The 95,586-nt window shown below is 64.9% G+C and carries 83 protein-coding genes and 2 pseudogenes; 31 read left to right on the top strand and 54 right to left on the bottom strand.

Annotated elements, in window-relative coordinates:
* From ACX80A_RS12135 to ACX80A_RS12045, 19 genes and pseudogenes are all read right to left on the bottom strand, one after another.
* Positions 1 to 325: pseudogene (locus tag ACX80A_RS12135) on the bottom strand (hypothetical protein); the annotation flags it as partial.
* Between the two features lie 196 nt (positions 326 to 521).
* Positions 522 to 1,958: an NAD(P)/FAD-dependent oxidoreductase gene (locus ACX80A_RS12130; RefSeq protein ID WP_459259974.1), complete on the bottom strand. Its 1,437-nt coding sequence runs from the start codon at positions 1,956 to 1,958 to the stop codon at positions 522 to 524.
* Positions 1,959 to 2,036: 78 nt separating this feature from the next.
* On the bottom strand, positions 2,037 to 3,494 hold the full coding sequence (locus ACX80A_RS12125) for a S8 family serine peptidase (protein ID WP_459259973.1): 1,458 nt from the start codon (positions 3,492 to 3,494) through the stop codon (positions 2,037 to 2,039).
* Positions 3,491 to 4,459, bottom strand: coding sequence for a Ppx/GppA phosphatase family protein (locus ACX80A_RS12120; RefSeq protein WP_459259984.1), 969 nt, complete (start codon positions 4,457 to 4,459; stop codon positions 3,491 to 3,493). The genes ACX80A_RS12125 and ACX80A_RS12120 overlap by 4 nt, the downstream gene beginning before the upstream one ends.
* Positions 4,456 to 5,154 carry a DUF501 domain-containing protein gene (locus ACX80A_RS12115; RefSeq protein WP_459259972.1) on the bottom strand — a complete coding sequence of 233 codons (699 nt, stop codon included), beginning with the start codon at positions 5,152 to 5,154 and terminating at the stop codon, positions 4,456 to 4,458. The genes ACX80A_RS12120 and ACX80A_RS12115 overlap by 4 nt, the downstream gene beginning before the upstream one ends.
* 75 nt (positions 5,155 to 5,229) lie before the next feature.
* Complete coding sequence (locus tag ACX80A_RS12110; RefSeq protein WP_459259971.1) at positions 5,230 to 5,943, bottom strand: FtsB family cell division protein; 714 nt, start codon at positions 5,941 to 5,943, stop codon at positions 5,230 to 5,232.
* 82 nt (positions 5,944 to 6,025) lie between these two features.
* Entirely contained in the window at positions 6,026 to 7,306 is a 1,281-nt protein-coding gene (gene eno, locus ACX80A_RS12105; protein WP_459259970.1) for a phosphopyruvate hydratase, read from the bottom strand.
* A 46-nt stretch (positions 7,307 to 7,352) separates the two neighbouring features.
* A complete protein-coding gene (locus ACX80A_RS12100) occupies positions 7,353 to 8,141 on the bottom strand; it encodes a MazG nucleotide pyrophosphohydrolase domain-containing protein (RefSeq protein WP_459259969.1) in 789 nt (262 codons plus the stop codon).
* Positions 8,134 to 9,270 (bottom strand): adenosine deaminase, encoded by a 1,137-nt coding sequence (locus tag ACX80A_RS12095; RefSeq protein ID WP_459259968.1) that lies wholly within the window; start codon positions 9,268 to 9,270, stop codon positions 8,134 to 8,136. The genes ACX80A_RS12100 and ACX80A_RS12095 overlap by 8 nt, the downstream gene beginning before the upstream one ends.
* Positions 9,271 to 9,322: 52 nt before the next feature.
* The gene (locus ACX80A_RS12090; protein ID WP_459259982.1) at positions 9,323 to 9,961 is read right to left on the bottom strand and encodes a DedA family protein; all 639 of its coding nucleotides are present in this window, start codon (positions 9,959 to 9,961) and stop codon (positions 9,323 to 9,325) included.
* Positions 9,962 to 10,110: 149 nt separating this feature from the next.
* A complete protein-coding gene (locus ACX80A_RS12085; RefSeq protein WP_459259967.1) occupies positions 10,111 to 11,403 on the bottom strand; it encodes a thymidine phosphorylase in 1,293 nt (430 codons plus the stop codon).
* Positions 11,404 to 11,471: 68 nt separating this feature from the next.
* The gene (locus ACX80A_RS12080) at positions 11,472 to 11,891 is read right to left on the bottom strand and encodes a cytidine deaminase (protein WP_459259966.1); all 420 of its coding nucleotides are present in this window, start codon (positions 11,889 to 11,891) and stop codon (positions 11,472 to 11,474) included.
* 2 nt (positions 11,892 to 11,893) lie between these two features.
* On the bottom strand, positions 11,894 to 13,180 hold the full coding sequence (locus ACX80A_RS12075) for an ABC transporter permease (protein ID WP_459259965.1): 1,287 nt from the start codon (positions 13,178 to 13,180) through the stop codon (positions 11,894 to 11,896).
* A complete protein-coding gene (locus tag ACX80A_RS12070; RefSeq protein WP_459259964.1) occupies positions 13,177 to 14,418 on the bottom strand; it encodes an ABC transporter permease in 1,242 nt (413 codons plus the stop codon). The genes ACX80A_RS12075 and ACX80A_RS12070 overlap by 4 nt, the downstream gene beginning before the upstream one ends.
* Positions 14,418 to 15,950: an ABC transporter ATP-binding protein gene (locus ACX80A_RS12065; protein WP_459259963.1), complete on the bottom strand. Its 1,533-nt coding sequence runs from the start codon at positions 15,948 to 15,950 to the stop codon at positions 14,418 to 14,420. Before ACX80A_RS12065 ends, ACX80A_RS12070 begins: the two co-directional genes overlap by 1 nt.
* Before the next feature lie 163 nt (positions 15,951 to 16,113).
* Positions 16,114 to 17,247 (bottom strand): BMP family lipoprotein, encoded by a 1,134-nt coding sequence (locus ACX80A_RS12060; protein ID WP_459259962.1) that lies wholly within the window; start codon positions 17,245 to 17,247, stop codon positions 16,114 to 16,116.
* A gap of 187 nt (positions 17,248 to 17,434) precedes the next feature.
* Positions 17,435 to 18,499: an LLM class flavin-dependent oxidoreductase gene (locus tag ACX80A_RS12055; protein ID WP_459259961.1), complete on the bottom strand. Its 1,065-nt coding sequence runs from the start codon at positions 18,497 to 18,499 to the stop codon at positions 17,435 to 17,437.
* 60 nt (positions 18,500 to 18,559) lie between these two features.
* Positions 18,560 to 19,774 carry an amidohydrolase gene (locus tag ACX80A_RS12050; RefSeq protein ID WP_459259960.1) on the bottom strand — a complete coding sequence of 405 codons (1,215 nt, stop codon included), beginning with the start codon at positions 19,772 to 19,774 and terminating at the stop codon, positions 18,560 to 18,562.
* A 111-nt stretch (positions 19,775 to 19,885) separates the two neighbouring features.
* The gene (locus ACX80A_RS12045; RefSeq protein WP_459259958.1) at positions 19,886 to 21,025 is read right to left on the bottom strand and encodes a mannose-1-phosphate guanylyltransferase; all 1,140 of its coding nucleotides are present in this window, start codon (positions 21,023 to 21,025) and stop codon (positions 19,886 to 19,888) included.
* A 264-nt stretch (positions 21,026 to 21,289) separates the two neighbouring features.
* On the opposite strand from ACX80A_RS12045, the gene sdhC reads away from it, so the two are divergent.
* The 4 genes from sdhC to ACX80A_RS12025 all read left to right on the top strand — a co-directional run bounded on the left by sdhC (position 21,290) and on the right by ACX80A_RS12025 (position 24,766).
* The gene (gene sdhC / locus ACX80A_RS12040; protein ID WP_459259957.1) at positions 21,290 to 21,667 is read left to right on the top strand and encodes a succinate dehydrogenase, cytochrome b556 subunit; all 378 of its coding nucleotides are present in this window, start codon (positions 21,290 to 21,292) and stop codon (positions 21,665 to 21,667) included.
* Positions 21,668 to 21,670: 3 nt separating this feature from the next.
* Entirely contained in the window at positions 21,671 to 22,138 is a 468-nt protein-coding gene (locus ACX80A_RS12035) for a succinate dehydrogenase hydrophobic membrane anchor subunit (protein ID WP_459259956.1), read from the top strand.
* 61 nt (positions 22,139 to 22,199) lie between these two features.
* Positions 22,200 to 23,978, top strand: coding sequence for a succinate dehydrogenase flavoprotein subunit (gene sdhA, locus ACX80A_RS12030; RefSeq protein WP_459259955.1), 1,779 nt, complete (start codon positions 22,200 to 22,202; stop codon positions 23,976 to 23,978).
* Positions 23,978 to 24,766, top strand: coding sequence for a succinate dehydrogenase iron-sulfur subunit (locus ACX80A_RS12025; protein ID WP_459259954.1), 789 nt, complete (start codon positions 23,978 to 23,980; stop codon positions 24,764 to 24,766). Before sdhA ends, ACX80A_RS12025 begins: the two co-directional genes overlap by 1 nt.
* Before the next feature lie 131 nt (positions 24,767 to 24,897).
* Here ACX80A_RS12025 and ACX80A_RS12020 read toward each other — a convergent pair whose 3' ends face one another.
* The 5 genes from ACX80A_RS12020 to ACX80A_RS12000 form a co-directional block, all read right to left on the bottom strand.
* Positions 24,898 to 25,998, bottom strand: a complete 1,101-nt coding sequence (locus ACX80A_RS12020) for a YihY/virulence factor BrkB family protein (protein WP_459259953.1) — start codon at positions 25,996 to 25,998, stop codon at positions 24,898 to 24,900.
* Positions 25,946 to 26,575, bottom strand: a complete 630-nt coding sequence (locus ACX80A_RS12015; RefSeq protein WP_459259952.1) for a 2'-5' RNA ligase family protein — start codon at positions 26,573 to 26,575, stop codon at positions 25,946 to 25,948. Before ACX80A_RS12015 ends, ACX80A_RS12020 begins: the two co-directional genes overlap by 53 nt.
* Before the next feature lie 4 nt (positions 26,576 to 26,579).
* Positions 26,580 to 27,614, bottom strand: coding sequence for a tryptophan--tRNA ligase (trpS, locus tag ACX80A_RS12010; protein ID WP_459259951.1), 1,035 nt, complete (start codon positions 27,612 to 27,614; stop codon positions 26,580 to 26,582).
* 17 nt (positions 27,615 to 27,631) lie between these two features.
* Positions 27,632 to 28,447 (bottom strand): exodeoxyribonuclease III, encoded by an 816-nt coding sequence (locus ACX80A_RS12005; RefSeq protein ID WP_459259981.1) that lies wholly within the window; start codon positions 28,445 to 28,447, stop codon positions 27,632 to 27,634.
* 105 nt (positions 28,448 to 28,552) lie between these two features.
* Positions 28,553 to 29,089 carry a hypothetical protein gene (locus ACX80A_RS12000; protein WP_459259950.1) on the bottom strand — a complete coding sequence of 179 codons (537 nt, stop codon included), beginning with the start codon at positions 29,087 to 29,089 and terminating at the stop codon, positions 28,553 to 28,555.
* 174 nt (positions 29,090 to 29,263) lie between these two features.
* On the opposite strand from ACX80A_RS12000, the gene ACX80A_RS11995 reads away from it, so the two are divergent.
* Together ACX80A_RS11995 and ACX80A_RS11990 are read left to right on the top strand one after the other, a co-directional pair.
* Positions 29,264 to 30,043: a CHRD domain-containing protein gene (locus tag ACX80A_RS11995; RefSeq protein WP_459259949.1), complete on the top strand. Its 780-nt coding sequence runs from the start codon at positions 29,264 to 29,266 to the stop codon at positions 30,041 to 30,043.
* A 16-nt stretch (positions 30,044 to 30,059) separates the two neighbouring features.
* On the top strand, positions 30,060 to 30,743 hold the full coding sequence (locus ACX80A_RS11990; protein ID WP_459259948.1) for a class F sortase: 684 nt from the start codon (positions 30,060 to 30,062) through the stop codon (positions 30,741 to 30,743).
* Between the two features lie 47 nt (positions 30,744 to 30,790).
* Here ACX80A_RS11990 and ACX80A_RS11985 read toward each other — a convergent pair whose 3' ends face one another.
* The 4 genes from ACX80A_RS11985 to glyA all read right to left on the bottom strand — a co-directional run bounded on the left by ACX80A_RS11985 (position 30,791) and on the right by glyA (position 33,774).
* Positions 30,791 to 31,150, bottom strand: a complete 360-nt coding sequence (locus tag ACX80A_RS11985; RefSeq protein WP_459259947.1) for a VOC family protein — start codon at positions 31,148 to 31,150, stop codon at positions 30,791 to 30,793.
* Between the two features lie 244 nt (positions 31,151 to 31,394).
* Positions 31,395 to 32,297 carry a bifunctional methylenetetrahydrofolate dehydrogenase/methenyltetrahydrofolate cyclohydrolase gene (locus ACX80A_RS11980; RefSeq protein WP_459259946.1) on the bottom strand — a complete coding sequence of 301 codons (903 nt, stop codon included), beginning with the start codon at positions 32,295 to 32,297 and terminating at the stop codon, positions 31,395 to 31,397.
* 38 nt (positions 32,298 to 32,335) lie between these two features.
* Positions 32,336 to 32,488, bottom strand: coding sequence for a hypothetical protein (locus ACX80A_RS11975; protein ID WP_459259945.1), 153 nt, complete (start codon positions 32,486 to 32,488; stop codon positions 32,336 to 32,338).
* Positions 32,482 to 33,774, bottom strand: coding sequence for a serine hydroxymethyltransferase (gene glyA / locus ACX80A_RS11970; protein WP_459259980.1), 1,293 nt, complete (start codon positions 33,772 to 33,774; stop codon positions 32,482 to 32,484). The genes ACX80A_RS11975 and glyA overlap by 7 nt, the downstream gene beginning before the upstream one ends.
* A gap of 307 nt (positions 33,775 to 34,081) precedes the next feature.
* On the opposite strand from glyA, the gene purU reads away from it, so the two are divergent.
* Entirely contained in the window at positions 34,082 to 34,936 is an 855-nt protein-coding gene (gene purU, locus ACX80A_RS11965; protein ID WP_459259944.1) for a formyltetrahydrofolate deformylase, read from the top strand.
* 128 nt (positions 34,937 to 35,064) lie between these two features.
* On the opposite strand, the gene ACX80A_RS11960 is transcribed toward purU, so the two are convergent.
* Positions 35,065 to 36,033: a hypothetical protein gene (locus tag ACX80A_RS11960; protein WP_459259943.1), complete on the bottom strand. Its 969-nt coding sequence runs from the start codon at positions 36,031 to 36,033 to the stop codon at positions 35,065 to 35,067.
* A gap of 210 nt (positions 36,034 to 36,243) precedes the next feature.
* On the opposite strand from ACX80A_RS11960, the gene ACX80A_RS11955 reads away from it, so the two are divergent.
* From ACX80A_RS11955 to ACX80A_RS11930, 6 genes are all read left to right on the top strand, one after another.
* Positions 36,244 to 36,765: a gamma carbonic anhydrase family protein gene (locus tag ACX80A_RS11955; RefSeq protein WP_459259942.1), complete on the top strand. Its 522-nt coding sequence runs from the start codon at positions 36,244 to 36,246 to the stop codon at positions 36,763 to 36,765.
* A gap of 32 nt (positions 36,766 to 36,797) precedes the next feature.
* Complete coding sequence (locus tag ACX80A_RS11950) at positions 36,798 to 38,000, top strand: ROK family transcriptional regulator (RefSeq protein WP_459259940.1); 1,203 nt, start codon at positions 36,798 to 36,800, stop codon at positions 37,998 to 38,000.
* Between the two features lie 119 nt (positions 38,001 to 38,119).
* A complete protein-coding gene (mmsA, locus tag ACX80A_RS11945; protein ID WP_459259939.1) occupies positions 38,120 to 39,658 on the top strand; it encodes a multiple monosaccharide ABC transporter ATP-binding protein in 1,539 nt (512 codons plus the stop codon).
* Between the two features lie 17 nt (positions 39,659 to 39,675).
* Positions 39,676 to 40,947, top strand: coding sequence for a multiple monosaccharide ABC transporter permease (gene mmsB / locus ACX80A_RS11940; protein ID WP_459259938.1), 1,272 nt, complete (start codon positions 39,676 to 39,678; stop codon positions 40,945 to 40,947).
* Positions 40,948 to 40,998: 51 nt separating this feature from the next.
* The gene (locus tag ACX80A_RS11935) at positions 40,999 to 42,081 is read left to right on the top strand and encodes a substrate-binding domain-containing protein (protein ID WP_459259937.1); all 1,083 of its coding nucleotides are present in this window, start codon (positions 40,999 to 41,001) and stop codon (positions 42,079 to 42,081) included.
* Positions 42,082 to 42,156: 75 nt separating this feature from the next.
* Complete coding sequence (locus tag ACX80A_RS11930) at positions 42,157 to 43,245, top strand: Gfo/Idh/MocA family protein (RefSeq protein WP_459259936.1); 1,089 nt, start codon at positions 42,157 to 42,159, stop codon at positions 43,243 to 43,245.
* 91 nt (positions 43,246 to 43,336) lie between these two features.
* Here ACX80A_RS11930 and ACX80A_RS11925 read toward each other — a convergent pair whose 3' ends face one another.
* The 3 genes from ACX80A_RS11925 to purH all read right to left on the bottom strand — a co-directional run bounded on the left by ACX80A_RS11925 (position 43,337) and on the right by purH (position 46,881).
* Positions 43,337 to 44,602, bottom strand: a complete 1,266-nt coding sequence (locus ACX80A_RS11925) for an NADP-dependent isocitrate dehydrogenase (protein ID WP_459259935.1) — start codon at positions 44,600 to 44,602, stop codon at positions 43,337 to 43,339.
* A 90-nt stretch (positions 44,603 to 44,692) separates the two neighbouring features.
* Positions 44,693 to 45,238, bottom strand: coding sequence for a hypothetical protein (locus ACX80A_RS11920; RefSeq protein WP_459259934.1), 546 nt, complete (start codon positions 45,236 to 45,238; stop codon positions 44,693 to 44,695).
* A 29-nt stretch (positions 45,239 to 45,267) separates the two neighbouring features.
* Positions 45,268 to 46,881 (bottom strand): bifunctional phosphoribosylaminoimidazolecarboxamide formyltransferase/IMP cyclohydrolase, encoded by a 1,614-nt coding sequence (purH, locus tag ACX80A_RS11915; RefSeq protein ID WP_459259933.1) that lies wholly within the window; start codon positions 46,879 to 46,881, stop codon positions 45,268 to 45,270.
* 110 nt (positions 46,882 to 46,991) lie between these two features.
* Here purH and ACX80A_RS11910 point away from each other — a divergent pair, with 110 nt between their 5' ends.
* Together ACX80A_RS11910 and ACX80A_RS11905 are read left to right on the top strand one after the other, a co-directional pair.
* Positions 46,992 to 48,350 (top strand): MFS transporter, encoded by a 1,359-nt coding sequence (locus ACX80A_RS11910; RefSeq protein ID WP_459259932.1) that lies wholly within the window; start codon positions 46,992 to 46,994, stop codon positions 48,348 to 48,350.
* A 66-nt stretch (positions 48,351 to 48,416) separates the two neighbouring features.
* Positions 48,417 to 51,128 carry an alpha-amylase family glycosyl hydrolase gene (locus ACX80A_RS11905; RefSeq protein WP_459259931.1) on the top strand — a complete coding sequence of 904 codons (2,712 nt, stop codon included), beginning with the start codon at positions 48,417 to 48,419 and terminating at the stop codon, positions 51,126 to 51,128.
* A 2-nt stretch (positions 51,129 to 51,130) separates the two neighbouring features.
* Here ACX80A_RS11905 and ACX80A_RS11900 read toward each other — a convergent pair whose 3' ends face one another.
* Positions 51,131 to 52,147, bottom strand: a complete 1,017-nt coding sequence (locus tag ACX80A_RS11900; RefSeq protein WP_459259930.1) for a magnesium and cobalt transport protein CorA — start codon at positions 52,145 to 52,147, stop codon at positions 51,131 to 51,133.
* Between the two features lies 1 nt (position 52,148).
* Positions 52,149 to 52,718 (bottom strand): phosphoribosylglycinamide formyltransferase, encoded by a 570-nt coding sequence (gene purN, locus ACX80A_RS11895; protein ID WP_459259929.1) that lies wholly within the window; start codon positions 52,716 to 52,718, stop codon positions 52,149 to 52,151.
* Between the two features lie 39 nt (positions 52,719 to 52,757).
* Between purN and ACX80A_RS11890 the strand changes: the two genes are divergently transcribed.
* Positions 52,758 to 53,192 (top strand): hypothetical protein, encoded by a 435-nt coding sequence (locus ACX80A_RS11890; protein WP_459259928.1) that lies wholly within the window; start codon positions 52,758 to 52,760, stop codon positions 53,190 to 53,192.
* A gap of 94 nt (positions 53,193 to 53,286) precedes the next feature.
* Here the strand turns inward: ACX80A_RS11890 and ACX80A_RS11885 are convergent, their stop codons facing one another.
* Entirely contained in the window at positions 53,287 to 54,582 is a 1,296-nt protein-coding gene (locus tag ACX80A_RS11885; RefSeq protein WP_459259927.1) for a cell division protein PerM, read from the bottom strand.
* Positions 54,583 to 54,666: 84 nt separating this feature from the next.
* The gene (locus tag ACX80A_RS11880) at positions 54,667 to 55,419 is read right to left on the bottom strand and encodes a sulfite exporter TauE/SafE family protein (protein ID WP_459259926.1); all 753 of its coding nucleotides are present in this window, start codon (positions 55,417 to 55,419) and stop codon (positions 54,667 to 54,669) included.
* 78 nt (positions 55,420 to 55,497) lie between these two features.
* On the opposite strand from ACX80A_RS11880, the gene ACX80A_RS11875 reads away from it, so the two are divergent.
* Together ACX80A_RS11875 and ACX80A_RS11870 are read left to right on the top strand one after the other, a co-directional pair.
* The gene (locus ACX80A_RS11875) at positions 55,498 to 56,127 is read left to right on the top strand and encodes a DUF1684 domain-containing protein (RefSeq protein ID WP_459259925.1); all 630 of its coding nucleotides are present in this window, start codon (positions 55,498 to 55,500) and stop codon (positions 56,125 to 56,127) included.
* 280 nt (positions 56,128 to 56,407) lie between these two features.
* Positions 56,408 to 57,823: a stealth family protein gene (locus ACX80A_RS11870; protein ID WP_459259978.1), complete on the top strand. Its 1,416-nt coding sequence runs from the start codon at positions 56,408 to 56,410 to the stop codon at positions 57,821 to 57,823.
* Positions 57,824 to 57,887: 64 nt separating this feature from the next.
* Here the strand turns inward: ACX80A_RS11870 and ACX80A_RS11865 are convergent, their stop codons facing one another.
* The 7 genes from ACX80A_RS11865 to ACX80A_RS11835 all read right to left on the bottom strand — a co-directional run bounded on the left by ACX80A_RS11865 (position 57,888) and on the right by ACX80A_RS11835 (position 66,458).
* Complete coding sequence (locus tag ACX80A_RS11865) at positions 57,888 to 58,799, bottom strand: phosphodiesterase (RefSeq protein WP_459259924.1); 912 nt, start codon at positions 58,797 to 58,799, stop codon at positions 57,888 to 57,890.
* 162 nt (positions 58,800 to 58,961) lie between these two features.
* The gene (locus tag ACX80A_RS11860) at positions 58,962 to 61,061 is read right to left on the bottom strand and encodes a hypothetical protein (protein WP_459259923.1); all 2,100 of its coding nucleotides are present in this window, start codon (positions 61,059 to 61,061) and stop codon (positions 58,962 to 58,964) included.
* Positions 61,058 to 62,080: a glycoside hydrolase family 130 protein gene (locus tag ACX80A_RS11855; RefSeq protein WP_459259976.1), complete on the bottom strand. Its 1,023-nt coding sequence runs from the start codon at positions 62,078 to 62,080 to the stop codon at positions 61,058 to 61,060. The genes ACX80A_RS11860 and ACX80A_RS11855 overlap by 4 nt, the downstream gene beginning before the upstream one ends.
* Positions 62,081 to 62,191: 111 nt before the next feature.
* Positions 62,192 to 62,983: a carbohydrate ABC transporter permease gene (locus tag ACX80A_RS11850; protein WP_459259975.1), complete on the bottom strand. Its 792-nt coding sequence runs from the start codon at positions 62,981 to 62,983 to the stop codon at positions 62,192 to 62,194.
* Positions 62,984 to 63,125: 142 nt separating this feature from the next.
* Positions 63,126 to 64,076: a carbohydrate ABC transporter permease gene (locus ACX80A_RS11845; protein ID WP_459259922.1), complete on the bottom strand. Its 951-nt coding sequence runs from the start codon at positions 64,074 to 64,076 to the stop codon at positions 63,126 to 63,128.
* A gap of 11 nt (positions 64,077 to 64,087) precedes the next feature.
* Positions 64,088 to 65,380 carry an extracellular solute-binding protein gene (locus ACX80A_RS11840; protein WP_459259920.1) on the bottom strand — a complete coding sequence of 431 codons (1,293 nt, stop codon included), beginning with the start codon at positions 65,378 to 65,380 and terminating at the stop codon, positions 64,088 to 64,090.
* Positions 65,381 to 65,423: 43 nt separating this feature from the next.
* Positions 65,424 to 66,458, bottom strand: coding sequence for a LacI family DNA-binding transcriptional regulator (locus ACX80A_RS11835; protein ID WP_459259919.1), 1,035 nt, complete (start codon positions 66,456 to 66,458; stop codon positions 65,424 to 65,426).
* A gap of 274 nt (positions 66,459 to 66,732) precedes the next feature.
* On the opposite strand from ACX80A_RS11835, the gene ACX80A_RS11830 reads away from it, so the two are divergent.
* Together ACX80A_RS11830 and ACX80A_RS11825 are read left to right on the top strand one after the other, a co-directional pair.
* Positions 66,733 to 66,909: a DUF1059 domain-containing protein gene (locus ACX80A_RS11830; RefSeq protein ID WP_459259918.1), complete on the top strand. Its 177-nt coding sequence runs from the start codon at positions 66,733 to 66,735 to the stop codon at positions 66,907 to 66,909.
* Positions 66,906 to 68,057, top strand: a complete 1,152-nt coding sequence (locus ACX80A_RS11825) for an EAL domain-containing protein (protein WP_459259917.1) — start codon at positions 66,906 to 66,908, stop codon at positions 68,055 to 68,057. Before ACX80A_RS11830 ends, ACX80A_RS11825 begins: the two co-directional genes overlap by 4 nt.
* Here ACX80A_RS11825 and ACX80A_RS11820 read toward each other — a convergent pair.
* From ACX80A_RS11820 to ACX80A_RS11805, 4 genes are read right to left on the bottom strand one after another with little or no spacing between them, the layout of a single operon-like run.
* Entirely contained in the window at positions 68,054 to 69,052 is a 999-nt protein-coding gene (locus tag ACX80A_RS11820; protein WP_459259916.1) for a glycine betaine ABC transporter substrate-binding protein, read from the bottom strand. The two genes, ACX80A_RS11825 and ACX80A_RS11820, sit on opposite strands and share 4 nt — an antisense overlap.
* Positions 69,053 to 69,111: 59 nt before the next feature.
* Positions 69,112 to 69,894 (bottom strand): ABC transporter permease, encoded by a 783-nt coding sequence (locus tag ACX80A_RS11815; RefSeq protein WP_459259915.1) that lies wholly within the window; start codon positions 69,892 to 69,894, stop codon positions 69,112 to 69,114.
* Positions 69,891 to 71,213 (bottom strand): ATP-binding cassette domain-containing protein, encoded by a 1,323-nt coding sequence (locus ACX80A_RS11810; RefSeq protein WP_459259914.1) that lies wholly within the window; start codon positions 71,211 to 71,213, stop codon positions 69,891 to 69,893. Before ACX80A_RS11810 ends, ACX80A_RS11815 begins: the two co-directional genes overlap by 4 nt.
* A complete protein-coding gene (locus ACX80A_RS11805) occupies positions 71,206 to 71,847 on the bottom strand; it encodes an ABC transporter permease (protein WP_459259913.1) in 642 nt (213 codons plus the stop codon). Before ACX80A_RS11805 ends, ACX80A_RS11810 begins: the two co-directional genes overlap by 8 nt.
* Before the next feature lie 390 nt (positions 71,848 to 72,237).
* On the opposite strand from ACX80A_RS11805, the gene glsA reads away from it, so the two are divergent.
* Both glsA and ACX80A_RS11795 read left to right on the top strand, forming a co-directional pair.
* Positions 72,238 to 74,052 (top strand): glutaminase A, encoded by a 1,815-nt coding sequence (glsA, locus tag ACX80A_RS11800; protein WP_459259912.1) that lies wholly within the window; start codon positions 72,238 to 72,240, stop codon positions 74,050 to 74,052.
* 81 nt (positions 74,053 to 74,133) lie between these two features.
* A complete protein-coding gene (locus ACX80A_RS11795) occupies positions 74,134 to 74,853 on the top strand; it encodes a polyamine aminopropyltransferase (protein ID WP_459259911.1) in 720 nt (239 codons plus the stop codon).
* 13 nt (positions 74,854 to 74,866) lie between these two features.
* Here ACX80A_RS11795 and ACX80A_RS11790 read toward each other — a convergent pair whose 3' ends face one another.
* A complete protein-coding gene (locus tag ACX80A_RS11790; protein ID WP_459259910.1) occupies positions 74,867 to 76,156 on the bottom strand; it encodes an ATP-binding protein in 1,290 nt (429 codons plus the stop codon).
* A gap of 144 nt (positions 76,157 to 76,300) precedes the next feature.
* On the opposite strand from ACX80A_RS11790, the gene ACX80A_RS11785 reads away from it, so the two are divergent.
* Entirely contained in the window at positions 76,301 to 77,557 is a 1,257-nt protein-coding gene (locus ACX80A_RS11785) for a phospholipase D-like domain-containing protein (protein ID WP_459259909.1), read from the top strand.
* Positions 77,558 to 77,759: 202 nt separating this feature from the next.
* On the opposite strand, the gene ACX80A_RS11780 is transcribed toward ACX80A_RS11785, so the two are convergent.
* Genes ACX80A_RS11780 through ACX80A_RS11755 form a run of 6 tightly spaced genes read right to left on the bottom strand, consistent with a single transcriptional unit; the run spans position 77,760 to position 85,513 of the window.
* Positions 77,760 to 78,431: a GntR family transcriptional regulator gene (locus ACX80A_RS11780; RefSeq protein ID WP_459259907.1), complete on the bottom strand. Its 672-nt coding sequence runs from the start codon at positions 78,429 to 78,431 to the stop codon at positions 77,760 to 77,762.
* Positions 78,432 to 78,441: 10 nt separating this feature from the next.
* The gene (locus tag ACX80A_RS11775; protein ID WP_459259906.1) at positions 78,442 to 80,112 is read right to left on the bottom strand and encodes a dipeptide ABC transporter ATP-binding protein; all 1,671 of its coding nucleotides are present in this window, start codon (positions 80,110 to 80,112) and stop codon (positions 78,442 to 78,444) included.
* On the bottom strand, positions 80,096 to 81,904 hold the full coding sequence (locus ACX80A_RS11770; protein ID WP_459259905.1) for a gamma-glutamyltransferase family protein: 1,809 nt from the start codon (positions 81,902 to 81,904) through the stop codon (positions 80,096 to 80,098). Before ACX80A_RS11770 ends, ACX80A_RS11775 begins: the two co-directional genes overlap by 17 nt.
* Positions 81,905 to 81,909: 5 nt before the next feature.
* Positions 81,910 to 82,851, bottom strand: a complete 942-nt coding sequence (locus ACX80A_RS11765; RefSeq protein WP_459259904.1) for an ABC transporter permease — start codon at positions 82,849 to 82,851, stop codon at positions 81,910 to 81,912.
* Positions 82,851 to 83,804 carry an ABC transporter permease gene (locus ACX80A_RS11760; RefSeq protein ID WP_459259903.1) on the bottom strand — a complete coding sequence of 318 codons (954 nt, stop codon included), beginning with the start codon at positions 83,802 to 83,804 and terminating at the stop codon, positions 82,851 to 82,853. Before ACX80A_RS11760 ends, ACX80A_RS11765 begins: the two co-directional genes overlap by 1 nt.
* Positions 83,801 to 85,513, bottom strand: a complete 1,713-nt coding sequence (locus tag ACX80A_RS11755) for an ABC transporter substrate-binding protein (protein WP_459259902.1) — start codon at positions 85,511 to 85,513, stop codon at positions 83,801 to 83,803. The genes ACX80A_RS11760 and ACX80A_RS11755 overlap by 4 nt, the downstream gene beginning before the upstream one ends.
* A 169-nt stretch (positions 85,514 to 85,682) precedes the next feature.
* Here ACX80A_RS11755 and ACX80A_RS11750 point away from each other — a divergent pair, with 169 nt between their 5' ends.
* The 8 genes and pseudogenes from ACX80A_RS11750 to ACX80A_RS11715 form a co-directional block, all read left to right on the top strand.
* Positions 85,683 to 86,417, top strand: a complete 735-nt coding sequence (locus ACX80A_RS11750) for a YoaK family protein (protein ID WP_459259901.1) — start codon at positions 85,683 to 85,685, stop codon at positions 86,415 to 86,417.
* 78 nt (positions 86,418 to 86,495) lie between these two features.
* The gene (locus ACX80A_RS11745) at positions 86,496 to 86,756 is read left to right on the top strand and encodes a hypothetical protein (protein WP_459259900.1); all 261 of its coding nucleotides are present in this window, start codon (positions 86,496 to 86,498) and stop codon (positions 86,754 to 86,756) included.
* Positions 86,757 to 87,180: 424 nt separating this feature from the next.
* Positions 87,181 to 90,366, top strand: coding sequence for a PAS domain S-box protein (locus ACX80A_RS11740; RefSeq protein ID WP_459259899.1), 3,186 nt, complete (start codon positions 87,181 to 87,183; stop codon positions 90,364 to 90,366).
* The gene (locus ACX80A_RS11735; RefSeq protein ID WP_459259898.1) at positions 90,359 to 90,742 is read left to right on the top strand and encodes a response regulator; all 384 of its coding nucleotides are present in this window, start codon (positions 90,359 to 90,361) and stop codon (positions 90,740 to 90,742) included. Before ACX80A_RS11740 ends, ACX80A_RS11735 begins: the two co-directional genes overlap by 8 nt.
* Entirely contained in the window at positions 90,739 to 92,799 is a 2,061-nt protein-coding gene (locus tag ACX80A_RS11730; protein ID WP_459259896.1) for a response regulator, read from the top strand. The genes ACX80A_RS11735 and ACX80A_RS11730 overlap by 4 nt, the downstream gene beginning before the upstream one ends.
* Before the next feature lies 1 nt (position 92,800).
* On the top strand, positions 92,801 to 93,835 hold the full coding sequence (locus ACX80A_RS11725) for a HEAT repeat domain-containing protein (protein WP_459259895.1): 1,035 nt from the start codon (positions 92,801 to 92,803) through the stop codon (positions 93,833 to 93,835).
* Positions 93,832 to 95,271, top strand: a complete 1,440-nt coding sequence (locus ACX80A_RS11720; protein WP_459259894.1) for a glycosyltransferase family 2 protein — start codon at positions 93,832 to 93,834, stop codon at positions 95,269 to 95,271. The genes ACX80A_RS11725 and ACX80A_RS11720 overlap by 4 nt, the downstream gene beginning before the upstream one ends.
* Positions 95,272 to 95,312: 41 nt before the next feature.
* Positions 95,313 to 95,447: pseudogene (locus ACX80A_RS11715) on the top strand (IS5/IS1182 family transposase); the annotation flags it as partial.
* Positions 95,448 to 95,586 lie beyond the last annotated feature (139 nt).

The raw sequence follows: 95,586 nt of genomic DNA, 5'->3' as shown, positions 1-95,586 counted from the left end.
CCGCCGTCAAAACCACCCGACCCGACAACCCCGCCAACCCACCACCAGAGCCCACCCGGGCACCAAAACCAGTTGGGCTCTCAGACGGAGCATCCGACGGGGCACCTACCGGGGCCGTCCACACCGCGTCAACACCCAACGGACCACCCGGACCATACCCGCCGGAACCGTCCGTAGCAGCCCCCGCAGCGGTGTCCGCGGACGCCCCGGACCCGTCCGTAGCAGTCCCCGTGGCAGTGTCCGCGGGCCCGTTCGTGGAGGCGGGATCCGCGCCAGAATCGGGAAGAAATCCCGACCCGGTAGAAGAAGCCCTACTGCTTTTCATACCCCCATCCCATCACCCGCCACCGACATTATTAGGCCCGGAAAGAGACCCCCACCAAAACAATTTCAACAATTTTTTCGGACCCGATCAAGACCGAAAGAGGTGGCACTCAAAGCCACCCGCCCAACCGTCAGATCCGCCGCCAACGGGCGCTCGACCCGCCGGTGAAAGGGAAGGGAAGAGGGTGAGGACGAAGTCAGCTCTTGGCGGATTCGCTGTAGGAGTCGCTCCTCGCTGCACCCGCGCTGGCTGGCGCCTCGGTCTTCCTCGGCGGCGGAGTTGCTGCCTCGCGGAACTGACGCTTGGGGGTCTGCAGGTCCATCAGCTGGGTGGTGTCGCGGCCGAAGACGAAGCTCAAAATCCAGTTGAGGACCACCCTGAACTTACGCTCGAACATGGGCATCGCCATCCCGTGGTAACCGCGGTGTGCCAGCCAGGCGGGAAGGCCGCGCATACCGAATCCCATGATGTTGGCGACGCCCTTGTACTGACCGAAGCCAGCCACCGCACCGAGGTTCTTGTGCTTGTATTCCTTGACCCGGCCCACTCCGTTGTTCTGCGCGTAGATGTTCTTTGCCAGTAGCTTGGCCTGGCGCACAGCGTGCTGGGCATTGGGAACACAGAACCCGCCGACGCCGCCGCCGGTCAGGTCCGGCACGGCCGCGACATCGCCTGCGGTCCAGGCATTCTCAAGGGGGCCAGCGTCGCCAGTGATGCGCAGTTCGGCGTTGGCCCGAATGCGTCCACGTTCGTCGATGGGGAAGTCGGAGGACCTGACCATCGGGTTCGCCTGCACACCAGCGGTCCAGATCAGGGTGTCAGTCTCAAACTCGTCGGCAGGAGTCTTGTCCGGCATGTTAATGAGCTTTAGCCGTCCGTCCACTGCACTGGCCAGCGAGGTGTTCAGCAACACCTGGATGCCTCGGGACCTCAGGTGGGCAACTACCCAGACTGCCTGGGACTCGGTGACCTCGGGCATGATCCTGCCCATTGCCTCCACCATGACGAACCTCAGGTCTGAGTGCTCGAGGCGGGCGTTTTTCTTCACTGCGGCGCGGGCGAGGTCTTCGATTTCAGTGATGGTCTCTATTCCCGCGAAACCGCCGCCGACGACGACGAAGGTCAGGGCCCGGTCCCGCTCAGGGCCAGCAGGCATCAGCGAGGCGGTCTCAATACGCTCAAGGAGCTGGTTGCGCAGGGCGACCGCTTCCTCAATGGTCTTGAGGCCAATCCCCTGGTCCTTGAGACCGTCGATCGGGAAGGTTCTGGTGATGGAGCCGGCTGCCACGACGACGTCGCGGTAGGTCAGCTCAAACGGTTCGCTGCCGTCGGCAGGAGCGACCATCGCGGTGCGGCGGGCATGGTCGATGCCCGTGACCTTGCCGGTAATCAGCTCGGTCTGCTTGAGATGGGTGCGGTGCGACACCACAGCGTGGCGGGCCTCAATGTTGCCACCGGCCACCTCTGGAAGGAAGGGCTGGTAGGTCATGTAGGGCAGCGGGTCCACCAGAGTGACGATGCCACCGTGGGACCTGATCTTTTTCTGCAGCTTGTGAGCTACATAAAGACCAACGTAGCCGCCACCGACTACAAGAATGCGCGGACGATCTGAGAAATGTTGATTCAGTGCCATGCCTCGATGGTACCGGACTTTGTGAAAATCTTCACTAACTCTGCGTCGCCTGATGAAACCAGGTTTTTGCATCAATGATCAGGACCGGGGAACGGCCGTATCGAGAGAGTCCGTATCGGCGCTATCGTCGCCCGGATTGGCCAGGGCCATCCGCCGGGCCCGCAGGACCGCTACGGTTCCTGCAGCAAGGACCACAACGATCAACCCAGCGAACCCCAGCACGATTGCTGCCGGTAATCCGCTGGCCGAGGCTGACGGGTCTTCAGCGACCGGCACCTCGGGTTCGGGGATGTCGACGGCAGGGGCTTCACTGGTGGGTGCCTCGGGTTCTGGGGGCGGAGCCGGTGCTCCCCTGCGGTAGATCTCGATGAATTCTGCCATGCTGCCAAGGAGGTTCTCCTCGGGGACGGCCAGGTCAGCGTTGACGGCAGCCGCGACGTCGAGGATGCCGTACCCGTAGATGGTGTCCCGTTCAGCACCCTCGGCTCCGGCGTCCTGCGCCGTCAGCAGGATCCGGTTGACCACCTGGGCTGCCGAGAGATCGGGATATTTGGATCGGATCAGCGCCGCAGTTCCGGCGACCAGGGGTGCCGCTCCCGAGCTGCCTGACCAGTCGGCGTACACTCCGCCGGGCAAGGCACCCACCAGATTTTCGGCAGGGGCGGCTACCCCGATGCTGATTCCCTCGGAGGACGATTCGCGGCTGGCTTCGCCCTCCCGGTCCAGGCCGGCGACGGCGAGAACTCCAGGCATCGTGGCGGGCGCCCCCACCTGCAGGGAACCGCCCGCACGGTTGCCGGCAGCGGCGACGATGACCACATCGTTCTGCTCGGCGTACAGGAACGCGTCATCCCAACTTTCAGGCCAGGTCGGTGAGGTGCTCCCCAGCGACATGTTGATGACCTGGGCACCGTTGTCCACCGCCCAGCGCACAGCGTTAGGGATCTGGGTGTCGATGCTGATCCCCGCCGGGTTAGGCCCCTTGGTCTCGCCCTCAATCCAGACGGAAACGGCAAGAAGTTCCGACTCCGGAGCGACACCCACGATTCCATCCGGGCCGCGCCCATACGCGTCCGGCCCGGTGGTCGCGACAGGTTCAGGCGAGGGGGATTCCTTGTCGGAGTCCTCGTCCTTGTCATCGTCTACTGACGGTGATGGGCTGGGCGGGGGGTCAGGAAGGTGGCCCCGCCCGGCCAGCAGGCTGGCGACCAGAGTGCCGTGCTCGGCTACCTCGCCGATGCCGAGCTGACCATTTGGCTGCCCCGACCCTGAAACGTCGGTGCCGCCCACCACCACACCGTCCAGGTCGGGGTGCGAACCGTCGACGCCGCTATCAATGACTGCGACGCGAACGCCCTCACCCTTGGTGGTCTCCCAGGCTTCGGCGATCCCGTAATCCTCCAGCCAGTATTCGCGTTCCCGCAGGTCGTCGGCCTGGGCGGGCGCCGCGGGCAGGAGGGCAGTGGCCAGAACCACCCCCAATAGCCAGCCCGTCGCACGCCGGCGGGTGTTAAGTGAGCCACGGAAGCGGGTCACTGGGTTGCCTTCCGGTTCTGGCTGAGGGCAATGCCGTCAAGAATATCGTGCTCACTCGCGATGAACGTTGCCACCCTGCCGCCCGTGGCGGCAACCAGGTGCACGGTGATGGTGCGCCAGATCAATGCCCCAGCCCCGATGACATCAACCCGTCCAGGGTGCATGTAGGGCAGGGCAGCACGCTGGTCCCGGCGCATCTCCATCAGCTCGGTGGCGGCGTTCCAGACCCGCTCCTGGGCCAGTTCGGCGCCGTGGATGTCCACTGACCTGTACTCCGGCAGACCCAGCGCACGGGCGGTGATGGTGGTGATACTGCCTGCCACGCCAATGACCTCGGTGACCTTGCCGAACGGGACGTCGAGCGCTGCCTCGGCGATCAGCCGCCGCACTTCGGCCTCCATGGTCGAGATTTCGTCGGCGGTGGGCGGGTCCGAGGCAAGGTACCGTTCAGTGAAGCGCACGCACCCCATGTTCATGCTCCGGGAGGCCAAGACGCCGTCGGCGTTACCGACAACGAACTCGGTGCTTCCGCCACCCAGGTCGACGACGAGCACCAGCGATTCCTCGGTCCCTGACGCGGTCCGCGGCAACACGCTGAGCGCTCCGTCGAAGGATAGGGCCGCTTCCTCGTCCCCAGTGACCACCTCAGGACTCACGCCCAGCAAGTCCTGGATGCCGGCAGCGAACTCCTCACGGTTCTCGGCGTCACGGGTCGCCGACGTTGCAACGAACCGGACCCGGTCCGCGCCGTGCTGCTGGATCAGCCCCGCGTACTCGCGCGCGGCGGCGAAAGTGCGTTCAAGCGCTGCATCGGACAGTCGTCCGGTGGTGTCAACGCCTTCGCCCAGCCTGACCACCCGCATGAGTCGGACGACGTCGGTAAGTGTCCGGCCGTTGTCGTCGACGTCCGCGATGAGGAGCCGGATCGAGTTGGTTCCGCAGTCGATGGCAGCAGTACGCATCAGGAGTGCTCCGGTGGGGTGGGTTCGAAGGCTGGCCTGGTGGGTTCCGTGGCGGGGTCGGCGGCCAGGCGACGGTTGGCCCGTTTGGTTTCCAGTTCCGCCGGGGTGAGGCCCTGGGTGCGGGTGTGCCGGCTCAGTTCGCGGTCGGGCGCGGAGCCGCCGGTACCCCAGGCTCCCGCGCAGTAACAGCTTTCACGGGTCCACCATGGGGCGATGCCCTCAAGGGCTTCGTCGCCGAGCGGATTGACGCCGGGACCCGCAGCCAGCGAATGTCCCACCAGCACGTGCAGGCACTTGACCCGGGTAGGCATTCCCCCCGCAGACACACCATCAATCTCCGGCACGGGACCGGTCCCGGACCGGTCCCCAATGGCCTTCCGGACCCGCAGGTACTGTTGGTGGGCCGCCGCGTAGGCTTCGGCGAGTCCCGGTTCCCGTTCCAACCGCTCGGTCATCTCGGCCATCAGGCCCGACGCTTCGAGCCGGGACACCGCTGCGGTGATGACCGGGTGGGTGAGGTAGTAGGTGGTGGGAAAGGGGATGCCGTTGGAGAGCCGGGGTGCGGTGGTTGCTACCAGCGGATTGCCGCAGATACAGCGGGCGCCGATCTCGACCACATCGCGCACGGGTCGGCCCAGCTGACGGCTGAGGGTGTCAAGGTCAGACGTGGTCAGCTCTGTGCTGGGCGCAGAATCCATGCGGGGTCCTACCTTTCGAGATTCGGGGGGTTTCGTGATTGGCGAAGCTGGGCGTACCTGCGTTACCGACGGGTCCTAAGAGTCGGTCGCAGCGCGTTCGACCGAGTTCCAGAGCGCGTCAACCCATGGCAGGTCTTGCGGGGCCTCGCCCGAGGATCCCACCGGGTCGTCGCCGGCTTCGGTGTCGCCCACCACGACGTACCGGGTTTCGCCGGGCATGACCAGGAAGATCCGCTCGCGGGCCTGGGCCTTGATGTAAGCGGGGTCCTCCCACCGTGCGAGCTGCTGCTGGGACTCGGCCTGGGTTTCCTGGAGCGCCGCAATCTCGTCACGCAGGGTATTGAGCTCGCCCTGCTGGAGAAGGTAGGTGCGCACCGACGGTGCCAGGAGCACGGTAATGGTCACCAGCACCACGGCCAGCGCCAGCAGTCTGCCGGAGAAGGACTTGGCGGGGATCGGCTTGGCGTCCTCGGCCGGGACGATGGCTGGCGGCTCCCGCCGGAACGGCTGGCGTGCCCGCCGGATGGTCCCGGCAAGTTGCACCCGTTGCTGAACCCGCGCTTCGGAGGGAGTCAGCGGTGCCACCACTGGGGGCGCTGCGGATCGTGCCGGCTTCTTGACCGGACCCGCGGGGCGTGGCACAGGTTTTGCAGCACCCGGGGGCCCGTCTTTCGGCGTCGGCCGGACCGGGGTCCTGGCCCGAGGCGTACCGTGGTGGTCCTCGGATGCCGGGATTAATGGCATCCGAGGACCAGCGCTGCGCGGCAGCTTGGGGCGGCGGGTCGACATCAAAACTCCTCTAAAACCTCGGTCAGGGATAAGTGGCCGGTGGACCATCCCTGTTAACGAGGGTAACCGCCGCTACTGGTAACTAGGCTGTGAAACGCGGGAAGGCGCCGCGTCCCGCGTAACGCGCGGCGTCGTCGAGCTCTTCCTCGATCCGTAGCAGCTGATTGTATTTGGCGACCCGCTCGGAACGCGCCGGGGCGCCGGTCTTGATCTGCCCGGCATTGGTTGCCACGCAAATATCGGCGATGGTGGTGTCCTCGGTTTCGCCGGACCGGTGTGAGGTGATGGTGGTGTACCCGGAGCGCTGGGCCAGGGAGATCGCATCCAACGTTTCGGTGAGGGTGCCGATCTGGTTGACTTTCACGAGCAGCGAATTGGCGGTGTCGGCGTCGATACCGCGGGCGAGACGCACCGGGTTGGTAACGAAGAGGTCGTCACCAACGAGCTGGACCTTGGCGCCAAGCTGCTCGGTCAACGCTTTCCAGCCGTCCCAGTCCTCTTCATCCAGGGGATCCTCGATGGAGACCAGTGGGTAGTCACGGACCAGTTCGCCGTAGTACGTATTCATTTCGGCCGTGGTCAGGGCCTTGCCCTCGAAGTGGTAGGCGCCGTCGGTGTAGAACTCCGATGCGGCGACGTCCAGCGCCAGCGCAATATCCTTGCCCGGGGTGTAGCCCGCACGCTCGATGGCGGTGGTGATCAGGTCAAGGGCTGCACGGTTGGACGGCAGGTTCGGGGCGAATCCACCCTCATCGCCGAGCCCGGTGGCCAGGCCCTGTTCCTTGAGCACCGACTTCAGCTCGTGGTAAACCTCGACACCCCAGCGCAGGCCTTCGGAGAAGGATTCGGCACCGAGGGGAACGATCATGAATTCCTGGACGTCGACGTCGGAGTCGGCGTGGGAGCCGCCGTTGAGAATGTTCATCAGTGGGACGGGAAGGACGTGGGCGTTGGGGCCGCCCAGGTAGCGGTAGAGGGGCAGCTTCGAGGACTCGGCGGCGGCGCGGGCGATGGCCAGCGACACGCCCAGCATCGAGTTGGCGCCCAGGCTTGACTTGTTCTCGGTGCCGTCGAGGTCAATCATGGCCTGGTCAATGGCCCGCTGGTCGGTGGCGTCGAAACCCAGCAGTGCGGGCTGGATCTGTTCGATCACTGCTTCGACTGCCTGCAGGACTCCCTTGCCCAGGTAACGGGTTTTCTCGCCGTCCCGGCGCTCGTTGGCTTCGAACGCTCCAGTGGAGGCGCCGGAGGGAACTGCTGCACGGCCGAACGTGTCGTCGTCGAGCAATACCTCCACCTCAACGGTGGGGTTGCCGCGGGAATCAAGGATTTCACGTGCGTGGATGGCGTCGATGATGGCCATGGGAATGCTCCTTCGGTCCTGGAATAGGTAGTCGCACTGCGTCCGGTCAGGGCTGACCTGTCCGGTTTGAGGTATCGGTGGCGGGGTCTCCCCCCAGCCTAGTGGAAACGTCGGGGCCGGCGCCGTTCGTGTCATCGGCCTGCCTGGTCCGCTCCTGCAGCCGGAGCACCGCCGCCCGGAGGGCAAGCTCCGGGTCGAGCCCATCGGCGGTGGCCTGGTGAACCACCGACAGCAGCAGGTCTCCGAGGTCCGCCTCGGTGTGCGGCGCGGGGCCCGGCAGCACCGTGGCGAACTCTGGCACCGGTTCAACCGTCCGTCGGAGGGTCTTCGCAGCCAGGGCCAGCGCCGGCAGGTGCGCGGGGATGCCATGGAACGGGTCGGCCCGCTGCGGCTCCTCAGCGCGTTTGACCTGGTGCCAGGTCTCCACGATGGATTCGATGGAGGCCGGGAAGGATGACTGCAGGGCCCCGTCGGGGGTGAAGACGTGCGGATTACGCCGAATCATCTTCCGGGTCAGCCCGTCAATCACGTCGGTGAGGTTGAAGCCGCCCTGTTCGCGTTGCAGCTGGGAGTGCAGGACCACCTGCAGGAGGACATCACCCAGCTCGCCGCGCAGGTGGCCGGTCGCTCCGGCGTCCCCCGGATCACCGGCGGAGAAGGCGGCAAGGGCATCGACCAGTTCGTAGCATTCCTCCACCAGGTATTCGACCAGGGAGGCGTGGGTGAGGGCGGCCATCCACGGGCAGTGCGCCCGCAATTGGGCCACCACCTCGACCAGCCGGTCCAGCGGATGCTGACCTGCTGGTGAGGTGGGGCCCGGCCCTGACTCAGGCATCAGCGCGAAGAAAACCTTCGGTGATGTAGTCAGCTAGCGCCTCACGGTCCTCCAGCGGCAGGAATGCTGCGTCGACCGCATTGAGGGTCAGCTGCAACAGATCATCCAGGTCGTAGTCGAAGGTTTCGGTGAGGAGGTCAAGCTCGTCGGTCAGGGTGACGCCACTCATCAGACGGTTGTCGGTGTTGACGGTAACCTTGAACCCGAGCTGGAACAGCAGGTCGATGGGGTGGCTCGCAATGTCCCCGCCGAACGCCGCAATCGCGCCGGTCTGCAGGTTCGAGGAGGGGCACACCTCAAGGACGATGCCGCGGTCCCGGACCCAGGAGGCCACCTGGCCCAGGCTGACGACGCCGAGTTCCGGCTCCTCGCTCTCTGCGTCATACTCGATTTCGATGTCTTCAGCAATGCGGACCCCATGGCCGAGGCGGAGCGCGTGCCCATGAACCAGCGCATCAACGATGCTGTCCAGGCCAGCGGCCTCGCCAGCGTGCACCGTGACGGGGAACTGGTGTTCGGCCAGATAGGTGAAGGCGTCCTTGAACCGGGAGGGCAGGAACCCGTCCTCGGCGCCGGCGATGTCGAAGCCGACGGCGCCCTTGTCGCGGTGCCGGACGGCCAGTTCGGCGATCTCCTGGCCACGGTCTGCATGCCGCATCGCGGTGATGAGTTGACCCACCTGGATGGCCCTGCCCCCGGCGACGACGGCGTCGACTCCCTCGTCGAGGCCCTGCTGGACTGCCTCGACTGCCTCGTCGAGGCTCAGACCCTGGGTGAGGTGTTGTTCCGGCGCCCAGCGCACTTCACCGTAGACAACGCCGTCGTCGGCAAGGTCTTCGACAAACTCGCGGGCTACCCGGATCAGACCCTCGCGGGTCTGCATCACGGCGATCGTGTGGTCGAATGTCTCGAGGTACCGGACCAGGGAGCCGGAGTCGGCTGATTCGCGGAACCACTCCCCCAGGGCCACGGCGTCGGTGGACGGCAACTGATGCCCAACTGCCTCGGCAAGCTCGATGATGGTGGACGGGCGCAACCCCCCGTCCAGGTGGTCATGCAGGGAGACCTTGGGAAGGCTCCGCAGGTCGAAGGTGAGGTCGGTCGCTGGAGAAATGATTGGCTCAGTCACTCCACTTACCTTACGCGAGGTGCGGTGAGGGTCCTACTGAAGGTGAGCTCATTTAGCGTCCCTCCGACCGGACTTTCCGTGGTTCGGGGCGCAGTGGTGTCGACCCGCGAACCGCAGCAATGATGCGGTCAACGATGATCCCGAGCACCACGGCGATACCGATGGCGACCATCACGCCCAGCAGGTGGTTGTGTTCAAACCAGGCGCCGGCGACGACGCCGATTCCCACCGAATAGGTCGACCACACCACAGCCGAGAGTGCGGTCAGCGCGACAAAACGCCGGCGTGAGTACCCGGTCGCGCCTGCGGTGAGGTTGACGGCGACGCGCCCGATCGGGATGAATCTGGCGACGAGAATCAGTGATGCAGCACGTTTCTGCAGTTCATACCCTGCCCACGCAAACGAGCGCTGCATGCGGGCCGACCGCATCCAGCGGAACCTGTGAATGCCGATGGCATTGCCGATCCCGTAGGCAATGTTGTCGCCGATAAAGGCTCCGAGGCACGCGGCGATGACGAGCAGCCAAGGGTTGGGTACGCCCTGGGTGAGGACGAGCGAGGCCAGGCCCACCACCACCGATTCGCTGGGGAAGGGGGGAAAAAACCCGTCGACTGTGCAGCAGATGAAGACCAGGAGGTAGACCCAGGGCTGCTCTGCGGTGCCGAGGATGAAGGTGCTGGCCGCGTTCATTGCCGTCGTAAGCATGTCCACGCTCCCCACCCCTCCGTCCACCGCATGCTGGCGCTCCGCCACCTTTCACGATGCCATCACCGAGGGTCTCCGGTCCATAGGTGAACCCCCTGAGGCAACCCTCGGCTTCGCAGTGCGGCGTCTGGGTGCTAGGCCTCGGCGATCCGGTCCAGGATGAGCTGGGAATCCGGTCGTGATCCTTCGGGGGCGATGACGACGGCACCCTCGAGCGCCGCGCGTGCCCGCTCAAATTTCTCCGGCGTATCGGTGAGCAGGGTCATCAGGGGCTCACCTGCGCGCACCAGTGCCCCCGGCTTGGCGTGCATCCGGATTCCGGCCCCGGCCTGCACGGCGTCTTCCTTGCGCGCACGACCCGCGCCGAGGCGCCAGGCGGCAATGCCGACCGACAGGGCATCGAGTGCCACCAGCACGCCATCTGCTGGCGCGTAGACGGTCTCCGATTCCCTGGCGACGGGGAGCTCGGCACGCGGGTCGCCGCCTTGGGCTTCGATCATGGCGTTCCAGACGTCCATGGCCCGTCCGTCCCTGAGTGCTGCTGCCGGGTCGGCGTCCCGGACCCCGGCGCAGGCGAGCATTTCCTCGGCCAGTCTGACGGTCAGTTCCACCACGTCCTGTGGGCCTCCGCCAGCGAGCACCTCAACCGATTCCTGGACCTCGATCGCGTTGCCGGCGGTGAGGCCCAGCGGCGTCGCCATGTTGGTGAGCAGGGCGACAGTGTTGACTCCTGCGTCAAGGCCAAGGGCCACCATGGTGCTGGCCAGCTCGCGGGCCTGATCCAGGTTCTTCATGAACGCACCGCTGCCCACCTTGACGTCGAGGACCAGCGACCCGGTGCCCTCGGCGATCTTCTTGCTCATGATGGACGAGGCGATCAGCGGGATGGCTTCGACGGTGCCGGTGACGTCGCGGAGCGCATACAGCTTCTTGTCGGCCGGGGCCAGGCCGGCACCGGCAGCGCAGATCACTGCGCCGACGTCGGCCAGTTGCCGCATCATCTCGTCGTTACTCAGGTCCGCGCGCCAGCCGGGAATGGACTCCAGCTTGTCCAGCGTGCCACCCGTGTGGCCTAGCCCCCGGCCCGACAGCTGCGGGACTGCGACTCCGAAGACCGCCACCAGGGGTGCCAGGGGCAGGGTGATTTTGTCGCCGACTCCGCCCGTCGAGTGCTTGTCGCTGGTCGCTTTACCCAGGGCCGAGAAGTCCATGCGCTCGCCCGAGGCGATCATCGCCGTCGTCCATCGGCTGATCTCGGCGCGGTCCATCCCGTTGAGCAGGATGGCCATGTTAAGGGCGGCCATCTGCTCATCAGCGATGGCACCGCGGGTGTACGCATCGATGGTCCAGTCGATTTGCTCCGGGCTGAGGGTACCGTTGTCCCTTTTGACGCGGATGATGTCGACGGCGTCGAACTGCTCAGACATGTGGTTTGTGTCCTTTACTTCGGTGGCTACGTAGTGGGCTGCACGTGGTGGGCTGCACGTCGTGCGGCCTAGTGGTTGTCGGAGAGGTGCTCGGGACCGAAGGCATCGGGCAGTACCTCGTCCATGGTTTTGATGCCGCTGACCGTGAGGAGCACCATGCCGGGGGCGCGGAACTCATACAGCAGCTGACGGCACCGCCCGCAGGGCATCAGGGTGTTGCCGTTGCCGTCAACGCAGCTGAACGCGACGAGCTTCCCGCCTCCGGTCATCTGCAGCTGGCTCACCAGGGAACACTCGGCGCACAGCGTCAGCCCGTAGGAGGCATTCTCCACATTGCACCCTGAGACTATCCGGCCGTCGTCGGTTAGTGCGGCGGCACCGACCGGGAACTTCGAGTACGGCACGTAGGCACGGCGCATCGCCTCGGTGGCGGCCGCGGTGAGCTGCTCCCAGGGAATCTGATCACCCTCGGTGGAGACAACGGTCATGGCTACTCCTTGATGTACGGGGTGCCGCCGGCAGCGGGTGGCCGCGAGCGGCCGACCAGTCCGGCGACGGCGAGGATGGTGACAATGTACGGGAGCATGGCCATGAACTGGCTCGGCACAGAGGTACCGACGATGGAAAGCACGTACTGCAGGTTGGTGAAGAAACCGAACAGGAGGGCCGCGAAGAACGCTCCGATCGGGTTCCAGCGCCCGAAGATCAGTGCCGCGAGGGCAATGTAGCCTGCACCGGCGGTCATGTCCCGGGAAAAGGAGCTCACTGAGACGAGGGTGAAGAAGGCACCACCGAAGCCGGCGACAGCGCCGCCCAGCAGGACGTTCCAGAACCGGGTGGCGTTGACCTTGATTCCCATGGTGTCGGCTGCCTGCGGGTGTTCGCCGACGGCCCTGACCCGCAGGCCCCATTTGGTGTGGAAGAGACCAACGTAGATGACAATGACCGCAACGTACATCAGGTAGCCGACGATGCTCTGCCTGAACAGGATTCCGCCGATGATGGGCAGGTCGGACAGGAACGGGATGCTGATGACCGGCAGGCTTGGTGGGGAGTTGAAGGCGGCAGGGTCGCGGTTCAGGAGCGTCGAGGCAAGGAATCCGGTCAGACCGGACACCAGAACGTTGAGCACCACGCCGACGATGATTTGGTTGACGTAGTACTTGATGCTGAACACGGCGAGCACCACCGATACAAGGGTCCCGGCGAAGGCTGCGGCGACCAGACCGACGTAGGCGTTGCCGGAAATGGAGGCTGCCACGGCTGCGGCGAATGCACCGGAAAGCAACTGGCCCTCGATGGCAATGTTAACCACGCCGACCCGCTCGCACAGCACGCCGGAAAGCGAACCGAAGATCAGGGGAATGGCCAGGGTCACCGATCCGGCGATCAACCCGGATAAGGAGATGCTTGGCGTGTTGGCGCTGCCCACCACCCAGGTGAGAAAGGCGACCATGAACAGCACACCGTAGCTGATCGGGATCCACCGGTTCACTGGGCGGCCGTTCCTGACCTGCAGGAACGCGTACACAGCGATCAGGGTAAGGACGACGGCGGTGAACCAGCCGACTCCCACTGCGGGAAGGGCCACGTCGGCCAGCCTGAACCGGTCCGAGTCGTTGGAGACGCGGAAGATCGCGGTTTGCGATGGGCTGCGCAGAGCGAAGACGAGCAGCGCGACAAGCGCACCGATGCCGAAGCCGATGGGCGCCTTCCAATTCTTCACTGTCGCGTTCCGGGACGGGCCCTCTGGCCGCGTGTCTGTCGCAACGCTCACGCCACTCCTCCAGCTGCCGTCGTGGTGGTGATGTCCGCGGAGGACGGGTCTGGTTTGATAGTCCTCTTCTTTTTCTGGTCAATCCTGAAGATGGCCTTAACCAGGGGTGGTGCGGCGATGAAGAGCACGATGAGCGACTGCACCACCAGCACAATGTCGATCGGAGTACCGGTCTGGGTCTGCATCTGGACCCCACCGGCGCGGAAGGCGCCGAACAGCAGCCCAGCGAAGAACACACCCCAGGGGTGCGAGCGGCCCAGCAGGGCAACGGTGATCGCGTCGAAACCGAAGCTGGCGGCAATACCGCCGGTCAGGACCTTCTCCGTTCCGGCGACCTGCGCCACCCCGGCAAGGCCAGCGAGACCGCCGGCGATCATCATGACGACGACGTAACCCTTGGTCACGCTGATACCGGCGGTGCGTGCAGCGTTCGGGTTGGCGCCGACGGCCCGGAGCTCAAAACCGGTAGTCGAACGGTTCAGCAACCACCACACGCCGTAGGTCGCTGCAACAGCCACCAGGAAACCCAGATGCAGGCGGAAGCCGGTGCCCAGGAGCAGCGGGAACAATGCCGAATCGTCGAGTCGAGGACTGATCGGGTTCGACGAGCCGGGGTTCTGGAAGGACGGGGTAAACAGAAGGTAGGCCACCAGATACACGGCAACGTAGTTGAGCATGATCGTGACGATCACCTCGTGGGCCCCCGTCCGGGCCTTGAGAATGCCGGGGACGAACCCCCACAGCGCGCCGCCAACGAAACCGGCGAGCACCGCGACGAGGAGGTGGATGCCCGGCGGCAGGTCGAGGGTGAAGCCGACCCAGGCGGCGAACGTTGCACCGAGGATGATCTGTCCCTGGGCACCGATGTTGAACAGGCCGGTGCGGAACGCGATGGCAACGCCAAGACCCGCCAGGATCAGCGGCGTCGCGACGGTGAGGGTTTCCGTGAGCGGGCGGAACGCCTGCGCGATGGTGTCGGCGCCCGGATTGAAGACGGCACCCTGAAACAGAGCGATGTACGCGCCGCTGGCTGCTTCCCAGGAGGCCGCCAGCAGGTCGGTGGGCCTGCTGAAGAAGTACGACGACGTCTCGGCGACGCGTTCGTCGGTAACGGCGATCAGGAGTCCGCCCAGCACGATGGACAGGACCACCGCCAGCAGAGCCACCAGCGAGCTTCCGCCCATGATCCGGTGGAGAACGCTGCGGGAGCCCGTGCCCCGCTGCAGCCGTGAACTCATTATTTCTCCTCCGCGGACTGGCCCAGGGCCTCGTCCGCCGTCATTCCAGCCATCATCAATCCAAGGACGTCACGCGTGGTGTCCCCTGGGACCACGCCCATCAGCTTCCCGCGGTGCAGGACGGCAATCCGGTCAGCCAGTTCGCTGATCTCGTCCAGCTCGGTCGAAACGATCATGACCGGGGTCCCGCCGTCGCGCTCCTGGACGATGCGTTTGTGCAGGAACTCGATGGAACCGACATCGACGCCGCGGGTGGGCTGCGAGGCGATGAACAGGTTCAGAGGCCTGGACAGTTCGCGGGCCAGCACTACTTTCTGCTGGTTGCCGCCCGATAGCGTCCCGACAGCCGATTCGGGTGACTGGGTGCGCACGTCGTATTCGGCGATTTTCGCCGTGGCGTTGGCCAGGACCACCGAGGGTTTCATGGCCAGGCCCTTGGCGAAGGGCGGCTCGTTATACCAGTTGAGGATCAGGTTTTCGGCCACCGAGAAGGTGCCGACAAGGCCGTCGGTTTTCCGGTCCTCGGGGACGAAGCCGACGCCCTGCCGGATCACCTCTTTGGTCTTCATCCCGATCAGCTCGGTGCCCTTCAGCGTGATTGATCCGCTGGCGTGGGGCTGCAGGCCAAGAATGGCCTCGGTCAGCTCCGTTTGGCCGTTGCCCTGGACGCCGGCGACGGCAAGGATCTCGCCCTCGGCAATGTCAAAGGTGACGTCGTCGACCAGACGCTGGCCGGCGGCGGACAGCACCGTAAGGTTTTTGATCTGAAAGGTGCGCTCCCCCGGCTGGGCGGGCGCCTTGTTCAGGCTCAGGCTCACCTGACGTCCAACCATCATGTTGGCCAGATCGGTGGTGCTGGTGGCAGGGTCGACGCTGCCCACCACTGCGCCGCGGCGGATCACCGTGATCACGTCCGACACGGCGCGGACCTCACGCAGCTTGTGCGAGATGAAAACGATCGCCGTACCTGCGGCTTTGAGCTGGGCGATGATGTCGATGAGTTCGTCGGTTTCCTGGGGGGTCAGGACAGCGGTGGGCTCGTCGAGGATCAGGACGCTCGCATTACGGACCAGCGCCTTGATGATCTCGACCCGCTGCTGCACGCCGACGGGGAGGTCTTCGATCAGGGCATCGGGGTCGACATCGAACCCGTATCGGTCGGAAATGTCCCTGATTTTGGCGCGGGTTTTCTCGAGGTCGAGGAGACCACCGGCGCGGGTGAACTCGTCACCCAGCGCGACGTTCTCGGCGACGGTGAAAACGGGGATGAGCATGAAGTGTTGGTGCACCATACCGATCCCTGCTGCCATGGCGTCGCCGGGGCCTCTGAAGGTGACGGCCTTGCCGTCGAGCAGGATGCTGCCCTCCGTTGGTTCATACAGTCCGTAGAGGACGTTCATGAGAGTGGATTTGCCTGCGCCGTTCTCGCCGAGCAGGCAATGCACTTCGCCGGGTTTGACGATGAGGTCAATGGAGTCGTTCGCCACCAGGGTGCCAAACCTCTTTGTTATTCCCTGCAGTTCGAGCAACAACGGACTCCAACCACCTGTTCTGGATCAGGACCACCAGTGCGGCGATGGCCGGTGGGTGGTCGATAAGATTTTTGCTGGACACCAGCCTAAACGCAAAACGCGCCGCCAGCTCCGTGGACGGTATACCTTCGTGCGGAGCTGGCGGCGCGTGATGCCAGGGCTGTTACTGCTGTGGGCTGGCTTCAGATTCCACAGTGATGTCCCCGGAGATGATGCTGGCCTGGATTTCTTCCAGTTCGGCCTTCAACTCGTCGGACACTGACTCTTCCTGGTCGTGGAATGGTGCCAAGGCTACTCCGCCGTTTTCGAGGGTGCCAACGTACGGCTCGTTGTCGAAGTTGCCGTCGACGTCGGTGCTGATGACCTCTTCAACTGCGTCGCCCATGAGCTTCATGACCGACGTCAGGATGAATTCGTTACCTGCGTTAACGGTCAGGAACCCGTCGGAGTCAACCCAGATCACCTTGGCGTTAGCGCCGTCGGCGTTGGCTTCCTCGACTGCCTCGATGGTGCCTACACCAACGGGGCCAGCCACCGGCATGATGATGTCGGCGCCTTCGTTGATGAAGTTCTCGGTGTTGGTTTTACCGTTGGCGAGTGACTCGAAGTCGCCGGTGAAGGTGCCGGTCTGGGCTTCCTTGTCCCAGCCGAGCAGCTCGACGTCTGCGTCCTTCTGCTCGTTGTAGTAGGCGACGCCGTCGGCGAAGCCGTCCATGAAGATGGTCACGGTGGGGATCTGGATGCCGCCGTAGGTGGCGACTGTGCCGGTCTCGGTGGTGCCCGCTGCGGCGTAGCCGGCCAGGAACGCGGCCTGAGCCGTGTCGTAGATGATCGGCTTGACGTTCGGCAGGTCGATCTGGTTGTCGTCGACGATGGCGAAGTTGGTGTCAGGGTTGGCTTCGGCTGCCTCGAGGGTGGTTGCCGAGAGCAGGAAACCGACGGTGACGATCAGGTCGCAGCCGCTGGTGACCATCGAGTTGACGTTGGGGCCGAAGTCGGTCTCGGCCTGCGACTCGGCCTGCTTGACCTCGATGCCGAGGCTCTCCTGAGCCACGGTGATTCCTTCGTAGCTGGACTGGTTGAATGACTGGTCGTCGAATCCTCCGGAGTCGGAGACGATGCAGCCGGTGTAGTCGACTGTCGCTTCAGTTGCTTCCCCGCTTGCATCTGCTGAGCCTGCTGGCTCCTCTGGCGCCGCGCCGCAACCGGCGAGCAGCAGAGCCGAGACACCGAGCATCGCGGCTGACAGGGTCGTCTTGTTGTTGAGGCGCGTGATGGTGCGCTGTGAGTTCTTCAAATTTCCTCCAGAAACAAATGAGCCCCACGGCTAATGTCTCAGTGAGTGACCGCCACTGACGCACCACGGTGCGCAAGGCTCTGTTTTCACTGATTATTCGTAGGCACTGGGCCGCGCCGGGCCGGCACGATATGAGCATACTCTAGCGGCGCCCCGCCCCAGCTCCTACCAAATCAGGCGACGAAGATCACATTGTGCGGGATTTGTTACCAACCGGTATTCCCTTCGAAGCGTCGTCACCCCACGCCGCACTCAACGCCTCAAGCGAGGCGACCCGGGAGGCGACGTCGTAAGTGGTGCCGGTGATCATCACTTCATTGACGCCGGTCTGCCGGATCAGGGTATCCAGGCGGTCGATCACCTGGGCCGGGGTGCCCACCGCCTTGATCGCGGGCAGGTGCTCCAGCACCATCAGCTCCTGGTCGGTGAGGTGCCGGGACGCGGCGTCTTCCGGGGAGACGATGGGTCCCAGCCGCCCCGAGCGGAGCGCCAACGCCATGATCCGGGCAGGGCCAGCCAGGTAGTCGGCTTCTTCCTCAGTTTCGGCGGTGAGAGCCGAGGTGGCCAGCATGGCGTGTGGTTCGTCAAGGACTGGGGAAGGCTGGAAATTGGACCGGTAAAGGTTCATGATTGCCGCTGGGTCCTCGTTGCCGAAGTGGTGGGCGTAGCTGTACCGGAGGCCGAGCATCCCGGCGAGCTGCGCCGAGTAGCCACTGGAGCCGAGCAGCCAGACCTCGGGGAAACTGGTGGCCGACGGGGTGGCCACCAGGTTCAGCGCCTGGTCCGGGGACCGGTGGTCGCCGAGGAGTGACATGACCTGGAGTACGTGCTGGGGGAACTCCTCGACGCCGATGCCGCCGGCTTGCCGCCGGAGGGCCATGGCGGTGGCCTGATCGGTGCCGGGAGCCCTGCCAATGCCCAGGTCAATCCGGCCCGGGTACAACGCTTCGAGCAGCGCGAACTGTTCGGCCACGACGAAGGGCGCGTGGTTGGGGAGCATCACTCCCCCGGAGCCGAACCGGATCCGCTCGGTCCTGGACGCCAGGTGGGCCATCAGGATGGGCGGCGAGGTGGATGCTACGGCGGGCATGTTGTGATGTTCGGCGACCCAAAAACGCCGGAACCCCAACCGGTCGGCTGCCTGCGCGAGGGTGGTGCTGTCGGTCAGCGCCTGCCCGGAGGACTTTCCCACGCCGACGGTGGCGAGGTCGAGGACTGACAGGGGCGGTCGGGTATTCACTGAGGTGCTCACAGGGAGGGTAACCGACCCGGTGCTGGCTCTATTCCAACCGGCCGGGGTTTTGGCTGGAGGCTAATACCTGACGCCGCGGATGGCCCGCAGCGCAGCGTTGGCCATTACCCTGACGCCACAGCTGATGGCATGCTCGTCGGGGTTGTAGTCGCCCCGGTGCAGGTCATACGTTTCGCCGCCGTGGGTTCGGGTGCCGAGGCGCATCATGGCCCCCGGAACTTCCTGGGTCATCCACGCGAAATCCTCCCCGCCCATGGACTGGGGAGTGAGCACGACGGCGTCTGGGCCCAGTTCGGCGCGGGCGGCCGCTTCGAGCAAGCCAGTCTCCGCCTCGGTGTTGATGACCGGCGGCACCCCTCGGGTGTGCTCAAGGTGTACGTCGACACCGAAGGGTGCGGCGATCTGACGGACCGTGCTGTCCAACAAATCACCTGCTGCTTCCCACGCCTCGCCGTCGAGGCAGCGCATGGTCCCGGACATGAACCCGTGCGCGGGGATCGCGTTGGGGGCGCTGCCCGCGTGGATCTGGCCCCAGACCACAGACACGGCGCTCCGGACATCGATCCGGCGCGCCAACACCGCTGGCACGTTCACTGCTATGTTCGCCAGCGCATACACCAGGTCCTCGGTCAGGTGTGGGCGCGAGGTGTGTCCGCCGCGACCGGTCAACTCCACCCGGACCGTGTCGGAAGCCGAGGTGATCGCGCCAATCCGGGTGCCGACGAGCCCGACGTCGATATGCGGGTCGCAATGCAGAGCGAGGATCCGGGGAACGTCGGCGAGCACCCCCTGCTCAATCACTTCGAGGGCTCCGCCGGGCATCATTTCCTCGGCGGGCTGGAAGATCACCCTGATCCGCCCACCCAGCGGCTCGTCTTCGTTCATCCTGGCGAGCACCAGCGCCACACCGAGCATCACCGTCGCGTGGATGTCGTGCCCGCAGGCGTGGGCGATCCCGGTCGAGGCCGAGGCGTAGGGCAGACCGGTCTCTTCGAGGACCGGCAGGGCGTCGATGTCGGCGCGCAGCCCCAACCGGATGGGCCCATCGCCGATGTCGACGAACAGTCCTGTGTAGTCGAGCCGCTGTGGGGTCAGCCCCGCCGCTGCGAGGCGCTCGACCAGCTGGTCGGTGGTGCGGTATTCCTTATGCGAAAGCTCGGGGTGGGTGTGCAGATCCCTCCTGAACCGGGTCAGTTCCTCAAGCAGCGGGGCGAGGAACACGCCGACAGGCGGTATGACTGAGGGGACGGTAGGCGCACTGCGATTGGTCTGCACCCCTCCAGCCTAGACCGATTATGACCGCCGAACCGTGAGCTCTGGCGAGCCCCAGGGCGCCGAACCCGCCAGAGCTGACTTCTCGGCGCAAGGGGTTCACCCGACCGTGGTCTAAAGGACGTCGATCTCGCCGCTCGCCCGGAGGTGCTCGACTGCCTTCTTGACTTCCTGGGCGTGCTCCTTGGTGGTCACGAGGAGTGCATCGGGGGTGTCGACGATGACGACATCGTCGATCCCGATCAGGGCGATCACCCGTTTGGTGTCGGAGACAACGATCCCTGAGGCGTTGTCGGAGAACACCCGCGCGCCTTCGCCCATCACCGTTAGCTTGCTGTTTTCGATGGCCGGGTTCAACCGGCCGATGGCGGCAAAATCGCCGACGTCGTCCCAGCTGAAGTTGCCGGGGATCATGGCCACATCGCCCGCAGCGGCAGCCGGTTCGGCGACCGCGTAGTCGATGGCTATCTTTGGCAGCGACGGCCAGACCCGGCGGGCTACCTCAACCCGGTCCGGGGTGTCCCACGCCCCGGCAATCTCGGTCAGTCCGGCGTAGAGCTCTGGTTCGTTGGCCTCGAGGTGGCGGAGCATCAGCGCAACCGGAGCAACAAACATGCCGGCGTTCCAACTGTAGTTGCCGGTCTCCAGGTAGCCGCGGGCCACTTCCTCGGACGGCTTCTCAACGAATTCGATCACCGCGTGGGCGCTCGGAGCGCCCACGATGTCAAGGCGTTCGCCGGCACGGATGTAGCCGAACCCGGTCGCGGGAAGGGTGGGCTGGATCCCGATCGTGACGATATACCCCTGCGCCGCGGTATGGATGGCCTCGCGGACTGCATCCTGGAACACCTCGACTGGAGTGATGACCTGATCGGCGGCAAAGGAACCCATAATGATCTCGGGGTCGCGCCGAAAAAGGATAGCTGCGGCAAGCCCAATGGCGGCCGCAGAATCCTTCGGCTCGCTCTCAAGCACCAGGTTGGAGTCCTGAATCTCGGGGATCTGCTTCAGCACGGCCCGCCGGTGCACCTTCCCGGTGACCACCATGATGCGGTCTCCACTGAGGGGTCCCAGACGATCATAGGTAGCGCGGATGAGCGTGCTACCAGATCCGGTCAGGTCATGCAGGAATTTCGGGGCGGCGGCGCGGGACAGCGGCCAGAGGCGCGTTCCTACCCCGCCGGCGGGTATCACACCGTAGAAACGCTTGAGCGCCTCACTTGGGTTCTGGGCACCAGGCCTGTGCGTAGTCATCGCCTCCACGTTAGTGCACAACGCAGAATACTCTCTGGTATGGCTGGTGGGTAGTGCCGCGGGATGGAAAGCCGTCGGCCCTGCGGAAGGGTCCTGGTGGCCGCAGTAGAGAAGGCTGTTAAGAATGTCACAGCGCAGGGAAGCCTAAATTGAACCTGCGAGTGACGGGGCCTACATTAGGATCAAGTGAAGAGTGCTTTCGCATCGGCGTCTACCTGCGTGGCAGACACGCAAACGCCGGGCGTTGCAGGGGAGGTTATTTCAGTGTCGAAGACACCAGCAGGCACCCTTTATCGCGGCCGTGAAGGCATGTGGTCCTGGGTAGCCCATCGTATTACCGGAGTAGTGATCTTCTTCTTTCTCCTGGTCCATGTGCTCGACACCTCGTTGGTGCGCGTGTCCCCCGAGGCCTATGACGCGGTGATCGAATCCTACAAAAACCCCATCATGGGCCTGGGCGAACTAGGCCTGGTGGCAGCCATCGTTTTCCATGCGTTCAACGGGCTGCGCGTCATCCTGATCGACTTCTGGAAAAAGGGACCCAAATATCAGCGTCAGCTGCTGTGGGTCGTCATCGGGTTGTGGGTTGTCACCATGGCCGCGTTCTCCATCCGTCATCTCTCGGTTGTCTTCGGAGGTTAAGCCATGGCTAACCCAGTAATTGAAAGTCCCCGTTCGGGCCGCGTAGCGCCCGAGTACACGCGCAGCGGCGCCAGCAAGGGCAACTTCGAAATGTTTGCCTGGCTGTTTATGCGGGTCTCGGGCATTATCCTGGTAGTCCTGATCTTTGTGCACCTCTGGACCTCCCTGGTCGACGGCGATGGCATCAAGGGCGTCGATTTCGGCTTCGTGGCGGGCAAGTGGGCCGACCCGGTCTGGCAGATCTGGGACCTCGTGATGCTATGGCTGGCCATGCTGCACGGCACCAACGGCATCCGGACCATCATCAACGACTACGCCGAGAAGAACTCAACCCGGTTCTGGCTCAAGAGTGTGCTCTACGCCTCGACCGTAGTCATCATTGTGCTCGGCACCCTGGTGATCTTCACCTTCGATCCGTGCCCCGTGATTGACGGCGTGGCGCACGTAGCGCCATACTGCCCAGCCCTCTAAGGCCAGCGATGCTTCCGGCCGCCGGCGCGGCCGTCCAGTTTCAACAGAAAGAGCAATACGTATGCAGGTCCACAAGTACGACGTCGTCATCGTGGGTGCCGGCGGCGCTGGCATGCGCGCCGCCATCGAGTCCGGTCAGCGCGCGAAGACGGCAGTACTGACCAAGCTGTACCCCACCCGGTCCCACACCGGAGCGGCTCAGGGCGGTATGTGCGCGGCCCTGGCAAATGTCGAGGAAGACAACTGGGAATGGCACACCTTCGACACGGTCAAGGGCGGCGACTACCTGGTGGACCAGGACGCCGCGGAAGTGATGGCGAAAGAAGCCATCGACGCCGTGCTCGACCTCGAAAAGATGGGCCTGCCGTTCAACCGCACGCCCGAGGGCCGCATCGACCAGCGTCGCTTCGGCGGTCACACCCGCGATCACGGCAAAGCACCGGTCCGCCGGTCCTGCTACGCTGCTGACCGCACCGGCCACATGATCCTCCAGACGCTCTACCAAAACTGCGTCAAGCACAACGTCGAGTTCTACAACGAGTACTACGTCCTGGACCTCCTGACCGTTCAGGAGGAGGCGATCGTCGACGGCGTGACCAAGCTCCAGACGCGGGTTGCCGGAGTCGTGTCCTACGACCTGGCCACTGGCGAATTGCACGTGTTCCAAGCCAAATCGATCATCTTCGCCTCCGGCGGCGTCGGCAAGGTCTACAAAACCACCTCCAATGCCCACACCCTGACCGGTGACGGCATGGGCATCGCCTTCCGCCGGGGCATCCCCCTGGAGGACATGGAGTTCTTCCAGTTCCACCCGACCGGTCTTGCCGGTCTGGGCATCCTGCTCTCCGAGGCCGCCCGCGGTGAGGGCGCGATCCTGCGCAACTCGGAGGGTGAGCGGTTCATGGAACGCTACGCCCCGACCATCAAGGACCTCGCACCCCGCGACATCGTTGCCCGGTCGATGGCCAATGAGGTACGGGAGGGTCGCGGGTGTGGGCCCAACAAGGATTACGTCCTGTTGGACCTCACCCACCTCGAGCCAGCCCACATCGACGCGAAGCTGCCTGACATCACCGAGTTTGCGCGAACCTACCTGGGTGTCGAGCCGTACACCGAGCCGGTCCCCGTCTTCCCCACCGCCCACTACGCCATGGGCGGCATCCCCACCAACATCAAGGCCGAGGTGCTGCAGGACAACGACACCGTAGTGCCGGGTCTGTACGCCGCCGGCGAGGTGGCGTGTGTCTCCGTGCACGGGTCAAACCGTCTGGGCACCAACTCGCTGCTGGACATCAATGTGTTCGGTAAGCGGGCTGGGATCTACGCGGCTGAGTACGCGTTGAGCGCGGATTTCGTTGAGATTCCTGAAAACCCGCTGATCGAGACCGTGTCGCTGCTCGACACCATGCGCAGCTCCGAGGGTGGCGAGCGGGTGGCGCAGATCCGCAAGGAACTGCAGGACATCATGGACGCCAACGTTCAGGTGTTCCGCACCGAGCAGACACTCCTGGAGGCACTCAGCGTCATCGATGGTCTCGAAGAGCGGTACAAGCACGTCACCGTCCAGGACAAGGGTAAGCGTTTCAACCTTGACCTGCTGGAGGCCGTCGAGCTGGGTTTCCTGCTCGACATGGCCAAGGTCATGACCGCAGCCGCCCTGCACCGAAAGGAATCCCGCGGAGGCCACTTCCGTGAAGACTTCCCCGAGCGGGACGACGAGAACTACATGACCCACTCGATGGCTTACAAAGATCCAACGGCCACCGAAACATCCGGCGTGCGTCTGAAGACCAAGCCGGTTGTCTTTACCCGTTACCAGCCCATGGAGCGTAAGTACTGATGAGCACTGAAACAGTCGAAAGAGAACCAGCCTCCAAGATCGAACTCGCGCCGGGAATCGGCGGCGGCGGAGAAATCCCGACGTTCGACATCACGCTCAAGGTCCGCCGGTACAACCCCGAAGTTTCAGATGAGGCCCACTGGGACGAGTGGAAACTGACCATGTACGGCACTGACCGCGTGCTCGACGCGCTTCACAAGGTCAAATGGGAACACGACGGCACGGTAACGTTCAGGCGTTCCTGCGCCCACGGTGTCTGCGGTTCGGATGCCATGCGGATCAATGGCCGCAACCGGCTGGCGTGCAAGACCCTGCTGAAGGACCTTGACACGTCGAAGCCCATCCTCGTGGAGCCCATCAAGGGGCTCCCGGTGGAGAAGGACCTGATCGTCGATATGGAACCGTTCTTCCAGTCCTTCCGGGAGGTGATGCCGTTCCTGGTGAACCGTGGCCACGAGCCCACCAAGGAGCGCCTGCAGTCGTCGGAGGAGCGGGAACGCTTCGACGACACGACCAAATGCATCCTTTGTGCCGCCTGCACCTCGTCCTGCCCCGTCTTCTGGACCGACGGCCAGTACTTCGGTCCGGCGGCAATTGTCAACGCGCACCGGTTCATCTTCGACTCCCGCGACGATGCCGGCGACATGCGCCTGGAGATCCTCAACGACAAGGAGGGTGTGTGGCGTTGCCGCACCACCTTCAACTGTTCGGAAGCCTGCCCCCGAGGAATCCAGGTCACCAAGGCCATCGCCGAGGTCAAACAGGCCATCCTGAGCCGCAAGATCTAGTTTTACCTGTCATCGCTCCCTGCGGTGATGGTCGACGTCGGCCCGGTCACGCTCCGCAAGCGAGGCCGGGCCGACGTCGCCGTCTAACGGGTCGCCGTTTAATGGGCGGCCGCCCCCATGCCTTGGTGCTTTTAATCTTTCCTACGGTCGGCGACGCGGCTACGCTGCTTTAGCGACCGTCCGTGGCGTGGTGCGAGCCCTGCTTCGACGTCGGCGGCCCCGATGGCACCCCACGCGGCAGCGAGCAGATAAACCTGGCTGAGCAGGAAGAACCAGACGAACAACCCGACGACGACGGTGAACGGGGCCAGCAGCGGGTTCCCACCGCCGACACTGCCGAGGAGCAGCGTGCTGAAGGTCCGCAACACGGTGCTCCCCACCGCGGTGATCAGCGACGACTGGATGAGCAGCCGGCGTGGCTGTTCAATCCCGGAAGCCCGGCGGAACAGGATCACTGCCACGGCGAAGTCCAGGGCCAGCATCACCACGATCCCGGCGAGCTGCGTAAACGGCCGACCGGTGTCGCCGAACTCCAGCCAGTCGAACACCACGTCCAGCAGAGTGTTGGCGACGAGTCCAATCACGGTGGTCAGGATCATCGCTACCCCCAGGACAAGCAGGGTTCCAAGGTCAGTCACCCGGGTCAGGATGGGATGCTCTGCAATTGGGGGGAGGGCGAAGATTCCCCTCATCGCCTGTCTGACCCCTGCAATCCAGCCCAGGGCGGTCACCACAGTGATGATGGTGGAGACGATCAGGGTGAGGGTCAGGCCATCGCTGGCATTAAACAGCTGTTCCGGTGTGGCGAGGCCGGGCCCATCCGGTTCTCGCTTGAGTATGCCCGGCGCCGCGGCATCCACCGCCTCGACGATCAGGTTCTGCAAGGGAACATTCCCGGCGACCACCAGGCCCAGAATCGAGAACCCGGCGAGCAACAACGACGCCATGGAGAAAAACAGGCGATAGGCGATACCTGCCGCCATCAGCGGACCGCGGCGGACCGCGTACAGGTGGAACACCCGGACCGGTCGCAACACGAAGAGGCACGCCAGGAGGTAGGTAATGGTGGCCTCCAACAGCGGCAGGCCACCCGAGCCGCGGCGCCTGACCTTCCCGAGGCCCTTTCGGGCGTCGATGACCTTCAGCTTCAGGTGGGCTAGGTCGGCGGGACGGGGCTCGTTATAGAAGTCGATCTGGGCTGGGGTGGTCGCCCTGCTTTTGATCCTCGCCAAAGCTCAACTCTTCCCTCAGTCTCCAGATGCCGCACGAATCGTGCTCATACAATCCCATAGTACGGACCGTGAAGGACGCTTCGAATCCCGCCAACTGGCTCTCCGCCCAATCCATGCTCGCAGCACTGACGTCGTGGGCGACCGTCACATGCGGGTGAAAGGGGAATTCCAGCGACCGCTCCAGGGGACCGCGCTGAAGCTTGGCGTGGAGTTCCGCGCAGTCGTCGAACCCTGCCTCAAGGTTGAGGAAGACCACTGGGGACACGGGGCGGAACGTCCCGGTGCTTTTCAGGGTCACCGTAAAGGGCTTCTGCCCTTGAGCCACATCACGCACATGCTCGATGGTCGCGTCCCAGTCGGTGGCTGGGGTGGTGGTCACCAGGGTGATGTGGGCCGGGATCAGATTGGCCATCGGGTCGCCGAAAGAGGCACGCCACCGTTTGAGGTCGGCTGCGAGCGGCTCTGGGACGGTGATGACGACGCCGACGCAACTTTGCCAGGCGCCGTCACATTGGGGCACAGTCGGCCCACCCACGGGCGAAGGCTGGCTGCTGGTGGCACTGACGGGCTGATCCATACCGCTAGCGTGCTCCGCCAAGCGGGGGAAGGAAGCCAACTTTGGTATACACGTCCGCCAGCGTGGCTGACGCGATGCTGCGCGCCTTTGCTGCGCCGCGGGCGAGAAGCCGGTCCAGCTCGGCGGGGTCGTCGAGCAGTTCGCTGGCACGGAGTCGGATCGGGTCGAGGTGGGCCACCACAATGTCGGCCAGCTCGGTCTTCAGGTGCCCGTACATCCTGCCTTGAAAGTCGCCGACCACGTCGTCGATACTCTTGCCGGTGAGCATCGAGTAGATGGTGAGGAGGTTGGAGATGCCGGGTTTGGTTTCCTTGTCGAACCGGATCTCGGTCTCGGTGTCCGTCACCGCCGACTTGATGCGCTTTGCGGTGGTCTTGGGGTCATCCAGCAGGTTGATCAGACCGGCCGGCGAGCCGGCGGACTTCGACATTTTCGCCGTGGGGTTCTGCAGGTCGTAGATCTTCGCCGATTCCTTCTGGATGAACGGCTTGGGTACCACGAAGGCTTCACCGAAGCGGGAGTTGAACCGTTGTGCCAAATCGCGGCTCAGCTCGACGTGCTGGCGCTGGTCCTCCCCTACCGGGACCCCCTCCGGCTGGTACAGCAGAATATCGGCGGCCTGCAGGATGGGGTAGGTGAAGAGCCCCACGCTTGCGGCGTCGGCACCCTGTTTCTGGGACTTGTCCTTGAACTGGGTCATCCGGGATGCCTCGCCGAACCCGGTGATGCAGTTCAGCACCCAGCCAAGTTGGGCGTGTTCGGGCACATGCGATTGGACGAACAGGGTGCTCTTGTCGACGTCGACACCCCCCGCAATGTACTGGGCGGCGGTACGGCGGGTGCGCTCCGCGAGCTCGCCCGGTTCCTGCGGAACGGTGATGGCGTGGAGATCTGGGATGAAGTAGATCGCCTCATACTCGTCCTGCATGCGCACCCAGTGCACCAGCGCACCCAGGTAGTTGCCGAGGTGAAGGGATTCGCCCGAGGGCTGCATGCCGGAGAGAACCCGCTGCCGTGCACCTGTGATGGGAGTGGTCATGGTTGCAATCCTGAAGGTTAGAGCCGGTAGTCCACTACCAGCGGAGCATGGTCTGAGAAACGCGTATCCCAGGAGGGCGCACGGTCGACGACGGCGTCCGCTGCAGCGGCGGCGAGGCCCTCGGTTGCCAGATGGTAGTCGATCCGCCAACCGGTGTCGTTGTCGAACGCCTGGCCGCGCCAGGACCACCAGGTGTAGGGGCCTTCGACCTCCCCCGCGAGGCGGCGATGAACGTCAACGAACCCGAACTCGTCGTCGAAGAAGCGGTCAAAGTAGGCCCGTTCCTGAGGCAGGAAACCGGCCTTCTTCAGATTCCCCCTCCAGTTACGGATGTCCAGTTGGGTGTGGCCCACGTTCAGGTCACCGACCAGGAGGGTGTGGTCGCGGGTGAGACGCAGTTCGGCTAGCCGCTCCGACATGACATCGAGGAACCGGTACTTGTCATCCTGCTTGGGGCTGTCAACTTCACCCGAGTGAACATAGGCGCTGACAACAGTGAGGGAGACTCCCGCCACGTCGAAGTCGGCTTCTACCCACCGGCCCGACGTGGCGAAGTAGTCATCACCGATGTGGGTGCGGGTTGCCGTGGGTGTCATCCGTGACGCGATGGCCACGCCGGCGCGTCCCTTGGCTTCGGCCTCGGCGTGGAGAATATGCCAGGAGTCGCCGAGCAGCCCCCGAAGGACCTCGTCTGGCGCCCGCACCTCCTGCAGGCACAGAATGTCGACGTCGCGCTCGGCGAGCCAGTCGGCCATACCTCGTTTATAGGCCGCACGAATGCCGTTGACGTTGACCGTGGCGACCCGCAACCGGGGCCCGGTAGCCAGGGACAACTCGGCGGCGACGGGAGACAATGCTGCAGTGGAACTCACTTGTTCCACCCTACCGGAGCACTGCGGCTGATGAGGGTGAAGGTGAGGGCGTGATAATAGCCAACGTCAGTCGACAACGGTGCCCTCCACCGGACCGTCGTCGTTCTTCTTCATCATCGAACGTGCGTTGTGGGACGTGATCTCGATGGTCTCAAGCGCCCGCGCCACCGTCTCGTCGTCGCTGCCCCGCCCGGCGTCCAGATGCTCACGGATGACCCGGGTCTGGACCTGAACGATTTTAAAGCTGTGGTCCAGTTTGGTGTCGCGGGCCAGGGTGGCCTCGTCGACCAGACCCGTGGTTCCTTCCTGGATACCGTTGACGCGGTTGAATTGCTGCTGGGCCTCGGTGATCCGGGCGCCCGCCTTGCGCGCGGCGGAACGCAGGCTGAACACCACGAAACTGAAAATCAACAGCCAGCCTAGGGAGATGATCGCGACGAGCCAACCGACGACGTCGTTCTGGTTGGCTGCGAAGACCACCGCCACCAGGAAGACGATGAGCATGATGCTCATTCCGATGGTGCCCATGCGGACACTCAGGCCTCGTCCAGCGCCTGCAGGGGCGCTGGAAGCCGAAGATTTGTGGTTCCCAAGAGGCATCATGGTCCCTATTCTCGCAAACCGGCGCGCACCGTGTGGAGGCTTCCACCGTTGGCGAACGGGTCCGACGGGAAAACTATTTTCAAAGGGCCACCCATCCGTGATGGACGCCACTCCGAAGTAAAAGTATGTGTGCTGACGATGGCGCGCAAATACTCGCACTATGGAGGAAATCCAATGAACAAGAACTTGCGTCTTCTTGCAGTCCCCACCCTCGCCCTTGGTATGGTCGCTATGGCCGGTGCGCCAGCAATGGCTGCCCACGCTGACGGTTCGTACACCGCCGACTTCCAGCAGCTCAGCGGCACTACCGGTACCGCAACGTTCGCGCTGGAGATCGATGACAAGACCGCGACCGTAGACCTTCAGGTCTCCGGCCTCGGCGAGACCTTCATGGATGCACCGTACCCCCACGTACAGCACATCCACGGCGGCGCGCTGGGCGAGTGCCCCACCCCGGATGCTGACGAAAACGGAGACGGCATCCTGTCAACCACCGACGGAGCGGCTTCCTACGGCGGAATCCAGACCACGCTGGGCACCAGCGGTGCAACGGGACCTGAAGAGGGCCTGAACCTTGAAATCGGCGGCCAGGGCGGAAGCTACTCCATCCAGCGCACCTTCGAAATGAATGACGCAACCCTTGACGCCCTCGAGGCCGGCACCGCCGTCGTCGTCATCCACGGCCTGGATCCAGCAACGTCCAGCAGCGAAGAAGCCTTCAACGCACCATCCGACCTGGAGCCTTCATTGCCACTGGGCGCTACCTCGCCTGCACTTTGTGGCGTTGTGACCGCTTCCCAGATGGGCGCCATGCCTGAAGGTGGCGCCGACACCGGTGTTGCACAGACCGGCTCCAACGACATGGGCGCGCTCGTCCTCGGTGGAGGCCTCGTTTTGGCTGCTGCCGCTGGCGGCACCTACGTCGTTCGCCGTAACGCTGCAGCACGCGCATAAGGAATAGTCTGATTTTATGATCAGCGCTAACGGTCGCCGTCGAGGCTTTGCGGTCTCGGCGGCGACCGCCCTTTTGATACTTACCGCTTGCGGCGCCGAAACACCTCCCGAAAGTACCGGGACGACGCCGCCGTCATCAAGTTCCTCTGCCCCAGCGCCTACGTCGGCTCCGGCTCCCAGTCCCACCCCTTCCGAGGAACCGTCCGCCGCCAGCGCCGCGCCGACCCCCGAACTGCCGGCCGTGCTGGAGGCCTCCGCTCCCGTGTCGTTCAACATTCCGACAATTGAGGCGCAGTCGGAGTTGCTGCATTTGGGACTCCGGGAAAATGGCTCGCTTGAGGTGCCACCCGACGGTCCCGGCGCGCCAGCGAGCTGGTACAACCAGTCACCCACCTCCGGTGAACGAGGCCCGTCGGTACTGCTCGGCCACGTCAACGCCACCGATGGTGGTCCGGGTGTGTTCGCTGATCTTCGCGCGCTGCAGGCAGGCGATGAGATCAACGTGGTCCGCGAGGACGGGTCCACCGCCGTATTTGCAGTCGACCGCGGCGAGCAGTACGAGAAGGATAACTTCCCCACCCTTGAGGTTTACGGCAATACCGACGCCGCCGAGCTCCGCCTGATCACCTGTGACGGGTACAACCCGGAGACCGGCGAGTTCGACGACAACTACGTGGTATACGCCACCCTGGTCGCGTAGCCCCGAGGGGAGCTCCGGAGTTCTTCCTGGGCTCCCCTCGGCGCGGGCTACCAGCTCACGAGACAGAACGGGTGACCTGCCGGATCGAGGAAGACTCGATGAGCAGCGGAACCGGAGTTCATACTAACCGCCCCGAGCGCCAGGACCTTCGCCTCGGCGATATCGAGGTCGTCGACCCTGATATCCAGATGCACCTGTTGGGGTAGGTCCTGGCTTGGCCAGCGGGGCGGCGTGTAGTCCTTCACCTGTTGGAAGCCCAATGCCGGACGGTCCGGCGCATCACCGATAGAGATCCAGCCGTCGTCGTCGTGCTGGACCCGAATCATGCCCAGCACGTCCTCGTAGAATGATGCGAGGCGATCAGTGTCGGGACAGTCGAAGACGGTAGCCTGCCATTTTCCAATCATGGTCCAGTATGTTCCAGCATCCCCCGGGGATGGAACCCCCGGGTCCTACTTCAGGAACAGCTTCCGCAGCCGACTGGTGGTCAGCACCATCCCGACCAGCGCCCGGGGCGTGGTGATCAGCCCCATCATCGCGATGAACATGGGAAGAAGGTGCTGGGTCTAAAGGATACGACTCATTGGGAAAAGCCAACCGCGCTATTTTGCGGCCAGGCGCAGTCCGCATCCTGCCGGACCGGGTCGACTTTCAGTGTTCGACGGCGATCCCGGCCTGACGCTCGGCGGCCTCCACCACGTTGGAGAGCAGCATCGCGCGGGTCATTGGTCCCACGCCACCCGGGTTCGGTGACAGCCAGGCCACGGCAGACCCGGCGGCCGGTTCCACGTCACCGGTCAGCGTCGCCTTGCCGGTCGCCGGATCGGTGACGCGGGTGACGCCGACGTCTAGCACAATCGCCTCGGGACGCAGATCAGCGGCCTTGATCATGCCCGGGAAACCCGCGGCAGCGACGACAACGTCGGCCCGGCGGAGCAGGGACGGCAGGTCGCCTGTTCCGGTGTGGGCCAGGGTGACCGTTGCATTGATATCACGACGGGTCAGGAGCAGCCCGAGCGGGCGGCCGACGGTGATCCCGCGGCCCACCACGAGGACGTTCTTCCCGGCCAGGGTGATGCCATGCCTGCGGAGCAACTCGACAATGCCGTGCGGGGTGCAGGGCAGCGGCGAGTCTAGCGGGGCGCCCACGTTCAGCACCAGTTTGCCGAGGTTGACCGGGTGGAGACCGTCGGCATCCTTCTCCGGGGCCATCCGTTCGAGAATGGCGTTCGCGTCGAGGTGCTTCGGGAGGGGCAGCTGGACGATATACCCGGTGGTGGCGTCGTCGTCGTTCAACTCGTCGATGACCTTCTCGAGGTCAGCCTGCGAGATGTCGGCGGGCAGGTCGCGGCGGACCGAGGTGATACCGACCTGCTCGCAATCGCGGTGCTTGCCAGCGACGTAAGAGTGGCTGCCCGGGTCATCCCCCACCAGGACGGTGCCGAGGCCGGGGGTGACGCCGCGCTCCTTGAGCGCGGCGATACGGGTGGTCAGCTCGGAGCGGATGGCGGCGGCGGTTTTCTTGCCGTCGAGGATCTGCGCTGTGGTGCTCATGCTGTGGTGCTCATGCTGTGGTGCTCATGCTGTGGTGCTCATGCTGTGGTGCCAGCTTCCAGTTGCTCGAGGACGAATGCCTTACCGCGGTCGCAGCAGCCAGTGAAGCAGCATTCGTCGGTCGGGATGTCGTAATCGGATGAGGCGGCCGCCGCTGAGGCGAGCGCGCCCGCGGGGAGGTCTTCTACCATTGTTCGTGGTCCGGGTAGAGCGGGAAGTCAGCGGTGAGTGCCAACACGCGGGCGCGCAGGGCTGCAGCGTCGGCTCCGGGCTTCAATGCGGTGGCGATGATGTCGGCTACCTCGGTGAACTCCGTGGCGCCGAAGCCGCGGGTGGCCAGCGCCGGCGTGCCAATGCGCAACCCGGACGTGACCATGGGCGGGCGTGGGTCGAACGGAACGGCGTTGCGGTTCACCGTGATGCCGATCGAATGCAGCAGGTCTTCGGCCTGCTGACCGTCAAGCTGCGAAGCACGTAGATCCACCAGGACCAGGTGTACGTCGGTGCCACCGGTGAGCACCGAGACGCCGTGCTCGATCACATCGGCGGCTGTCAGCCGCTCGGCGATGATGCGGGCACCCTCAAGCACCCGCTCCTGACGTTCTTTGAACTCCGGTGAACCGGCAATCTTGAACGCCGTCGCCTTCGCCGCAATAACGTGCATCAGCGGGCCGCCCTGCTGGCCGGGGAACACCGCCGAGTTGAGCTTCTTGGCCCACTCCTGCTTTGCCAGGATGACACCCGAGCGGGGCCCGGCGAGGGTCTTGTGCACCGTGGACGTGACGACGTCAGAGTACGGGACGGGGCTGGGGTGCAGGCCCGCCGCGACGAGTCCGGCGAAGTGCGCCATGTCGGTCCAGAGCAGGGCGCCCACCTCGTCGGCAATGGCCCTGAATGCGGCGAAGTCGAGTTGCCGCGGGTAGGCGGACCAGCCGGCAATGATCACCTGCGGCTTCTCGGCGATGGCCTGGGCGCGGACCCGCTCCATGTCGAGGCGGTGGGTGTCCTCCTCGACGCCGTACGCAGCAACCTCGTAGAGCTTGCCGGAAAAATTCAGCTTCATGCCGTGGGTCAGGTGACCGCCGTGGGCCAGCGAAAGGCCCATGATCTTGTCGCCGGGCTTGATCATGGCGGCGAGCGCCGCGGCGTTGGCCTGGGCGCCGGAGTGCGGCTGCACATTGGCGAACTCCGCGCCGAACAGGGCCTTGACCCGTTCGATGGCGAGGGTCTCGGCGACGTCGACGTGCTCGCACCCGCCGTAGTAGCGGCGTCCCGGGTAGCCCTCGGCATATTTGTTGGTCAACACCGAGCCCTGGGCCTGAAGCACTGCACGCGGCGCGAAGTTTTCGGAGGCGATCATTTCGAGGGTGTCGCGTTGGCGGGCCAGTTCGTCGGTCAGGACGGCGGCAATCTCCGGGTCGATCTCGGACAGAGGTGCGTTGGTGACCGCTGACGTGGCAGATCCAGTGGCGGGCAGGGACGAAGTTGTCACAGTGAACTCCTGGGTGGGTGTGCGTTTTCTTCTGGTCAGGCTACCCGCTGGCTCCGTCGTTTGGCACCGATATTTCGGCCGCACGAAGGCGTCATCGAGCAAGTTCTTGACCATACGTCCCAGGCGTGCGATCCGTGGTCGGCGCTGCGCGCCGTCGTCGTCGGTGCGCTCCCGAACGGAACTTACCAGCGAGGACGATGCCTGCCGCTTCCTGATGGTGACCCATCTGACGCCAGTCGCGGCACTTCCGAGTGTATCCCGGGGCGCCGTTCATTCGAAGTACGCTTGATTTGTGACTACCTCCCCCGCCTCCTTCATCCTGACCCTCTCCTGCGCGGACCAACCCGGAATTGTCCACGCGGTGGCTGGTGCGCTGGTGAGTTCGGGCTGCAATATCACCGAATCGCAGCAATATGGGAGCCCCGACACCGGGACATTTTTCATGCGGGTGGCCATGAGTACCGCCGCCCCGCGGACCTCGCTTGAGGCTCACCTGGCTCCGGTCGCGGAGGCGTTCAGCATGACCTGGGCGCTGCACGACGACGGCGCCGCCGCCCGCACCCTGATCCTCGCCTCAAAGTCGGCGCACTGTCTCAACGACCTGCTGTTCCAGCAGCGTTCGGGAACCCTGCCAATCGAGATTCCCGCGATTGTGTCTAACCACACCGATCTGGCCGACCTCGCCGCGTTCTACGGCATCCCGTTCCACCACATTCCGGTGACCGCCGACACCCGCCAGTCGGCCGAGGACGCCCTCCGCGACGTCATTGCCGAACACGACGTGGAGCTGGTGGTGCTGGCGCGATACATGCAGATCCTCAGCGACGGGCTCTGTTCGGAACTGGTGGGCCGGGCGATCAATATCCACCACTCCTTCCTGCCGTCGTTCAAGGGTGCCAAGCCCTACCACCAGGCGCACGCCCGCGGCGTGAAACTGATCGGTGCGACAGCCCATTATGTGACTCCCGCCCTGGACGAGGGTCCGATCATCGAGCAGGAGGTCATCCGCGTGGATCACGCCCGTTCGGCCGAACAGTTTGTGGCGATCGGGCGCGACGTCGAGGGGCGCACCCTCGCTCAGGCCGTGCAGTGGCACGCTGAGCACCGGGTGCTGCTCGACGGCGGCCGGACCATCGTCTTCAACTAGGACCCGGCGGCTCCTCACCGGGACCCAGCCTGATTCGGTGAGCAACCCGGACAGCGGCGGCCAGGATCTTCCTCACCGGTGACCAGGTCGACCCGGCCTGTCCAGGTTGCTCACCGATTTGGACATGGCTAGGCGGTGGAGAGCCGACGACGGCGGGCCGTCGGGTTGCACGGTAGTCCCGCCTGTAGCAACAGCGCCTTCAGCTTCCGCGGGGACACCGCCGTCGCCCAATCCCATCTCACGACATACAGCCCGGTGGATCGGATCCTGTCCTCGCGGAGCTTCTCCTCGATGACCGCCTGCGCAGTGGTCCGTCCTTGCAGATACTCGGGCTTGAGGTATTTCCCCATTCCATCAAACTCCCCCACCAGTCGCTGTTCCTTCCAGTAGAAATCCACCCAGGCCGAGCGACCGGTATGGTCGACCACCTCGTGCTGGAGCTCCGGCGCGGGGAACCCCAGCCGTGCCATCTGCACCCGGCTGAGGGACTCCCCCGGATACATAGCCTGACCGTCGGCGAAATCCAGAACACGCATGGACCGGCGGCGTTTGGGCGCAGACGAGAGCAGGGCAATCCGGCTTCTGACCTCATCCTTCGTCACCGGTTGGGAGCCTGATTCGGGTAGGAGTGGCTTCTGGTTGAGCAGCCGGTCCATCACCGACACCGCCCAGCGGAAGTCATAGCGCAAAGCTAACTCGACGGTCGTGGCGACCTTCCCCGTGACATACCGTCCACCGAAGGTGACGACTGTGAATTCATCCGGGTACCGCGCCAACCGACTGACCCCGTTGGCGCTTCGCCGGCCACTCGCGACGGGCACCACCACCTCGACCTTCGCCGGGAGGGCCGGTCGGGGCAGCCCCCAGAGCAGTCCCGCGGTCTCGCCTCCAAAGACCGGCTCGCGTCGGGCGGTGCGCCGGACGGCGTCGACCTTGACTCGGTAGCGCGCCTCTTCATCGAGGTCCCGCCAACCCGACGCATCGACATAACACCCGAGCCGAATCCTTATCAGCTCCCCGCGTTCTGCTCGACGCGCCAACTGCCGGGGCCATGCTTCGTCCAGAGGGTGGTCGGCGATGGAAATGATGCTGGTCATGACTCCAGCCAACCCGGCCAAGGGTGCCACCAGGGCTGGCACCGCCGCTATGTGGACAACGGGCACAGGAAAACCGGCATCTTCCCCGAATCCGATAGCAACCTGGACATCGGTGGTCAGGATCTTCCTCCCCGATGTCCAGGTTGACTCGGCCTGTCCAGGTTGCTCACCGCGGCGGCACCGTTGACCCAGCCAGCTAGGCTGAGGTCCATGGCCCATATCATCGAAATTTTCGGCAAAGCTCCCACCATCAGTGGCTCCTGCTTCATTGCTCCGACGGCGTCGATCATCGGCGACGTTGTGCTTGGCGAGGACTCCAGCGCCTTCTACGGCGCGTCAGTTCGCGGAGACACCGCCCCCATCCGGGTGGGTGACGGCACCAACCTGCAGGACAACGTGGTACTCCATGCGGACCCGGACTTCCCGACCACGGTTGGCAACCGGGTCAGCGTCGGCCACACCGCTGTGGTTCACGGGTGCACCATCGGTGACGACTGCCTGATCGGTATGAGCGCCACCATCATGAACGGGGCGGTAATCGGCGCCGGGTCGCTGGTCGCCGCTGGCGCCCTCGTCCTGGAAGGCATGCAGGTCCCACCCCGCTCGCTCGTCGCCGGGGTACCGGCGAAGGTCAGACGGGAACTGACCGACAGCGAGTTCGACAAGGTTAAGCAAAACGCGGCGTCCTATCAAGAGTTGGCCAGGTCCCACCGCCAATCGTTAACTTCTTGACTACAAGGGGACCGTGTAGCACCCTTTAGTACATGCCCGCAGGACGCCCGAGGTTTAAGCGTGATTTCGACGGGAATCCTCCTAGCCCGGGTTCCCAGTCGGCTCTTCGGCAGCGCAACCAGCAGCGGGTCATCAGTGTGCTCACGGGCGGTCCGCAAACTCAGGCGGAGTTGGCGCGGCAGACCGGGCTCTCCACCGCGACGGTATCCAACATCGTCAGGGCAATGGTCGACGTCGGCCTCGCTACCACCGCTCCCACCACCAGTTCGGGGCGCAGGGCCTTGTCCGTGATCTTGAACGATAACGGGTCGCTTGCAGTGGGCATTGACGTCGGCCGCCGCCACGTCCGGGTGGTCCTGGCGGGATTGAATTATCAGGTGATGCAGGATGAGGCAGTCGCCCTACCGTTGGGGCACTGCGCCAGAGAAGGGCTCGACGCCGCCGAGCGCCTCCTGGATCAACTACTTCTGCGCGCGGGCGCCAGCCGCGCCGCGGTGCTCGGCGCTGGGGTAGGGATACCCGGCCCCATCGACCGACGCACCGGCACGGTGGTGCAGGGCGCCATCCTGCCCGAATGGGTGGGCATCAACATCCTCGCCACATTCGGCGAACGGCTCGGATTCCCCGTGTTCATTGATAACGACGCCAATCTGGGCGCCCTCGCCCAGGTCACCTGGGGGCCGCACGGGTCGGTCGAGAACCTGATGTTCCTCAAGGTCGGCTCAGGTATTGGCGCTGGACTTATTCTGGGCGGCTCGGTCTATTACGGCCACGTCGGCATCACCGGCGAACTGGGCCACAGCACCATCGTCGAGCACGGCCTCGTCTGCCGGTGCGGTAACCGAGGCTGCCTCGAGACGGTCGCGTCGACCAGCACCATGGTCGACCTCCTCAGCCGCCGCGCCGAGGGCCCAATCACCGTCGACGGCCTGGTCAATCTCGCGCTGGCTGGCGACACCGCTGCGCTGCGCGTGATCGACGACGCCGGCCTCGCCTTGGGCAAGGCGGTCGCCCACGTGGCGAACCTGATTAACCCGGAGCTCGTGGTGATCGGCGGGCCGCTGACGAGCCTGGGCGACATCCTGCTGGAACCCATCCGCCGGGGCCTGCTCCGTCACGCCGTCCCTGTGGTTGGCGAGTCAACCGCGGTGCTCATGTCTGCCCTCGGAGACCGCACCGAGGCTCTGGGCGGCGCCGCCGTCGTCCTCTCGCAACCCCACCTTCATAACGTTTAGCTACCAATAGAAGTCGTTATGTGTTCAAGACTTGACTCCAAGCGGCCCGGCAGGGTTAACTTCCTATTCTGACCTGTCAGGGTCAGGGAGAGCCAATGCCGTCACTCGGGAGGATGCGTATGGAACATCACAAGATCCTGGAAATGCGTTCCATCACCAAAGAATTCCCGGGCGTCAAAGCCCTCGACCAGGTCTCCATCACCGTTGAGGCTGGCGAAATTCACGCCATCTGCGGCGAAAACGGTGCGGGCAAGTCCACCCTGATGAAGGTCCTCTCAGGACTCTACCCACACGGCACCTATGACGGCGCCATCATCTTCCAGGGCGAAGAGGTCGAGTTCAAGGACATCCGGTCCAGCGAAGCAGCTGGCATCGTGATCATCCACCAGGAGCTCGCCCTGATCCCCGAGCTGTCCATCGCCGAGAACATCTTCCTCGGCAACGAACCAACCCGCAACGGCGTTATCAACTGGGATTCGGTGAACGCACAGACCCTTGAACTGATGGCCCGAGTAGGACTCCGTGAGGAAGCCAACACCCCGATCAAGGACATCGGCGTGGGCAAGCAGCAACTGGTAGAGATCGCCAAGGCCCTCAGCAAATCGGTGAAGCTGCTGATCCTGGACGAGCCCACTGCAGCCCTGAACGAATCCGATTCACAGCACCTGCTCGATTTGATGGCGGGGCTGAGGTCGAAGGGCATCACCTGCATCATGATTTCCCACAAACTCAACGAGATCGAGCAAATCGCGGATTCCATCACCATCATCCGCGACGGCCGGACCATCGAAACCCTTCATGTGAAGAACGACGGCGTCGACGAGGACCGGATCATCCGGGGCATGGTGGGGCGGTCCCTGGAATCTCGATTCCCGGACCATACGCCGCAGATTGGGGAAACCTTTTTCGAGGTCCGCAACTGGACCGTCGGACACCCGGCCGTCGCCGATCGACTGGTCTGTAAAGACTCAAGCTTCAAAGTGCGTCGGGGCGAAATTGTGGGATTCGCGGGTCTGATGGGAGCCGGACGTACCGAGCTGGCTCGTTCCATCTTCGGGCGCTCCTACGGGAACTTCATCTCCGGCGAGATTTATAAGGACGGCGAGCTCGTTACCCTCAAATCGGTGCCGTCGGCCATCAACCATGGGTTGGCCTACGTAACCGAGGACAGGAAGTCACTCGGGCTGAATCTCCTCGACGACATCAAAACCACCACCGTGTCGGCAGCGCTGAAGAAAATCACCCGCGGGCTGGTAGTGGACAACGACCAGGAATTCGTCGTCGCCGAGAAGTACCGCAAGTCCCTGCGGACCAAGACCCCCTCGGTCAACGAGGGCGTCGCCAAACTCTCGGGTGGTAACCAGCAGAAGGTGGTTCTCGCCAAATGGATGTTCACCGACCCGGACCTGTTGATTCTCGACGAACCTACCCGCGGGATTGACGTGGGCGCAAAGTACGAGATTTACGGGATCATCCAGCAGCTCGCCAATCAGGGCAAGGGAGTTATTGTCATCTCCTCAGAGCTGCCTGAGCTGCTGGGCATCTCAGACCGGATCTACACTATCTTCGAGGGAGCCATCACGGGCGAACTAGCCCGTGGCGAAGCCGATCAGGAATCGTTGATGAAACTTATGACCGCCCGCAGGAAGACTGCCTAGCTTTTAGGACGCACCCCATGACCTCCCTCAAACAACTCTTTGGCGGCGATACGCGGCAGTTCGGGATGATCTTCGCCCTGCTCGCCCTGGTCGTCTTCTTCCAGATCATGACCGGCGGCAACACGCTCACCTCCGGTAACCTGATGAACCTTTTCAACGGCAACTCCTACATCCTGATCCTCGCGATCGGCATGGTGCTGGTGATCATCGCCGGCCACATCGATCTGTCGGTCGGATCCATCGCCGCGTTCGCTGGCATCGTCGTCGCCCTGGTGATGCGGGACTGGGACTTGCCCTGGTACCTGGGGATCGTCGTCGGCCTGCTCCTGGGCGCCCTGATTGGGGCGTGGCAGGGCTTCTGGGTGGCCTACGTCGGCATTCCGGCATTCATTGTCACCCTGGCAGGCATGCTGCTCTTCCGGGGTGCCAACCAGTTCGTCGGCCAGTCCAACACCGTCCCCGTCCCCCAGGAATTCCGCTTCATTGGCGCCGGCTACCTGCCCGAAATCGGACCCGACTTCGGGTACAACAACCTCACCCTGCTCCTCGGATTCGCCCTCATCGCTGTGGTGATCTACAACGAAGTACGCACCCGCCGGCGGTTCGCCAAGATCGGAGCCGAAGCCCCCCCCGTTTGGGTCTCCGTCGTCAAAATGTCCCTGCTCTCCGCAGTGATCCTCTACGCGACCTACCTGTTCGCCACCGGCAACCCCGGTACCTCTTTTCCCGTTCCCGGGCTGATCCTCGGTGCGCTCGTCATCATCTACGGCTTCGTCTCCACCAAGACCATCGTCGGCCGCCACGTGTACGCAGTGGGTGGCAACCGTCACGCAGCAAAACTGTCGGGCGTCCGCAGCCGTCGCGTCGACTTCCTCGTGATGATGAACATGTCTATCCTGGCGGCCCTGGCCGGCATGATCTTCGTGGGCCGTTCCACGGCGTCAGGCCCGTTCGACGGCGTTGGCTGGGAACTCGATGCTATCGCCGCAGTATTCATTGGCGGCGCCGCGGTCACCGGCGGCGTGGGGACGGTTGTCGGATCGGTCATCGGCGGGCTCGTCATGGCTGTGTTGAACAACGGTCTGCAGTTGCTCGGCGTCGGCGCCGACCTGACTCAAATCATCAAGGGACTCGTGTTGTTGGTCGCCGTCGCGTTCGACGTCTATAACAAGACGCAGGGCAAACCGTCCATCACGGGCATGATCATGAAAAATTTCGGCAACAAGGGAAAACCCGGCCTGCCGACAGCCACCGAGACAGTCATTTCCAATGACGTCTCGGCCCGCTAACCCCAACCAACACCTCAGCAATTAGTTACTTAGTTCACTAAAGGAGCAGTAATGCGCAAGCACGCACGATCACTAGCGGCAATCGCCGCAATTTCGGCACTGGCCATCTCCGGTTGCGGCCGCGATGCCGGGACCGAAACCGAAGGAGAAGGCGGATTCGAGGACGGCGCAGCGATTGGCGTCGCCCTGCCCCAGAAGACGTCGGAGAACTGGGTGCTCGCTGAGGGCCTGTTCAACGATGGTCTGACCGAAGCCGGATACGACCCCGACGTCCAGTTCGCCAACGGTGGCGTTTCCGAGCAGCAGAACCAGATCAGCTCGATGATCACCAACGGCGTCGAGGTGCTGATTGTCGGCGCCATTGACGGCGCCCAGCTCGGCACCCAGCTGGCGCAGGCGAAGGAAGCCGGCATCACCGTTATTGCATATGACCGGTTGCTGACCAACACGGAAGACGTCGACTACTACGTTGCCTACGACAACTTCCAGGTGGGCGAGCTGCAGGGCCAGGCACTGCTCGACGGCATGGCTGAACGGGGCGAAGGGCCCTACAACATTGAGCTGTTCGCCGGTTCACCCGATGATGCCAATGCCCAGGTCTTCTTCGACGGCGCGATGAGCATCCTCGAGCCAGAAATCGAGTCCGGCAACGTCGTCGTGGCCTCCGGTCAGACCGAATTCAACCAGGCTGTCACCCAGGGCTGGGAAGCCGGCAACGCGCAGACCCGCATGGATACCCTCCTCACCGGTACCTACGGTTCCGAGGAACTCCACGGCGTGCTCTCCCCCAACGACACCCTGGCCCGCGCCATCCTGACCTCGGTTGAGGCCAGCGGGAAGGAACTGCCCATCGTTACCGGCCAGGATTCCGAGGTTGAATCCATCCGCTCCATCATGGCCGGCGAGCAGTACTCCACCATCAACAAGGACACCCGTGCCCTCGTTGCCCACTCTATTGAAATGGTTGAAGGACTCGGTGCAGGCGAAGAGCTTGAGATCAACGATCCAGATTCCTACGACAACGGAGTCAAGGTGGTTCCCGCGTACCTGCTCGAACCACAGATCGTCACCAAAGAAAACGCTGCTGAGGCCTACGAGAACGATCCCACGCTGTCCGAGATCGTCAACGAGTAACACGGTTGTTTGAGTAGCCCGGCCCCGTTGGGGGTCGGGCTACTTTTTTGCCGGCCGGCACGCAAAGATAGAACGATGAACTCCCTTCAGCCTGCCCAGCAGATCCCCCGGCCACCCTGCGCCGCGCCAGACGCCGCCGATCCATTCGCCGCCACCGGCAAACCGCTGCGCTGGGGCGTCGTCGCTACCGGTCGCATCGCCAACAACGTCACCCACGACATTGCGGGCCTCGAGGACAGCGTCCTGCAGGCGGTCAGTTCCCGGTCCCAGGCGTCAGCGCAGGCCTTCGCCGCGGAGTTCGGCTTCGCTACCAGCTACCACGACGCCGACGGCGTGACCGGATACCAGCGGCTCTTCGACGATCCCGCCGTCGACGTCGTCTACATCGCGACGCCCCACGCCCAGCACTACGAAGTGGCCGAGGCCGCCCTCGAGTCGGGAAAGCACGTGCTGTGCGAGAAGGCGTTCACCGTCAACGCGCGGGAGGCCGCGGAGCTGATCGACCGGGCCCGCGCCAACAACCTTTTCCTGATGGAGGCCCTCTGGAGCCGCTTCCTCCCCAGCGTCAACCGGGCCTGGGAGATCATCCATTCCGGTGAGCTTGGGGAGATCCGGTGGGTCCAGGCCGATCTTGGCTTCCCCTCCGACCACGGGCGTGATCATCGGCTGTGGGACCCGGCTGCTGGCGGCGGTGCACTGCTCGACCTCACCGTCTATCCGCTGACCTGGGCGCTCGGCGCGCTCGGCTTCCCCTCGGCGGTGACGGCGACCGCTGCCCTAAACGACGACGGCATCGACACCCAGAACGGGCTCACCCTCACCTACCGGAACGGTGCGCAGGCCCAGCTGACGTCGTCGTTGGTGTCATCGGGGCCGGGCCAGGCGACCGTGTCAGGCTCGGCGGGCTGGCTGCGAACCGGATCGGTACTGCACAACCCGCGGGAACTGACCATCCAGCCGCATCAGGGCGAGCAACGGGTGGAGACCTTCGTCCAGGCCGGCCGCGGCTACGTGTATGAGCTGCGCGAAACTACCCGCTGTATCCAGCAGGGGCTAACCGAGAGTCCCACCATGCCGTGGGCCGACACGCTCAACATCATGCGCCTGCTCGACGGGGTCCGCGATCAGCTGGGGCTGCGCTACGTCAACGACGACGCCGGGTAGCCCGGCCACCCGGGCCGTCAGGACCTCGGGCGCAGACATAGAGAGACCCGGCGGAATCCGCCGGGTCTCTCTGTGTCCATCTGAGCGAGTACTAGCCCAGGCGTGCCTTCAGATTGTCATCCAGGGTCGCAAGGAATTCCTCGGTGGTCTGATACGCCTGGTCCGGTCCGACCAGGGCAGCCAGGTCCTTGGTCATGTGGCCGGACTCGACGGTCTTGATAACCACGTCCTCCAGTGTTTCGGCGAAGGTGATGACCTCGGGGGTGTTGTCCAGCTTGCCGCGGTGCATCAACCCACGGGTCCAAGCGAAGATCGAAGCGATCGGGTTGGTCGAGGTTGGCTTGCCCTGCTGGTGCTGGCGGAAGTGACGGGTCACCGTGCCGTGCGCTGCCTCAGCCTCGACGGTCTTGCCGTCCGGGGTCATCAGCACTGAGGTCATCAGACCCAGCGAGCCGAAGCCCTGGGCGACGGTGTCGGACTGGACGTCGCCGTCGTAGTTCTTGCAGGCCCACACGTAGCCGCCTTCCCACTTCATGGCGGAGGCCACCATGTCATCGATCAGGCGGTGCTCGTAGGTGAGGCCGGCAGCCTCGAACTGGTCCTTGAATTCGGCGTCGAAGACCTCCTGGAAGAGATCCTTGAACTGGCCGTCGTAGGCCTTGAGGATCGTGTTCTTCGTGGACAGGTACACCGGGTATTCGCGCTGCAGACCGTAGGCGAAGGACGCCCGGGCGAAGTCGCGGATGGACTCGTTGAAGTTGTACATCCCCATGGCCACGCCGCCCTCTTCAGGCATGGTGACGACGTCGAACTTCATTGGCTCGGAGCCGTCGGCGGGCTCGAACATCATGGTGACCTTGCCGGGGCCGGGCACCTTGAAGTTGGTGGACTTGTACTGGTCGCCGTGGGCGTGGCGGCCGATGATGATGGGCTTGTTCCAGCCCGGCACCAGCCGCGGGATGTTGGAGATGATGATCGGCTCGCGGAAGACGACGCCGCCGAGGATGTTGCGGATGGTGCCGTTGGGTGAAACCCACATCTTCTTCAGACCGAACTCTTCGACGCGTGCCTCATCGGGGGTGATGGTGGCGCACTTGACGCCCACACCGTGCTCCTTAATGGCGTTGGCAGCGTCGATGGTGACCTGGTCATCGGTGGCGTCGCGGTTCTGGATGGAGAGGTCGTAATACTTAAGGTCGACATCCAGGTACGGGTTGATCAGACGGTCCTTGATGAACTGCCAGATAATCCGGGTCATCTCGTCGCCGTCGAGTTCGACAACCGAACCCTGTACCTTGATTTTTGTTCCTGGCGCGTCAGCCACACGGTCTCCTTGCGATGGTGGGCCGGCAGCCATTGTGATGGACTCAACTCGGCCCGCGATTTGTACTGGTTTTACCCTGTCCAACTATGCCACAGGCCACTATTGCCGCCCTAAATGGGGGAGCTACTCCCCGGCCGGCGCAATGTTTCCCCAACGGTCCATCATGGAGCCCGGCGGTATGGCCTTGCCCCACCGGTCAGTGGCCGGGGCGGGCCGCAGCCCGCGGGTGTCGGGCGCCGAGTTGTGGCCGGGCGCCTGCCCGGCCATCGGGTATGACGCTGCCTGGCCCCGAAAGGCTTTTGGCGTGAGCGCAGCGGGCAACCCCAGGGTTCCCGGGCGGGTCATTCCGGGGACCTGCGGCGCCCAGCCGGGCAGGTTGGTGGGACGCAGATCCGCCAGGTTGGGGTGGCGCACCGGATCGAGTCCGGCGTCCACCCTCTTCTGGTGCCGCACTGCGGCCCGGAAGTTCCGGACCGCAAACACGCTGGCAATAATCCAGAGGAACATCCCCGGCGTGGCGCCAAGGAACAAGGTCAGAACGGCGAACAGTGCCACGGCCAGGCCGAGAAAGGCCGAGATCATCCGGGTTCCCGGCGATACTTCACGGGCGAACGCCGACCCGGAGAGCGCCATCCCCGCCGCTAGGGTAAGAATCGAAGCGATCTCCATGTGCCCTGCCGCCGTCTCTGTGGTGCCGACTAGTGGAAGAAGTGCCGTGTGCCGGTGAAATACATGGTAATCCCGGCCGCGGTCGCCGCATCCACCACTTCCTGGTCCCGCACCGACCCACCCGGCTGCACCACGGCGCGCACCCCGGCGTCGAGCAGGATCTGCAGCCCATCCGCGAACGGGAAAAACGCATCGGACGCCGCCACCGCACCACGTGAACGGTTGACGCCGTCGCCGGCCAGGGTGTTGGCCCGTTCGACGGCGAGCTTGCAGGAGTCCACCCGGTTGACCTGGCCCATGCCGACGCCCACGGCCGCCCCGCCGTCAGCGAGGAGGATGGCGTTGGATTTCGCTGCCCGGCACGCGGTCCACGCGAAGGCAAGGTCGGCGAGGGTGCGCTCGTCGGCGGCGGGTCCCGCGGCGAGGGTCCAGGTTTCTGGTGCGTCGCCGTCGGCCCTGACCGTGTCCGCCAACTGCACCAGCACTCCGCCAGACACCTGCCGGATCTCCGCCGGATCCCGCCGGTACCCCTCAGGCAGGGTCAGCAGACGGATGTTCTTCTTGGCGGAGAGGATGGTGACGGCTTCGGGATCGAAATCGGGGGCGATGACCACCTCGGTGAAAACGTCCTTGACCGCGGTGGCCATGGCCGCGGTGACGGTCCGGTTGGCGGCGATGACCCCACCGAACGCCGACACCGGGTCGCAGGCGTGCGCCTTGGCGTACGCGTCAGCGATCGGGTCGGCAGCCTCGGTTGCGCCGACCGCGACGCCACACGGGTTGGCGTGTTTGATGATGGCGACGGCGGGCTGATCGAAGTCGAACGCGGCGCGCAGGGCAGCGTCGGCGTCGACGTAGTTGTTGTAGCTCATCGCCTTGCCGTGCAGCTGGTCGGCCTGGGCGATGCCAGGGGTCGCGCCCTTCTCGACGTACAGCGCGGCGTCCTGGTGGGGATTTTCGCCGTAGCGGAGCACCTCCGAGCGTTCCAACGCGATACCGGCATAGGCCGGCCAGGAGTCGCCGTCGATGGTGCCATCACCGAACTGCGACGCCGTCCAGGCGGCCACCGAGTTGTCATAGGCGGCGGTGTGGGAGAACGCGAGCGCGGCCAGCCGGCGTCGTGCGCTGAGGTCGAAGCCGCCGGCGTCCGCAGCAGCCACCACGTCGCCGTACCGTGCCGGGTCCACCACGATCGCCACTGAAGGATGGTTCTTCGCCGCCGAGCGCACCATGGCCGGGCCGCCAATGTCGATCTGCTCGACGACGTCGTCCTCCGCCGCACCGGACTTCACCGTGTCGACGAAGGGATACAGGTTCACCACCACCAGGTCGAAGGGCTCCACCTCGAGTTGCCGGAGCTGTTCGACGTGGTCCTCGCGGCGGCGGTCTGCGAGGATTCCGGCGTGCACCATCGGGTGCAGGGTCTTGACCCTGCCATCCAGGCATTCCTGGAAGCCGGTGAGCTCGGAAACCTCGGTGACCGGGACCCCTGCGGCGGCAATGCGCTTGGCAGTTGATCCGGTGGAGACGATGCTGACGCCGGCGCGGTGCAACCCCATCGCCAGTTCCTCCAGCCCCGTCTTGTCGTACACCGAGATCAGGGCCCGGCGGATGGGAACTTGGTCGAGATGGTTCAGGCTCACGCGGTGGCTCCAGGATTTTCGCTGCGGGTGGGATCGCTTTCAGTCTAAGTCACGGTCACCGCCCACCCCTCGGTAGGAGAGGAATCGGGGGCTAGCGGTACAGTTTCCCCGTGAGCACCGAAACTGAACTACCCACTGGAGACCAGGTGGTGCAGGAACTGCCGTGGCGCTGGAGGGTGCAGGGCAAGATTTTCCTCATCGGCGGCCTCGGCTTCATGTTCGATGCCTGGGACGTGACCCTCAACGGGTACCTGATCCCGCTACTGTCGGACTACTGGGACCTGGCGCCGGGCGAAGCTGCCTGGGTGGCTACGTCAAACCTGATCGGCATGGCCATCGGCGCGTTCGCGTGGGGTTCCATCGCCGACATCATCGGGAGGAAACGTGCGTTCACTGCCACGCTCCTGATCTTCTCCATCTTCACCGTCCTGGGCGCGTTCTCCCCCGATTTCGTCTGGTTCTGTGTGTTCAGGTTCATGGCAGGGTTCGGGTTGGGCGGCTGCATCCCGGTCGACTACGCCTTGGTCGGTGAGTTCACCCCGCGCAAACACCGGGGCCGTGTCCTCACCGCCATGGACGCCTGGTGGCCGATCGGGGCAGCCCTGTGCGGGGTGGTGTCAGCGCTCCTGATGACCGCCTTCGGCGACTGGCGTTACCTGATGCTCGTCATGGTGCTGCCGGCTCTGCTGGTGTTCTGGGTCAGACGATCCGTGCCCGAGTCCCCGCTCTACCTGGTCCAGAAGGGCCGCCGGGCCGAAGCCGAAAAGGTCATCAACGACCTGGTGCACCGCACCGGTGCCCCACGCACACCGTGGCGGCTTCCCACCCCCGCCGAAGCGCCAAAACTGTCCATCGGCTCGGTCTCCGGGCAGCTCCCCGCACTGTGGCGGTTCGACTGGCGGATTACCCTTGCCGCCTGGGGCCTGTTCCTGAGCGTCCTCCTGGTCTACTACGGCGCCCTGACCTGGATGCCCCAGATCCTGGTCCAGGCTGGCTACAAACAGTCGGTCGCCTTCCTTACCACCGCCGGCATGACAGCCGTAGGGTTCTTCGGCGTCGTCGCTGCCGCACTGTTGGTGGAACGGGTGGGACGGAAATGGATCCTCGCCATGTCGGGCCCCCTGTCCGCCGTCGTACTGGTGGTCTTTGCCCTCACGGTTGAACTGCCAGCGATCGCAACCGCCTGGCTGCTGCTGTTTGGCTTCCTGATCCAGGTGGCCATTCCGGTGCTTTACACCTACGTCTCGGAGCTCTACCCCACCGAGCTGCGCGCCTCAGGGTTCGGCTGGGCGTCCACCGTGTCCCGGGTCGGAGCGGGCCTGGTGCCCCTGATCTTCGGTTCCCTACTCTGGCCGGTCCTTGGCCTGCCGCTCACGTTCGCCGCCACCGGTCTCCTGGTGTTGGCGGCGGTGCTGTGGATGGCGTTCAACGCGCCGGAGACACGCGGCAAGGCGCTCTCAGACGGTTAGCAAGCATTGACACCGGGTGTGACGTGCACCACGCTGAAATAAGATTCAGCTAACCCGGAGGTTTACATGTTCGCCCGCCGCGCCACCGCCGTCGCACTCGCAACATTCCTCGCCGCGGGCACTGCCGCCGCCCCCACACAGGCCAAGACGGCCAGCCTGGATTCCCCGCGGGGCCTGCAATCGGTGCGCGGACCCGTGACCGACGAGAACTTTTACTTCGTGATGGCGGACCGCTTCGCCAACGGGAATCCAGCCAACGACGACGGCGGGCTCGGCTCCGATCCGATGGTGTCCGGTTTCGACCCCACCCGGAAGGGGTTTTACAACGGCGGTGACCTGGCGGGCCTGCTGGACCGGATCGACTACATCGAAGACCTGGGCACCACGTCCATCTGGTTGACTCCGAGTTTCAAGAACAAGGCGGTTCAGCCCGAGGACAACTCGGCGGGCTATCACGGGTACTGGATTACCGACTTCACCCAGATTGACCCCCACCTTGGCAGCAACGACGACCTCAAGGCGCTCATTGACGAGGCCCACAGTCGTGGCATGAAGGTGTATTTCGACATCATCACCAACCACACCGCCGACGTAATCGGGTATGAGGAGGGCGCCCGGATGCCGTACGTCTCCAAAGATGAGGCGCCCTACACCACCGCCAGTGGAGACATTTTCGATGATCGGGACTTCGCGGGCACCGGGGCCTTTCCCGAACTGGACCCGGCGTCGTCGTTCCCTTACACCCCGGTCCTCGAACCCGGCGAAGAGACGCTGAAGGTTCCCAGCTGGCTCAATGACCCGGCGCTGTATCACAACCGCGGCGACACCACCTTCGCGGGGGAGGACGCCTTCTACGGCGATTTTTTCGGCCTCGACGATCTCTTCACCGAGCACCCCACGGTGGTGGACGGCATGAAGGAGATCTACCAGACGTGGATCGCCGACTTCGGCGTCGACGGCTTCCGGATTGACACCATGAAGCACGTCAACGACGAGTTCTGGCAGGAGTTCGGCCCCGATGTCCTGGAGTTCGCCAAGGACGAGGGCAAGGATGAGTTCTTCATGTTCGGCGAGGTGTTCGACACCACCAAAAGCTTCACTTCGCAGTTCACCACGCGCAACAAGATGCAGTCGGTGCTGGACTTTCCATTCCAGGAAGCGGCGCGGAGTTTCGCGTCACGGGGAGCAGACGCCTCGGCGCTCGAGGAGTTTTTCGTCGGCGATGACTGGTACACCGACGCCGATTCGAACGCCTATTCCCTGCCCACCTTCCTCGGCAACCACGACATGGGCAGGATTGGCGGCTTCATCACCGCTGACAACCCCGGGGCAGGCGATGCCCAGTGGCTTCGCCGCACTTCGCTGGCCCACGAACTGATGTACTTCTCCCGCGGGAACCCGGTGATCTATTACGGTGACGAACAAGGCTTCACCGGCCCTGGCGGCGACCAGGACGCACGGCAGACCCTGTTCGCAAGCCAGGTGCCGGACTACCTGGATGACGACCTGCTGGGAACCGACGCCACGCACGCCGCCGACAACTTCGATACCGGGCACCCGCTCTACGAAAAGATCAGCGAGCTCGCTGCCGTCGCCGAGGAGCATCCGGCACTGCGCGACGGCGCTCACCAGAACCGTTACGCGGCTGAGGGCAAAGGCATTTACGCGTTCTCGCGGATCGATGCGAAGCGTCAGCGGGAGTACGTGGTGGCACTGAATAACAGCACCGAGCCGCAGACCGCGCAGATTCCTACCTACGTCGCTAACAGGCCCTTCCAGAAGGTCTACGGCGACGCGGACCGGAAGGTGAAAAGTTCGGGCACCGGAATGCTGACCGTTGATGTACCCGCGCTGTCCACGGTGGTCTACCAGTCGTCCGGCCGGATTCCCCGGTCGGACGAGGCGCCCGCCGTAACCCTGCGCGAGCCTGTGCCGGCCGCCGCCGACAACGGTCGAATGGAAGTGGGGGTCGACGTCGAAGGCTCCTCGTTCTACCAGGTCAGCTTCGAGGCGCGTACCGGGGACGGGCGGTGGACCCCCATCGGCACCGACGACAACGCGCCGTACCGGGTGTTCCACGACGTCAGCGCCCTGGAACCGGGCACCGACGTGCAGTACCGCGCCGCGGTGCTGGACAACGGCGGGCACACCTCAGCCAGCACCACCCGCACCGCAGCGGTCCCCGCACCGAAGGTGACCATCACATCGCCCGCCGAAGGCAGCAGCGTGCAGGGCGAGGTTCGCCTCAGTGCGGTGGCCGACCCCGAAAAGCCGTCCCACGTGGTCGACTTTGAGCGCAGCGTCGACGGCGGCGAGTGGCAGCCGTTGGGGTCGGATGATTCGTCCCCCGCCTACACGCTGATGGATGACCTCTCCGCACAGCAACTTCCCGATGGCACGGAACTGAGATACCGGGCGCTGCTCGACGGGGTAGCCAGCGACACCAGGACCGTGACGGTCGGCGCGGTGCAAACCGCGCAGCCGGAGGCCGTCTCGGTTCCAGGTAGCTTCGGCGCCACGCTTGGGTGCGACGCCGACTGGCTGCCTGACTGCACTCAGGCTCAGCTCAGCCTGGACCCGGTTGATTCCCTCTGGAAGTTGACGGTCGCTGATCTCCCGGCTGGATCCTACCAATATAAGGCGGCACTGAACCGCAGTTGGGACGAGAACTACGGCGTCGGGGGTGTCAGGGGCGGCGGCAACATTGTGCTAAATCATCCGGGTGGGGCTGTGACGTTCACCTACGACCACGCAACCCACCTGGTGTCCACCAGTTAGCACTACAGCCAGCGATTCCGCCTGAACGCGAGGTACAGTCCCACGCCGGTGGCCGCCATCAGCACCAGAGCAAACGGGTAGCCCAACGCCCAGTGCAGTTCGGGCATCACGTCGAAATTCATGCCGTAAATGGCGGCCACCAGGGTGGGAGCGAAAAGAATCGCAGCCCACGAGGAGATTCGTTTGACCTCTTCATTCTGGGCCAGTGAGGTCTCGGTCAGGCGAGTCATCTCCTCATTCTGGCGTTGGGCCACCAGGGTTGAGTGGACGGTGAGGGCGTTCTGCAGCAGGGTGCGGAACGTGTTGACCTGTTCAATCAGTCGGATTACGTGGTCAAGGACATCGCCGAGGCGGCGGTTTATCTCAGAGTCCAGATGGTATTTTTCGGAGCCGCGCTGCAGATTCTCCACCATGAACTGCAAGGGTTGGGTGGCTCGTTGGAACTCGATCACCTCACGGTGCAGGTCGTAGATGCGCCGGGAGACGCCCGGGTCGCCGCCGAAGAGCTCATTTTCAATCTCGTCGATGTCGTTCTCGAGCCCATTTACCACTGGCTCATACTCGTCCACCACCTCGTCGAGGATGGCATAGAGCACTGCCGCCGGCCCCAACGCAAGCAGTTCGGGGCTCCCCTCCAGCCGGTTGCGTACCTTCCCCAGATCGGGTGATTCGGCGTGCCTGACGGTGACCACAAAGTCCTCACCGACAAACACATGGAGCTCACCGAATTCCACCTTCTCTTCAGCGTCGAGGTAGCGGGCAGGACGCAGCACCACGAACAGGGTTGGCCCGTAGCGTTCAAGTTTGGACCGCTGGTGCCCCTTGAACGCATCCTCCACCGCCAGGTGATGAAGGGAGAATTCCTCGGCGACGGCGGTGAGCTCGTTGTCGTCGGGCCGGTACAGACCGATCCATGCCATACCCCCGCTGGCGCGCATGATGTCGAAGGTATCGTCGAGGGAATCCGGGTTTGGCTGCCTCTTGCCCTCAACATAGACGGCGTTGTCGATCAGTGCCATGTCAGCCCTGTTCCTGGCTGAGCCGGCGGAGCGTCTCGATCAGCAGGGCGCGTTCCTTCACCTTGATACGTTCGTGGAGAGTGTCCTCGGTGTCGTCGTCGAGCACCTCGACGGCGGCCTGCGCGAGGATCGGCCCGGTGTCAACGCCGGCGTCGGCGATCATCACCGTGCACCCGGTCACCTTTACCCCATAGGCGAGGGCATCCCGCACGCCGTGCGCGCCGGGGAAGCTCGGCAGCAGAGCCGGATGGGTGTTGAGATAGCGGTTCGGGAAGGCGTCAAGGAAGCCCTGGTCGACAATCCGCATGAATCCCGAGGACACCACGTAGTCCGGTGCGTAGGAGGCGACCTTCTCGGTCAGCGCGGCATTCCACTCGGCGCGCCGACCGTAGGACGTGAAGTCCACCACAAACCCAGCGATTCCAGCAGCGGTGGAGCGCTCCACCCCATAGGTGCCGTGCCGGTCGGCGCCGACGGCGGCGATGGTGAGATCAAGAGTGCCGGTGTCGACGGCGTCAATGACCGCCTGAAGGTTGGATCCGGTACCGGAAACCAGGACTACGATGCGCATGGGTCAACCATAGGCTGCGCTCTACCCTAGGGTTAAACCATGAACGAGAGCCCCCGCCCCGCCAAGCCAGCGCCTGCCGCGCCCAGCCCCGGGTCGCCCGAGGAAAAAGAGTTGGCCCGGACGCGGAGCTACTTCAGGTGGTTCCTGCTGGCGATGCTCGGTGCCATCCTGACCGGAACCCTCCCCCTGCCGTGGAAAGTCCTTGGCCTGGTTTTCGGCCTCGCCGCTCTGGTGCTCGGGATCTTCGCCCTGGTCAGGGCGGTGCGAGACAAGCTCCCCGGGCTGCTGCGCATCACCACGGTAATCGGGCTAGTGGCCACAGCCTTCCTGGTCGTTGGGACCGGCGCCCAGGTGGCGTTGTGGCCGGTGACAGCCGACTATGAGGAATGCATGGGCACCGCGCTCACCAACGCCGCGCAGAGTGCCTGCCAGGACGAACTCAGCAACCTGGGCGGCCTGCTCCCGGGGTCCTGAGCCTTGCCGCATGGGAAAGTGGCGGACCTGCGCGTCACCTTCGGGAAAGTGGCGGACCCGCGCGTAAGTGGTGGCCCCACCACTTGTGTGCGGCTCAGCCACTTTTTTGGCGGTTGTCCCGCTCCAGCAGCGGCCCCACCGCATAGCCGATGACGACGCCGACAGCCACCTCAGCGGCAATCAAAAGTGCCACCCATAACGGGTTGGGGCCCAGATCCACCAGCCGGCCGAGGCCCAGGGACGCGCGGGACAGCCAGGCAACCACCCCGGCAGCGACGCCGGCGGTCACCCCGATCAGCAGTGCGGCGGCAAGCGTGGAAACACTCGCGGTGAACCACCGCGCCTCCATTTTGATCTCCAGCCACTCGTCGAGGTGGTTCTCGCCTTCCCTGAAGAACCACCAGCCAGCCAGCAGGCCCGCCAGCACTGGGATGGCGAGCGCCGCCAACCCGTACTCCAGAGTGCCCGGCGGCACCGCACCGAGGACCGGCAGTGCAGGCAACGGACCGGCGCTGGTGGTCAAGGGGGTGATGGCGCTGCCGGACCCGAGCGCGAACCCGGCGCCGGACGCCCAGGCGAGGGTCCACACCACCAGGTTGGGCACGAAGCCGAGCTGCGCGAGGGTCAGGGCGCTGCCACCGACAATCCCCGCGTCCAGGCGCTGGTACACCGCCGCCACCTCCGCCCAGCGCAGCCCGAACGTCACCGCCAGCAGCAGTGCCGACAACCCGAGGGAGACAGTCAGCGCCACAAAACCAGCGCGAACACCCGACCAGGCGTAGGATCCAGCCCAGCGGGAATGCTGGCTGGTCTTCGCGAGCCAGGCGGCGCGGTCGACGCCGATCAGCCTGCTCCACTCGCCAGCCTCCCGGTACGCACCAATCACCAGTCCCAGACCCGCCGAGAGCAGTGGGATCAGCGCACCGGCGGCCAGCGGGACCGACGCTTCAGCAGTCGTACTGAGGTAGGCGACGCCGGCACCGATCACCGCATAGCTGCCGAGTGCCCCGAGGAGTGCCTGCCACAGTTGGTCGGAGTACGACGCGCGGGCAAGACGGCGGCCCGCCCGCCACGCCAGCAGGAAGGGGATCAGGGTTAGTCCCAGCGGCACGATGGCGAGGAGTCCTGTGGTTCCGGTCCCCTCCGGGTCTGCCGGAGGGAAGGTCACTTCAAGGGGTACCCCGTGGATCAGGAGCCAGGCCTGCCCACCCAATTGCAGCATGGAGGTTGCTGTGCGCTCAGCGAATCCACCCGCCACCCAGACCGCGGCCAGGGGCGCCAGGATCAGCAGCCCCGAGATCAGTGCTGACTGGGCCAGCTCGAACACACCCTGCAGCCACAGTGGCATGGGCAGGGCACGCCGATCAGGCATACGAAGTGGAAGTTTCATCTCCTCCATGGTGCCACCGGCCGCAGCCTCCGAGGTTCAACGACGCGGTGCGACCAACAGGTTCGGGCGGTACGGCCCCGGGAGTTAAACCAGAAGGTCCAGCAATCCCTTGACCAATGCAGCGGCGGCGCCAAGGAAAGCGATCACAATCACAAAGAACCGGGCATGGTCGTCCTTAATGAACCGGGAGAGCTTCTCGCCGGCGAAAATTCCGGTCACGATCACGACGCCGATGGCAGCCCACATCCACCACTGCAGTGCGGGTGCGTCGGTGGGGTCGAGGCTGAGCTTCACCGTCAGGGTTACCAGCCCAATCACCACGAAGAACGGCTGCAGGGTTGCAGCGAAGGGCCGTTGCGGCCAACGAGACAACAGGGCGTACGCGCTGACCGCCGGACCGCCAACCCCAGCCATGGAATTGGTGAGTCCCGCAGCGAACCCCGCGACGGCTTTCGGCGCATTGCCGCGCACCACCACCGATGAGCGTTGCAGCACCAGTGACACCGAGAGTGCGACGAGGACGACGCCGCCCACCGTCACGGACAAGGGAGCGGACGGCAGCATCACCGCAGCGATAGACCCAGGAACCGAGCCGAAGACCGAGGGAATTACCATCCACCGGAACATGCTCCAGTCAATGTCCTTCCAGACCCGTCCCACGATCAGGGTTGAGGACACCACTCCGCAAATATTGACCAACACCACTCCCTCGTGTGGGCCCAGAATGATGACTAGGAACGGCGCGATGAGCAGGGCGAAGCCCAGCCCGGCAATCCGCTGCGCGATCGCACCAAGCAGGATGGAGAAGAGAACGATGAGGAAAATGCCGGTGGTCACAGATGACACAGTACGCCTGGGCAACTGTTTTCGGACTTTCCGTGACGGGCGCCCAGCACCGGCCAGTAGGCTTGGACGATGCCTACAGTTACCACAGCTCTCCAGACTGCTGACTGGCGTCAGCAGGTTTTCGACCTCTACGCACGGGTGCGCGACAGCGCCCAGGCCGGGTCGCCGTCGTCGGCCCATGCCCTGTGGCGTGCCGGGCGGGACAGGCTATTCGCCACCCATCCCGCATCGCCGCTCGATCCAACGGCTGCCGCCTCCTTCGATGGCCTCGCGGTGGCCGAATACCAGTCGGACTACAGGTTTGAGGCAGTGATCGACGACGACGGAGTGGGCGAGGAGATGACCGTCCCCACCGGGACGGACGGGACCGTGACGTTCCAGCGGCTCGGCACGGTGGGGCTCGACGGCGTGGGGCGGCTGGCGCTGTGGCGACTCGCCTCCTACGGGGGCGGGTTGTTCCTGCCGCTGCGCGACGGTTCCGCCGGGCAGCCCAGCGGAACCTACGGGGGCGGCCGTTATGTGCTGGACACCGTGAAGGGTTCGCACCTCGGAGTGGTGGACGACCGTCTCGTCATTGACCTGAACTTCGCCTACAACCCGTCGTGCGCCTATGACGAGTCCTGGGCCTGCCCCCTGCCTGGGGCGGACAACCGGGTCGGCGTCGAGCTCCGCGTCGGTGAGTTGTACTCCACCTATTAGGGAGAACGACGGCGACGCTGAAGGATCCGGCGCGGGACGCCGGGTGCGGGGCAGGCTTTATCATGGAGCTAAGACACCTGGTACCCCTCTGGAGGCTCACATTACGGATACTGCCGCCCAACACGATATTTACTTCGGCGCGCCCGAACCCGTTAACGAGGCCGAAGTCCTTGAGTCGGCGTCGCGCGCTGCAGTCGCACGGTTTAACGACCGCGCCGACATCACTACGGTCAAACGCCGGTTCACCCTGATCAACCAGAACGTCACACCGCATCAGGCGATGGTGGAGGATCTGTTGTTTATCCGCGCCGCGCTTGAAAGCGCCGACATTGAGTACCTGCTGGTGCGCGGCAATGACGAGCGTCCAGTGATCGCTATCGATCTCAAGCACCGCGAACGCCTCCGGGATGCCCTCGTTGCAGCCTGCGAGAACGAGCCGTTCTACTCCCGGACCGTTGACACGAAGCGCAAGACCACCCTTTTGGTCACCGACGGTTCCCTGTCACACAGCAACAAGGCCCGCATCTTCCGGCTGTTCCGCCCACGGATTGAGCCGATCGGCGGGCTGGCTTTCGGACCGTCCGCTGGCGTGCAGATTGAACTGTGGAAGCTCGGCGGCGACACCATCGAGCTCCCCGTCGAAAACTCCCTGACCCGCCGCACCCTCCCCTCCTCCGAGGTGGTCCGCGGGTCCGTGGAGCGTCACGGCTTGATGTGGCCCACGATAGACAACATGTTCGCCGATCACGCAACTGATATCGACTTCGAGATCGACCTGGTGTTCTCCTGGGTGGACGGCAGCTCACCCGAGTTCCAGGCTGCCCGCGCCGCACGGATGCAGGGCGCCGTGGTGGGCTCGGGCGATGACCATGAGGCACGGTTCCGTCAGATCAACGAGCTCAAGTACGCCCTGCGGTCGGTGTATATGTTCGCTCCGTGGGTCCGCCGGATTTTCATCGCCACCGACTCGGCGGCCCCCATCTGGCTGGCCGATCATCCCTCGGTCACCCTGGTTCGCTCCGAGGAGCACTTCAGGGATCCGTCGGTGCTCCCGACTCACAACTCGCAGGCCGTCGAGAGCCAACTGCAGCACATTCCCGGACTGTCCGAGCATTTCCTCTACTCCAACGACGACATGTTCTTCGGCCGCCCGGTGTCCCCCGACATGTTCTTCTCCCCGGGCGGGATCACCAAGTTCATCCAGGCGGACACCCGTATCGGGTTGGGCGATAACGACGCCGAGCGCAGCGGCTTCGAAAACGCCGCCCGGGTCAACCGCCGCCTGTTGCATGAGCGCTTCGGCAGGATCACCACCCGGCACCTTGAGCACACCGCAGCACCCCTGCGCCGCAGCGTGCTCCTGGAAATGGAGGAGGAGTTCGCCGCCGATTTCGCTGCCACCGCCGCCTCACGGTTCCGTGCAAAGGACAACATTTCGGTCACCAACTCGCTGTACCACTACTACGCGTTGCTGACCGGGCGGGCCGTCACTCAGGAATCAGCGAAGGTGCAGTACATCGACACCACCATGCGGTCGGGACTGAGCAGCCTGAACAAACTGCTCGACAAACGGCACACGGACTTCTTCTGCCTTAACGACGGCAGCTTCCCTGAGGTACCCGCCGACGAGCGGGCCAGGCTGGTCACCGACTTCCTGGAAAAGTACTTCCCCATCAAAGCGCCCTGGGAGAAGTGATCCGGAAGCCTTGACCCCGGGTGAACCCCCGGAGAATCAAGAAGCCGGAACCAGCGCGCGGGTCTTAGGCCCCGGTGAGCTGGCGCAGGGGGGTGGCGTCGGCGATCTTCACTCCTGCGGCATCAAGCCGGCGGCGTGTTTCCGCCAGCGGGACGGTCTCGCCCACCGGCCGGTATGCGCCGATCGGGACTACGGAGTGGACGATCGTGTCCGCGTAGACGTGCACCAGGTTGTACGCCTGGGCTCCGTCCCGACCGCGGGTCCCGCCGCCGTCGTACCCCAAATCCTGGGTGTAGCAGGTGGCCGACGCCACCGACACCGGCACCCCGGCGAAGGTGGCGGTGGTTGAGTAGTGCAGGTGGCCGGCCAGGATGCCGCGCACATCGGAACCGCGGACGACGTCGGCGAGCTGGCGTTGGCCGCGCAGTTCCACCAAAACAGAGAGATCCTGTACGCAGGGAATCGGCGGGTGGTGCAGGGCCAGCAGGGTGCCGTGTGGCGCCGGGGTGAGGAGCTCATTGGCCAGCCACACCAACTGCTCATGGCTGAATTCACCGTGATGGTGGCCGGGCACCGTCGAATCGAGGGTGATGATGCGCAACCCGTTGATGAGGTAGCTGCGGTCGATCGGGGCGGAGTCTGGAGCCTGATCGAGCAGGCCTACCCGAAAGTTGGCCCGGTCGTCGTGGTTACCCATCGCCCAAATCACCTCGGCGCCGAGCTTCGCCGCTGCGGGTTCAACAATGGCGCGGAGCTTCGCATAGGCGTTGGCTTCGCCCCGGTCGGCCAGGTCCCCGGTGAAGACCAGCGCTTCCGGCCGGGCCCCCGAGTCTTCCAACTCGGTGAAAATCTGGCGTAGCCGGGCTTCACTATCCACCGCCCCGTACAGTGGCCCAGGCCCACCGAGCAGGTGGGTGTCGCTGAGGTGGAGAATAAACTGCTGCGGCCGAGGATGTTCGGCCGTCCGGTAATTCATGGTGACCTTCTAGGTAGCTGGCGGTAACCGTTTACAACCTAATTGACCTCCATCAAAGCAGAGATCAAACCAATAGCTGGTGAACACAGCCCGGCAAGTCGGATAACGCTTGAAGAGTGTTCCCGCAGCCGGGGTGTCCCCGGCCGCGGGATCGCCCTGGACCTACTTACGGATCAGCGAGGTTTCGGTGAAGCCACCCGGCGCCACATAAACATTGCCCCGATCTTTGCCCCTGTTGTGATCCTTGCCCTTGCCCTTGTTGCCCGGCAGGGCAACCGGCTGACCGGCCGCATCGTAGGCCTGCTGTTCCAGCCAGTACCCGCTCGGCACTTTCACCGGATGCAGCGACTTCTTCTCGGCTGCACTCACATAAATGGTTGACTCCCCCGCCGGTCCGTCGACGGTTACCGAGGAGATCAGCGGTTGGAGCAGCAGCGCGTCGATTGAGGCGGCCCCGTCGACGGCGGCGCTCACACTGCGTTCGCCCCGCCGCAGGTCCCGCTCCAGGCTGAACGGCTGCAACAGCCCTGGCGCATCGGTGATGCCCTGCTCCCCCGCCCCGCCATTCGGCGTGGTGCCGAGCTTCCGCTTGCCGGACCAGGTGGTGGTCCCTGACTCCACGATGGTCCGGTTCACGATCGGGTACACGTTGCGATCCTGCTGATGCGCGGGCACCGGGATGCGCAGGCGCGCACCAGCGCTCAGCTGCGCGTACGCGCCACCGGAGATGTTCGCTTCCCCGGTCCACGCCGACTCGGCGGTAACCATGCTGCCGTCGCCCGTGATGGTTCCGGTTTCCGCTTCCACCACGGTGAGCCCGTCGGTGGTGACGGTCTGGTCAATGCCCAGGGCGTCCGCCTTCAGTTCGGGGTGGGCGTCCAGGACCAGCATGGACAGCAGTCCGTGGATGGTGGACTCGGCACCCGAGTTGACATTCACGGTGCCGTCGGCCTGGACGCCGTCGAAGGTGACTCCGGTTGCTGGGTTGTAGGTGGGTTCGCCGCTGCGGTTGGCACCGAAGTACCAGCCGCCCATCACCGCCGCCAGCTCATACAGCCCGATTGCCCCCGTCGCCTCAGCCGTCGACACGAGGCTTTGCAGCCGCGAGTCGACGCCGTAGGCGATCTGCACCCGTTCGGAGGGAGTCGGGGTCCACGCGTTGTCCGGCCCGCCGGCGGCAATCAGCTGCGCGGTGAACCCGGCGGTATCACGGACCGCTGCGTCGGCCAGTTCGGGCCGCCCCAGCACCACCGACGCGTTGGCGACGGCGGCTGGTGCCATCCCGCCCCAGGCGTGCCAGAACGTCTGCGACTTGGTCCACGGCAGGATGGCACCAAATGGCCAGGCCCGGGTGTCCCCCGCCGACATCTCGGCGATGCCCTCGCTCAACTGGGAGAGCGCCGTCCGGGCCACGCCATCCGCTGGTGCGGCGGCAACATAGGCCGACAGGCCCAGCACGGCCTCGGCCGAAGCGTCGGCACCGTCGGCGATCAGCCACGCGGGCACCGGTACGCCGTCGGCCAAGTCGTACTGGCCGTACTGGCCCAGCGACTGACGGTTGAGCGCGCCCAACGACAGGTGCAGTCGCTCCTGCAGGAAGGCAGCGAACTCGGGGTCGGCTTCGCGGAACGCGGCGTACCCTTCGCCGAGAGCCCACACCGTGCGTGCCACCCAGTACGATTCGGCCGAGTCGGAGGGGTCCGGCAATTCGATAGGTTCGGCGCTGGGATTCAGATCTCCGTCGGTCTGCTGCCAGAGCACCACATTACCGGCGTTGGGTCCGTCGGTGGTCTGCAGGTAAACCAGGGACCGGAGGGTCTGGAAGGCTGACTCCCTGCTCGCCTCGCTCCCGGTCTGCTGCCAGTGCCTGAGGTACACCACTGCGGTGCGGGAGATGTCGTCGGCGTTGTAGGCACCCTGGCTCCAGTCACCCTCGGCGTTCAGTGTCCCGCCGCCGATTTTCCGGTAGGTGCCGTCGTCGTTCCGGTCAGCGTAGGTCCACGGCGCCAACGCCGTGGGCTGATCGCCGGACCGGTAGGTGCTATGCCCGGCGATGTCCGGCACCGGCACGTCGTCCAGCAACCAGTCGAGGTGCGCAGTGTTGGTCAGGGGTGCCGTTTCCGCCGCCTCCAGCGTTGGGTTGGCCCATGCTGAAACCGCAACAGGCGGCGCCGCGGCCACCGGAGCCATCCCAACGCCGACGATCGCGAGCGAGACGCCCACAGCCAGGCAAGGGATGCGTGCCGCGCGGGCGGCGCTCATGATGCAACCCGATCGAGGCGGGCCACACCGATTTTGGAGTCAGCCATGCCGTAGAAGACGAAGAGTTGACCGTCGATTTCCTCGATGGCTGTCGGGAAGACCACGTTCGGCACGATTCCGGACTTTTCGTCCTCGGTTTCCGGTTCCAGCAACGGTTTACGACTGCGGGCGATCACCACGGAGGGGTCATCGGCGGAGAGGATCATCGCCGCGGCCGAATAGTTGACCTTCTGCTGGTGGTCGAATGCCGATTTTTCCAGCGCACCGGCCACCCCGTGATGGATGATCAGCCAGCCCTCGTCGATCCGGATGGGGGGTGGGCCCCCACCGATCTTCAGTTCCTCGAACTCGAACTCGCTCAACGCCACGAGGGTGTGCTTGCCCATGTGGACCAGGTTGCGGAGGTCCTTTTCGACATCCTCCACCGCCACATAGGAGATCCAGATGCCGGGCCGGTTGTCGGTGATCCCGGCGGGCAGGTGCTCGCCTTCGCCCTCACGGATCCAGCCCAGATCCCACATCGGGCGGTGCAGGAGCGCGTAGGAGAGGACGCCGTCGGGGTCCTTGACCGGCTCGGGGAAAAACACGCCGTCCTTATTGGGGAACAGGTTCAGGTCCATGGACAGTTCGGCTTTGTACTCGAAGAAGCACGGGCCGAGCCGCTGCCAGGACCGCAGCTCGGTGGAATGGGCGAACGCCATCCGCGGTCCCAGCGGGCCGTACGCTACATAGGTCATCAGGTGCAGGCCGAGCGAGGGCACCCAAGTGGTGCGGGGGTCCTCGGTGCCCGAGTTATTGGTGCCGCGTTCCCAGCCCTCGTCAGGCCCCAGGACGACGCCCATCCGCTCAACGCCGGTGGGTACCCCGTTCTCGATCACGATCTTGGCGAGCCCAACGCGGGACACGTTGCCTTTGGAGACCAGACGGGGAAGCAGGTACAGTTCCCCGTCCGGGCCGCGTCCACTGGCCGGGTTGAGGACCCCTTCCGCCTCAACGTCGTTGCCCTTCTCGGGGCTCATGATGACGCCCGCACGCGCCAGCGTGAACGGCACGGTGGGTAGCAGAATGGCGGGGGAAGCTGTGGTTGGAGAGTCTGTGGGGGACGCTGTGCTTTGCGAAGTCATGGAAGGTTAGCCCTTTGCGCTTGATCCGATATTGGTTGAGATGAACTGGCGTTGGAAAACAATGAACAGTGCAACGGCGGGAGCCGCGAGCACGCACGCGCCGGCCAGGATGGCACCGAACGGGTTGGCTGCGGTAGCCGCAACATTGGAGATGTAGTTGGCGAGTGACACGGCCAGCGGTTGGAAGTCCGCGTCCTTGGTGACCAGGAACGGCCACAGGAATTCGTTCCACGGTCCGATGAACACGAGTAGGACAGCCGTGACGATGGCGGGCCGCACCAGCGGGATAGCGATCTGGGTGAGGATCCGCAGTTCGCTGGCCCCATCGATGCGCGCCGCCTCGAACAGCGAGGTGGGCAGCTGCAGAAAGTACTGCCTGAAGACAAAGACGGCAGTCGAGTTTATGGCGAACGGCAGGATCATTCCCAGATAGCTGTCCGCCAGGCCGTAGTCCCGCACAATCAGCACATACAGCGGGATGAGCAGCAACTGGAACGGGACAATCTGGACCAGCAGCAGCATGCCAAACACCATCCCCCGCCCGCGGAACTCCATCTGTGCGAGGGCGTATCCCGCCGGGATGCCAAGCAGCATGGTGCACAGGATGACTCCGCCGGTGAAGATTCCCGAATTGATCAGCCCCCGCACCAGGTTGATCGACTCGTTGATCAGCACATAGTTCTGGCCGGTGATGTTCCCGATGTTGGGAAAGGCCCCGGCGACCGAGGTGTCCGGTTCGGTCTGTAACGACCCAATGAACATGTAGTAGAACGGAAACAGGAACACGAACGCGCCCATGGCGAGCAGGAGAAAACTGAACGGGCGCAGGGAGCGCTGCCTCGCGGTCGACGATGTACGGTCTTTCCCGGGCGGGTCGGCAGCAGGGTCCACGCGCGGAGGGACCGCCGTCGCCAGGGTTGGCTGAAAATCCTTGGTCATGTCAATCGTCCTTCCCGCCGATGAAGCGGCGTTGGACCAGGGCCAGCAGCAGCACGCCAAGCACCAGCAGAACGCCGAGGGCGGCAGCGGTGTCGGGGTTGCCCTGCAGGATTCCCTGCTGGTACATCAGGAACACGGGCGATGTGGACGCGCCGTCCGGTCCGCCGCCCCCGGTGAGTAGGTAGGGCTCGGTGAAGAGGTTCGCACCGGTGATGGTGGCGAGCAGGGTGACCAGGAACGTGGCTGGTCTGACGCTGGGGACGGTGATGCTGAAGAACTGGCGCACCTTGCCGGCGCCATCGACGGAAGCCGACTCGTACAGTTCCTCGGGGATGTTCTGCAGCGCGGCAAGGTAGAGCAGGATGGAAAATCCAAGTTGCTTCCACGTCACAAACAGCGCAACGGTGGGCATCGCCAGACCAGAGTTGACCAGCCAGGACGGGTCCGGGGCGAGCGGGCCGAGGACCGAGTTGACCAGGCCGTCCTGCGCGAAGAGGAACAGCCAGACCCCGACGACGGCGACGCTCGCCGTCACGTACGGCACGTAGTAGCTGACCCTGAAGAATACGCGGAACCGGGTGACCCGGTTGAGGGCGTTGGCGAGGACCAGCGACAGCACCACGGTAAGCGGAACGTTGATGACCAGGAACACGCCAACATTTGCGAAGGACCGTGCGACGTCCGGATCGGTGAGCACCGCGGCATAGTTGTCGAACCCGACGAACGGACGTTCGACGGCCACGCCCGGCGCGGTGAAGAAGAAATCGTGAAAGGAAATGTAGACGGCGTAGCCCAGGGGGAACGCAAGCACCGCGAAGATGAAAAGGACATACGGCGCACTGAACACGAGCCCAAGGGGTTGGCGTCCCAGCGGTCTGTTGTGCCGGCGGGGGGCGGGACCCGGGCTGATGCCCGGATCCCGCAGCTTACCGACGGTGGATGAAGGAGTCACCGTCGGTCCGCCTACTCTTCGGTGGCGAGGGTGCTGATTTCCTCGGCGGCGGTGGTGAAGGCGTCGTCGACTGTCTCATTGCTGAAGATCACCGACGCGCCATAGGCATCGCGAAAAGTCTGCCAGATTTCAACCGAATTGGGGACATTGGGGACCTCGACGGCCCGCGACGCCTGGTCGGCGAACTCGGTGTAGGCGGGGTTGGCTTCGAAGTACTCGGCGTAGGCTTCGGTCAGATCGGCGCGGATGGGCATCTGGCCGGTCGCTTCCAGCAGCGCCCCGTCCTGTTCCTCGCTGGTGGCGAACTTCATCAGGTCCCAGGCGGTCTGCTTGTTGTCGCAGGCAGAGTAGATGGCCATGTTTTTGGCGTCGGAGAACGTGTAGCTCTCGTCGCCTTCGGTGAGGCCCGGCACGGGTGCCGTACCCCAGTTGACGTCGTCGCCGTAAACCGGGATGGCCCACGGGCCGGAGATGGCGATGGCCGCTTTCCCGTCAACGAAGGAGTCGCCGGTGTACGCCTCCTGCGAGGACAGGCCCTCCTCGTACATGGTCTGCCACATGCTAGCGACAGCCTTGCCTTCTTCGGAGTTGAAGGCTGCCTCGCCATCGACCACCAGCTGTGATCCACCAGATGCCGCGGCGAAGAAGGGGTAAAAGTCGAACCAAGACTGGTAGAACTCGCCGGCTGGGGAAGGCCACATGGCGTACTCGGCTGCACCGGATTCAACGAGGGTGCGGGAGGTTTCGAGGAGCTCGTCCTGGGTGCCCAGCGCCGGGTTCTCGGGGTCGAGGCCCGCTGCCTCGAATATGTCCTTGTTGTAGTACAGCACCACTGGGTTGGATTTCCACGGCAGCTGGTAATACTGGCCGTCCGCCGACTTGTACTGCTCGGCGACCTCGCCGCTGCGGGATTCGACGTATTCGACGCCGTCATCGAAGGTGTCCAGCGGGACCAACCCACCCATTTCCTCGAACTGCGGGACCGCTACGGGCGCCGTGTTCATCACGATGCAGGGGGCGTTGCCGGCGGTGATGGCGGCCGCGATGACCTCTTCGGAGCTGGTGCCCGCGGGGATCTCCTGGGCGGTGACCTCCTGATCGGGGTTGTCTGCGTTCCAGGCTTCAACCATCGCTTCGCCCCAGGCGACTTCCTGCTGGTTGTTTGAATACCAGATGGTGATCGGGCCGCTGGTCAGCTCTCCGTCGCCGGCCGCGCCGCCGCCGCCCCCGCCGCAGGCGGCGAGTCCCAGACCCATGATGGCGGTAGCCGTGATGGCCAGTGTTCGCTTGGTGTATCGCGTCATTGCGTTGTCTCCTAGGTCACTTTCACTGTGGTTACTGAGTTAGTTACTGCCGGGGGGTATTCCGGCCGTGGGGCGCCGCGGTGGACCCGCGGGTGATTAGTCCTGGTGCAGGAAGGACGACGTCGTCGCCGTCGTGAGTGCCTTCGAGCTGATTCAGCAGTACTTGCGCCGCCGCGCTGCCCCACAGCAGCGGGTCGCTGCCGATGCTGGTGAGTGCGGGATTGAGGTACTGGGCGTATTCGGTGTTGTCGTAACCGGTGATCGACAGGTCTTTGGGAATCCGCAGACCTTGCTGCTGGGCGAAAGCCTGTCCCGCAGTTGCCATGATGTCGTTCGCGTAGACGATGGCGGTGGGCGGCTCGTCGCGCGCCAGGAAGTTGGCCGTCGCGGCCGCCCCCTCCTGAGCCCCGAAGTCTGCCTCGATGAACAGGTCATGGTCCAGCCCGTTGCGCCCAAGGGTGTTCGCCCATGCGTTGCGCCGGCTCAAACCGTGGATGTAGTGCTGGGACCCGCCCACGTGGGCGATCCGGGTGTGGCCCAGGTCGACCAGGTGCTGGACGGCGTGGCTAATACCCTCGGTATCATCCATGCAGACCGCAGGAAACGGTGAGGGTGTGTTGGGGCGGTTCAGGGTGACGGCTGCAAGCCCCAGTTCCAGCAGCAGGGCGATCCGGGAGTCGTCTGTGCGCATGTCGCTGAGGATCACGCCGTCCACCCGCCCCTCATGCGCCAGGCGTCGGTAGCTGGCTTCCTCGGCCCCCGTTTTGGTGGCGACGGTCAGGACCAGCGAATAGCCCCGGTCGGCGAGAGTGGTCTCAATGCCGGCAATGAACGATGGGAAGAACGGATCGGTCCCCAACAGCTTGGGGCCGCGGGCCACCACCAGACCAAGCGCGTAGGCCTTAGAGGAGGATAGGGACCTGGCCCGCAGGCTGGGTGTCCAGCCCAGGGCGGCGGCGGTGCTGAGGATCCGACGGCGGGTATCCTCGCTCACCCCGGCCTGCCCGTTAAGGGCATAGGACACGGCGCCCTTGCTCACCCCGGCGGCCCGGGCTACGTCACTGATCGTTACTGCCATCGCCGTCTCCGTTCTTCGCTTGATGCAGTGCCGGCGCTAAATACCGGCGGATAGGGTACCTTAAGGTGATACGCGTCACTTAACCGGTTAAGTATCCTCAACTTAACCGGTTCAGTGACCGATAGTCAAGGATGTCTCGAAATGAGAGCGGATTCAGCGGGTGGCACAACCATCTTTATTGACTCGCACGGCGAATATAGTTCTGAGTCGTTGAACTCAAAAACGGAAAGTTATGCAGGTTCACCGCCGAACACGGCGTAGTCAAGGAGATCCGATGAAATCGTTTGCATGTGGTGATGTGGTTCCCGGTTGCGACGCCAAGTGGGTGTGCAGCTCGGACGATGAAATCCTGGCTCAGGTGGGTGCTCACGCCGCCGCAGTTCACGGGTTGACGTCGGTGCCCGACAGCCTCGTCCAATCTGTCCGCGGTGCCATCCAACCGGTTAGTTGATCTCCGCACGCCCCTCCCGGTCCGGAGCCGCCCCTGCCCCGGACTGGGAGGAGCTGCTCGCGGTCGCCTGCCGGGGCGAAGGCCTGGCTACCGCGTACCAGCCGATCGTCGACACCTCACGTGGCACGGTGGTCGGCTACGAGGCACTGGCACGGTTTCCAGGGTTCGAGGAAAAGAACCCCGAGGTGTGGTTCGCTGCAGCGCGCCGCCACGGACGGAGCGCTGATCTCGAGTCGGCTGCCTTGCGAGTCGCCCTGCGAGCCCGTCCGGGCCTACCCACCAACTGCTTTCTGACTCTCAACGTCTCCCCCGAGCTCCTCACAACGGAAAGCATCCGCAGCGTGTGGCGGCAGGAGAGAGACCTTGGGGGACTGATTGTCGAGCTCACCGAGCAAACCCCGATCGACTCCTACCTTGAACTGGAGCCCGATCTGCACCAGTTGCGGTCCGCCGGCGCCCTCATCGCCGTCGACGACGCCGGTGCTGGCTACGCTGGCCTGCGCCACCTGCTGCAGCTGCGGCCCTCAATGATCAAGATTGATCGGGAGCTGATCCAGGATGTTGACCGCGACGAAGCCAAGCGTGCCCTGATTGAAATGCTCGGGATCTTCGCCAGCCGGGTGGACGCCTGGATCCTCGCCGAGGGCGTGGAACGGGTGGAAGAACTCGATACCCTGGTCAGCCTGGGTGTTCCCCTTGTCCAGGGGTACCTGCTGGCCCGGCCAGCACCACCGTGGGCGGGAATCGAATTTGAGCTCGCCCACCGGCTCGCCGCCCGGCAGACATCGGCCCGGAAGACCGTCCTGCGCGACGTCGTCGAACCGTCCCCTGCCGTCCTGGGCATGGCCGAGGCGATCGAGGCGTTTACCGAGGACCCTGGGCTGGGCTCCGTTGTCCTCATCGACGCCGATCTGCGGCCCATCTCGGTACTCACCCCCGACGCCGCAGCCCTGGGTGTGGTGAGCCAGGGAATGCGCGCCAACCTGGACACTCCCCTGGCGGACGCCCTCGATCGGTCCATGACCCGCGAGACCGCCTACCGGTTCGAGCCGCTCCTCGTCACCGACAACGCCGGACGGTTCGCGGGGATCACACGGCTGGAACGGATGATCACCGCGCTCACGGCGAGCGGCCCTCGCGAACCCTAGCTACCGGAGCCGAGCGCGCCGTCGGGCTCCGAGATGAAGCCCTGCTCCACCATGAAGTCGAACGCGACGTCGGCTGGTTCCTCGCCCTCGACGTCTACCCGCAGGTTCATGGCCCGCAACGCTTCGTCGGTCAGGGTCGGAGCAATCGCACCGAAAACGCCCTCGAGTTCCGGATGCTCCTCAAGCGTGTCCGTGTAAAAGACCGGCGCCGCGTTGTAGGCAGGGAAGAAGCCGAGATTATCTTCAAGGACCGTCAGATCCAGGGCATCGATCCGCCCATCGGTGGCGAACACCTCACCGAAGTTACAGTCCCCATTGTCGGTGGCCGTGTAGACCGCGCCGGTATCGAAGATGCTGATGTTGTCATCGGGTACGCCGTCCGGAGCACCACGCTCCATCCCGTAGTGGGCGAGCATCGGGTTCATGCCGTCGGGTCGGGAGTTGAACTCGGCTTCGACGCAGAAGGTCCTCTCCTCCACGGGCAGGTCAGCGATTTCAGCGATCGAACTGATCCCGCCGAGTTCCTCGACGGCCTCGGTGCGCACAGCGATCGCGTAGGTGTTGTTCAAGGGGGCCGCGTCCCCCCAGGTCAACCCATTCAACAGGTCGGCTTCGTAGACCGCGGCGAATTGCTCGTCCTGGTTGGGGAACCCTTCACTCATGCCAAGGTAGGTAAGCCAGGCGGTGCCGGTGTATTCCCAGACCATGTCCGCCTGCCCGGCGAGCACCAGCTCGCGGACGGGTTGGCTGCCGGGAACGTTGGTGAGGTCGGTGACGTCGAACCCCGCTGCCTGCCCCGCCAGGACGGCAATCTTGCCGAGGATCAGCTGCTCGGTGAAGTTCTTCGACGTGACGGTCAACGGTTCGCCGTCGACAATTTCCTCGATGCTGCCGGGTCCTGCCAGCGGGACGTACGAGGTGGCTGGCTGCAGTCCGCAGCCGGTGGCCAGCAGACCAGTGGAGAGCACGACGGCGGCACCTGCGACGCGACGCAATGCACGCCTGCAAGTCGTTGAAGGCGTGGCGCCTTTCCGGGCGGGGTGCGATGAGAGCATCAGAGTCCTTTCGGGCGGGCGACGTGTTCAACGACGCGCCCAATCCAGTCGACCAGCAGGGCGAGCAGTGCCACCAGGACCGAGCCAACGACCAGCACGCTGACCAGGTTCAGGTTCACTCCGGTGATGATGAGAATGCCGAGCCCACCGCCGTTGATGAACGCGGCGAGTGCGGCGGTGCCCACCAGAAGCACCAGCGCGGTGCGGATGCCGGCGAGCATTACCGGGACGGCCAGGGGCAACTCCACCTTGAACAGGACCGCCACGGCACTCATTCCCATCCCCCGCCCGGCTTCGACGAGTCTGCCGTCCACCTGGTTGATACCGACCATGGTGTTACGCAGCACCGGGAGCAGCGCGTAGAGGACCAGCGCTGTGATGGCCGCGGTGAATCCGAATCCCTGCCAGGAGGCGAGAAGCACAATCAGGCCGATTGCCGGGGCAGCCTGCCCGACGTTGACGACGGCGAGCACCGGTCCGGTGAGCCGACGGAACGGACCGCGGGTCAGCAAAATGCCCAGTGGGATGGCGATGACGAGCACGATGACCGCCGAGACAGCCGTCAGGGCGAGGTGTTCGAGCGTGTAGCCGAGCAGCGTGTCGGGGTTGAGCGTGTTGAGCTCGACCTCCGAGAGGTCCGCGGTCAACGCCCAGATAGCCAGGGCGGTGATCGCGGCAAGGATGCCCACCAGCTGGTAGACCAGCGGTCGCCAGGAGGTTCCGGCGACGTCGGCCCGCGCGGCGAGTACCTGAGGTGTCTGGGTGAGTGCGGCAGCGCTCATTGGCTGGACCTCGCAGCGGTGCCGGTCGAATCGCCGTCCGCGCCGTCGCGATTTGCGCCGTGGAGAGGGATATCCTGCTCCTCGACGGCCTGCAGCGTGCCGGTGTTGACGCCCACGGGACGTCCGGACGAGTGTGCTGACCGGGCGTGGGCGTGGGCGCGGCCGATCGCGTCCATCACGGTTTCGACGTCGATTACCCCGAGGAAGGTGTCCCGCATTCCCGTGACCAGGGCGGCGCCCGCACTGGACACGAGCATGGTATCGAGGGCGTCATTGAGGGTGGCCCGGTCGCCGACCACGGGGAGTTTCGCGTCCCAGTCGTCGCTGATCCGGTCGGTGCGGGAGAGCTGGCGGCGGGTCAGCCACTGGATGGGGCGGTTTTTCCGGTCGACGATCACCGCGTGGTCGTGCTGGGCTTCGTCGAGCCGGGACAGCACGTCGCTGCCCAGGTCGCCGATCTGCGCGACGACGGCGTCGGCCAGGTCCACCTCGTTGACCCGGGTGAGGGTGAGCTGCTTCAACCCGGCGCCCGAACCGATGAAGTTTTCAACGAATTCGTTTGCCGGGTTGGCGAGGATTCGTTCGGGGGTGTCGTACTGCACCAGCTGGGCACCGTCGGTGAAGATCGCGATCCAGTCGCCGAGCTTGACCGCCTCGTCGAAATCGTGGGTGACACAGACGATGGTCTTCTGCAGTTCGGCCTGGATGTTCAGCAGTTCGTCCTGCAACCGCTGTCGGGTGATTGGATCCACGGCACCGAACGGCTCGTCCATCAGCAGGACGGGCGGGTCGGCCGCCAGGGCGCGGGCCACTCCCACGCGCTGCTGTTGTCCGCCGGAGAGTTCCCTGGGGAAGCGATCACGGTATTGCGCTGGATCCAGGGAGACCAGTTCCAGCAGCTCGTCGACCCGTGCGGCGATTTTGTCTTTGCTCCAGCCGAGCATCTTGGGCACAATGCCGATGTTTGCTGCGACGGTCATGTGAGGGAACAGTCCGCCGGCCTGGATGACGTAGCCGATCCGGCGTCGGAGGCTGTCGCCGTTGATGTCGGTGACGTCGTCGTCGTCCAGGACAATGCGACCTTCGGTGGGCTCGATCAGCCGGTTGATCATTTTCAGCGTGGTGGTCTTGCCGCACCCCGAGGGGCCAACCAGCATGACGATCTTGCCAGCCGGGATCTCAAGGGTGAGGCCATCAACGGCCGGGGATTCCTGACCCGGATAGCGTTTGGTGACCTTGTCCAACAGGATGCTGGCTCCGGTGATACCGTTCCCCGCGTGGCCAGGGGTGGTAGTTGCTGTGGAAAGGGTCTCAGACACGGATACCTCGCGGGGTGGTTAGTCGGCCGAGGCCGATGAGCAGGACGTCGAGCACAAGGGCAAGAATGATGACGGCAATAACGCCGGTGGCGACCGACTCGATGGCGTTGGCGCCACCCAGCCGGGACAGCCCGGAGAAAATGAAGCCACCCAGGCCGGGGCCCAGCGCGTAGGCGGTGATCGCGGCGATACCCATCACCATCTGCGCGGACACGCGGATGCCGGCCAGGATCACCGGCCAGGCGAGCGGCAGCTCCACCTGTAGCAGGGTGCGGAAGCGGCTCATACCGATTCCCCTGGCGGATTCCACCACTGCGCTGTCGATCCCCGTCAGTCCCACTACCGCGTTTCGGAGTATCGGCAGGGCGGCGAAGAAGGTCACGACAATCACCGCAGGCGTCACGCCGAACCCGAACGGGGCGATCATGAGCCCGATGAAGGCGAAGGAGGGAATGGTGAGCCCCACGGCTGAGACGCTGTTGGCCAGCGATCTGAAGAGGCTGCTGCGATACACCAGTGCGGCGATCACTACAGCGATCACTGTGCCGAGGATCAGACATTGGACGACGAGGGAAAAGTGCTGCCAGCTTGAGAACAGGATTTGAGGCAGCCGGTCTCCAAGGAAATCCAACAAATCAATACCCTCTTCACATTGGTTACGTGTTAGCCCGGAGGCAATTGTCCGAAAGAGTTCGAGGCGCGAAAATCGGCCTCTTTTACAGGATACGCACAGGATTATCACTGGACCGTCACGCGATGGTCACGATTGGCAGTCGATACCGACTTCCGACGAGCCCGTTTACGCCGGTGATTATTGGTCCGGGAAGTCCATTTAGTGCCGTGAACCAGGCCAAGGTGATAGCAGCACAGAATGGCCGGTCAATGCAGCAGGAGTTGCGTCTGCTCGTCAATTGGTTCGTGAGCCTACCGGCCGTTCCCAGTTCAGGCACCTAGTGATGCCGGGGCGGGGTGAACGGAGTCGGGACTGGGCGGGGGCAGCCTGGATCCAGCTAGTGTTGCAGTCATGGACTCCCCCATTGAAAATTACCTCAAGCGCATCCACCAGGAGATTTCGGAGCTCAAGGACGGGAAGCCCTACAGCACCATCCCTGCCATGGCTAACGTGGATCCAAACAACTTCGGCATCTGCCTCACCACCGTGGACGGCTACATCTACGAGGTCGGGGACACCCGGGACGAGTTCAGCATCCAGTCCATTTCCAAGCCGTTCACCTATGGGCTGGCTCTCGCCGATCTGGGGATGGAAGCCGTTGACGAGAAGGTCGACGTCGAGCCGTCCGGGGATTCGTTCAACGAAATCTCGCTCGCCGAGGGGTCGGGACGGCCGTCCAACGCCATGATTAACGCCGGCGCCCTGACCGCGACTTCTTTGATCAAGGGGTCAGGGGGCAACGGCCGGTTCAAACGCATCCTCAATACGTACTCGGCGTTCGCCGGTCGGCAGCTCAGCGTGAACACCGAAATCTACGAGTCCGAGCTCAAACACGGTCACCGCAACCGCGCGCTGGCCCACCTGCTGCGCTCGTTCAACATTATCGAAGACGATCCGACGCCGGTGATCGAAGACTATTTTCGTCAGTGTTCGGTCCTGGTGAACTGCCTCGACCTCTCGGTCATGGCGGCCACGCTTGCCAACAGCGGCCGCAACCCGCTCACCGACCGCCAGGTCCTGGAAATCGGCCCGATCGAACGGGTGCTGTCGGTGATGACCACGTGCGGCATGTACGACGACGCCGGCGCCTGGATCAGCACGGTCGGCATGCCCGCCAAAAGTGGGGTGGGCGGCGGCACCATCGCCGTCCTACCCGGCCAGGTAGGGCTCGCCGTGTATTCCCCTCCGCTGGACGAGCATGGGAGCAGCGTCCGCGGCATGGCCACCAGCCAGCGTCTCTCCCGGGACATGGAACTGCACTTCGTCAGGGCCGCCCGGACGGGCAAATCAGCGATCCGGTCCACCTACGACATCTCCGCGTCGCCGTCTGGGATCCGCCGCAACGACGAGGCCATGGACATTTTGCGCGACAACGGCCACCGCGCCCGGGTGATCGAGCTTAACGGAGACCTGCTCTTCGCGGGCACCGAGTCGATGATCCGCGAACTGAGCTCGCTCGAGACGAACGTTGAACTGGTAATCCTGGACCTGCGCCGGGTTGACGAAGTGGCAGACGTTTCCTTACGCCTCCTGGCCGAAACCCGTGAAAGCCTGGTCAGCGAGGGCAGGGAACTGGTCCTGATCGACAGCGACGGCGCTCTCGCCGACACGTTCGAGCACGTGGATCGTCCCGTCCCCACCTTCGATACCCGTACCGCTGCGGTTGAATGGTGCGAAGATCGGCTGATCGCCGCCTACGGTGATGACCTGTACCTCCCCTCGTCCGTCACGGTGACCGACTGCCCGGCGCTGAGCCCGCTGACCGCCGAGGACGCGGCGGCCCTCGCCGACCGGATGGAAGAGCGGGAGTACGACGACGGTCATGTGATCCGCCGCGTCGGTCAGCGGTTTGGCGGCGTGTTCTTCATCCTGTCCGGAAAAATCACCACCTCGGTCCCGGGACCGACCGGGCACCGGGTGCGGCTGACCACGCTGAGCGCCGGCATGACCTTCGGGGAGCTGGCCCTCGGCAGCGACGACCGGCAGGAGACCACGGTGAAGGCCGAGGGTGGTGTCAAGGTCATGGTGCTTACCGCCGACGCCATCGCCGACCTCGAATCCGAGGACCCGCGGCTCGCCGTCGAACTGTGGAAGGCTCTCACCCGCGATGCCTACACGAGGGTGGATCTGTACCTGCGCGAGACCGCGGTCCGGGTTCGCGACTAATGACACACTGGAAGATATGATCTTCCCCGCTGCACGCCCCGCCGCCCGCGCACACTCCCTCCCGGATGTCGGGATCCACGGGTGAGTGCCCGGTTCGAGGAACTCGACTGGCGCAAAACGCGCCTGGGCGAGATCAGCCTGCGCCGCCGCTGGGACCCGACGTTCGACAAGGAGGTCTATGAGGTCAAACTCGACGACGACTTCCTCATGTCCAGCCTCTTCACCGTGGCGGAAATCGAACTGACCGAGCTGGCCCTCGCCGAGCTTCCCGGCGACCGGCTTGACGTCGTCGTCGGCGGCCTTGGCCTGGGTTACACGGCGCAGGCCGTGCTCGACAGTCCGCGCGCCCAGTCCCTGCTGATCGTCGAGGCGTTGGGCGAGGTCATCGAATGGCACCAGTCGGGGCTGATCCCGGCCGGGAAATCCCTGACCGCCGATCCCCGCTGCCGTTACGTCCACGGGGACTTCTTCGCGCTGGCTGCGTCGCCCGAGGGCTTCGACCCCGACGCGCCAGCGCGGCTGTTCCACGCGGTGATTCTCGACGTCGACCATTCACCCCGCCACGTGCTTCACCCCAGCCATGCCGCGTTCTACGACCCGGCGGGGACGCAAAGACTCGCCGGGCATCTGCACCCCGGCGGGATTTTCGCCCTCTGGTCGAATGACCCGCCCGACGACGATTACCTCGCCGTACTGGGCGGCGCGTTCACCGAGGTGCGCGCCGAGGTGGTCAGTTTCGACAACCCGTTGCAGGGCAGGGACTCCACCAACACCGTGTATCTGGGGCGCAAACCCCGATAGTCCCGCGGACCCGCTACAGTCTCGCGATCCGTTCAATGTCCTCGCGGAACTCCTGGGCCACCGACGCCGACACGGTGGTCCGCGTTTCGGCGATCGCCGCCAGGTAATCCTCGCTGGACGGGCCCGCGGCGGGCGTGCCGCCGTCGGCCGATCCGAAGACCGCCTGCTCCAGTGCCCGCTGGGACGCCTTGCGGGCGGCGAATTCGATGTCCGCCGGCGAGAATCCGTCGGATGTGTCCACCAGTTGGGCAATGTCGACGTCGGCTGCCACCTCGGACGGGATGTACCGCTGCCAGATGGCGTGCCGGGCGGCGTCGTCGGGCAGGCCAATGGGGATGACGTAGTCGAAGCGGCCGTGGCGGAGAAAGGCGGTGTCCAGCGCCCGGATGAAGTTCGTGGCGCAGACCAGCAACCGGCCGGGCCGCTCCCGGAACGCCGGAATGATCTTGAGCAGTTCATTGGTCACACCCTGCAACGGGGACGGCGGCTCTCCCTGCCGCTGGGCGGCAATCTCCTCGACCTCGTCGATGAAGACCACTGCGTGTTCCAGTTCGGCGATCTCCAGGAAGGTTTCCCGCAGTGCCCCCGCGAGGCCCTTGGAGTCGGCGGCAAGCCGCGACGGGAACACTTCGACGAAGGGCCACTCCAGCCGCGACGCAATTGCTTTCGCGAACGTGGTCTTCCCGGTACCCGGCGGCCCGAACAGCATCACTGCGCGCGGCGGAACCACCCCGTACTGCTCGGCGAGGTCGGGGTTCGCCAGCGGCAGAACCAGCCGGCGTTCGAGCAGTTCCTTCTCCCGTTGCATCCCGCCCACGTTGGTCCACAGGTTTCGCGGCATCAACCGTCCGCCGAGTTCGCTGAGCAGGCCCATTTCCTGCCGTTGTACGGGAATGTCCCGTTCGAAGTACCTCAGGTGTTTCCGGTCCTGGAAGCCCGAGTTGAGAAGCGCGGCCACCCGGTGCTCAGCGTCGGGCACCAGGGTGGAGAGCTTGGTCAGGCCATGCGGTGCCATCCGGCCCTCAATGGCAGCGAGCAGTGCACTGCCGATCCCGTGATTCCGCCAGGCCTCGTCGATGGCGAAGAAGACAATCCAGCCCTGATCGTGGGCGGCGCGGGCCACCGCTGTGCCGACCACCGTCTCGCCGTGGACGGCAACGACGGCGTGGTCCTTCTGACAGGAGGCAAGAACCTCCGCGAGGGCGTACACGGGTTCGACGCCGACGCTGCGGGATTCCTCCCACAGGTGCAGGATCGCGTCCATGTCGGCAGAGTGAAAGTCCCTGATTCTCCAACCGGTCATACGGGTGACTCCTTCGTCGTGTGCGGATCGTGTCGTGTGGCCGTCTGCGAAACGTGCCGTTCGCTGATCATGGCATACCGCTGGACGGGACCGGAGATTGTGACTGTCCGAGGCCGACGTCGCCGGTCAGATAGGCTCTTGATCATGCGTTTACACCACCCGAAGCACCTCTTTGGCTTCGCCCGGACCGTTGTTGGACGAGCCGCCCTAACGCTCGCGGGATTGCAGGCGGCCGTCGCTGCGACACTGGTGATCATCGACGCAGTGCAGAAAAAGATCAGAACCAGGCGTGAGGGATTCCCTAAACCGGGCATTTTCGAGGGTCATGTGGCTGGCTCGACGACCACCGTCTACACCTACGGTGAAGACCTGTATGAGGCGATGCTTGAGGCGATCAGGTCCGCCAAACACCAGATCCTGATGGAGACGTACATCTGGAAAGGCGACGACGTCGGGCACACCTTCCGGGACGCGCTCAATGAGGCGGCAGCGCGGGGCGTAAAGGTTTACGTGATTTATGACGGATTCGCGAACCTGGTAGTCCGACCGTCGTTCTACACATTCCACCCCGACGTCCGGGTCTTCAGGTTCCCCGTCCTGCGTCCCTCAGTGCTGTTCACCAACATCCGGGGCACCGGCTTCGATCACCGCAAACTGCTGGTGGTGGATGATGCCGTCGGGTTTGTGGGCGGATACAACATTGGCACCCTGTACGCCACCACGTGGCGGGACACCCACCTGCGGATCGAGGGTCCGTCCGTCTGGGAATTGCGGGAAGCGTTTGTCAGCGTCTGGAATTTGTCCGCTGCAAAGTCGCGGCCGCAGCTGCAAGATATCAGTGCCAACTTCTGGGAGCCACGGCTGCGCGCGGTCAACAACATCCCCGCGAACCTGGTGTTCCCCATCCGCGGTGTCTACCTCGACGCGATCAACCGCGCCAAGGATCACATCTACATCACCACCGCCTACTTCATCCCCGACCAGCAGATCCTCAATGCCCTTCTGCGGGCAAGCAAACGGGGGGTGGACGTCCGGGTGATCCTTCCCGAGGAATCCAACCATGTGCTTTCCGACTGGTTGTCCCGCGGATTTTATACCTCAATGCTGGAGAACGGGATCCAGGTGCTGCTGTACCAGAACGCGATGATCCACGCGAAAACCGCCACCGTGGATGGCCAGTGGTCTACGGTGGGCACCGCCAACATTGACCGGTTGAGTCTGACCGGGAACTACGAGATCAACATCGAAATCTTCGACGAGGGCCTGGCGCAGAGCATGGAGCAGATCTTCGCGATCGACAGCGGCAACAGCCGCATCCTTACGATTCAGGAATGGGAACGCCGGCACATCGTCGCGCGGGTCAGCGAAGCGATCCTCGCCCCCCTCCGCCCGCTTCTGTAGAACCGGGCACACCTTTGGGTGCCTCCTTTTTTCGCGACGCTGCAGGATCTGCGCAGCTGTGGCGGGTGTGCCCCAAAAATTGTGCAGCAGTGGCGGGTGCGGGCGCGTTCAACCCGCCACAGCTGCACAGAAGTTTTCACCGGCGCCGTCAACCCCGCGTTCGACCCGCCAGTGCTGCACAGAAGTTCCCGACGGGCCCGGCTCAGGGGGCGGCAAACCGGTCCAGGTACCCCACCCGGGACTGGTGGACGTGCCCGGCCATCAGTCGTTCGGCCTCCGCCGGGTTGCCGGCGTCGATTGCTGCCATGATGGAGCGGTGCTCGCCCCAGGACTGCTTGCCCCGATTGTCGACGTCGGTGGCGTAGAGCCACTCGATCTTGCCGGAAATCTGGCGCAGCAAAGCTGTGAGCGAGGCGCTGCCGCTCAGGTCGGCGATCCCCAGATGGAACCGGATGTTCAGTTCCGGCAGCAGCGCGAGGTTCCCTTTGGCGATGGCCTGGTCTCCGTCGTCGAGCAGGTCAGCGAGTAACCGCCGGGCCTTCCACCATTCGGCGCTCGGCTCCCCCGCGCTGAACTGGGCAGCCGCGCGCCGCGCCGCACGCCGCGCGGTGGCGACCTCGAGGGCCTCGCGCACGAAGAAGAGATCGTCGGCGTCGTCGAGCGGGATTTCCGACACCGTCGACCCTGCGTAGGGCTTGGACTCGACGAACCCCTCCGCCTCGAGCGCGCGCAGCGCCTCCCGCACCGGAATGCGGGAGACCCCGTACTTGGCGGCGAGCGCGGCCTCGGTCACGCGGGTGCCAGGCCGCAGGGAACCGAAGATAATGTCGTGCCGGATCTCGTCCTGCACCCGCTGCTTGGGCGCAGGATCCACCGGTTTCGGATCAGGCTGCAAAGGCGGCACCGGGGATCGCTCCCAGCAGTTCACGGGTGTACTCGGACGCGGGCCGGTTATAGACCTGATCCACTGTTCCCGCCTCCATTACCTCACCCGCCTTCATGACCACCACATTATCGGCAATCTGGCGAACGACGGCGAGGTCGTGGCTGATGAACAGGTAGGTCAGTCCCAGCCGGTCCTGCAGATCTGCCAGCAACCGCAGGATCTGGTCCTGCACCAGCACGTCCAGCGCGGACACCGCCTCATCGAGGATGAGCATCTCAGGTTCCAGGGCCAGTGCACGGGCGATGGCCACGCGTTGGCGCTGCCCGCCGGAAAGTTCGTTGGGCCGGCGCTGCGCCACCGAATGCGGCAGGCCAACCTGATCCAGCAGGTCGGCCACCCTGCGACGGCGGTCGTCCTTGTCCCCCACCTTGAAGATGCGCAGGGGCTCATCGATCAGCCGTTCAATGCTGAACGTAGGATCCAACGATCCGTAGGGGTCCTGGAACACCGGCTGCACCTTCCGTCGCAATGACCGGCGCTCCTGGCCCCGGCTGGCCGTGATGGTCTTGCCGTCAATCAGTGCGTTGCCCGACGTAGCGGTTTCCAGGCCGAGGATGATTCGGGCCACCGTGGTCTTGCCCGACCCGGATTCGCCCACCACCGCCGTCGTCGTCCCCCGCTGCACAGTGAAGGAGACGCTCTTGACGGCCTGCACCATACCGCCGCGCTGGCCGCGCAGTTTGAATTCCTTGAACAGGTCACGGATCACCAGGATCGGCTCGGGACCGGCGATGGAGGACATGCCGCCACCGGCGGGTTCCCGCCCCAGCACCGCCGCCACTGACGGCGCCGCGGCGACGAGGGCCTTGGTGTAGTCCTCCTGCGGGTTGAGCAGGATCTCGCGGGGCGTACCCACCTCGACAATGCGGCCCTCGGACATCACGATGATGCGGTCGGTCCGGTCGGCGGCCAGGCCCAGGTCGTGGGTGATGAACAGCAGCGAGGTGCCGCGGGCGTCGACCAGGTTCTGGAGGTGGTTCAGGATCTGCCGCTGCACTGTCACGTCAAGGGCCGACGTCGGCTCATCGGCGATCAGCAGCTCCGGCTCCCCCGCCAACGAAATAGCGATCAAAACCCGCTGGCGCATGCCGCCCGAGAACTCGTGCGGGTACTGCCCGTACCGGCGTTCGGCGTCGGGAATGCCCGCCTCTGCCATCAGCGCGACGGCGCGTACCTTCGTCTGCGCCCGGTCCAGGCGTTCGCTGCCCGGCGCCCGGTTGGACATCAGGGCGTCGGCGATCTGTGGACCCACCTTCATCGACGGGTTTAGGTTGGACATCGGGTCCTGCGGGACGAGTCCCAGCCGGGAGCCGCGGATGGTGCGCATCTGCGCTTCGGAGGCGTCGGCCAGCTCGACCGTGTCGCCGGCGGTGCCCAGACAGATTGACCCGCCGGAAACGTAGCCGCTGCCGGGCAGCAGTTGCAGGATCGCACCAATGGTTGTCGACTTGCCGGAGCCCGACTGGCCCACAATGGCCACCCGCTCGCCTTTCCGCAACTCGAAGCTGACGTTGTGCAGCACCGGAGTGTCACCGAACGTCACCTCAAGGTTCTCGACCTTCAGCAGGACCTCTCTGGATCCTGTGTTCACTTCATCGACCTGCTGCATAGCCCTGTGCTCCTCTCGGGTTGGCGGCGGCCTTCAGCACGCCGGTTGCGGGGTCGCTGACCACCGAGGAAATCCGGCCCAGCGCCCAGTCACCCGCCCGGGTGACCACGTGGCCGCGGGCCTCCAGATCGGCGATGACGTCCTCGCCGAGACGGTCTTCCACCACGGCTCCACCAGGTTCCCAGGTCCGCGGGAAGAAGGAGCCGGGGATCGACGTCGTGTGCAGGGACGGCGCGTCGATCGCCTGCTGCGGCGCGTAACCGCCCACGATCGTGCGCAGAATGTACAGCAGCTGCCACTGGTCCTGCTGGTCACCGCCGGGCGATCCCAGCGCCACCACGGGCACGCCATCCTTGAGGATCAGGGTGGGGGTCAGCGTGGTGCGGGGGCGTTTGCCCGGGCGAAGGGTCGACGGCGCTCCGCCCTCCAGCCAGGTCATCTGCAACCGTGAGCCCAGGCAGAACCCGAGCTCGGGGATGGTGGGCGATGACTGCAGCCAGCCGCCGGAGGGGGTGGCGGAGACCATGTTTCCCCACTGGTCGACGACGTCGATGTGGCAGGTATCGCCCCGGGTTTCACCACTGCGTGAGACGGTGGGCTCACCGACGCCTGCCATCGCGCCGATCCCGGCGAGCGCCGGCGGGAGGTACTCGGTGCGCAGCGGCGGGATGAACGGTTCCCGGCCCGGTACGGTGCCGGGGCGGAACTCGGCGGACGCCATCTCGGTGATCAGGGCGCGGCGTTCGGCCGCGTAGCCCTCGGACAGTAGGTAGTCGAGGGGAACATCGGCGTCGCCGTAGTACGCCTCCCGGTCGGCGATCGCGAGTTTCTGCGCCTCGAGGATGGTGTGGGCGCCGAGCGCCGTCGACGGGTCAAGGTGCTCGTCGTCGTACCCGGCCAGGATGGCGAGGGTCTGCAGCAGGGCCGGACCCTGCCCCCAGGCGCCGGTCTTGGCGATGGTGTGGCCGCGGAACTCGAACGTGGTGGCCGGTTCGTAGCTGGCCTGGCAGCCAGCGAAGTCCTCAAGGCTCATCACCCCGGCGTGGTCGGTGCCGGACGAGTGGCGGTGCGGCTGTGCTGTGAAGGCGACGGCGGCCTGCGCCACGAACCCCTCACTCCACTCACGCCGGGCCGCATCGATGCGTTCTTCACGGGTGGCCCCGGGTGCGCCGGCCGCGACCAGGCGGTCCAGCACTGTAGCGTAGGCCTCGTTTGCAATCAGCTCACCGGCGACGGGAGCCTTGCCGCCGGGCATCCAGAGCGCTGCCGACGTCGGCCAGTGGTCGTTGAAAAGGTCGGCGACGGCGGAGATCGTCGCGCCGACGCGTCCCACGATGGGGTGTCCGTTGCGGGCGTAGCCGATGGCGAAATCCAGGACGTCGCGGAGCTCCCAGGTGCCGTGGTCGCGCAGCAAGAGGAACCAGGCGTCGACGGCAGCGGGTACCGCTGCGGCGAGCGCACCCGACCCGGGTACCAGTTCCAGTCCTTCGGAGAGGTAGTGTTCCCGGGTGGCCGCAGCCGGGGCGGGGCCCTGGCCCATCAGGACCACGGGCTCGGACGGGTTAGCCGCCGTCGCAAACACGCCGGTCATATCGCCGCCCGGACCGTTGAGGTGCGGTTCCACCACGTGCAGCACGAATGCGCTGGCGACGGCGGCGTCGAACGCGTTCCCACCACGTTCAAGGACTGCCTGCGCCGATGCGGTCGCCAGCCAGTGGGTGGAGGCGGTCATCCCGAAGGTGCCCTCGAGAGTAGGCCGGGTGGTGAAGGAAGCGGGTGGTGTGTAAGTCATCGACGTCACTTTCGGTTCTTTGAACGGGACCGAGTTCGGGAACTCGAGGTACTGGTGGGGTCGAGCGCGTCACGCAGTGCATCCCCGAACAGGTTGAAGGCGAGGCAGATCACCGCAATTGCGACGCCAGGGAAGATGGCTGCCGTGGGAGACCTGAAAATGTACTGCTGCGCATCCGAGAGCATAATACCCAGGCTAGGCGTTGGCGGCTGGATGCCGAGACCGAGGAAGGACAGCAGCGCCTCGCCAATCACGGCGACCGGCATGATCACCGTGGCCTGCACAATGATCGCCGACGCCGCGTTGGGCAGCACATGCTGTGCCATGATCCGCAGCCCCGACGCGTCCATGGTGCGGGCGCCGAGCACAAAGTCGCTCTCCTTGATCCGCAGCGTTTCGCCGCGGACCACCCGGATCATGGTCGGGATCTGCGCGATTCCCAACGCAATGGCCGCGTTTGACAGGCTGGGCCCGCTGATAGCCGCCAGCCCCACGGCGATGATCAGGAACGGGAAAGCCAGGGTGACGTCGGTGAGGCGGGAGATGACGGCGTCGAACCCTTTCCAGTAGCCGGCCAGCAGCCCCAGGGGCGTCCCGACGACGACGGCGAGCAGCACGGACAGTGCTCCCACCTGAAGGGAGGCCTGCATGCCGAAGAGCATGCGGGAGAAAATGTCGCGGCCCAGGTCATCGGTGCCCAGCAGATAGCCCACGGTGAGCGGGTCTTGGAAGGGTGCGTCGAAGTGGACCTCGGTGGGATCGTAGGGTGCGATCAGTGGCGCCAGCACCGCTGCGAGCACCACCAGTGCGAGCATGAGGCCCCCGGCAATTCCCAGCGGGTTGCGGCGCAGCGAGCGCCAGATCCGGCCGCGGGCCGAGCCGAGGCCCGCTCCGTCAGGTCCGATCACCGGGCCGGTCCCCAGGGGTGCGATTTCAGTAGCGGCCATTAGTTGGCTCCTCCGACTCGGATTTTCGGGTTGACGACTGAGTACAAAATGTCCACGGCCAGGTTGATCACGATGTACGAGATGGTGATGATCAGGACAACGGCCTGGATGACCGGGTAGTCACGGGTGAACACGGCGTCGAGCGTGAGTTTCCCGAAGCCCGGCAGCGCGAAAATCCGCTCGGTCACCACGGCACCCGAAATCAGGCCGCCAAGCTGCAGCCCCACGATCGTGACCACCACGATCAACGAGTTCCGCAGGCCGTACCGCGTCAGCACCCGGCCCCGCCCCAGGCCCTTGGCCCGGGCAGTCCGCACATAGTCGGTACTCATGGTTTCGATCATCGATGCCCGGGTCTGCCGCATGATCACGGCTGCCAGCCCGGTGCCCAGAATGACCGCGGGGAGGGTCAGGTAGTACAACCCGCGCAGCGGGTCGGACGCCACATCCACATACCCCGACGCTGGGAACCAGCCGAGGGTCACCGACAGATACAGGATCGCAAGGATGCCCAACCAGAAGTTCGGCACCGACAATCCGATGAGCGCAAACCCGTTGGCCAGCCATTCCGGCCAACGCCCGCGGAACCGCTCGGCGATCACGCCGAACAGGATCCCGACGACGACGGCCACCACGATCGCGTAGGCGGACAGCCACAGCGTGACGGGCAACGTGGTGGCAATCAGTTCGGTGACGGGAGTGCCGGTGCGGGTCGATTCACCGAAGTCTCCGCGCATGATGTTGCCGATGAAGGTGAAGTACTGGCTGGTCAGGGAGTCGTTCAGGCCAAGCTGTTCACGGATTGTCTCCACCTGCTCGGGGGTCGCCTCCTCGCCAGCCATGGCCAGGGCGGGGTCGCCCGGAAGCTGCCTGACGCCGATGAAAACCACCAGCGACGCCAGGAGCAGGGTCAGTACCGACTGCCAGAGTCGGGCGCCAACGTAGCGGATCATCGGGTGACCTCCGCAGCAACAGGCGAGGCTGATCCTTCGACGAATGCCACGTTACTGAGATGCACCACGCCGTCCGCGAAGGTTTCCACCCCGGCAATGTTCGTGGTGTAGGCGGTGAGGCTGCGCACCCGGTACAGGTAGATGAGCGGGTTGTCTTCCTGGACCTTCTCGATCGCCTGGCCGTACAGGTCGGCGCGTTCGCCTTCGTCGATGGTCTGCGCGGCCTGCCGGAGCAGGGTATCAACGTCGTCCTCGCTGTAGCCGGAGTAGTTGTTGCCACCGCCGGTGGAGAGGAAGTTGAACATGTTCCCGTGCGGGTCAACGCGGCCCGACCAGCCCAGTTGCAGCATTTCGAAGTCGCCGCGGGACTGCACGTCCAGCAGCGTCGAATATTCCACCGGAACGATCGTCAGGGCGAACGCGCCCTCCTCGGACACCGCCGCCTGCAGAGCCTGGGCGAAGCGCAGCGTGTCGGGAGCGTTGGAGACCTGCATCTCGATCTTGTACGGGGTTTCGATGCCCGCCTCTTCGAGTAGTGCGACGGCGCCTTCCGGATCAAACGGTGGGCAGTCCTCACTGAGTTCTGAAGTGAAGGGGCTTTCCGGGGACACGGGCGAGCAGGCAGGCTGGTACCAGCTGTTGAAGACAGTGTTCACGAGGGCTTCCCGGTCAATTGACATGGACAGGGCCATCCGTACGGCTGCCTCTTGGGCGAGGGGCGTGTCGATGGTGCCCACCGGTTCGCCGACGCCGTCGGTGTTGCCGACATTGATGGTGAGGCCCTGATAGCCGAGGGACCCGACCTGCAGCACCCCGATCCCCTCCTCCCGGGTCAGGGCATCAATGTCCTGGGGCGAAATGGTGTCGGCTACGTGGACATCGCCGGACCGCAGGTTCGCAGCGCGGATATTCGCGTCGGTGATGATCCGGTAGGTGATGCTATCCAGGTGGACGTTCTCTGCGTCGTAATAGAGCGGATCCCGCTCGACGGAGATGGAGGTCTGGGGGACGCGGTCGACGAACTTGAACGGGCCCACGCACACCGGGTTGTCACCGAAGTTTTCGCCGGCCGTATCGAGGGCCTGCGGCGAGAGCATCATGCCCGCGCGGTCGGCGAGTGCCGCAGTCAGCGGGGCGAACGGTGTCTCATAGGTGATTTCCACCGTGTATTCGTCGGTCGCTTCGATGCCGGTGATCGGCCCAAGCTCGCTGGCCCTGGACGAGCCCTCCAGATTCAGGTGGCGGTCGATGGTTTTGCGGACCGCTTCGGCGTTGAACTCGGTGCCGTCGGCGAACACCGCGTCCTCCCGCACCGGGATCGAGACGGTCAGCCCGTCAGCGGAGACCTCGGGAAGCTCGGTGGCGAGCTGCGGGATGAGTTCACCCGCGGCATCGATATCGTACAGCTTCTGGCACATGGTCTGCATGACATAGCGGGTGTAGAGGGACGACGACGTCGTCGGGTCGAGGCGGTCGGGCTCAGCGGAGAGCGCCATCACCAGGTCCCCTCCCTCAACAATGGTCTTGCCTTCGAGCGACGCGGTAGTGATCTCTTCGCGTTCGGGTGCTGGCTCGAGGGCCTGAAGCGGCTGGCAGGCAGTCATCGCGAGGACCACGGCGGCGGCACTCGCAAACACGCCGGTGGTCTTGAGTGCAGACCGGGATCGCGAGTCCGGCCGGACCGGATGCATAGGTGGTGTAAGCGGCATTTCTATCCTTGGTTCAGGAGGCGGGGGCTGCATGTGGCGCAGGTCTCATGTGACCGATTGCATACAACGATAAACAGAAACGTGTATTTTGTATACATGCCGTTTGAAATATGACGGTTCGTATAACAACAGGTCGTTTAGCGCTGGTTCGAATAACCCCGGAGGATCCATGAACCGTCAGCCCGTCTCCACCGAGCGACTCCACCTGTGGCTGATGTTGACTCTCACGTTTTCGACCGGCGTCGTGGATGCCGTGGGCTTCCTCGGCCTGGACCAGGTCTTCACTGGGAACATGACGGGAAATGTTGTGCTGCTGGGCATGGCCATCGCCGGTGGGAGCGACCTGCCGGTGCTGCGCCCAGCGCTGGCGCTGCTCTTCTTCATGGTTGGCGCCGTCCTGGGCGGGCGGGTGTTGCGCAAGGCCCCCGAGGGGTGGAGCGGACGAACCTCTTTGACCTTCCTGATGGTGTCGATACTCATCGGTGGCCTTGCCCTCTTTACCGCCCTGGTCGATGTGACCGCTGACCACGCCCTGGGTAGCGTCACCACCAGCACACTTGCCCTCGCCATGGGCATTCAGGCGGCGACGGCGAAGCGCCTCAAGGTCGCTGAGATCACCACGGTGGTGGTAACGTCCACCATCACCGGACTGGCCTCGGACTCACGCCTAGCCGGAGGGAAGAGCCCGTTCTGGATGCGCCGCGCCCTCGCTATCTCGCTGATTCTGCTCGGCGCCCTCGTCGGGGCCGCGGCACTTCACATCGATCTCTGGGTGGGAATTGCACTCTCAGCGGTCCTCACCTCGGTGGTGACACTGATCGGCCAGCTCCGGCACCGCAAGGACGAGCGAGCCGCCGCTGCGGTCCGGACTGACGGGGTTGCAGCCTTGGCCGAAAGGCAGTGAGCCGTTCACCGGCAGTTCATTAACGAGCTGTCTTCCCTCCACCGGACTGGACGAGCATGGGCAAGCGGGCGCGGATTCGTGCCCGCGTTGAGCCGTTGCTGCCCATGCTCCGACGGCCAACGCGGCCGCCCGTTCCGAAACGACCAACAGGTCGCCGAGGGCATCGCGCACCGGTATCACCCCGCGCCCCGGCACCAAATCGCCAACCGCAAACGCAAAGGCGTCCGCAGCGGCCGACCGGTGGACTTCGACAGCGAGGCCTACAAAGGCCGGTCCGTCGTCGAGCAGTCCTTCAACATCTTCAAGCAATGGCGCAGCAACGCCACCCGATACGACTAACTCGCCATCGCCTACCGCTCCGGAGCCGCCCTCGATGCCGTTCTCATCTGGCTACGCCAATAGACACGTCCTAGCCTTGATCCACCGATGGTGATCGGGGCGCTGACGGCCGGGTAGTTCTGGACCTGGTATCACCGGATGAGGATTGACACGCCGTGGTAGCCAACCTCCGGCCCGACGCAAGGCTTCGGATGCGGAGGCATCAACCCGAGGCGCATCCTGCTCGTTGACGATGACAAAGGGAATGCCACCTTACGCGCAGCCAAAACACAGGACGCCGACCGCGTCCGCTTCGTTGCGTTGGGTATGTCGGGAATGCTCACCAAGCCGTTAGAGGCGATGGGCCTGAGTCACCAGGTTGCGGGAATTCTGGGATGGCAGGCCTAAAACGTGGGAATGGGCATTCGTCGGAGATACTGTTCACATGAGCGCTGTCGTCACCACCTGGCCTGAACGCATCCGCACCTGGCTCCCCTCAGGGGAAGGGCTGTCCGATGAGATCTGGGCGCGTCGCCACCAAGCGATGCTCTGGGTATTGTGGCTGCATATCCCGGTGCTGGCCGTCACCGGCGTCCTCTCCGGCACCATCCCCTGGCACATTGCGCTCGAAGTCGGTCTGCTGGCCGTCGGAGCGGCTTTGTCGAGCTTCCCCACGCTGAGCCGGCGCATGCGCATGATCCTGTCCGTGCTGACACTGATGAGCTGCAGCGCCGTGCTGATCCACTTCACGGACGGACTAATTGAAAGCCACTTCCACTTCTTCGCCGCGGTAGCGTTCATCACGCTCTACCAGGAATGGCTGCCTTTCGCCCTCACTCTGGCCTACGTGGTGATCCACCACGGGGTGGTCGGTCTGCTGTTCCCGCACGCCGTATACAACCATGAGGCTGCAGGCCTTGCACCCGTCCTGTGGGGTCTGGTGCATGGCGGCTTTATTATCCTCGCCAGCATGGCGGGCTTGATTTCGTGGCGGCTGGCCGAAACGGAGCGTGCCAACGTCCGGCGGGCCGAAATCGCCCGCAACCAGCTGGCCTCCATCGTTGAGGCGAGCCCGGATCTTGCCTTGGTGGGACATCCGGATGGCAGCGTCATATGGATGAACCCGGGCGGCCGGAAAATGCTCGGCGTGGACGAGTCAGCGACGGAGCTGGGGATCAGCTCCATCTTCGCTCCTGAGGAGCTGGAACGGATCTACGCGGAGGACATGCCGTCGCTGGAGCGCGACGGTATTTGGCAGGGCGAGCGGCAACTGCAGGCGATGGACGGCACTCCGATTCCCGTTCAGGTCACCTCCCATCTGCACCAGGCTCTGTCCGTCGGCGACTCGTACGTCACGGAAGTCATGCGGGACCTGCGGCCCCAGCTGGAGCAGGAGCGGGCCCTGCGGCTCAGCGAAAACCGCCTCTCCACCGCCGAAGGTGTGGCCCGGCTGGGCAGCTGGGAGTGGGATCTCGGGACCAACAAGGTGTCATGGACCAAGGGCATGTATCTCCTGCATGGTATGGCCCCCGGAGACGGAAACGAGGATGTGGACGCCTGGCTGGCTACGGTCCGGCCGGAGGACCGTGAACGGGCGCTCGCCTCGGCGATGCGCATCCTGGACGAAGTGAACGGCATCGATTTCACTTACAGGGGCCACCGGGCTGACGGAAGCGACATGGTGGTGCACAGCCGCGGCGAACTGATCATCGACGAGGGCGGCCGACGCTCCACGGTGGTGGGAACCCTGCTGGACATCACGGACCAGCATGCCTCCCTGGAAGCTGTCCAGCGCAGCGAGGAACTGGGCCGGCGGATTATTGAGTCGGCAGGAGAGGCCTACATCCAGTTCCGCGGGGACGGGGTCGTCACAGAGTGGAACGTCCAGGCTGAGAATACGTTCGGCTGGTCACGCCAGGAGGCTCTGGGACAGCCGCTCGGGTCCTTGGTAGCCCCACCTGAGCACCGTGAAACCGTGGAGCGGCTGTTCAGGCTTCGCAGCGAGGGCGGCGCCGACCGGGCACCCGCAGAATATTTTGAGCACGTCCTCAGGCGACGCGACGGCAGCGAATTCCCTGCCGAGGTGTCCGCATGGACCACCAACGACGGCGCCCGCCTCGTCCACAGCTCCGTCCTCCGGGATGTCAGCGAACGGCATGCCGCCGAACGGGCCAAGAATGAGTTTGTCTCCGTGGTGGGCCACGAGCTGCGCACGCCACTGACGTCCATCCACGGCGCCCTGGGGCTGCTCCGGGCCGGATTGCTGGGATCCCTCAACGAGCGCGGACACCAGATGGTGGAGATCGCCGCCCATAGCACCGACCGCCTGGTCCGCCTGATCAACGATATCCTGGACATCGAACGGCTCAACTCCGGCAAGGTGACACTGGAACTGCAGGAATGCGATATTGCGGTCCTGGCCGAACGGACCCGGGAGGTCATGCGCGCCATGGCTGAGACCGCCGGGGTGTCACTGGTGCTGGACGTCGAATCCGTCGAGGTGTGGGCGGACCCGGACCGGATCGAACAGACCCTGACCAACCTGGTGAGCAACGCCATCAAGTTCTCGCCCGCCGGCTCGCAGGTGCGCCTGATGATCCGCGGCGACCGCCACGGAGTTACCATCCAGGTTCGCGACCAGGGCCGCGGAATCCCGCCGGAAGACCTCGAGCGGATCTTCGAACGGTTTCAGCAGGTCGATGCCACCGACTCGCGGGACAAGGGCGGCACGGGCTTGGGCCTGGCCATCTGCCGCACCATCGCCGAACAGCACGGCGGCCGGATCTGGGCCGAGAACGCGCCCGGCGGCGGCGCCGTGTTCACCGTGGCGCTGCCTGGAGTGCCCGCCTCGGCGGCCCGCGAGGAACCGGCCGGCCCCAAGGTCCTTATCTTCGGGGACGATGCGTCCGTGCGCGGCACCATCCGGGACATGCTCCTGCCGCACGGCTACTGCCCCATCGAGGTGACAGAGAGCACCCAGTTGTCCCGGGCCGCCGTCGAACACCGGCCCTCGGTCATCCTGATCGAACAGCAGCGGCCGGACGTGGCCGGCTGGGACGCCGTCGTAGCTCTACGGGACGACCCGGAAACGAAGGACCTTCCGGTGGTCTTCCTCAGCTTCGGCGGTGACAAAATCGTCGCCGAGGCCGAAGGCCTCGTCATTGACGAGCCGGTGGACCTGGAGGGGCTGCTGATCGCCGTCGACGAGGCCATCGGCCGCAGCGAGGCCGGCCCGAAGCTGCTGCTGGTGGAGGATGACGAGGACCTGGCGGCCGTGCTGACCGAACGGTTCAGGCAGCTGGGTATCGAGGTGCACCACACGCCGACGGCCCGCCAGGCGCTGGCCCTGTGTGCGCATATTGTTCCGGACCTGGTGGTCCTGGACCTCCAGTTGCCGGACCAGGACGGCTACGCTCTGGTCGCCCAGCTGCGCCGTGATTCCCGGCTGCGGGGCGTGCCATTGGCTGTCTACAGTGCGCGGGACCTGACCGAAGCGGACCGCAAGCGCCTGCGCCTGGGCAAGACCGGGTTCTTCACCAAGGGCCGGGTCACCCCGGACGAATTTGAACGCCACGTGGTGAACCTGCTCGGCAGGCTCACCCAGACTGCGGAGGAACCCAGCCATGACTAACCCCCGGCGCATCCTGCTTGTGGACGACGACGATGGCATCCGCGAGGTGGCGCGGACGGTCCTGGAAATGGTCGGCGGCTACGATGTCGACACGGCCTCATCCGGTCTCGAAGGCCTTGAAAAGGCGCGGAACAGCCCTCCGGACGCCATCGTGCTTGACGTCATGATGCCAGGCCTGGACGGGCCCGGAACCTTCGTGCGGCTGCAGGAACACGAGGAGACGCGTTCGGTGCCGGTCATCCTCCTGACGGCCAAGACTCAGGAGGCAGACCGGGCTCGTTTCACCTCCCTTGGCGTAGCCGGGGTGCTCGCCAAACCCTTCGACCCGATGGCGCTGAGCGAACAGATTGCGGGGATTATGGGTTGGGCTCCGTGACCGCGCGCGACCCCGGCGCGGTCATCCGCGCCATCTGGAACAACAACCGTGAAGAGGCCCTGTCGCGGGTGGCGCTGATCGAGGATGCGGTGGCCGCCCTGATCGAGGACCGGCTGGGGGCCGACGAGCGCCGGGAGGCCGAACGCGCCGCCCACAAGCTCGCCGGCTCGTCCGGTACGTTCGGCTTCCATCAGGCGTCCGAGGCCGCGCGCCAGCTGGAGCATATCCTTAAGGGGGCAGCGCCGATCCCCCTGGACCGGATGCTCGCGGCCGCGGACGGGGTGGTGGCCCTGCGGACCGAGCTCAGCCGCGGCCCGGGCGCTCCGGCGCCCGCGGTACTGGCCGCAGCGCCGGCTGCTGAGCGGCCAGGTTCAGCTGCGGCCCCCGAGCCCGCCGGGTCTGCCTCTGCGGGGCCCGATTCCGCCCCGCGTACAATCGTCGTCTCCATGACCGATCGCGCCCGTCGCGAACAGTTGATCACGGCCGCCGCTACGCGGACATTCGAGGCGCTGGTCCTGGGCGCCCACGCCTGGCTGCCGGAAGGGGGGCAGCCCCCGGTGGCGGCTCTGGTCGAAATCGGCGCCGGCGACGTCGGAATTGACATCATCACCCGGCTTCGCACATTGGATCCGCCCGTGCCCACCCTGGCCCTCACCCCGCCGAATGCGTTTTCCGACCGGGTGGCGGCCGCGCGCGCCGGCGCCCTGGGGTTCATCGGCGCCGATTCGCCCCCGGAGGGGCTGGTCTCCGCCGTGCAGGGAATGCTCTCGCGCACCGATCCGGCAGGCAGCACTGTGCTCGCCGTCGACGACGATCCCGCCATCCTCTCCGCGGTCGATGCCGTGCTGGCGGCCGAAGGCCTGCGCACCGTCGGGCTCGGCGACCCCTTGCGGTTTTGGGAGGTGCTCGAGGAGGTCCAGCCGGACCTTGTGGTGCTCGACCTGGACATGCTCGGCATACGCGGCGACGAACTCTGCCGGGTTCTGCGCAGCGACGGCTCCTGGGCGGGCCTTCCCGTCCTCTTCCTGACCGGACGAGGCGATCCGGAGAGCGTGGCGAACATCTTTGACGCCGGAGCGGACGACTTCGTGACCAAACCCTTCAGTGGCCCCGAACTGGTGGCACGCATCCGCAACCAGCTCAAGCGGAACCGTCTGCTGCGCGAGATCATGAAGACCGATTCACTGACCGGACTGTCCAACCGGCGGCACGCCGAAAGTGAGCTCCAGCGTATGCTGGCGCTGGCCGAGCGGCACGGCCAGCCGCTTTCCCTTGTCCTCCTGGATCTGGACCGCTTCAAGGCCGTCAACGATTCCCACGGGCATACCACCGGCGACGACGTGCTGCGCCGCTTTGGCGCGCTGCTTCAGGAGTCCGCCCAGAGCGACACCGTCGCTGCGCGCTGGAGCGGCGAGGAATTCCTGCTCGGCATGTTCGGGATGGCCCGCGACGATGCCGTCGACCAGATGGCCTCCATACTGGAGCTGCTTGGCCGGGAATCGTTTATGACCCCGGACGGGCCGCCCATCACAGTCAGCTTCAGCGCCGGCGTCGCCTCTTACCCGCAGGACGCCCTCAACCTGCAGGAGCTCTTCCGGGCCGCGGACCGCACCATGTACCGGGCCAAGGAGGAGGGCCGGCGCCGGGTGCTCTCCGTCGAATCTGCCTCCGCCGGATACGACATCGACGTAGCGGTGGTCGAAGACGATCCGCTTCTGGCTGAGCTGCTCGGCCACGCGCTGACCACCTACGGCTACCGGTACCGGCATTTCGCCGATGGCCGGGCGGCAGCAGACCAGCTGGCCGGCAGCCCGGCCGCGCTTCGGGCGCGTGTGGTACTCCTCGACGTCGATCTGCCCATCCTCAACGGCCTGGGAGTTTTACGCGAGATGGCTTCCACCGGCAACCTGGCGGATACGCGCGTCATCATGCTGACTGCCCGCTCCAGTGAACAGGAAATCGTGGACACACTCAAGCAGGGCGCATTTGACCACGTTGCAAAACCCTTCAGCGTGCCAGTGCTGATGCAGCGGCTCCGCAGGGCCCTGAGCAGCTGAGGTGGGCCTTTACAACGCCCTGTTCACGGTCCTACTCGCTGAATCGGCGATTCTCGGAGCCGGCCTGAGCCTCGTATTCGGGCACGCGGCGTTCCGGCAACTGCGCGCTGCCCGGCTGCATGCAGCCGTAGCGGCCAGCCGTGACATCCTCGCCAGGGCCCTCGCCGGGGCCCGCGACGTGCCAGCGTTGCCGAAACTGCCACTGGACAAAACGGTGGAGTCCATGGCCGAGGCCACCCGCAGCGTCGATTCGGACGGGCGCGCCAGGCTCGCCGAGCTGCCGACCTACGGCCTGCTCCTGGAACGCGCCACGCGCTGGTGCCGCAGCCGAAGCTGGGCCCGGCGGTTGAAAGCGGTGCGGATGCTCATCATTCTGGGCGCTGGCGAGGATCTCGTGCCGCCACTGCTGGACGACCCCCGGCCGGAAGTGCGTGCCGCCGCCGCTGCATGGACGGCCAGCCATCCCGGCACGGCCGTTGTGCCACGGCTTGTACGGATGCTAAGCGACGACTCCCTGTCCTGCCGGCTGACGGCCCAGTCCACCCTGATACGCCTCGGCCGGCACAGCGTCCCGGCGATAATTGCACATCTAGCTGGCCCGGATCCGCAGGCACCGGCCACCACGCTGAACATCGGCGCCCGCCTGAACGATCCCGAGCTGCTCGGGCCCGCCCTGGCGTACCGGGACCACGCCGACCCGGAGGTGCGTGCCGCGGTCGCGCGCGTCGTCGCCTCCAGCGGCGGAGCAGGCGCCGTCCAGGCCCTCGAGGCCTTCCTGACGGACCCGGCGCCCGAGGTACGGGCGAGGGCCGCGTCCGGGCTCGCCGGACTGGGACACTGGCCGAGCGTGCCGCTGCTGTCGGCGAGGCTAGCGGATCCGGCATGGGAGGTCCGGCGTGCGGCCGGACTTGCCCTGGACGGGCTCGGCGGGCCCGGTCGGCTCTATTTGCAGCGGGCGCTAGCGAGCACGGACCGGTTCGCCCGGGACATGGCCCGACAGGTGCTCGACCTCCCCGGACCCGGCCGGGCGCGATGATCACCGTCGTCCTAACCAACGTCCTAGTGTTCTTTGCTTGGGCAGTCTTCGCCTACTTCATTGTGGTCAACGGCTTCCAGACCGCGCTGCTCGTCAGCGCAGTAACTGCAATGCGCCGCCACCGGCTACAGGTGTGGGAAGAGGACCGCATCGGCCTGCTGGGCTCCGAGGTTTCACCCACCATCAGCGCCCTGGCCCCGGCCTACAACGAGGAAGCCAACGTCGCCGAGAGCGTCCAGGCGTTGCTGATGCTGCAGTATCCGGCCCTGGAGGTAGTGCTCATCAATGACGGCTCTTCCGACTCCACCATGGAGGTGCTGATCCGCACCTTCGACCTGCATCCCATCCATCCAATCTTCCGCAACCAGGTGCACTCGCAGCCGATCAGGGGGCTGTACCGGTCACGGGTACACCCGCAACTGCTCGTAGTGGACAAGGAAAACGGCGGGAAGGCCGATGCGCTCAACGCCGGCCTAAACTGCGCCACCGGGGAACTGGTCTGCGCCATCGACGCCGATACGCTCATTGAGTCCGACGCCCTGCTGCGAATTGTCCGGCCGTTCCTGACCGACGATCGGGTGGTGGCCGCCGGCGGCACCATCCGCGTGGCGAACGGTTCCCGGGTCGCCAACGGGCGTGTGCTGGAAGTGCGGGTTCCGCGCGGGCTGCTAGCGGGGTGCCAGGCCGTGGAATACCTGCGTTCCTTCCTGTTCGGTCGCCTCGGCTGGAACGACCTGGGCGGCAACCTGATTATCTCCGGAGCGTTCGGGCTGTTCCGCCGCCAGTCCGTGCTCGACGTCGGTGGGTACGTTCACGACACCGTTGGGGAGGACATGGAGCTGATCGCCGACCTGCGCCGTCGCGGCCGAGACGACGGGACGGCCAGCCGGGTGGACTTTGTGCCGGACCCCGTGGCATGGACCGAAGTGCCCGAATCCCTGCGCGTGCTCGGCCGGCAGCGGGACCGCTGGCACCGCGGGCTGGCCGACGTCCTGCGCCGCCACCGGCGCATGGTGCTCAACCCGCGCTACGGATCGCTGGGCCTGGTGGTATATCCGTACTACGTCATCGTTGAACTGCTGGGGCCGGTGGTGGAGGCGCTCGGGGTGGTGGCTGTGCCGGTGGGTCTGCTGATGGGGGCAGTCGACGTCAAATTCGCCCTGCTGTTCCTTGCGGTGGCCTACGGCTGGGGCGTGCTGCTGAACGTGGCGGTCATGCTCCTGGAGGAGTTCTCCTACCGGCGCTACCAGCGGTGGTCGGACCTGCTGCTGCTGCTGTTCTGGAGCATCGTCGAAGGCGTCGGCTACCGCCAGCTCACCGTGGTCTGGCGGCTGCGCGGGCTGTGGCGCTACTGGCGGGGCAAGACCGACTGGGGGACTATGAGCCGAAAGGGCTTCGGTCAACCGCCCGCCTCCGAGCCACCGCACGTAGACTGACTTTACGTCAAGGCCTGGTTATAGGCAGTGCTGGCGGGAAAGGCCGGTCCGTCGTCGAGCAGTCCTTCAACATCGTCAAGCAATGGCGCAGCAACGCCACCCGATACGACAAACCCGCCATCACCTACCGCTCCGGAGCCGCCCTCGATGCCGTCCTCATCTGGCTACGCCAGTAAGGAGACACGTCCTAGGTGTATTGACCACAGAGGTTGGTGACGGTCGGCGTGGTGTGGTGACATGAAGAAGACCTCCGGGTGTAGTGGGGCTTGTCAAGAGCATCCACCGACCAGGAGGTCTTCAATGTCCCACCCTAAC

The sequence above is a fragment of the Arthrobacter sp. TMN-50 genome (assembly GCF_054511125.1).
Note: the sequence above shows the minus strand (reverse complement) of the source record. Positions and strands in the feature narration are given on the sequence as shown.

Excerpts from the sequence above, each read along its gene's own strand:
- ACX80A_RS12130 (WP_459259974.1), bottom strand. The coding sequence starts at position 1,958 with ATGGCACTGAATCAACATTTCTCAGATCGTCCGCGCATTCTTGTAGTC.
- ACX80A_RS12115 (WP_459259972.1), bottom strand. The coding sequence starts at position 5,154 with ATGGATTCTGCGCCCAGCACAGAGCTGACCACGTCTGACCTTGACACC.
- ACX80A_RS12110 (WP_459259971.1), bottom strand. The coding sequence starts at position 5,943 with ATGTCGACCCGCCGCCCCAAGCTGCCGCGCAGCGCTGGTCCTCGGATG.
- eno (WP_459259970.1), bottom strand. The coding sequence starts at position 7,306 with ATGGCCATCATCGACGCCATCCACGCACGTGAAATCCTTGATTCCCGC.
- ACX80A_RS12100 (WP_459259969.1), bottom strand. The coding sequence starts at position 8,141 with ATGCCTGAGTCAGGGCCGGGCCCCACCTCACCAGCAGGTCAGCATCCG.
- ACX80A_RS12090 (WP_459259982.1), bottom strand. The coding sequence starts at position 9,961 with ATGAACGCGGCCAGCACCTTCATCCTCGGCACCGCAGAGCAGCCCTGG.
- ACX80A_RS12085 (WP_459259967.1), bottom strand. The coding sequence starts at position 11,403 with ATGTCTGAGCAGTTCGACGCCGTCGACATCATCCGCGTCAAAAGGGAC.
- ACX80A_RS12080 (WP_459259966.1), bottom strand. The coding sequence starts at position 11,891 with ATGACCGTTGTCTCCACCGAGGGTGATCAGATTCCCTGGGAGCAGCTC.
- ACX80A_RS12070 (WP_459259964.1), bottom strand. The coding sequence starts at position 14,418 with ATGAGTTCACGGCTGCAGCGGGGCACGGGCTCCCGCAGCGTTCTCCAC.
- ACX80A_RS12045 (WP_459259958.1), bottom strand. The coding sequence starts at position 21,025 with ATGACTACGCACAGGCCTGGTGCCCAGAACCCAAGTGAGGCGCTCAAG.
- ACX80A_RS12035 (WP_459259956.1), top strand. The coding sequence starts at position 21,671 with ATGGCTAACCCAGTAATTGAAAGTCCCCGTTCGGGCCGCGTAGCGCCC.
- sdhA (WP_459259955.1), top strand. The coding sequence starts at position 22,200 with ATGCAGGTCCACAAGTACGACGTCGTCATCGTGGGTGCCGGCGGCGCT.
- ACX80A_RS12025 (WP_459259954.1), top strand. The coding sequence starts at position 23,978 with ATGAGCACTGAAACAGTCGAAAGAGAACCAGCCTCCAAGATCGAACTC.
- ACX80A_RS12015 (WP_459259952.1), bottom strand. The coding sequence starts at position 26,575 with ATGGATCAGCCCGTCAGTGCCACCAGCAGCCAGCCTTCGCCCGTGGGT.
- trpS (WP_459259951.1), bottom strand. The coding sequence starts at position 27,614 with ATGACCACTCCCATCACAGGTGCACGGCAGCGGGTTCTCTCCGGCATG.
- ACX80A_RS12000 (WP_459259950.1), bottom strand. The coding sequence starts at position 29,089 with ATGATGCCTCTTGGGAACCACAAATCTTCGGCTTCCAGCGCCCCTGCA.
- ACX80A_RS11995 (WP_459259949.1), top strand. The coding sequence starts at position 29,264 with ATGAACAAGAACTTGCGTCTTCTTGCAGTCCCCACCCTCGCCCTTGGT.
- ACX80A_RS11990 (WP_459259948.1), top strand. The coding sequence starts at position 30,060 with ATGATCAGCGCTAACGGTCGCCGTCGAGGCTTTGCGGTCTCGGCGGCG.
- ACX80A_RS11985 (WP_459259947.1), bottom strand. The coding sequence starts at position 31,150 with ATGATTGGAAAATGGCAGGCTACCGTCTTCGACTGTCCCGACACTGAT.
- ACX80A_RS11980 (WP_459259946.1), bottom strand. The coding sequence starts at position 32,297 with ATGAGCACCACAGCGCAGATCCTCGACGGCAAGAAAACCGCCGCCGCC.
- ACX80A_RS11975 (WP_459259945.1), bottom strand. The coding sequence starts at position 32,488 with ATGGTAGAAGACCTCCCCGCGGGCGCGCTCGCCTCAGCGGCGGCCGCC.
- ACX80A_RS11960 (WP_459259943.1), bottom strand. The coding sequence starts at position 36,033 with ATGACCAGCATCATTTCCATCGCCGACCACCCTCTGGACGAAGCATGG.
- ACX80A_RS11955 (WP_459259942.1), top strand. The coding sequence starts at position 36,244 with ATGGCCCATATCATCGAAATTTTCGGCAAAGCTCCCACCATCAGTGGC.
- ACX80A_RS11950 (WP_459259940.1), top strand. The coding sequence starts at position 36,798 with ATGCCCGCAGGACGCCCGAGGTTTAAGCGTGATTTCGACGGGAATCCT.
- mmsA (WP_459259939.1), top strand. The coding sequence starts at position 38,120 with ATGGAACATCACAAGATCCTGGAAATGCGTTCCATCACCAAAGAATTC.
- mmsB (WP_459259938.1), top strand. The coding sequence starts at position 39,676 with ATGACCTCCCTCAAACAACTCTTTGGCGGCGATACGCGGCAGTTCGGG.
- ACX80A_RS11935 (WP_459259937.1), top strand. The coding sequence starts at position 40,999 with ATGCGCAAGCACGCACGATCACTAGCGGCAATCGCCGCAATTTCGGCA.
- ACX80A_RS11930 (WP_459259936.1), top strand. The coding sequence starts at position 42,157 with ATGAACTCCCTTCAGCCTGCCCAGCAGATCCCCCGGCCACCCTGCGCC.
- ACX80A_RS11925 (WP_459259935.1), bottom strand. The coding sequence starts at position 44,602 with ATGGCTGCCGGCCCACCATCGCAAGGAGACCGTGTGGCTGACGCGCCA.
- ACX80A_RS11920 (WP_459259934.1), bottom strand. The coding sequence starts at position 45,238 with ATGGAGATCGCTTCGATTCTTACCCTAGCGGCGGGGATGGCGCTCTCC.
- ACX80A_RS11905 (WP_459259931.1), top strand. The coding sequence starts at position 48,417 with ATGTTCGCCCGCCGCGCCACCGCCGTCGCACTCGCAACATTCCTCGCC.
- ACX80A_RS11900 (WP_459259930.1), bottom strand. The coding sequence starts at position 52,147 with ATGGCACTGATCGACAACGCCGTCTATGTTGAGGGCAAGAGGCAGCCA.
- purN (WP_459259929.1), bottom strand. The coding sequence starts at position 52,718 with ATGCGCATCGTAGTCCTGGTTTCCGGTACCGGATCCAACCTTCAGGCG.
- ACX80A_RS11890 (WP_459259928.1), top strand. The coding sequence starts at position 52,758 with ATGAACGAGAGCCCCCGCCCCGCCAAGCCAGCGCCTGCCGCGCCCAGC.
- ACX80A_RS11885 (WP_459259927.1), bottom strand. The coding sequence starts at position 54,582 with ATGAAACTTCCACTTCGTATGCCTGATCGGCGTGCCCTGCCCATGCCA.
- ACX80A_RS11875 (WP_459259925.1), top strand. The coding sequence starts at position 55,498 with ATGCCTACAGTTACCACAGCTCTCCAGACTGCTGACTGGCGTCAGCAG.
- ACX80A_RS11870 (WP_459259978.1), top strand. The coding sequence starts at position 56,408 with ATGGTGGAGGATCTGTTGTTTATCCGCGCCGCGCTTGAAAGCGCCGAC.
- ACX80A_RS11865 (WP_459259924.1), bottom strand. The coding sequence starts at position 58,799 with ATGAATTACCGGACGGCCGAACATCCTCGGCCGCAGCAGTTTATTCTC.
- ACX80A_RS11860 (WP_459259923.1), bottom strand. The coding sequence starts at position 61,061 with ATGAGCGCCGCCCGCGCGGCACGCATCCCTTGCCTGGCTGTGGGCGTC.
- ACX80A_RS11855 (WP_459259976.1), bottom strand. The coding sequence starts at position 62,080 with ATGAGCCCCGAGAAGGGCAACGACGTTGAGGCGGAAGGGGTCCTCAAC.
- ACX80A_RS11850 (WP_459259975.1), bottom strand. The coding sequence starts at position 62,983 with ATGGGCGCGTTCGTGTTCCTGTTTCCGTTCTACTACATGTTCATTGGG.
- ACX80A_RS11840 (WP_459259920.1), bottom strand. The coding sequence starts at position 65,380 with ATGACGCGATACACCAAGCGAACACTGGCCATCACGGCTACCGCCATC.
- ACX80A_RS11835 (WP_459259919.1), bottom strand. The coding sequence starts at position 66,458 with ATGGCAGTAACGATCAGTGACGTAGCCCGGGCCGCCGGGGTGAGCAAG.
- ACX80A_RS11830 (WP_459259918.1), top strand. The coding sequence starts at position 66,733 with ATGAAATCGTTTGCATGTGGTGATGTGGTTCCCGGTTGCGACGCCAAG.
- ACX80A_RS11815 (WP_459259915.1), bottom strand. The coding sequence starts at position 69,894 with ATGAGCGCTGCCGCACTCACCCAGACACCTCAGGTACTCGCCGCGCGG.
- glsA (WP_459259912.1), top strand. The coding sequence starts at position 72,238 with ATGGACTCCCCCATTGAAAATTACCTCAAGCGCATCCACCAGGAGATT.
- ACX80A_RS11790 (WP_459259910.1), bottom strand. The coding sequence starts at position 76,156 with ATGACCGGTTGGAGAATCAGGGACTTTCACTCTGCCGACATGGACGCG.
- ACX80A_RS11785 (WP_459259909.1), top strand. The coding sequence starts at position 76,301 with ATGCGTTTACACCACCCGAAGCACCTCTTTGGCTTCGCCCGGACCGTT.
- ACX80A_RS11775 (WP_459259906.1), bottom strand. The coding sequence starts at position 80,112 with ATGCAGCAGGTCGATGAAGTGAACACAGGATCCAGAGAGGTCCTGCTG.
- ACX80A_RS11770 (WP_459259905.1), bottom strand. The coding sequence starts at position 81,904 with ATGACTTACACACCACCCGCTTCCTTCACCACCCGGCCTACTCTCGAG.
- ACX80A_RS11765 (WP_459259904.1), bottom strand. The coding sequence starts at position 82,851 with ATGGCCGCTACTGAAATCGCACCCCTGGGGACCGGCCCGGTGATCGGA.
- ACX80A_RS11760 (WP_459259903.1), bottom strand. The coding sequence starts at position 83,804 with ATGATCCGCTACGTTGGCGCCCGACTCTGGCAGTCGGTACTGACCCTG.
- ACX80A_RS11755 (WP_459259902.1), bottom strand. The coding sequence starts at position 85,513 with ATGCCGCTTACACCACCTATGCATCCGGTCCGGCCGGACTCGCGATCC.
- ACX80A_RS11750 (WP_459259901.1), top strand. The coding sequence starts at position 85,683 with ATGAACCGTCAGCCCGTCTCCACCGAGCGACTCCACCTGTGGCTGATG.
- ACX80A_RS11740 (WP_459259899.1), top strand. The coding sequence starts at position 87,181 with ATGAGCGCTGTCGTCACCACCTGGCCTGAACGCATCCGCACCTGGCTC.
- ACX80A_RS11735 (WP_459259898.1), top strand. The coding sequence starts at position 90,359 with ATGACTAACCCCCGGCGCATCCTGCTTGTGGACGACGACGATGGCATC.
- ACX80A_RS11720 (WP_459259894.1), top strand. The coding sequence starts at position 93,832 with ATGATCACCGTCGTCCTAACCAACGTCCTAGTGTTCTTTGCTTGGGCA.